Genomic DNA, 115,343 nt, shown 5'->3' on the forward strand with positions numbered 1-115,343 from the left:
GGAAAGAATTTCAGATTGTTTCCAGATTGTTTCCCATTTTATTTCAGATTCGGGTAGTTTCTTTGGTTATAAGAAATTGATAAATGAAATAATTGAGAATAGGCATAATACTAAAATTTAGATTGCTATGAGAAAAAAGATTCTTTCACTATTCGTATTTTTTTTATTATCCGTTACTGCTACATGGGCCCAGCAACTGGCTTTCCCAACTGCTGAAGGCTATGGGAAATATACCGTTGGAGGACGCGGCGGTAAAGTATATGAAGTGACAAATTTGAATGATAACGGCCCCGGTAGCCTTCGTGCGGCGGTTGAAGCGTCAGGTCCCAGAACTGTTGTGTTTAGGGTTTCAGGGACCATAATACTGAACAAGGCTTTACGGATTAGAAATCCCTACATTACCATTGCCGGACAAACAGCGCCTGGAGATGGTATTTGTTTGAGAAGATACCCGTTAATGATTAGTGCCGATCAGGTGATTATCAGGTACCTGCGAGTAAGGCTTGGCGACGAATCGGGTCGTGCTGATGATGCAGTATCCAGTAGGTTTGTGAAACACCTTATCGTTGATCATGTATCGGCAAGCTGGAGTGAGGACGAAGTCATGTCGATTTATCATTGTGATAGTATCACTGTTCAATGGTGTATTATTTCAGAAGCCCTATTCGACTCAAACCATCCTGACGACGCCAATACCAGTGTAGATGCGCCTCACGGGTTTGGAGGTATATGGGGATCAAACTATGGTAGCTATCATCACAATCTTATTGCTGATAATGCGAGCCGTAATATCAGAATGGCATCGGGTTCAGGTTACACCGATTACCGAAATAACGTGATATACAACTGGGGGTACAACACCTGCTATGGTGGGGAAAACCAGCAGGTAGGTGATTCCAGATTTTCATTTTCAAAGTTTAACATCGTAAATAACTATTACAAACCGGGTCCTGCAACTGAGCCTGGAGAGAGAGCCTATCGAATTATCAATCCTTCTTTTCGCAATAATACCTCTGATTTCGGGAAATGGTATGTTGCTGGTAACGTCATTGAAGGGAATAATAAAGTGACAACAGATAACTGGGATGGTGGCGTACAACCTAAAGGAGGTAAAGCTAATCTCAATTTAGTTAAACTTGAAAAAGCATGGTCATCCATGCCGATTAATCAGCAATCGGCTAAGGGAACCTTTAATTTAGTGCTTCAAAATGCAGGTGCTACTTTACCCAAAAGAGACCCTGTTGATACTCGAATAGTCAATGATGCCAGAGGAGGGTATGCTACCTATGAAGGCAAAGCATATATAAAGTTTAAAAGAGTAGCCGATAAATCAAAGAAGACCGGAATGATCGACTCTCAAAACGATGTGGGCGGTTGGCCATTACTTAAAAGTACTACCGCCCCAACAGATACCGACCATGATGGTATGCCTGATCAATGGGAGCTGAAACATGGCCTTAATCCCAATAATCCTGTAGATGGAAATAAAGTTGGGAAAGATGGTTACACCATGCTGGAGAACTACTTGAACAGCATTCATTAAGAACTGAGGAAACGATTCAATGGAGACTTCCCCTTTTGGGGAATGTTTCCATTTTTAATAAGTAATCAATGAGCGTCTTTAAAAGCTGGATTGAAAAGACTTTCATATTTGTACTTATACCGGGAGGACAATTCTAATCAAGGTAAAAGGAAATTCTGTTGGCAATAAAAAAAAGCTTCGTGTGGAACGAACGAATGTGACATGGCTTAAGCTGGTAAGTTTGAATGTAAAGGAATGACGGAATGGTCGATCTGGAGAAGTAATTGATTGCCGTTGAGATGTATATATGCTCTTCTATTTAGAAAAGCAGGGTGAAGGACAACCTAACGATTTTGATTGATATGAATGGGAATCCGTTATGAGAGACAAAATTTAAAATTATACTCATGCAAGTATTAGTCTTGGGTGTATTTCAGTTGACTCTGGCACAGATTCCCAATAACAGTTATTGACAGGAAGCAACCGTTTATTTTTAAGTAGTTGCCCTATATTCGTAAAAGAAAAGAATTTTTGTGCTTTCGTTTATTTGTTATATTCTTTCCTTATTTTTGTTATTCTATAACAAGAAAAAACTATTACGATCAATTTATGAATGTAAACCAACTAAAATCTGATAATAATGAATTCAAACAAAATTAGTTTGATTTACCCCAGGGCTGGGAATGGCATCTTGAAACAAGGGGTCACTACCCTGATTTTTATACTATTTATTGGGGTATTCTCCGGGCAAGCTTCTAATCCGCTGAAAGGTACACCTGAGGCGCAGACGTTGTTGAAGGAATTCCCTTTCCTGGGAAAACTTTTGACGACAGAAAATCCCTGGGAAATGCAGCCGGAGGCGCTTGCAGGAAAAGTGTTCGACCGGATGCCGAAAATAGCACAAGGTGATGAAGCATACCCTCTTTTGTTTAGCGATCGTCGTGAGGAAAACGGATGGCCCGGCGAGAAAATATTCGGACAATATGCTTATGAATCTGAATACTATACTTTTGATCGGGAATATCCCGTCATGAAGCTCCACGTTGGTCGTCCGCTCTTGTTTGGTGTGCAGCATGGACGAGTGGAGGCCCTTGCAATGGAAAAAAAACTAACACCAACGTTTCCGTTTCTTGACCCAAAAGTGATACCTCCGTTTTTACAAAAATTGGACAGCATTGTCTACCTATTGGCTCCGTATGGCGCAAGACGGTTACCAAGTGATTTTTACCTCGCTTCGCGTTATTTGCTGCCCAATGACGTTCTAATGACAGTGACCAATTTGACCGGTTCAACCAATGGAACCCCTTATGTCGAAATTGAATTGAGGCCTTGGGGTCCGGTTGAGAAATTTGCAGATAGTCAAACGCTTGCTTTCCCCGGAGCTGAGGGCGCTGGTCGTTATTCGAGGGGTGGACGAGGCGGTAAAGTCTTCGTGGTAACTTCATTGGATGATTATTTGCCAAATGGCCGTCCCGGTAGACCGGAAGGTACCTATGGACAGGCAAGTGAATATGCCACAACACTAGGCAAAGGAAAATGGATCCCTTATGTTGATGCTTTGGGAAATAAACATCCCGGGGAAGGGCGTCCACTATTGCCGGGATTCCCAGCACTACCGCCAGAAAAATTGATTCATGGCACGTTGCGTGAGGCTGTTGAAGCAAAAGGACCGCGCTACATTGTTTTTGCTGTTTCAGGAACCATCAGGTTAAAAGCACCACTTGACATTAAGAATCCTTATATTACCATAGCCGGGCAAACAGCTCCAGGTGATGGTATTCAAATCAGAAATTTTGGAATTCGCGTAAATACACACGATGTTATTCTTAGATACCTCCGTATTCGCGTCGGTGATATTAAGGGGCCTGGTAATCTTAAACGCCTATTAGGAGAACAAACCCATGCACTTGATTTAAACGGAATGAACATTATTGCGGACCATTGCGACATTGCTTATGCCTGCGACCAGGTTTTCAACACGTATGGCCAGCATAGGCGGGAAGCTACTACCCTCCAGTGGTCATATATCTATGGGGCACCAACAGCTTCAACCCATGAGAAAGGGAATCATTCCATGATTTCCGTAGGCGTTGGCTGGGGTTGGGTTTCCTCGCATCATAATCTTTTGGCGCATGGACGTGTGCGCAATCCGCGCATAGACATGCTCACCTACGATTTCAGAAACAATGTCATCTACAATTTTGTGGGCACGGGCTATGGCTCATCAAACGATTATCTGCGTCTGAATTATGTTGGCAATACGCTTAAAAAAGGCCCCGATTCAAAAGGTAACCCGAAATATGCCTGGAGCGAAAACACGAAATATGCACAATGGTATGGCAGAGATAACAAGCTGCCGGCTGATTTTAAAAGCGTTTTCGGCAAATCGGATGTAGCGGTTATCAGTGCGCCTATTCCTTCGATTCCTGTGGTTACCCAACCTGCAGAAGAAGCATATCGATTGGTGCTTGAAAAAGGTGGCGCGACCAAGCCGGTCAGGGACACCATCACTTCGTATGTGGCACAGACGGTCAAAAATGGCACCGGGTTTATCCCTGGAACTCCAGCTGACTGGCCGGAAGGCGGTTTTGCAACGTACCCCAAAGTGAAAGCTCCGGTCGACACAAATAAAAATGGCATTCCCGACAAATGGGAAATCAGTCATGGACTAGACCTGAAAAAGACAAAAGCAACGGGGCACGATTTGGATCCGAAATATGATAACATTGAAGTTTATATGAATTCCATTTAAACTTTTCGAAAAAGAGACAAGAGAAAAGAACTCATTTTCGTCAAAAATAAAATCGATGAAAAGAAAATTAGTAAGTATAATTTTATTGTTGATTCCAGTACTGGTATTTTCGCAATCGCCAAAGAAATCCGTTGAAAAGTGGGGAGTTTACGAGGTGACATTGAAAGGTCCAAGTACCGGGAATCCATTTGTCGGCCTAGAACTTAGCGCCGTATTTACAAATGGTAAAGAGACTTTTGAACCCGATGGATTTTACGATGGTAACGGCATCTTTAAAATCCGGTTTATGCCAGATAAAGAAGGGACTTGGACATACGTAACGCATAGCAACAATGACAAACTCAATGGCATCAAAGGCTCTTTTTTCTGTACGCCGCCATCTGACAATGATCATGGCCCGGTAAAGGTATCGGATACCTATAATTTCTCGTATGCAGATGGAACTCGTTTCATTCCGTTTGGGACGACCATTTATGAATGGTGCTTCTCTCCGGATTCGATTAGAAAGGAGACCATTGCTACCATGAAACATTCTCCTTTTAATAAGGCCAGGATGTTGGTACTTCCTCCCTTCAATAAAAGATATTTAAAAGGTCCCTATAAGCTGGATATTTTTCCGTTTGAAGGTACACCTCCCAAAAACTGGAATTATGCACGGTTTAATCCTGCCTTTTTTCAGCGGATAGAAAATGGTATTAAGCAATTGAATGAGATTGGCGTACAGGCTGATGTCATCCTGTTGAATCCATATGATGGAGGATGGGGATTTGAAAATGTAGATTTAGCTACGGATAAACGATTGATCAAGTATTGTGTGGCGCGGTTTGCCGCTTATCGTAATGTCTGGTGGAGTCTGTCCAACGAAAACAGTTTTATTGAAAGTCTGACGGATAAAGACTGGGATCAATTGTTTAAGCTGGTTCAACGTAAGGATCCCTATCATCATCTTCGTTCCATACATAATGGAGATAGGATTTATCATTACACGGAGCCGTGGGTTACACATGTGAGCCTTCAGAATTACAATGCTTCAAAAGAACCTGGTGTGGTACCACTGCTAAGAGATATCTATAGAAAACCCATCATCTTAGACGAAATCAATTATGAAGGTAACATAAACAGTAGATGGGGACAACTGACCGGTCAGCAGATGACGCATCGTTTTTGGACGACCTATGTAGGTGGAGGATATGCGACCCATGGCGAATCATATAAAACCAGCCGATGGATTTCAAATGGTGGTGGACTAATTGGAACGAGTCCGGCCAGAATTGCTTTCCTGAAAAAGATTGTTGATGCAGCTCCTGCCCTAAACCCTATAGATCAGGCCTATATTCTCAATCTGGCAGGTGAGCCCGGAAACTATTATCTGAAATATTTCGGAAAACAGGCTCCAAAACAATGGAAGTTTGAATTACCTCATAAAAACCTGAAAGACGGTATGCGATTCAAAGTAGAAATTATTGATACCTGGAATATGACCATCACTCAGGTGAATAAAATATTTGAGGTTAAAAAATTAGACAACTATTATTTCATCGATAAGGAGAACCGTTCGGTAAAATTACCGGGGAAACCATATATGGCGCTTCGGATTACACGAATTGAATAGCTGGAAATTGAAATAACAATAGACCACAGTTTAAATGTCAATCATGAAAAGAAGAAATAAAGTATATCTCCTGGGGTTGTTGCTCGTAGTCGGCACTATGGGCCATGCAGTTGCCCAGAAACTTACGGAAAGCCTTCCTGTATCAAAAGTGTGGGTAGCTGACAATGGCGATGGAACGTATAAAAACCCTGTTCTGCATGCCGATTATTCCGATCCCGACGCCATCCGGGTAGGCAATGATTACTATATGACAGCTTCCTCGTTCAATTGTATTCCCGGTCTTCCCATTCTGCACTCAAAAGACCTGGTCAACTGGGATTTGATAGGCTATGCGCTACACAAACAACCTCCATTCGATGTGTACGACAAACCACAGCATGGCAATGGCGTTTGGGCTCCGTGTATTCGTTACCACGATGGAGAATATTACATCTTTTATCCCGACCCAGATTATGGAATCTACATGGTCAAAGCTGAAAATCCGGAAGGTCCATGGTCGGATCCTTTGTTAGTAAAAGCTGGAAAAGGACTGATTGACCCGTCTCCCCTCTGGGACGACGATGGGAATGCTTACCTGGTTCATGCCTTCGCCGGAAGTCGGGCCGGAGTAAAAAGTTTACTAATGGTCAGTCGCATGAAGCCCGACGGCACCGGACTAATTGGGAATGATGTAGTGGTTTACGATGGTCATAAAGATGACCCGACAGTGGAAGGGCCCAAATTTTACAAGCGCCACGGTTATTACTACATATTTGCTCCGGCAGGTGGCGTATCAACTGGTTGGCAGATTGTATTGCGGTCAAAAAATGTATTTGGCCCCTATGAAAGAAAAGTGGTGATGAAACAAGGCTCAACAAATATAAACGGGCCGCATCAGGGGGCTTGGGTGGATACTCCTGGTGGTCAGAATTGGTTTCTTCATTTCCAGGAAAAAGAGGCCTATGGTCGTGATGTTTTGCTGGAACCAATGGCATGGAAAAATGATTGGCCTGTTATTGGTGTTGATAAAAATGGCAATGGAATCGGCGAACCGGTTCTGACCTGGAAAAAACCTGACGTTGGCCGCACGTATCCGATTGTAACGCCTCCTGAGAGTGACGAATTCAATGACCCAACATTGGGTTTGCAATGGCAATGGCATGCCAATCCGAAAATTACCTGGGGTTTTCCTTCCGGAAGACTGGGCTTTTACCGATTAAACTGTATTCCTAAACCGGATGGGTTTGTGAATCTCTGGTCGGTTCCCAATCTGCTACTTCAGAAATTTCCCGCTGAAGCATTTATGGTGACCGCCAAATTAACCTTCCATAACCATTTCGATGGCGAAGAAGTTGGATTGGTGATCATGGGCGAAGATTATCAGTACATCAAACTCGAGCAAGAAAATAATCAACTGGTCGTAAAAACCTTAACCTGCCATAATGCCCCGAAAGGCAATCCGGAAAAAGAAATTTTCCAGCAGAAATTTAGCGGTAATACCATCTACTTCCGGGTCAAGGTACAGAAAGGAGCAATTTGCAGCTTTAGCTACAGTGCCGACAATAAAAAATTCATCACGGCAGGCGAAAATTTCCATGCCGTTCCGGGACGTTGGATTGGCGCTAAAGTGGGTTTTTTCGCCTTGCGTAGCGGAAAAATAAACGATGCCGGAAACGCCGATATCGATTGGTTCCGGGTTGAGAAAATAGAAAAATAGCATAGTGAACAGGAAAAGCACGGTTGAAATAAAGTAGTCATAAAATGAATAAAATCAACGGGTTAAACGATGATGGGGATGCGTGCACTGTGGATGATTTAACCGATAATGTCAGTAATCCCGGGGCGGCTCCCTGTTTTGGGGCATAAATACCAGGTATTATTTGAATAATAACTAATACATAATTCTATGAATTTCAAAATCTTAGTTTTTCTAGTGACCATGGTTTTGATGGGGAATTCCGAGAAAAAGGATGTTACTCAACTTTATACCATTGGAGATTCGACGATGGCCACACAGGCTTCGAGTAAATTACCAATAGGATTGGCCAAGCATGAGGATGCACAGCGTCCTGTTGTTGGTTTGGATAATTGGTTCAATCACGAACGTAATAAGGCAGGTCAGATTTATCATTACACCTGGACCGATACGTTGAATAGTGGTTTCTCACAATTGGGAGATGTGTTCAAAGCAAAAGGCGCCATTCTTAAAACCATTGCACAGGCCCCGATACCGGCAGTATTGGGTGACTTAGATGTTTATATCATTGTCGATCCGGATACGACCAGTGAGAATCCACATCCGAATTACATTACCGGGCCTGATATTTCTTCCATTAAAAACTGGGTAAGTAAGGGGGGCGTTCTGCTCTTGCTGGCTAACGACGGCCCCAACTGCGAATTCACTCACTTAAATCAACTGGCCGGAACGTTTGGATTCCACTTTGTGCCCATAACACTTAATCCGGTGACAAATCATCAATGGGAAATGGGTGCCGAAACCAACCTGCCGAATCACTCATTATTCAAAGGAGTCAAGAAAATTTATCTGAAAGAGGTGTCTCCAATTTTGCTAAGTAAAAATGCCAAACCCATTCTGAAAGACGGCAAGAATATATTGATGGCTGAAACTACTTATGGAAAAGGCAAAGTACTGGCGATCGGCGATCCATGGTTGTATAACGAATACATCGGTAACAGTCGTTTACCAAAGTCATTCGAAAATATGAAAGCCGCACATAATCTGGTTGATTATTTGTTGAGTGAGACAAAACCGTAGAATAAAGGCTGATTTATGGTATTTGGCTTTGCTAAAAGAAGAGCATCAGCCTGAAAATATGAACAGAAGAAAATTGTAAAAAAAAGTACTATTCTAAAAACGGTACAAATGAAAAAGGGGCTGTCCAAAAAAATAAATGGACAGCCCCTTTTCAAGTCCATCTTCTTTGATGGCGGACTTTTATTTTTCCATGTTCAGGATTGAAAACTGGATTACTAACTGAATCAGCTCCTGTTTATCATGTCCAAAGTGGTTTTTCTGAGTTTCCTGGCAACGTATTCAAAAAATTACTTTACTGTGTCCAAAATCAGCACCCAGTCGTTTCCATCCCTCGCTTCACCCGGAGGATTGAATTCATGCACTCCTACATTGGGAAACTGACCAATCTTCGTAGTTTGTCCGTTCCGTGGGCTATACCAGCTTGCTATGACTTGCTTTCCTTCAATTTTGCCCATGTTCACGGCAATGTTCCTGCCATTGTAAGTATAGATAAATGCATAATCCTTACCGCGGGTAGCAATTTGGTAATTGTATTTTTCACCTTGCGTACTGCTATTCACCAGCGTTGTATCTGGAACACGTTCAAAATACGGACGCGATAGCATCAGTTTTTTCAGGTATTGTATTTGTCCGGCCCCCGGATCGTTAATGGCTTCGGTCCAGTATTCTTTTGCACCGTAGGCCGGTTCTTTGTCCTTGGGATTGTAAAACTGCATCACAGCATTGTCTCCATAAGTGTGTCCGCATGCTCCGGCAAATACAGCCCAGTAAGCATAGCGGCGGGCATCAGAGGCGTTCCAGTAAGGTTGGGTAGTGTCGTGCAGTCCCTGCGGAATTCCTTCATACGAAGGTTCTCCATCAAGGGTGGGTTTGGTTGGTTTTAAGTTGAAATCAGTTTGAACATAGCGCCAGTTATCTTCGCCATAATCCAGTTTTGTATCGTCCTGATCGTACCTGCGATGCCCCGACTGGAACATATTAAAGTCAAGCCATTTTTTGTTGTGAAACCACATCGAAGACTGTGTTCGCCCTCGTGGGTGAAATGTGATCAGATGGTTTGGATCATTCTGTTTTAAAGTCTCACCAATCGTATTCCACACAGCCAGGGAGTCGCTTCCTGGTATATCACCACCATTGACCCAGATCACATTGGGAACATTTTTATACCGGTTTGCCAGAAACTCAGCGTAAGCTTTACCCTGTTTCACATCCACATATCCGGCTTTGACGTTCCCGCCCCAAATCGGTACCATCGCAATGTAAATTCCTCGTTTACCGGCTTCATTGATTACATAATCCACATTATCCCAATAGTCATATTCATTGGGATTGTCGAAAGAGTTCCCTTTTGTTACCAGTGGGTGAGTCACATCACGATTCACCAGGGCTGAATCACCATACATGTTTTTAGCAGAAACACTGTGCAATACCATTACCTGGATAACATTGAAGCCTTTCTGTGCCCGGTTGTCCAGATAATGAAGGACTTCCTGCCTGTTTAATTTGGTGAACAACAACCAGCCGGTATCGCCCTGCCAGAAAAACGGATTTCCTTCAGAATCCATCAAAAAGTGTCCATTCTTTGACACTTTTAACCAATCCTTCTTTTGAGGTTTGCTCTCCTTTTTTGTACAGGCAAAAAGTAAACATACTGAACACAGGAGAATCAATAGCTTTTTCATAGGTCATTGATAATTAATAATGCGATAATGCTTAGGTGAAAGATTTCTTGCACATTTGCATCAATTTTTAAGGAGTAATCAGTGTTTAAAGATATGTACATCTTTTTTAACCGATTCAATTTTGAATGATTTTATTTTTCGTTTTGCATCGAATTGGCCTTGTGTTATTTTTGTTTTTGGAAAATAAAGTAAGTCACAACAAGGGTATAGAAGTTAATTGTTTTAAAAGAATGTGTAACCGACACACAAAATAATGCTACCACAACAACGAAGGGGAAAAATCCTGGACCTAATCAGAGAAGACGGGCATGCCAAGGTCGTGCAGCTTAGTGAGATATTTAAAGTTACCGAAGTCACCATCCGACAGGATCTCGAGAAACTTGAGAAAGACGGTTTTGTAGAACGGGAGCATGGTGGGGCATACCTCAAAAATGTTGGATTGAATGTAAAGAACATTGCTTTACACAACCAGGAGCGTATTGCAGAAAAAGCGGCGATTGCCAGAAAGGCACTGGAACTGATTAACGATGGGGATACCATTATTCTGGATTCGGGTTCAACAACCACAGAAATCGCAAAGTTGATTACCGGCTTTAAGAGTTTGACGGTCATTACCGACTCCTTGAATATCGCCCTGATACTTGGAGGGATTCCTGAGATTAATCTGGTGGTAACCGGTGGTGAGTTTAAAGCACCGACTTTATCATTGACAGGGCAAAAAGCGGCAGATTCTTTCGACGGCCTGCATGTTGATAAGCTTTTCCTGGCCACTGCCGGAATCACATTGAAAGCAGGCCTCACCTATCCCAGTATCAGCGACCTTGTTGTGAAGCGTGCCATGATTGAGTCAGCCAATGAAGTTTACCTTGTTGCGGACTCCAGTAAGATTGGGAAAAGCGCCTTTGCCAGCCTTGGTGCCCTTTCTTTAATTGATTTCCTGATTACTGATTCAAAGATCCGAGGGGCAGACAGTAAAATGCTTCAAGACAATGAGGTTGAGATTATTGTTGCATAATCTTTGGGAAGTGGCTGCCCAAAAGGTTTTTTCTTATTCTGGTGGGAATAACAAAAAATCTTTCGTCGAATATATTCACTATTTTTTTCATTTTCAATAGGTTCCTCTGTGATTTGTTCGTCTGGGAATGCGACTGTTTATAAACAGGGATGACAATAGAATTGCTTCCGTAATTGTCAATTTAGTTTTCCTTTTACTTTTTAAAAGTCTGTATTCTAAAAGAATGAAAGATCAGGAAGGTTCCACCAATTTGGGCTCACTGAATCTGAAAATCGTGTTGGAGAATGTTGACATGATTGGTCCACCAACCTGAGTCGGTTGAATGCCTCCAGTGGGAGGCGAAATGAGTCAATTGACTGATTTGTGTCAGGTTACTTCAAGCACAAAACAAGCTCCGGATTTATCGATAATACGGACAAAGAGGCAACTTTAGCTGAACCGTCTTCTCTCAAAAGTTCCAATATTTTTTCGCGCCGTTGATTTTGCAGTAAATTTTTAAGTTTCATCCTCTTCCTTTTTTTTGTTGGTCGGAGTCATTTACCTGTTTTCATATGATTAAATTTTAAGTTCTCAAAGGCATCATGTGGAACTCGCACGATTACAGTTTGTTGCGTTTGAGTCAAAATGGTTGTCATGTTCGTTTCATTAGTTGATTGCTTAACTTAAAAATTTTCGAAATAAAAATATTTTCCAGGGGTGATTGTTCATTAGGTCAGGTGATTACGAGTTTATTAGGTTAAGTGAGTTAACAGAACGCAAAAGTTAATATTCAAAAAAAAATATTTGCTTAAACGAAGCAGCAACTATTTGATGTTTTTTTATTTGTCTTACTGATATATTGACGTGTAACCTTTTTTTAAAAATTCTACTACTGATGTCAATATGCAGATATAGAGCCAGTAAGGCTGTGTTTTGATAACCGATAATGCATGATGTTAATCAACTTGATGTGTGTTAAATCTACATTAGATTTTGCACATCTACGAATAAAAACGAAAGCAATTAACGTTAAGGTAAAATAAAAATGATTTTTATTTGTTAATGTCTGTTTCTTTTTTACATTTGAAGCCGAAATGATTATCGAAAATCTTCGAAAAGGTTTTTATTAGTTTTGAAAATGATGAAATACTGAGAACTGATGAACATGAAGTATTGGAAAATACTATTGCATTTAAAGATGTTTGAAATCGCATATGTCAAATATAGTTCAGTATTGCTTTTTGATTCTGGGTGCGCTTTTGCACTACAGCCATCGGCCATAGTATCAATATCTGTTTTCTGAAAAATTTAATGAACTAAACGAAACTAAAACTATGAAGCGGACGAGGCAAAATCTGAAAAATTTAAATCGAATAATACTTCCGTCAATAGTTCTTCTGTTGGCAATTATGCTCTTCATACTTTTAAATATAATTCTTTAACATAAAAAATAGGGAGTAAAAAATGGAATAGCTGGAAAAAGTAAATACAATAAAGCCATTACAAAATAAAAACTAAAATGATGAATGTAACAGTTCAAAATTATTAATTCAAACTTAATCCAATAATTATGATTCCATGTCTAAGCAAAACGTCTAAAATTCCCAATCGGATAATCTTGGTCTTACTAGTTGGAATTTTTACGCTATTTAGTGTGAAGGCATTTGCACAAAGTAAAACGATTAAAGGTACAGTGACTGATGGGACAAGTGGAGAATCTTTACCAGGAGTCACAATTGTGGTTAAAGGAACCACAACCGGTACAATAACCGATTCAAAGGGGAATTTTACATTAAGTGTACCAAGTCCTGATGTTACATTGGTGTTCTCTTATATCGGTTATGCTAAGCAGACAATTCCTTTGAAAAACAGGTCAACTATTAACGTTAAAATGCAGAAGGACGTTAGTCAGTTAGATGAGGTGAAGGTAGTTGCCGTTGGATATGGAACAGTTAAACGGGAAAATCTAACAGGTTCTGTTGCCTCGATATCGTCAAGGGCCTTAGCTAAGGTACCCGTTACAAACGTATCAGAAGCTTTAGCAGGTAGACTTCCTGGTGTAAGGGTTCAAACCATGGATGGTGCTCCGGGCTCTGATGTCATTATTCGTGTAAGGGGTGGAGGTTCTATTTCGCAAGACAATGCTCCTTTGTATGTGGTTGATGGTTTTCCTGTTGATAATTTGAATGATATTGCTCCGGCAGACATTCAGAGTATTGATGTTTTAAAAGATGCCGCTACTACTGCTATATATGGTTCTCGCGCATCAAATGGTGTTATACTGATTACAACTAAAAAAGCAAAAGCGGGTAAAACTACTGTTAGTTTTGATAGTCATATACAGTTAAATACGTTCCCGAAAGAAAGGAAATACAAGGTTTTATCTCCATATGACTTTGTACAAATGCAATATGAAACAGCTGCAATGAATAATACGCTTGATCAATTCACCAAAGACTTTGGTGTTTATGATGATTTGGAGTTGTATAAAAATGTTGCGCCGTTAGACAAGCAGAACGATTTATTTGGGAATAACACTTATTCTAAGTATTATAATCTTAGCGTCACGGGTGGTACTGCTGTTACTAAAATGATGTTTAGTTACACGGGAAACAGAGACGATGGTCTTATGGTAGGTTCTGGCCTAAATAGAGATGCTTTTGTTTTTAAGTTAAATCATAAGCTTTCTGAGAAGATTAAGCTTGATTTAGGTGCCAGGGTAACCAATAGAGTGGTAAATGGCGCCGGAACCTCTGGTTCATCGCAATTAAGAGTGTCTCGTATCGTTACCGCACAACCAACAAATGGTTTAGCTGACCAGATGATTATTGACCCAAATGCTGTTGATCAATCTTATTACAACCAGTTTTTATTGGATCAGTTAAATGCAGCTGAATATGCAAAACAAGATTACAGAAAAAGATCTGATATGAGCTATGTTTTTAATGGCGCGTTGACTTATAACATATTAGATAATTTAACTGCTAAATCAGCCTTTACAATAGAAAATAGAACTTACGAAAATAAAAGGTACTATGGGCCTTTAACAGGTGTTGCTCAAGTAAACGGAGGATTGCCAGTTGGTTTAAAACAGGATCAACAATCCCGTTCCTATAAACTTACAAATACTTTGTATTATAATTTTAAAAATCTTGGCGAACACCAATTAAATGTATTGTTGGGTCAGGAAGTAAGTTCTTATAGTAGCAAAGAACAGGATGTACAGGCTGGTGGTTTTAGATACTCTATGACTCCGGATGAGCTATTTGCAAATATGCAGTTAGGCCAAACTCAATATACATCACAGGGTACGAGTGAGGCTGCCAATTCAGATATGCTTTCCTTTTTTAGTAGGCTCAATTATACGTTCAAAGACAAATATTTATTTACGGCAACCTTACGTCGTGATGCATCTAGTAAATTTGCAAAAAATAACAGAGTAGGATATTTCCCGGCTTTTTCGGCTGGTTGGAAAATTTCCAGTGAACCTTTTTTAATGGGGTCGAAAGCTGTTAATGAGTTAAAATTAAGACTTAGCTACGGAACCACTGGTAATGATCGAATTCCATCAAATGCAACCAATTTATTGTTTGCTCCAAATTCACCTACCGATACCAGGGGACCCGGTTTTAACAATAATCAATCCGCGTCCTATTATTTTATGTATTCGCCAGGCGGTGTGTTATATAATCCTGAATTAAAATGGGAAACAACCGTTGGTAAAAATATTGGATTAGATTTTGGATTCTTTAAAAATAGAATAAACGGTAGTTTAGATGTTTATAGTAATCAAACGAAAGATCTGTTGATTAAAGCACAAATAGCGCCTATTTCAGGGTTTAACTATCAATGGAAAAATATTGGCAATACATCAAATAAAGGTGCTGAATTGGGTTTGAATTTCAGAGTTGTAGATAAAAAGGATTTTTCAATATCAATAAATGCAAATGTTGGAGTTAACCGGTTCAAGATTGATAAACTCGATGGTACACAATCTCTGGCTACGGCCTCAAATTGGGCCAGTACAGATTTAAAAGAAAATTTGGATTACCTGGCCGAAGTTGGAAGCGAAATTGGACTAATTGTAGGTTATGTGAGTGATGGATTTTATACTGTCGACGATTTTTCAAGCTATGATGCAGCAACTGGTCAATATATATTAAAACCTACAGATGCTAATGGCAATCCGCTTGTAGATGATACACCGCTGTTAAAAATTAGTCAGCTTAGGCCTGGTACTATAAAAATAAAAGACTTAAATGGCGACGGCGTAATCAATGCTGATGACCGTCGGGTAATTGGACATGCTTTGCCAAAAGCTACCGGGGGTTTTGGTTTAACCGGTAATTATAAAAGATTTGATTTTTCAGCCTTTTTTAACTGGTCTTATGGTAATGATGAGTACAATACCGGTAAAATTGCATTTAATATGTTGTATAGCAGCAATGGCGGGCGTTATCAAAATATGCTGGCTACAATGGATCCTTCAAAAAGATTTACATACGTTGATACAGAAGGCAAATATGGCCCTGCCGGTGCAGTGATTACCGATTTGGCTACGTTAGGAAAAATGAATGCAGGAAAAACAATTTGGAGTGGTAATATGTCATTTGCCGGAAGAACACCGGTACTTACTGACTGGGCTGTTGAAGATGGTTCTTATATTAGGTTTAGTAACCTAAATATTGGATATACCGTGCCAGTGGAAAATTCTTTAATTTCAAGATTGCGCATTTATTTCAGTGCAAACAACTTATATCTTTGGACTAAATATTCTGGTTATGATCCTGATGCAAATGGGTCCAGAAGTGATGGTTATAAAGCGTTAACGCCTGGTGTAGATTACTCTACTTATCCAAAAAGCAGAAGCTTTAATTGTGGAGTAAATGTAACTTTCTAATTCAAAGAAGATATAAAATAAATTATAAAAATATTTATTATGAAGCAAGTTATAAATCTTATAATCATAATAATAGCGGTAATTTTTACTGGCTGTAAAAAGGATTTTCTAGATCCGGTTTCACTTTCAACATTTGATAAGACGCTGGTTTTTTCTAATATTGATGATGCCAGAAAAGCAACAAATAATGTTTATAGACAATTTGGTGAAGATGGATATAGAACCCGACTCTCTATAACCATGCAAGGTAACTCCGATATTAGTGTTGGAGGTGATAGAACCTCTTCGAAGGATAACTACCAAATTCTTGCATTAGATGCCGTAGCAGGTAACGGAGATTTAAAGAAAGCCTGGCAATCAGCTTATGCTGCAATAAAAGACTGTAATGTTGTAATTGACGGTATTTTGGCGAGTGATCTTTACAACTCAACAACTGATGAAGCCGCTAGTGCTGATATGCATCAATTTATAGGTGAAGCCTATGCGATTAGAGCATTTTGGTATAGTAACCTGGTATATCAGTGGGGTGATGTTCCTTTTACAACAGCAGCGCCTAAAGCAGGTATGGATTTTAACCTTCCTAAAACGGATAGAAACCTGATTCTATCTTCTATGATCAAAGACTTAATCAAGGCAGAACCTACCATGAAATGGGCAGATGAGCTACCACACTCAGTACAACAAGTCAACAGAGAGTTTGTTATTGGTTTGATTGCCAGGCTGTCATTGCAACGTGCCGGATATTATTTAAAACCAGATATGACTAAAGCGCGTGGTGATTCTGTAACAGAGTATTATACAATTGCCAGAGATTATTGCGAAAAATTAATGACTTTAAAAGACAGGACTTTACCAAGAGATTTTGCACAAGTATTTAAAAATGAGTGTCAAAATATCTACCCAAGTAATAGTGATATGTTATTTGAAATTCCTTTCGCGCTTACGACAGGCGAAGTTGGGTATAATATTGGTATGAGACTTGAGTCAGGTGATAATAACCCCTATGGAAGAGGTGGTCACGATTTCAGCTTGACACCCAATTATTTCTATTCGTTTGATGCGAAAGATTTAAGGAGAGATGTTACCTGTGGTATGTATGATCTGGATAAAAATTTAGTCCCTTCTGTTGTGCGTATTACTGATATTCCACAAGGGAAATGGAGTAAAGAATATTGTGACCCATCGTTAGGTACAGCTTCTTTTAAAGGAACCGGCATCAACTGGGTTGTTATGAGATATGCAGATGTACTATTAATGTTTGCGGAAGCCGAAAATGAATTAAACGGGCCCGACGAAGCGGCACAAAATGCTTTAAAAAGAGTACGGGAGAGAGCTTTTGATTCAGGTGATTGGGCTACCAAAGTGGATGATTATGTAAATTCAGTATCTGCTAGCAAAGAGTCTTTCTTTAATGCTATTGTTAATGAAAGAGCCTGGGAATTTGGTGGCGAATTATTACGAAAGTATGACCTAATTAGATGGGGATTATATTCGCAAAAAATGACACAGGCAGTTGATGAAATTAAAGCTTTAGCTGATGAATCTTTAACTGATAATCCATCAGCCAAACATGCATCTTATATCTATTATCGGGTTGATAATAAGAAAATAACTATTTTTAAAGATGGTTTATACAATAATGGCGCAGTGCCTCCTGGTTATATCCCAAGTACTGGCGCAGATTTAGATGGCAATACTTTGCCGCTCGTTAATGGGTGGGTTAGAGCCGATTGGACCAGTAGTTTGTGGGATAGTGGTACAAATGACTATAATGCTATCATAGACAAGCGATTTGGACCTTATATTGAATCTTCACCTGTAAGGTATATTCAACCCATTCCAGCGATCGCTATCGATAATAGTGGTGGTGTTCTGGCAAACGATGGTTACGGATTTCAAAATTAATCTCTAAAAATCAGACAAATGAAGAAAAATATAATTCATACTATTAGCATTCAAACAATTTTGTTTTTATGTGTAGTAACGGTGATGGTTTCTTCTTGTACAAAGGATGAACCGATATATGAACAAACCCGGTTATTCAGACCTGTTTTAAATCAACCATTGTCTGCTCAGGGTAATGCGATAGTCGTTAACATGGGTAATTTAAGTAAAGCCTCAAGTTATACGATAGAATTGAGTAGAGATACCTTCAATACTGTTGAGTATTCAGTTCAGGTAGACTCAAATTATGTAGTACTTAATCAAGATGTCCTTGGCGATGAGCTCTTGTGGAATACGCTCTATCAGGTGAGAGCCAAAGCGGATGCGTCAGATTCTATATATGATAGTAAATTTTCAGATTTAGGTTCTGTGCGAACAGAACGTTTCCCAACCATTTTAAAGGTTCCTAATTTAAATATAGATGTTACTGATGTTGAAGCAAGATTAAGATGGAGTGTTGAAGGGCTTCCGGTAACTGGCATCAAGGTTTTTGCGCCAGATGATATAAAGCTGACAAATCCATTATTGCCCGAATTTGCCGTTGCCGATAGCGGACAAACAAGTGGGGAATGGATTATTAATGGACTTCAACCTGCAACAACATACCAAATAGCTATTTATAGTGGAGCCACCCTTAGAGGTTGGGTTAAATATACAACGAAAGCAGCCGATGTTGATCCAAATGCTCCCGGAGTAATTGACCTTACTCAAAGTACGGACCCTGATGCGCTTGTAAATGCATATGCAACTGCCAGTGATGGTGACATTATTTTACTGAAATTTGGTGCTTCTTATAATCCAATTACCACTTTTGATAAGTCAGTAACCATTCAAGGCGAATTAGGAATTGGCCAGGACAAAGCAAGGATTATCGTTAATAGTAGTGCAAACTGGCCGGAAGGTTCAAATATCGATCACATACGTTTTAAGAACTTATACTTGTTATCAAATAATAATGGTGGTTATGTATTGTACCCAGGCAATAACAACACTACTGTAAATGAAATTACTTTTGATGATTGTTATATCTATAATCTTAGAGGTGTTTTAAAAAGCAAGGGGGATTATGATATCATCAATAATTTTAATATAAATAATTGTTATGTAGATTGGATTGGTGGTTATGGCGTTGCCTACACTGATGGCAAAACCGGCCAGATGATAAAGAATATCAATTATACAAACAGTACGTTTAATCATTGTGAATTTCTATTTTATGTAAGAAATTCAGTTGAGAATGTACTTGTTGACGGTTGTACCATTGTAAACCAAAATAATGGTATTTTTAGACTTAGGAATGATGGTGTTGATGTAACAAATAGCTGGACAATATCCAATTGTATTTTCGGCCATGCTAATAAAGGCGTAACTGAGGTAGATTTTCTTAATGGAACTTCAAATGCTGCAATAACGGCTACTAATAATTATATCGTAACTGATTTCGTTTGGCATGATGATTCTGAAGTTCCTGCTGGTTTAGTTGTTGGAAACGCAGGTTGCACTCAAGCAGATTTATGGGCAAATCCTGATGCCGGTAATGATTATGTAGAGCCTACAGATGCTGAACCTCTTGGAAATGGATTCCAAGGTGATTTTACGATTGTAAACACCGTTTTCCCTGGGAGATATGATACTGGAGACCCGAGATGGCGTATGAAATTGTAAGCTATCCACATTGAGTTAGTTTATTGTTTTGTAATGCTAAAGAATACCTGAAGTCCGCCACTGAAATGGTGGTGGACTTCAGGTTTTAACGTTCAGATTTTGGAAGCCATCATTGATTCAGAAATTTTCTTTATCGAAAAATGGTAACTACACAAGTACTGGTGGGAGTTTAAACAGATGATCGAAAACAACCTGTTATGGTTCCGGGGTATTCAGGGAGAATCAATCTGGGGACTGGGTATGTAAGCTGACACACAATTAAAATAAAGTAAGTTACAATAGGGGTAAAGAAGTTAATTCTTTTAAAAGAGAGTGTAACCTATACACAAAATAATGCTACCACAACAACGACGGGAGAAGATACTGGATCTAATCAGAGAAGACGGGCAAGCCAAGGTCATGCAGCTTAGTGAGATATTTAACGTCACTGAAGTCACCATTCGACAGGATCTCGAAAAACTGGAGAAAGACGGTTTTGTAGAGCGGGAGCATGGTGGGGCATACCTCAAAAATATTGGATTGAATGTAAAGAACATTGCTTTACACAAACAGGAGCGTATTGCAGAAAAAGCGGCGATTGCCAGAAAGGCACTGGAACTGATTAACGATGGGGATACCATTATTCTGGATTCTGGTTCAACAACCACCGAAATCGCAAAGTTGATTACCGGCTTTAAGAGTTTGACGGTTATTACCGACTCCCTGAACATCGCCCTGATACTCGGAGGTATTCCTGAGATTAATCTGGTGGTAACCGGTGGAGAGTTTAAAGCACCTACGCTTTCAGTAACCGGTCAAAAAGCAGCCGATTTTTTTGTTGGACTTCATGTGGACAAGCTTTTCCTGGCCACTGCCGGAATCACATTGAAATCTGGTCTTACTTATCCCAGTATCAGCGACCTTGTTGTGAAGCGTGCCATGATTGAGTCAGCCAATGAAGTTTACCTGGTTGCGGACTCCAGTAAAGTGGGGAAAAGTGCATTTGCCAGCCTGGGAGCCCTTTCTTTAATTGATTTTTTGATAACTGACTCGAATATAAGTGAGGCAGACATTAATATTCTTAAGAGTAATGATATTAAGATTGTTGTTGCATGACACACAACCACAGCGCGGGAACGAATTTTTGCGCTAGTCTTGTGTTCGTTGGCTTAGGAATTTGAAATGCTCCTTCCACAATTTTCTTGATTGGACGCTAAATATTGATGTTTGTTTGCTGTTTGGCTGTAAAGGATTAACTATTTCTTGATTATATCGTATTGAAAACGATACAAATAGTGGTCCACTATTTACTTCTTTTTTTTTGCGAGTCTTTTGTTTGATTTATTATTATTTTCTTTTTATATTTCGAAATATTTCTTTTGCCTTATAGAAGAAAGATATGTTCTTGTATTACGGAAATAATCAATAATGGGAAAACTTAATTGATGTTATTAAAATGAATGGTTCTCAGCAATATATTCTAGCAATCGACCAAAGTACATTTGCTACTAAGGCAATCGTTTTTAACAAAAAAGGAAAAGTAGGGTACAGAACTACGGTTGGTCATGAGCAATATTACCCTCAACCCGGTTTTGTGGAACATGATCCGGTTGAGATTTTCGAAAATACAATGATGGCCATGCATCATGTGCTTGAAGAAAAAAAGATCAGTATTGATGACATTGCTGCTATTTCCCTGACCAATCAGAGAGAAACGGTGATGGTATGGGACAAAAATACAGGGAAGCCGGTCTACAACGCCATGGTCTGGCAATGTCAGCGCGGTGCACCTTATTGTCACGAACTGAAAAGTAAGGGATATGATGAATTAATAAAAAGCAAGACTGGATTGCTGATTGATCCCTATTTTTCAGCAAGTAGTTTGCATTGGTTGATGCAAAATGTCGAGGGAGTAAAAGAACGAGCCGTAGCTGGTGATTTACTTCTGGGAACCATGGATACCTGGTTGCTTTGGAAGCTTACAGGGGGCAAGGTTCATGCGACTGACTATTCGAATGCATGCCGCACCATGCTGTTCAATATTCACACTTTGCAGTGGGATAGTGAATTAATCGACTTATTTGATCTTGAAAGAAATATGTTCCCGGAAGTTCGTTATAGTGATGAAATTTTTGGGTACAGTGATCCTGATGTGACTTTCGGAAAAGCATTACCGATTGCGGGACTGCTTGGGGATTCTCATGGTGCGTTGTTCGGACAAAACTGTTTCAGTCCTGGGATGGCTAAAGCAACCTATGGGACGGGTTCTTCTATTATGCTGAATATTGGAAACGAGTCGTTGGATGCGCCTGAGGGCTTGGTTACGTCTATAGGGTATGGCATGAACAATCAAATTCACTACGTATTTGAGGGAAATATTCATTGTACGGGTGATACAATTAATTGGTTGAAGAATGAAGTTCAGTTAATTAGTGACCCATCTGAAACAGAAGGATTGGCGAAGTCTGTCAATGATAATAATGGCGTGTATCTGGTCCCGGCATTCGTTGGACTGGGAGCGCCCTATTGGGACAATGAAGCACGTGCCTGCTTGTCGGGGATGCCCAGAAACACGACCAAAGCACATATTGTACGGGCTGCATTGGAGAGCATCGCTTACCAGGTTAATGATTTGATTCGTCTGATGGAGGAGAGAGGCGGCATTCAGTTGCAGGAGTTGCGGGTCGATGGTGGTCCAACCCATAACAATTTTCTGATGCAGTTTCAGTCTGACATGCTCAATCATGAAGTTGTTCGTTCGGATATAGAAGAGGTTTCAGCTCTTGGTGCTACCTATATGGCCGGGCTGGCAACCGGTTTTTGGAAGGACCTTCAGGAGATTGGATCTCTTCGTGATGTTGATCAGGTTTTTAGGCCTGCCATGATGGAAAAAGAAACTGAAAAACTCTATGCTGGCTGGCAAAAAGCTGTAGAGCGGGCTAGATTATCATAAGCAAATAAATTAGGTAAATCAATAAAAAGACAATACTATGAAACCGGGAAAGCAAACATTTGGCGTAATCATCGCCACACGAAACATTTTCAATTATAAATTAGCTGTTGAAGCTCGTAAGAAGGTATTAGCCAAGCTTGATAGTATGGGATTCGGTTATGTAATCCTGCCTGAGGATGAAACACCGACCGGTAACATTGAAGGGTATGCTGATGCCGTTAAGTGTGGTGCCTTTTTTAAGAAAAACAGTGACCTGATTGAAGGAATCATCGTGGTGTTACCTAACTTTGGAGATGAATTGGGAGTAGTCAACACAATCAAGCTATCTGGTTTGAATGTGCCTGTTTTGGTACAGGCCGTTGATGATGATAATGACAAAGTTGACGTAAAAAGCCGCCGTGACGCTTTCTGCGGAAAGCTTTCGGTGTGTAACAACTTCTATCAGTATGGCATCAAATTCACCGACACTACTTACCACACTTATAGTTTGGACAGTGCAGAGTTTACCAAAGATCTGATAAAATTTGCAAGTATCTGCCGCGTAGTGAAAGGACTGAGCAACTTAAGGGTTGGTGCTATTGGTACTCGTCCGATTGGGTTTCAGACTATGCGCTATAGTGAAAAATTGCTGCAGAAATACGGCATTACCATTGTTCCGGTTGATATGTCGGAAATTATCGCTGCTGCAGAGAAAATTGATAAAGACGATCCTGCCGTTCTTGAAAAAGCTGAATCCATACAATTGTATGGCGCTTGTGGAATAGCTTCGAAGGGTAAGGTAGCTCATCAGGCACGATTCGGATTGGCTGTTGAAAACTGGATTAATGAAAACAACATTGATATATCGGCCCTGCAATGTTGGGAATCCATTGAGAAGAATTTCGGTTGTGCTGCCTGTGTTACTATGAGTATGATGGGAGAGAAGCTTATGCCATCAGCTTGCGAAGTGGACGTGGCGGGCACCATTTCTATGTATGCTTTGGCACTGGCAGCTCAAACACCTTCAGCTATTCTTGACTGGAACAACAATTTTGCAGAGGATCGTGACAAAGTAGTAGCTACCCACTGTAGCAATTATCCGAAATCGTTCTTCCAGAGTGAGATTGAAATTGGAAGTCTTGATGTTCTGGGAACTGTTCTGGGGAGTGAAGATACTTTCGGCGCAGTGAAGGGGAAAGTTGCTGCTGGTGACATGACTTATTTCCGAATTTCCACCGATGATAACAAGGGAATCATCAAAACTTACCTTGGAGAAGGTAAAATGACTGACGATCCTTATGGAATGGACGGTGGTATCGCTGTTTGCGAAATCCCGAACCTGCAAAATCTGATGAAGTTTATGTGCAAAAATGGTTTTGAACACCATGTCGCTATGGTTCGCGGCCATGTGAGCGAAGTATTGGAAGAAGCTATTGGCAATTATTTAGGGTGGGATCTTTATAAACACGAGTAAAGAATTCAGATTATCATATAGTCAACCTTGTCCTTACCTGAGTCACTAGTGCTTTTAACCTGGATTGGCTCTTAATGGTATAAGTAATCAGTGATTTTTCATCAGGTATAATATCAGGGGAGAAGTCATTGGAAGCATTCTATATGTCCCTGTATGGGACATATAAATTTGTAAAACAATTTGAAAATGTATCGAGGAGAAACGATCCTGAGTGGAGGAATAAGAAAAGAAAATTCATTAGCTATGAGTCAATATACAGATTTGGAACTCCAGTTAAAATCGGTTAAATACCGAAAGGCTTTGCTTAAGTATATAAAGCTGGCAAACGCAGGGCATACTGGTGGAGATTTGTCTTGTACTGATATTCTTAATGTTCTTTACAACGATGTCTTGGGGGTTACTCCGGAAAATTTTGCAATAAGGCATCGTAATCGTTTTGTGCAGAGCAAAGGACATTCGGTAGAAGCTTTATATGTGGTGCTTGCTGATAAGGGGTTTTTCCCGGAAAGCGATTTGGAGACTATGTGTCAATATCAGTCCAAATATGTTGGTCATCCAACTCGTAAAGTGAAAGGGATTGAATTTAATACCGGTGCTTTGGGGCATGGATTATCGATTGCCGCAGGAATTGCATTGGCTGCAAAAATGGACAAAACAGAAAACTATGTTTTCACTTTACTGGGGGATGGTGAGCTAGCCGAAGGTTCTAATTATGAAGCTGCGATGATGGCCGCTCATTACAAACTGGATAACCTGGTGGCCATCCTTGATCATAATACCCTGCAAATCACTGGTAGAAATCGTGAAGTTTGTAGCCCTTATCCGATTGATGAAAAGTTCAAAGCTTTTGGTTGGGAGGTTGTTTCTGTTGACGGAAATAGTATTCCTGAGCTCAGAAAAGTATTTCATGAGTTGCCAGCAGAAAAATCGAAACCTACTCTGATCATTGCCAATACAGTAAAAGGAAAAGGTGTCAGCTATATGGAAGATGAAAAAAAATGGCATCACGGCGTTCCGTCTGATGAACAGTACAAGCAAGCGATGGATGAATTAGATGCACTAGAAAAAAAGCTTGTAAAACATTCAATTGTAAACTAAACATGACGATCAAAACACTGACAATGGGAAAGGCAAATCTGGAAGTGTTTGCTGCAACGCTAATGGAACTAGCGGATAAAGATTCCAATATTTTGGCAGCAACGAGCGATTCGCGTGGATCGGGCAAATTGGGTCCTTTTGGAGAGAAATTTCCAGAGCAAATTGTTGAAGTAGGTATTGCTGAACAAAATCTGGTAGGTGTTTCTGCAGGATTAGCTTCTGCCGGGAAAAACGTGTTTGCTGTATCGCCCGCTTGTTTTTTGAGTGCCAGGGCATTGGAGCAGGTTAAGAATGATGTGGCCTACTCCAATCAACCCGTAACACTGGTTGGAATTAGTGCCGGCGTGAGTTACGGAGCGTTGGGCACGACCCATCATTCGACACATGATGTTGCGGTATTTCGAGCTATACATAACATACAAGTCGTGGTTCCGGCTGATAATTATGAAGCTCGTGAGGCAGTTATTGCCGCTTCGAAATCGAAGGTACCTATTTTTCTGAAGTTCGGGAAAAAACCGATGCCTAACCTTCCGCGGTTGGAAAACACATTTGAGATAGGCAAGGCATCAACGATTTGTGAAGGTGGGGATGTTGCTTTTATTGCCTGTGGGGAAACTGTCGCCCTGGCTTATGAAGCGGCTCTGCTTTTGGAAAAAGAAGGAATACAAGCTGAAGTGATAAGTATGCATACCGTAAGTCCGCTTGACTCGGAAAAAGTTGTCGAAACTGCAAAAAAGTGTCGTGCAATTATTACCGTAGAGGAGCATAGTGTAAACGGGGGCTTAGGTGAAGCGTGTGCATCTATCTTAATGCAAGAGAAACTTTATGTTCCTTTTAAAATCGTAGGAATTCCCGACGAAGATACAGTTACAGGTTCGCAAACTGAAATACTGAATCACTATGGTATATCTGGAGACGGTTTATATCGTACTGCAAAGGGCCTTTTATAGGTGAGTTTGTTTTTAATTAGCTTTTGGTCAGCAGCTTGCTTTTTGTTGTAAAGAACCGGGCAAGAGCATATTTTCCACAGAGCAATCCAGAAAATGATGTCAAAATAGGTATATCATCATAATTCGTGACTAAATCAATAGGGATTTTAACAAAAAGAATAATTTGCTAGTAACCAAATCTATGGAAAGGAAAAATCGATGGTCTTAATTGGTAATTATTGGCTGGCCGTTTGCGCTTTTGTCTTCTGCATGACGATGTGGGGCTCATGGTCAAATACTCAGAAGTTAGCCGCTAAAACATGGCGTTTTGAATTGTTCTATTGGGACTTTGTATTGGGTCTTGTACTTACCGCACTTCTGTGGGGTTTTACATTTGGTACCCTTGGCGAACATGGCAGAACGTTTTGGGCAGACTTACAGCAAGCAGATACGCAAAGTATTATGTATGCGATGTTGGGTGGCTTAGTATGGAATATCGGTAACTTGTTACTGGTTGCCGCTATTGCTGTTGCAGGTATGTCAGTTGCATTTCCGATCGGCGGTGGTATTGCCTGGTTGGGGGGCATCATCTTTAATTTTATACTGGAGGTATATGGTGGTGCTAAAATAGAAGCCATACCAACCTCTATGTTGTTTATTGGAGTGGGTATCATTTTTGTTGCCATTGTTTTAACGATGGTTGCCTACAAAAGATTGGCATCACAGCAGAAAAAGCCTTCAGCAAAAGGCATTACTTTGTCCGTTTTCGCCGGATTATTTATTGCTTTCTTTTATGGGTTAGTCGTCAAGTCAATGGATCATCAATTTGTAACCGGAGGGACCGGGAATCTTGGCCCTTACAGCGGTGTGTTCTTCTTTACACTTGGTGCTTTCCTGACCACTTTTGTCTTCAATCCATTTTTTATGAGAAAGCCGGTTGAAGGTTCTCCTGTTAAAATGAGACAATACTTTGCAGGAAGCTTGAAAACTCATTCAATCGGAGTTTTAGGTGGTTTTCTTTGGGCATCCGGAATGGTGGTTAGTTTTATGGCAGTGGGCGCTGGTGATCCAGCAGTTTCATATGCTCTTAGCAATGCTGCTCCGGTTGTAGCTATCCTTTGGGGAGTGTTTGTTTGGAAAGAATTTAAAGGTGCACCAAGCGGGACCAATCGAATCTTACTAATTATGTTTATTTTATTTCTGATTGGGCTTGGTATTATTACCGCATCAAAAGTTATTGGTTAGTAAATTAGTTTTTTAAAATAACTGCCGGTATTTGTTAGTAGTACTGGCAGTTATGTTTTTTTTAAGGTTAATTCCGGTAGTTGATACAACCAGACTTAGTAGTAGGAGAAAAAAATCTTCACGATGCACAAATCAAAACCTGTAAGCTTAAAGACAGTAAGAAAGCTTTTCGTGCTTTTCGCGATCATTACGATTGCCTGCACCTCGACCTCTGCCCATGAAAAACCGCGGGTTTTTGTACTGACTGATATCGAGAATGAGCCGGACGATGCCATGTCGATGGTTCGATTCTTAGTTTATGCCAATCAATTTGACATCGAGGGATTGGCAGCGACCACTTCCATTCATCAAAAAAATCATGTCGCCCCCGGACGAATTCGGGAGATTGTAGATGCCTATAGTAAGGTAAGAGACAATCTTGAAAAAAATGACCCCGGGTTTCCTACCGGTGATTATTTACGTTCGAAAATTACAGAAGGACTTCCGGAATATGGTATGAAGGCTATTGGAGAAGGTAAGGATTCGCCTGCTTCCGAGCTATTAATCCAGGCAGTTGACAAAGCTGATCCAAGACCTCTTTGGGTCTGTGTGTGGGGAGGTCCAAATGTATTGGCGCAAGCCCTGTGGAAAGTCAGGAAAATACGTTCAAAAAAAGAGTTGAAAGCGTTTGTGTCCAGGTTACGAGTTTATGCCATATCAGACCAGGATGATACCGGTCCATGGCTTAGAAAAGAGTTTCCGAATTTGTTTTACATCGTCAGTCCCGGATTTAATGCTGGCGGTGCTTATCATTATGCGACCTGGAGCGGTATTAGCGGCGATTTCTTTCACGGCCGCTTTGCTGGTGCAGATTTTTCGGAAGTAACAAATGAATGGTTGGATCGAAACATTCGAAAAAAGGGTCCCCTTGGCGCAGAGTATCCTCGTTGGAAATATTTGATGGAGGGAGATACACCTTCATTCCTGAATTTGATCAATAATGGGTTGAGCTATCCCGAACATCCCAATTGGGGTGGCTGGGGTGGTCGCTATGAGTTATATACACCCAGAATGCATAGATGGTATTTATATCCTGAAACTCGTCCCATCTGGACCGATGCTATCGACGAAGTTTTTGGGTATGATGGAAGATGGCATTCGGGTAATCATGCAACGATATGGAGATGGCGTGACGCTTTCCAGAATGATTTTGCCGCCAGAATGGACTGGACGATTCTTCCTTATGATAAAGCCAACCATCCCCCTGTACCGAAAATTGACGGTGAAAAACATCTGACTGCCAAGCCCGGAGAGCGCGTCAATCTCAGTGCTGTCGGTTCCAGTGATCCTGATGGGGACGCACTTTCCTATAACTGGTTCTGTTATAAGGAAGCTGGTACTTTCCCTGTTTCAAGCGCGCGAAGCGGGCAGCCGATCGAGATTAAAGATTTTGACCAGCCCAGGGCTTGGTTTATAGTGCCAACTAAACGTGTTATGCCTCCAGGCACCGGGACAATCCATATTATTCTGGCAGTGACAGACCATGGAACGCCTCGATTGACCCGTTACCAGCGTGTAATTGTTACCGTTACCAAGTGATTTATAATTCATTATTTCATCGCTTGCTAAGTGGAATATTAACAAGATTTTAAATCCAAGCAATCATGATGAGCGGAACAAGGGAACGAATGATGGTTGCATAATGTCAAGGATATGCATAAACAATAATAGGGGGAAACTGCTATGAAAAAAATTCTTATTTTATCACTTCTTTTTTCGGTTGCTATTGGTAAAGTAACCGCGCAGTATAAAAATACAAAGCCACGTGTCGTTGTTTTGACAGATGCCGAGATTGATGACCAGTGTTCGATGGTTCGATTCCTGCTTTATGCTGATGTTTTCAATGTCGAGGGTATCATCACTACAAGTTCGCAATACCATTCGCACGGACACAATTGGACTGGGGATGATTGGATGAACCCCTATCTGGATGCTTACTCCCAGGTCTATTCAAATCTGAAGAAGAACGATCCGGATTATCCTACTCCGGCATATTTGAGGAAGCGGACGGTTTTGGGAAACGTATCAAAAGAGGGGGCCATGGATAAGAACACTCCGGGTTCCGAACTCATCGTCAAACTCCTTCTGAATGAAAAGGATAACCGGCCGATTTGGTTTCTGGCCTGGGGCGGAACGAATACACTTGCCAGGGCTTTGAAAACTATCCAGGAAAAATACCCGGATAAAATGGCTTATGTGGCAAAAAAGTTACGGTTCTTTTTTATTTGGGAACAGGATGATACTTATCAATCGTATATTCGACCCAACTGGGGAAAATATAATATTCTGACCATCATCTGCGATCAGTTTTGGGCCATCGCTTACCAATGGGACAAAATATTACCGGCAGATAAACAAAAATACTTTAAAGCCGACTGGATGAAATCACATATCCTGGAAGGTCACGGGCCACTCTGTTCGCTCTACCAGGCACATAAGGATGGAGATAAGGGAGGATTTAAGGCGGGTGATTTTAGATCGGAAGGCGATTCTCCATCATTCATTTATGCCATTATTAACGGATTAAGAGATGGCAACATGGATCATCCCGATTGGGGAAGTTGGGGTGGCCACTACACCAAAGTCAGAGCGAATACCTGGCTTGATCCTGTTCCAGAAACCGGCTACACTTATCCAAAAGGAAGATGGTATACAGAAACAGCATGGGGGCGGCAATACATGAAACACGAATACCCCAAAAACCTGGATTTGATGAAGGAGTATTTCAAGCCAATTACCCGTTGGACAGATGCTCTTCAGAATGATTTTGCGGCTAGAGCAGATTGGTGTGTCAAATCCTACTCAGATTGTAACCATGCTCCGGTTGTTAAGCTGAAGAACGATTTGAACATAACGGCAAAACCGGGCACTAAAGTTCAACTTAGCGCAAAGGGAAGCTACGATCCGGATGGTAATGAACTGGTTTATAAGTGGTGGCAGTATAAGGAGGCTGAGACGTATAAAGGAGATGTTGAAATCCAAAATGCCAATGAACCGGAAGCTTCATTCATTGTTCCGGAAAATGCCTCGAAAGGACAGACTATTCATATCGTTTGCTCGGTTAAGGATAATGGTTCACCGAAACTTACACGTTACCAGCGGGTAATTGTAACAATAAATTAAGAATACCCCGTTGTGTGAAATTCAATGATGTGAAGATTTTTCAGCCTTTTTAACCTTGCCCTGACCGGGTTCAGAGTAAATAAGTTTGATTTTTCTTGAATTCAAACAGTTTCACACAACGAGTTAGATTACTGTTTTCTTAATAGTTCTCAATGGACTCAAGTCTTTATAAGCATATTTATTGTATTCCAGGAACAGGAATGGTAAATCACATTTGACGGTAACACACCATGGCATGGTACTCCATGATTAGCACTGTGTCAACGTGGTTATAGCAGTAATCCAACAATCTTAAATTCTGCTCCAATAAAACTATAGAATGAGAAAAGTAATCACTTTATTTATGCTAATTGTTCTTAGCGGAACGGTGCTTAATGCTCAACAATTAGCCTTCCCCGGGGCTGAAGGATTCGGTGCATACTCCAAAGGAGGACGCGGAGGAAAAGTCCTTTATGTTACCAATCTTAATGATAGTGGTCCTGGTAGTTTGCGTTGGGCAGTGGAGCAGAAGGGGGCACGTACAATCGTGTTTGGTGTATCGGGAACAATTGATCTCAAGGACCGATTGAGAATAAAAAACCCGGATATAACAATTGCCGGACAAACTGCGCCGGGTGACGGAATTTGCCTGAAAGGCGGAACACTACAGATCTTAACGCATGATGTCATTATTCGCTACATCCGTGTGCGTTTGGGTGACGGAACATATGGCATAGGTAGTAAGCAGGGTAAAGATGCTATTGGTGTTTCCGCTGGTAAGGATATTATCATCGATCATTGTTCTGCCAGCTGGAGCCTGGATGAAGACTTGTCAGTCGCAACCCACAAACCCAATTTAACAAATGTGACGGTGCAATGGTGCTTTATCACAGAAGGCTTGAATCCGGACAATCATGGTTTCGGATCCTTAATTCGGGGAACCGGAGGTGCAAAATACAGTTACCTTCATAACCTCTATGCAAATAATCGTGGCCGCAACCCACGCCCCGGAAACTATAATAGTCATCCATACTATAAAGATCCCAAAGGTTTGTTGCTCGATTTCAGGAACAATGTGATCTACAACTGGGGTGGAGGACATGCCGGGTATAATGCGGATTCTATCAGTGTCACTCGTCTCAACTTCGTGGATAATTTTCTAATTCCGGGAGTAAACTCAGAGTTGAACGGGATAGCTTATTCTACGGGGTCGCCTTATAACAGAGCATATTTTGCAGGAAATTATTACAACGGTAAACTTCCCGAGAATCAATGGAGCCTGGTGAAGTTTCGTAAAAGCTGGGCTGACAAGGAAATCAGGGCTTACAAGCAGGACAAACCGTTCGAAACCGGCCTTGTGAAAAAAGAAGATGCAGAAACAGCATACCGGCGAGTACTCAAAACCGGTGGGGCCATTTTGCCAAAACGCGATTTGGTCGATCGTCGCATCGTGAATGATGTCAGGAACCGTACAGGTAAAATTATCAAAAGCCAGAATGACGTTGGGGGCTGGCCAAAGCTGCTCTCTGCAACTGCTCCGGTTGACACCGACCAGGATGGTATGCCTGATAAATGGGAACTGAAACATGGCCTTAATCCCAATAATACTGCTGATGGAAATAAAGTTGGGAAAGATGGATATACGATGCTGGAAAAATATTTGAATAACATCACCGGAAAGTAAGTATGCACTCACATATTTAACATAGAAAAAATAGATTAAAAGTTAAAAAACAAGCCATTAAATCCATAGATATGAAAACAAAATATGTAGTTCTGTTTGTAAGTGCATTAATGTTTTTAGTGTCCAGATGCACGAAAGACGAGGTAACGAATCCTGTAGACAATAATACGGGAAATAACCAGGACAGCACTGTTGTTTACAAGGTAACCAACCTGGCTTTTCCGACAGCTGAAGGGTATGGTAAATTTACAACTGGAGGACGCGGTGGTAAAGTATATGAAGTGACAAATTTGAATGATGCCGGTTCAGGAAGTCTTCGAGCCGCAGTTGAAGCATCCGGAGCAAGAACGGTTGTGTTTAGGGTCTCAGGTACAATATACCTGAAAAGTAGTTTGACTATCCGCCATTCCAATATTACCATTGCAGGGCAAACTGCACCTGGTGATGGTATTTGTATCGCCAATTATCCATTAGAAATTGGTGCAGATCAGGTCATCATTCGTTATATCAGAACACGATTAGGCGATCTTGCAGGAGATGTCAATGATGCAATAGGTAGCAGGTTTACCAAGAATGTTATTATTGACCATGTTTCGGCAAGTTGGAGCGTAGATGAAACAATGTCTGTTTACCATTGTGACAGCATTACCGTTCAATGGTGTATAATTTCAGAAAGTTTATTTAATGCAAATCACCCTAACGATGCTGACCCAAGTCAGATTGCTCCTCACGGGTTTGGAGCTATATGGGGCTCTAACTATAGTACGTACCATCATAATCTTATAGCAGATAATTCCAGTCGTAATCCTCGTTTTGCCTCTGGTTCCGGATACACCGACTTCAGAAATAATGTAGTATACAATTGGGGGTACAATAGTAGCTACGGAGGTGAAAAACAACAAGTCGGAGATTCGGACCCGAACCACTCCTTTACGGAGATCAATATGGTGGCCAATTACTATAAGCCGGGCCCTGCTACGCGCCCGGGTAATATATCCTATCGAATTGTTAATCCAAGCTATCGTGACGTAAAAACGGATTATGGCAAATGGTATGTCGCAGATAATACTATGGTGGGAAATAATCAAGTGACGGCCAATAACTGGGATGGTGGCGTACAACCTTCAGGAGGCAGTGGAGATTACTCGATTATAAAGCTCACTAGTGCTTGGCCATCAATGCCTATTAACCAACAAACGGCAGAGGAAGCTTATAACTCCGTTCTTGAGCAGGCCGGTTGTTCACTCCCCAAACGGGATGCTGTTGATGAACGAATTATTCATGATGTTCAAACTGGTACCGCAACGTATGAAGGGGTGTACAAGCAATATAAAGAGGTGCCCGATACCACAAAAATTTGCGGCATAATTGATTCACAAAACGACGTTGGCGGTTTTCCGACACTTAATAGTACTACACCTCCAACCGATACCGACCACGATGGTATGCCCGATGCATGGGAACAAAAGAATGGCCTTGATCCAAATAATCCCGATGATCGAAATAAAATTGCAAAAGATGGATACACCATGTTGGAGGAATACATTAACAGCATTAAATAAAGCGAAAATCTTTATTGTTGTTTTGATAGGGCTTCTTTCCATTGTCCCTACAGAAGTGGTACATGCTCAACAGGCTACCTGGATATGGTATCCGGGCGATTATTCTATTTGGTTAGGAAATAAGGTACAGAACCGTCGTACCGAGCGAGGGACCTTTTTTCCACCGTTCTGGAAAATGGACAGTCATTATGTGTTGGTAGAATTCTCGCATAAATACAAACTTTCGGCTCCCGATACCATAGATATTAAGGTGGAGGGAAAATATAATGTGAAGCTTGATGGAAAGCTGCTTTTCGGTTCCCCCGAGAAGATTGTCATACCGGCAGGGCTGCATTCGCTAAATATTAAAGTGTACAACCAGGCTAGTGTGCCCGCACTTTTTGTTCAGGGTAAAGCCATTCAATCCGACGATTCGTGGAAAGTAACCTATGAGGACAAAGAGTGGATCGATTCCTCGGGTAAGGCTTCCGACACTTCTTCGGGAACGGTATATGTTCATGCCGCTTCCTGGAACTTTAACTCACCCGACAACCTTCCGTCGAAATTCAAACTGCCCACCCAACCGATGCCTGTTGTTTCTGTAATACATAAGAATAACGGCATTTTATACGATTTTGGAAAAGAGACTTTTGGCTATGTGAAATTTCACGGGTTAAAAGGGAAGGGAACATTAAACGTTTACTATGGCGAATCGGCTGACGAAGCGTTGTCGGTTGATCATTGTGAAACACTGGATCGTTTTCATGTGAAAAATGCGATAGCCAAGGATTTCACCGCACCCGACTCGAAAGCTTTTCGATATGTTTATGTTGAGAAAGGCAATTCGCTTTCGTATGATTCGGTTTCAATGCAGTATGAGTATCTGCCGCTTGAATACAAAGGTAGTTTCCGTTGCAATGATGATCAGATCAATAAAATATGGGATGTGGCGGCCTACACGCTGCATCTGACGACCCGGGAGTTTTTCCTCGATGGCATTAAGCGTGATCGGTGGATGTGGAGCGGCGATGCTTATCAGAGCTATCTGATGAATTATTACCTGTTTTTCAACTCCCCTGCGGTTCGTCGTACCACGTTTGCCCTAAGGGGGAAGGACCCTGTGACGAGTCATATTAATACCATCATGGACTATACCTTTTACTGGTTTATGGGTATCTATGATTATTATCAATACACAGGTGACAAAAAGCTGATTGTGCAGTTATATCCACGCATGAAAAGCCTGATGGACTTCTGTCTCTCGCGTCGTGACAGTGCAGGTATGATGCAGGGATTGGCCGGCGACTGGGTATTTATTGATTGGGCCGACTTTAAAATGAGCAAAGCCGGTGAGGTTAGTTTCGAACAGTTACTTTTCTGTCGGAGCCTCGAAACCATGGCGACGTGCGCAAAATTGATGGACGATTCAGGTAGCGAAAAGTTATACACAAAGCTGGCTGCTGATTTGAAAACAAAACTTTTTACCGTTTTCTGGTCCGATAAGCAGAATGCGTTCGTCCACAACCGGGTGAAAGGAGTAGTAAGTACCCAGGTCACACCGTATACTAATATTTTCGCGGTATTGTTTAACTACCTAAACCCCGAAAAAAGAGAGGCAGTGAAAGAAAACGTACTGCTTAATCCTGATGCATTGAAAATTACAACACCTTATATGCAGTTTTACAATTTGTCAGCGCTTTGTTCTCTGGGAGAACAAAAGTATGTGTTGAACCAAATCCGTGACTACTGGGGGGGAATGTTAAAACTTGGTGCAACTTCATTCTGGGAAAAATACAATCCGAAGGAAAAATATCCTCAGTTGTTGAGTATGTATGGGCGTCCTTTTGGGAAAAGCCTATGCCATGCATGGGGAGCAAGTCCAATATATTTATTGGGAAGATATTTTCTGGGGGTTAAACCGGTTAAGCCGGGATATCAATCCTATACTGTGGAGCCTAGTTTGGGCGGTTTACAGTGGATGGAAGGCGATGTTCCGACTCCTAATGGCAAAATTCATGTGTATTGTTCAACAAAAGAGATTAAGGTAAAATCAGATACAGGAACGGGTACCTTACGTTTCAGGAGTCTGTCGACACCTGTTTGTAAAACTGCTACGATAAAAAAGATTGCCGGTAATCAATACGAACTAGCCATCAACAAAGACCAGGAAGTGGTAGTGAAATATAAGAGTGTAAAATGATTTGGGATAACAATCTTCTGGGTAGGTATAACAACAAGTTTTAAATCATATAAAAAAGATTAGATGAGCACAATCAGTCATTTCATACAGAAACATTTTTATCTGTTTCTTTTGGTGTTAGTTGGATGTAGTCCAAAGAACAGTGCCAGTGCCATTCATAATAATGATTCGATATATCAAGGGCTGGAGTTTGATATGCCTAAAATAGTGGAACCAGTATTTCCTGATTTTTCGGTATTGATTACAAAATATGGCGCTGTTGGTGATGGTCAAACCTTGAATACCAAGGCGATTGCAAAGGCTATCAATGTCGTATCGGAGCATGGTGGTGGCACGGTAAACATACCCCGTGGAATATGGTTGACGGGTCCGATTATTCTGAAAAGCAATGTCAATATCCATACAGCAGAGGGTGCGCTGGTACTCTTTAGTACCGATAAAGATTTGTATCCATTGATTGATATCAACATAAAAGGCGTTAAAAGTGTCCATCGTTTATCTCCGATTTACGGGAAAGATTTGGAAAACGTTGCCTTTACCGGTCATGGGATTTTTGATGGTTCGGGTGATGCCTGGCGACCTGTCAAAAAGGCAAAATTAACGGGCAGTCAATGGAAAGAACTAGTAGCTTCAGGCGGAGTGGTAGATGAGAAAGGTGACGTCTGGTATCCTTCGGAACAGTATCTGACGGCTGCTAAGCTGACCGACAATGATATTTCGGAGAATTTTAAAACGCTGAAGGATTACCAGAAAATCAAAGATCGGCTGCGGCCCGTTTTGGTATATCTGATCAACTGCAATAAGGTGCTACTCGATGGACCGGTCTTCCAAAATTCACCAGACTGGTGTTTGCATCCGCTAATGTGTCAAAATCTGACCATTCGAAATGTTGATGTTCGTAATCCCTGGTATGCGCAAAATGGAGATGGGATTGACATTGAATCCTGCAAAAACAGTGCGCTTACTAATTGTACTTTCGATGTGGGAGACGATGCCATCTGTGTGAAATCAGGTAAAGACAAAGCCGGGCGTGATAGAGGCATGCCAACCGAAAACCTGATTGTAAAGAATTGTACGGTTTATCATGGGCACGGTGGTTTTACTGTCGGAAGTGAGATGTCGGGTGGTGTAAAAAACCTGCATGTTTCAGATTGTACGTTCATTGGAACCAATATCGGTTTGCGTTTCAAAAGTACCCGGGGACGTGGTGGCGTGGTTCAGAAGGTTTATATTTCCAATATCGATATGATTCATGTTCCGGATGTTGCCATTTCCTTTAACCTTTACTATAACCCTTCAGCTGCCAAAAAATTGAAAAAGACGGATGGCTCTTTGGATGAGGAAAGTATTCCTCTGGTGAATGAAGGAACGCCCCAATTTAAAGATATCAGCATTAAAAACATTACCTGTAAAGGAGCCCGTCAGGCCATTTACCTACAGGGACTGCCTGAGATGAACCTGCAGAATGTGAACCTTGAGAATTTAAATATGGAAGCCACTAAGGGCATGGTTTGCATGGATGCTGACAGTGTGACGATTCGGAATCTACATCTTCAAACGACAAAATTTCCTGCCATCACGCTTGATAATTCAAAGAATGTATCAATGAATGATTTGTATCTGAGTGATTCAATGGAGCCTCTGATCTCGGTTAAGGGGGAAAAGTCGAAGCAAGTCAAAATCAACTTAATGTCCAAAGTAGAGAATCGTAAATTTTATGAATTGGGACAAACAGTTAACCAAAGTTCAATTGAGATTGAAAAACGATAAGAAGAGATATCACAAATGAATAATGAAATTTAAAATTGAAGAAGCCTATGGAGGACAAAAAAGGAAAGAGGAACTAAAAGCGTTCTCCTTTCATGAATTAAACCTCTTAACGGCAATGAGGGGCGTAATCGTTTAAAAAAAATAATACATAAATTTGAACCGATTTTCTTCGGGGCAGGGCGAAATTCCCTACCGGCGGTTAAAGTCCGCGACTCCTTGAAAAAGGACTGATTTGGTGAAATTCCAAAACCGACAGTTAAAGTCTGGATGAGAGAAGAAAAATATCGGGTAATATGCAATTGTGATTGAACAGTTGTATGTTGATATGTTCTTTGCTCCGAAAGCTTAGTATTAATAATTAAATAGGAGTAATGGTTACATTGGATTCATTTGGAAAAAACAGCAAAGAAAGAGTAGAAAATGCTGTCAAAAAGTTGCAACAAGGGTATGGAATATTACTTGTTGATGATGAGAACAGAGAAAACGAGGGAGACATAATTTTCTCTGCGGAAAAGATGACGGAGAAAGATATGGCTTTGATGATTCGTGAGTGCAGTGGAATCGTTTGCCTGTGCTTAACTGCTGAAAAGTGCAAAAGCCTTGGATTAAGGCAGATGGTTGAGAACAATACAAGTAAGAATCAAACAGCATTTACTATTTCAATTGAAGCAAAAGAGGGAATAACAACAGGTGTCTCAGCCAAGGACCGATTAACAACCATAAAAACAGCGATTGCCGAAAATGCAACTTCGGAAGATTTATCGAATCCAGGTCATGTGTTTCCTTTACTAGCGAGGGATAATGGCGTTTTCGAAAGAGGAGGACATACGGAAGGTAGTATTGATTTGATGAAATTATCAGGTTTGGGAGAATTCGCTGTTTTGTGTGAACTGACAAATGCAGATGGAACAATGGCGAAACTGCCTGAGATTACAGACTTTGCTGTGAATAATAACATGACTGTTGTAACGATCGAAGACATTGCTCAATATCGGAAAGTGACAGAAAAAAATTGATACAGTTATGTTTAGATGGGTGAATATGATTTGTGGATAGACCCACCAATATTTTGTTAACTTAAACATCCCGCGATCCACAGGACGGTGATCGTTCCGGTTTTGAGTGGTTTAGTTACCCCAAAGCCGGGACCTATAAGAAATTAATAAGGATTGAAGGAGCGGCGAACACTCATGGAGTTTATATTGTCGCTCCAAAAGTTGACAAAGAAGAAACGGCTCACATCATTTTAAAAGTTACCGATAGAGGAAAGCCACGGTTATCGCAATATAAACGCATAATCTTAAACATTAGGCCAAAATAAGAAAGATGCGTCTGGAGAATTAATCAATTCAAAAACATTTACTTTAAAGAAAGAAATTATGGAAAAAATATTCTCGAAAAGAGTGTCATTAATCCTCGTTTTTGTTTTTGTATCCTTTCCTCTTTTTTCCCAGGTTAAAGTTGCCTGCGTAGGGAATAGTATTACGGAAGGTTGGAATGGGCACCCTTCCTATGTGCCAATGCTCCAAAGACTGCTCGGTTCAGAATATATTGTACAGAATGACGGCAAGAGTGGGGCAACAATGTTAAAAAACGGGAACTATAGTTATTGGGGCACAGGAGTCATTGCAAAGGTGTTGGCTTTCCATCCTGATATTGTTACCATTATGCTTGGAACGAATGACACCAAGCCTCAAAACTGGGATAAACATGGTTCAGAATTTAAAGCGGATTATGAATCATTAATAGACACACTGAGCTCCTCTTCATTAAAACCGAAAATATTTCTAGTGCTTCCGTCGCCTGTCTGGGACAACCCTTACCGAATACGAAATGAGATTATTGAGTTAGAGATACCCCTCATAAAGGAAATAGCCAAAGAAAGAGACTTGCCCGTTGTGGATGCAAACACCCCATTACTTTCGTTCCGTAAATACTTTAATGATGGCGTCCATCCTGATATTGCCGGTGCAGATACTCTCGCCAGTGTGATTTCCCGGAGTATTCTTTCGCGAATGCGTAATTAGGCATTCCGATTCCGGATAAGAAAAACATTTTCTCGTCGTTTTTATATTCCTTTTAAGAGAGGCTTAAAGTCCCCTTCTTTTTTTTTGGTAGAAATAAAAACTTACTTTGGACTTATCCATTTGATATTTGTGGAATTGTTTCCCAGAGTTTTAGTAGGCTCTTTTTTATCAATCACGATTTCAACAGAATGTTAGGATTGATGACGGGCAGGATGAATTTTTCGAAAACCGTATTTTGCATCCGCGACATGTCTCGTGGGGGGTGGAATAGGTTCTGGAAGCAATTGGCTTAGCCCATAAAGAGGCAAACAGACTACCCCTGCCACCACATAGTCGGGGTAGCGATGGCAGGGAGTTGTAGTAGGCTAACGCCGTTTGTCTTTGGTGTTGGCCTCAAAAGAGATAAGGTTGAACATGGCCCTCATCCGGCTTCTGACCCGGGAGCCATAGAATTCTTCTATTTCGCCGGCCGTTAGATTGGTTGTCAGATGGGTGAGCATGCCATCGGATACGAACTGGTCGTAACGGCTGAGCAGTATTTCGCCCATTACATTCACTTCATTGCCAAAATATTTCAGGTTTTGTTCGGTTCCCAGGTCATCAAAACAATAAGCCCGGGGTTTTTTCCCACCTGTGGGCCGATCATAAGCCAGAACACTGTATTTCCTGATTACTTCGTAGCCGTTCCTGTGAAATTCGAAACTGACTTCCCGGCAGGATTTCATGCTGTGACGAATGTCCGGAGGAATGAAAAAGCGGATTAACGTCATTAAGCTGGTTTTTCCGCTTCCAATTGGCCCGGTCAGCATAATTCCTTTGTCGAGGTTGAGGCTTAACCGTTGTGCATTTTCCTGGTCGCGTATGGCCCAGATGAGCAGTTTGAAAATGATGGGCCTGTCTTCTCCATAGATTCGGAATCCATCGCCGAATAATTCCCGGCCTTTTTGTTCCATGAATTCCAGACAGCTTGAAAAGCTGTAGTTGACGGTTCCTTTCCCAAAAGAGATGACTCCCGGCGCGGTGAAAAGTTCAGAGTGGTTCGGCATAGTTTTTCCCATTATCAGATTTGTATTCGGTTGATTTGTCCCGGGGGCTCAATGGTTGTCGTGGACCGTACTTCCGGGCGTTGAGCATCCAGTTCCGGGCTGCCGCTTTCCAGTCTTTCATCCGGGTGCGGCCACCCACTTTCCAGCCTACCGATTCGTAGTAGTTGAAAAATCGTTCAGCTTCCACTTCAGGGAACTCCTTCTCCAGGAAGTAGATTTTGACATGTTCCTCCGGAGGCGGGATTTTACTTTTTGCCGATGTACCGGAGGAATTTTCCGGCTGGGGTTTCTTCTCTTGCATGGCAGCGCTTTCGGGCTGTTTCCCATACCTGGTTTCCTGTTCCATTTTTTTTGATTGAGATTGGATTGGTTCATTGTATTCTATAGTTTCTTGTTTAATCTGTTTACTAATGTTTATTAAAGGGATCACTACTTGTTCACTAGTTGTATCAAAAATGAACATGTTCACCCGGCTACCTTTAAGGGGGTTGTGCGACGGGTGATAGCTGATGTATTTCCACTGGTGGAGCTGTTTCAGACACCGTGAATAGGTATTGACCGAACCGATTTTGGACATTCGCAGCATCTCTGCCCGGTTGATGGAGACGGGGTTTTGAAACCGGTTGAGGTTCCACCGTTGGAAAAGGGCGAGGTAAAGGCTGATATGGTGCGGTGTAAGGCGATCGTCTTGTTCCACACACCAGAAGAATGCCGCCAGGTGCCGGATGTAGTTCATTATACTTCACGATTAACCTATTTTCGAAAGGTTTGAATGGTAAGTCAGATGGGCTTAACGGACAAACCCGGTTTATACAAAGTGTCCTTTTGTCTTCCGGGACTCGAGCATTTGCTGAATGTCGCTTTGTTCGTAGTAGATGACTCCTCCAATTTTTGTGTACGGCAGGGTACCGTTTATCCGGAGATTTTGGAGTGTACCCGGTGAGATGTTGAGCAATTTGCGGACTTCGTAAGATTTCAGCCATTTTTTAACCGGCTGGTGATTCTGTTCTTTTAAGAGCTTCCGGAAGTCAGAGAGGAGTTCTTCTTTTAAGTTCTGAAGGTCGTGTGTGGTGACCAGCTGTTCGCGATAGATACCCCGGTTTTCCGGGTGCTGATTTCTTTCGTTTGGCATAACAGTTGATTTAAAATGGTTTGCTAACAAAGCAACGAAAGAAACCAATGCTGATCCAGTTACAAGGGGGTTACAGGACCCCCTTAAGGCACTGTTTGTCAGCGAGTAATTCAGCCTAAATTTCTTTAGGGGTTACAACCCGGTTCATTAAAAATATGCAGATTTGAAGCCGGTGCCTGGTTACACATTGTCGAGATAATCCAGTTGTCGGCGGAGCAGTTCTTTCACCCGCTCACAAGTGGCATGCTCTAAATTGTAGAATTTGATTCGTAAACTGTCCTCCGAGATATTGCGGCTATTGTCGGTCCGGACCAGTTTGACAAATGAGCGGATGACCTCTGAGATGCTTTCATTTTTAATGGCATTTGTTTCCATGTAGATTTTCAGTACACATGCGAGCTGGGCCACAGAAAGGTGGGTGTGCAGTTTTTTAATTTCAGTGTCTGTTAGGGGTGTTTCAAGCGAAATATTCTGGTTCAGGTCGAGCTTGGTTTGCAGAAAAGTAATTTCCTGGGAAATCCATTGTTTCAATTGCTTTTGCAGGGAAGGGCGTTCGGGTCTGAATGCCAGTTTAGGCGCCGGCACGACCTGCGTTATTATTTTCCGAATCAGGTGGAGGTAATGCAACTGCTGTTTTGTGGATTCGTGTTCGTAGCAAGTCTTAGCAATTAAACGTGAGCAAGCGACAAAGAGGTTGGTCGCATTGTAATTCATGTAAATGATCGTCATAAAGAGTTCCATCCTGAGCTCCGAATCTGTCAGCTTCTTGTCTACCAGCTGTTGGAGTTGTTCCAACAGGGTATTGAGGTATTTTATTTTACGATAGGTGTATTTACGGATGCTGATATGGATGAATTCCCGGTAGGGTTTAAAAATCAGTGACGCCAACATCGGATTATTGAGATGTTCTTCCAGGTACGCCTGAACCGGTACAATTTGCCGACTGAAAATTTCAGCCATTCTTTGGTGGAAAAAAGCGGAACAATACCGGTCAAAGTTGAAGAGCTCCGGGTGGTCTTCAGCCAGAAAGCCCAGAAAGTCTTCCAGCTTATAGGCTAACTGCTGGCCCATCCGGAGTAACGTAAACTGGGATTTGTTTGGAACCAGTCTGGCGGCTGAAGAGAACAGTGCGTAAAGATGGTTCAGGATTCGGACCATGGCAGCCTGATTAGCGGAGATGTATTTCAACAGCTGCTTATTGTTTTCCTGATGGAAGATCTGGTACCTGATGGCATCTTCCATTTTCTTCATTTCTTCCAGACAGATTTTGTCCCAGGCTTGAAGCTCTTCCGGGGAGAAAGACCGGCAAAAGAAAGAGGTGACGGATAATTTTCCAATCACGGATTTCTCCAGGGTACGAAATTCATTCTTCATTGAGATTTAGGTTTGAACATCAACGGGAAATCCGCTATCATCCTACTTAAACCGGCATATCAATGCATAATCCCTACTTCAATGATGACGAAAAAAGACAGACTCTATCAGGCAAGAAAGCAAAGTTTTCCCGGCTAAAGAGCCTATAGATTTTAACGTCAATTCAGATTTCCTGTCTGGTTACTTAATTGGTTTACCCCAATTTACTACTTTTTTTGTTAAGCATAAAATTTGTACTTGTTTGATTGAGATTCTCTCTCAGTTTCTCCATGTCGTGACTAATTTTGGTTTCAATTACCCGTGCATAGATTTGGGTGGTGGCAATTTTGGTATGGCCCAGCATTTTGCTCACCGTCTCAATGGGCACGTTATTGCTGAGGGTTACCGTGGTAGCAAAAGTGTGACGGGCCAGGTGGAAGGTCAGGTTTTTATCGATACCGGTCAGGTCGGCAATTTCTTTAAGGTAACTATTCAAACGTTGATTCGTCAGGACCGGAAAGAGCGTTCCGCGATGCAATGCCCGCGGATGGTTTTTGTACTTCCAAATGATTTCCATGGCTTTGGGAAGTACTGGCATTGCGACGGATTGTTCTGTCTTTTTACGTTTGTAGAAAAGCCATTTCTGAGCATCGATGCCCAGCCTTAAATTGTCAGGAGTAAGCCTGGATATATCGACATAAGCAACACCGGTATAACAGGCAAAAATGAACAGGTCACGAACCAGCTGCATGCGTTCGATGGTGAATGTCTTTTGTTCAAGCTTCTCAAGTTCCAAAACAGTCAGGTAACCCCTGTCAACATGTTTGAAATGGAACTGGTAAGACTCAAAGGGATTGCGCTCCAACCATTCCAGGCGTTTGGCCAGATGAAGCAATTTGCGGAAGCGCTCCATGTGTTTCATCACGCCATTATTCTGCAAAGGTCGTTGGTGGTCTATCGGTTGATGACTTCGCAGGAAATATTCGAACTCGGTAATGAACTGGTAGTTGATTTCCGAAAGGTATATGTCTGATGTTTTATACCGTTTCCGGATGAATTCATAGAGGTATTTCTGTGTGGTGAAATAGTTTTTCAGCGTTCCCGGCGCCAGGGTTCCGGAAGCAGTTGTTTCATGGTATTCGATCAATTTGGAGAGGGTGAACTGTTCGACCTCAACGCCGAGGTAAAGATTCTTGATTTTATCAGCTGTGATGAGCTTGTGCTGCATGCGCAAATCCTGGTAACATTGCATCAGCTCCGACTTGATTTGAACCAACCGGATATTCAGGGAACGTGATTCAGGCCGGTTTCCGCGGGCTTTGCCGATTTCATTGTCCCATTCGTCCGGGTCGATGGTTTCTTTGATGGCCAGCTCTTTCCGGACTCCATCAACGGAAATGCGTGCATAGATGGGTGCCCGATGATTTCGGAACTTGTTCATTCTGAGGATGAACTTGATGGTGAAGGTGTGTGTGTTTCTCATAACAATTTCATTTTTCTGATGGATTTTGGCCTAAAAAGGTCACCGGAACGGGCCTTGAAAGGGCATCAAAAACCATCAATTTTGAACATAACTGATGTATGTATGAAATTGCAATGAACTCCCCGACAGAACATTACATTGTTTCTGGTGACCTAAAGATACATAATAAAAGAGGTCACCGCGTGGTTCTCATTTAAACTGAAATATTCTGCTTTGAATTGATATGACAAAAAACAAGAAAGCCTGATAATCATACGATTAACAGGCTTTTGATGTTGTTTGAATCTTGCATTGTCGGGGTGACAAGATTTGAACTTGCGACCCCTCGCCCCCCAGACGAGTACTCTAACCAAGCTGAGCTACACCCCGATTTGTTTATGCGGATGCAAATGTAGGCTCCTTTTTCAATTTTACAAAATTTTCAACTCAAAAAAACCCGTCTATTGTAGTGTTTTCGCCTATAGTGCTGGTTCTCACCCGAACGGAATTTTGCCAAATGAATAAGCATGATACCCTCATAGGTTTTGTTTATGTTTAGATAACAAGAATCAATTGATATTTTTCGGAACAAAACGCTTTGATGCGTAACTTTGTCACCAAATAAAAAAGAATTAAAAACGAAAAAATTATAGAGATGTTTAAATCCATGAATTTAGGGGATAGTCAATCGCAAAAGACTGAACCTGCAGGAGAAGTTGAAAAAGTAAAATGTCTGATCATAGGCTCAGGACCTGCCGGATACACAGCAGCCATTTATGCTGCCCGTGCGAATCTGAGCCCGGTAATGTACGAAGGCTTGCAGCCTGGAGGACAGCTGACGACCACCACCGAAGTGGAGAACTTTCCTGGTTACCCGGAAGGTATTACCGGCCCGGTGATGATGGAAGACCTGAAAGCACAGGCCAAACGTTTTGGAACCGATGTTCGTTGGGGCCTGGCAACGAAAGCTGAATTGGATGGTCCTCCTCACCGAATCACCATTGACAATAAGAAGGTAATTGAGGCCGACACAGTAATTATTGCTACGGGAGCAGAGGCCAAGTACCTTGGTCTGGAAGATGAGAAGAAATATGCTGGTTCGGGTGTTTCTGCCTGTGCTACCTGCGATGGTTTCTTCTACCGTGGTAAAGATGTCGCAGTTGTTGGAGGTGGAGATACCGCCGCTGAAGAGGCGCTTTATCTGTCAGGATTGTGTAACAAAGTTTACTTGATTGTTCGTCGCGATGAGCTGCGTGCTTCGAAAGTGATGCAGGAGCGAGTATTCAACACCAAGAACATTGAGATTTTGTGGAAACACCAAACCAAAGGTTTGTTTGGTGATGGGGTAGTAGAAGGAGCTACGCTTTGGAAGAACAAAGGAGAAGCCAATGAGGAGGAAGTTAAGATTAAAATCGACGGATTCTTCCTGGCCATCGGTCACAAACCGAATTCTGACATTTTCAAAGATTACGTGAAAACCGACGATGTAGGTTACATTCATACCATCGATAATAGTTCCAAGACCGATGCTGAAGGTGTATTTGCCTGTGGCGATGTGATGGATAGCACCTATCGACAGGCGGTTACTGCAGCCGGTTCGGGTTGTAAAGCAGCTATCGACGCTGAACGCTACCTGTCGGAGAAGAATAGCTAATATTGACTGCCCATCGATTTTGACAAATAAAAAAAGCCTTCCAAACGGAAGGCTTTTCTTTTGAATGCTTTATTATATCGTTATGATATTTGAGCCATTTTGGTTGTTGAGTATTTTCCGGATTCCAGTTTTTTCCGTACTTCCGAAAATGCTTTAATGGTGTACTCAACATCCTCGAGGGTATGACTGGCGGTCGGAATCAAACGCAGCAGCAACTGACCTTTCGGGATAACCGGATACACAACGATGGAGCAGAAAATGTTGTAATTTTCACGCAGGTCCATTACCACATTGGTACCTTCGGCAACACTTCCCGACAGGTAAACAGGAGTAACCGGTGAGTTGGTCACACCCAGATCGAAGTTTTCCTCTTTCAAGCCGCTCTGTAATGCATTAACAATAGTCCAGAGTTTTTCACGAAGCTCCGGCTGTGTGCGCAGCAGTTCGAGACGTTTCAGTGCTCCAATCACCATCGGCATAGGCAGCGATTTAGCAAAGGTTTGCGAACGCATATTGTAGCGTAGGTAGTCGCAAACTTCTTCGGTACAGGCGATAAAGGCACCAATTCCGGCCATCGATTTCGCGAAAGTTCCGAAATACAGGTCAATTTCGTCCTGAACACCAAGCTCTTCTCCTGTTCCGGCACCGGTTTTACCCATGGTTCCGAATCCGTGAGCGTCATCGACCAGCAGGCGGAAACTGTATTCTTTCTTCAGCGCAACGATATCATCTAGACGTCCCATGTCACCCGACATTCCGAAAACACCTTCGGTGATAACGAGGATACCTCCACCCGTTTTTTGTGCCAGGCTGGTAGCGTGATCCAGCTGCTTACGCAAACTGTCCATATCGTTATGCAGGTAAACAAAACGTTTACCCATATGGAGACGAACTCCGTCCAGAATACAGGCATGTGACTCAGCGTCATAAACAACAACGTCATTTCTTCCGACCATGGCATCGATAGTGGAAACCATTCCCTGGTAGCCATAGTTCAAAAGAAATGCATCGGGCTTACCAACAAAGTCCGCCAGTCCTTTCTCTAGTTCTTCGTGTTTGCTGGTCTGTCCGGACATCATACGTGCACCCATCGGGTACGCCATACCATATTGGGCAGCAGCTTCAGCATCAGCCTTACGTACTTCCGGATGGTTAGCCAAACCGATGTAGTTATTAAGGCTCCAGGTCAGTACCTCTTTTCCGCGAAATTTCATTCTCGGACTAATGTCTCCTTCGAGTTTCGGAAAAGAAAAATAGCCATGAGCTTCTTTCTTGTACTGGCCGATATTTCCTTTGTTTGTCTTTATTTTCTCAAAAATATCCACGATTCATGCGGTTTTGATTAAAACAATGCAAAAGTAAACTTTTTTGATTTTATACCAAACACCCCCTACCTGCTGAACATGAAGAATAAAGAGCGATAGAGCAACATCGGAAAGGTGCGAAATTGCAGCTGCAAGCATCAACTTTTCAGGACTTTTTGCAACCTTTGTGCCCCGTTTTTTATCTATCTTAAATTAGGTTGTAAAACAGGTTAAAGTTTAAGAAGGATGGTTTGAAGCTACCTCCTTTTAATTCTGAGATTTTGATGTTTTGATTTGTTGAAAAAAATTATCTTTGCAAAATGATTCGCAAACTGAGGTTTATTTTCCTGTTCGCCTTATTGGCAACTGTTGCTGCATCGTGTAGCGACTATCAGAAGATTCTTAAAAGTACCGATTACGAATTTAAATATAAGAAGGCCAAAGAGTATTATGACAATAGTGACTTTAACCGCGCCACAACCCTTTACCAGGAGTTGGTAAATATATACAGGGGGACAAGCCGGGCGGATCAGGTTTATTACTATTTGGCCAAGAGTTATTTCGGTCAGAAGGATTATTTGCTTTCCGGGCACTATTTCAGGCAATTGCTTAAAGAGTTTCCCCGGAGTGATTATTCTGAGGAAGCACAGTATATGATCGGTTATTGTTATTACAAGAATTCACCGAATCCACGGCTCGATCAGGAAATAACAAAAAAGGGAATCGATGCGTTACAGCTTTACATTAATTTGTATCCGAATGGAAAAGATGTAAAGGAAGCGACCAAGTTGATTGATGAACTTCGCGAGAAGCTGGTTTACAAATCATATTTGAGTGGTCGTTTATACTACGATTTGGGCGACTACCGGGCAGCAGTTGTATCACTGTCAAACAGTCTGAAGGATTTTCCGGATTCCCAATATCGGGAAGAATTGATGTTTTTGTTGCTGAAATCGAAGTATCTGCTGGCCGAAAACAGTGTTCCTGAGAAAAAAGAAGATCGCTTGAATGCGGCTCTCGATGAATATTATACCTTTATTGATGATTACCCAAATAGTGATCATCGGAAAGAAGTTGACAAATTCTTCAACAATACGAAGAAGATGCTGAATATTACGGATGAAGATTTAAAAATCGATAGTAAATAATATGGATTACAAGAAGACCAAAGCCCCTAGCACAACGGTTCCGCGCGATTTGCAGGAACTGGAAAAAGGCACAGGAAACATCTATGAGTCGATCATGGTCCTGTCCAAGCGCGCCAACCAGATTAGCGCTGAGTTGAAAGAGGAGCTTAATCAGAAATTGCAGGAATTTGCTTCGTACACCGATAATTTAGAAGAGGTTTTTGAAAACCGTGAGCAGATTGAAATCTCACGTTTCTACGAGCGTCTGCCCAAACCGACTCTTATCGCTTACGAAGAGATGAGAGACGATCAGATTTATTTCCGCAATCCTTCTAAAGAACGGAAGTAAGCTTATTGCCGATGCTCGCCGACTGGTTGGTTTGCGGCAACAAATTAGGAATAGATGAAACTCCAGGGAAAAAAAATTATACTTGGCGTAACCGGAAGCATAGCAGCCTACAAGGCTGCTTATCTTTTAAGGGGGCTGGTGAAAGAAGGAGCCGAAGTGCAGGTGGTGATGACCCCTTCGGCGAAGGAGTTTATTACTCCGTTGACTCTTTCGGCTCTGAGCGGAAAGCCAGTGGTAAGTGAATTTTTTTCCAGTGAAGACGGAACGTGGCACAGTCATGTTGATATGGGGATATGGGCCGACCTGATGTTGGTTGCCCCGGCAACCGCTTCAACGATGGGAAAGATGGCCCATGGAATAGCCGACACCTTGCTGGTGACTACCTACATGTCGGCCAAGTGTCCGGTAATGGTCGCTCCGGCGATGGACCTGGACATGTTCCAACATCCGTCGAATCAACAAAGCATCGGGATTCTCAAATCTTTCGGTAATATCATTATCGATCCGGGGTCCGGCGAACTAGCCAGTGGTTTGGTTGGCAAGGGCCGGATGGAAGAACCGGAAGTCATTGTTGAAAAGGTTATTTCCTTCTTCAACGAAAAAAAAAACTGCTGAATAAAACCTTCCTCGTTACAGCAGGTCCCACACACGAAAAAATTGATCCGGTCCGGTTTATTGGAAATTATTCTTCCGGTAAAATGGGTTATGCCATTGCTACTTGTCTGGCTGATAATGGGGCCGAAGTCATTCTGGTTTCAGGCCCGACTGCACTGAGTATATCTCATCCTAACATTCGGAAAATTGATGTGACATCGGCTGATGAGATGTATCAGGCATCACTGTCTGCATTTCCTGCTTGCGACGGTGCAGTTATGTCTGCTGCGGTTGCCGATTATGCGCCGGTGAAAACGGAACAGCAGAAAGTAAAACGTGCGAAAGACAACTACACCATCGAGTTGAAGCCCAACCCGGATATTGCTGCCAGTTTGGGCGAAATAAAGAAAGAAGGTCAACTGTTGGTTGGGTTTGCGCTGGAGACGCACGATGAGGAGGATAATGCACGAAGAAAACTGGAAAAGAAGAATCTCGACTTCATTGTATTAAATTCCCTTCAGGATAAAGGGGCAGGCTTTCAGCACGACACCAACCGAATTACCATTATTGAACGCAACGGAACAAAGCACCGCTTTGGATTGAAGCCGAAAACAGAAGTGGCTGCCGATATTGTGAATGTGATGTTGGATATGCTGAAAAGGAAGTAGGCCTTCTGTTCCTTTTTGCTAAATTTAGGAAGACAAACGGATAAAGGTATGCAGAGAACAATCCTCGTTATTTTATTGGTTTTCTTTTCGGTTGCTGGATTTGGACAAGAGTTGCGGTGTAATGTGAGTGTGTCCAGTTCGCGGATTGAAGGGACCAATAAGCAGATTTTCCAGTCGATGCAAAAGGACATTTATGAGTTCATGAATAACCGCAAATGGACCGACAATGTGTTTTCGCAGGACGAACGGATTGAATGCAATATTTTTATTCAGATAACCCAGCAGGTGGCAGCCGACGAATTTAAAGGAACCATCCAGATACAGTCGAGACGGCCGGTTTTCAACTCGTCATACGAATCAACAGTTCTGAATATTAAGGATAATGATTTTCACGTAAGGTATGTGGAGTTTCAACCCTTGGAGTTTGACGAAACTTCCAATACCGATGCATTAACAAACATTCTGGCGTATTACGCATACATGATCATTGGTTTTGACTACGATACCTTTTCACCGCAAGGTGGAACGCCCTATTTCCAAAAAGCGCAGGACATTGTGAATCGTTCGCAGAATGCGAGGGAGAAAGGCTGGAAAGCCTACGAGAGCGACTACAATCGCTATTGGTTAGCCGAGAATCTGCTGAACCGCTCATACTCTTCTTTTCACGATTTGATGTACCGTTATTACCGGAAGGGATTGGATGTCATGGCCGATAAACCTGATGAAGGCCGGGCCGAAATTGCTGATGCATTGTCAGACATGCAGCGCATTTACCGGACCAAACCGGATACTTATATCAACCGTATTTTCTTCGATGCCAAATCCGATGAGTTGGTCAATATTTTTGAGAAGGGAACGCCGGATGAAAAGCGACGGGTAATGATAGTACTTTCCGAGTGTGATCCGTCAAACTCGGGGAAGTATGAAAAGATTCAAAAATCAGACGGACTTTAAACGCCACGAACAAAGATTACTATGTTAAAACGGCTAAAGATTCGCAATTATGCATTGATTCGGGAACTCGATGTGGAATTCCATCCCGGTTTTACCATTATTACTGGTGAAACCGGTGCTGGAAAATCGATTCTTTTGGGAGCCTTATCTCTGATTCTGGGACAACGTGCCGATACGACAGCATTGAAAGATACTGATAAAAAATGCGTGGTAGAAGGCGTTTTTAACGTCAGTGCTTATGGATTAAAAGAGTTGTTCGAGCAATATGATCTCGACTATGATGATCAAGCCATTTTCCGGCGGGAAATCAGCCCATCTGGAAAATCGAGAGCCTTTGTCAACGATACACCGGTGAATCTGAAAGCTATGCGTGATTTGGGATTACGCCTGGTGGATATTCATTCACAACACCAGAATCTCGAACTTAATAATCAGCATTTTCAGCTCACCGTAGTTGATCTGTATGCCGGTCACAACGATTTACTGGAAACCTACCGGGAAAAATTCCGGATTTACCGGAAAACGGTTCAGTCACTAAATGCTTTGATCGATAAAGCCGGGCAGTCAAAAGCCGATTTGGACTATTTCCGTTTTCAATTTGAGCAGCTCGAAAGTGCTTCACTGGTCGATGGCGAGCAGGCGGAGATGGAGAAGGAGCTGGAAACCCTCAATCATGCCGAGGAAATTAAAGGAAACCTGACACAACTCTTCGAACTGTTGAATGGCGACGGACCTTCGGTTGTTCGTGGTAGCAAGGACGGCATAAGTTTACTAAGCAACGTGGCCGGTTTTTTCCCGGAAGGAGAGGATTTACACCAACGCCTTGAGAGTGCTTACCTCGAATTGAAAGATATTGCGGACGAAGCGGAACGGGCAGCCGAAAGTATCGATTACGACCCGGGACGTATTGAGCTTTTGAATGAGCGATTGGACCTGATATATACCCTTCAGCAAAAGCACCGGGTAGAAACGGTGGCTGAATTAATAGCCATTCGTGAGTCGCTGGATGCGAAAATTTCCGATATCGATTCGTATGATTTGGAAATTGAAAAACTGGAAAAACAAAGAGATGTTGCCGAAGCGGAAGTGAAAAAACTGGCTGAGCAGTTATCAGAACAACGAAAAGAAGTGTTACCGGCCATCGAAGAACGTGTAAACACGCTGCTGCTGCAACTGGGCATGCCCAATTCACGTTTCCGGGTCGATTTGAACGCTAACGGAACTCCATCGGGGACCGGAATCGACGAGGTCAGTTTTATGTTTTCGGCCAATAAAAACGCCGAATTATGCGAAATATCTAAAGTGGCCTCCGGAGGAGAAATGTCTCGTTTAATGCTTTCGCTGAAATCGCTGATTTCGAAGTCGAAGGCTTTGCCTACCATCATATTTGACGAAATTGACTCCGGTATTTCCGGAGAAATAGCCGGAAAAATGGGTAGCATCCTAAAAGACATGTCTGCCGGGATGCAAGTCCTCAACATCACTCATCTTCCGCAGGTCGCAGCAAAGGGCGATTACCACTTCTGGGTATATAAAAAGGATACTGAACACGAGACGGTTACTCATCTGAAGCTTCTTTCGGAGAAAGAGCGTGTGGAAGAGCTGGCCAAGATGTTGAGTGGTGAAAACATTTCCGATGCGGCATTACAGAATGCACAGGAACTGCTCCGGTAACGGAGCTTTTTTTTGCTTCGCTGTGAACATTTTTAAGCATTATGGGTTGGAAAGGTGTTATTTAATAATCTGGTGAAAAAGGTTTGTTATAACTTTTATATTTTTGCCGCCTTTGGAAAAGAGATCAAGTTTTAAATATCTAAGATTATGGCTTATAATTTATTGAAAGGTAAGCGGGGTATTATTTTCGGTGCATTGGACAGCAATTCTATTGCCTGGAAAGTGGCCGAAAGAGCATACGAAGAAGGAGCTACCTTTACATTGACCAACGTACCGGTTGCACTCCGGATGGGGGAGACGCAGAAGTTGGCTGAAAAATGCAACACGGAAGTGATTCCTGCTGATGCAACAAATGTTGAGGATCTGGAAAAACTAATTGTCCGGTCGATGGAAGTTTTGGGTGGAAAGCTTGACTTTATCTTGCATTCCATTGGAATGTCACCCAATATCCGTAAAGGAAAACATTACAGTGACCTGGATTATGGTTTTCTTGACAAAACATTGGATGTGTCGGCACTCTCTTTTCACAAAGTGATGCAGACTGCCAAAAAGCTGGACGCCATTAATGAATGGGGCTCGGTTCTCGCGTTGTCTTATGTGGCAGCACAGCGCACGTTCTACGGATACAACGACATGGCTGATGCCAAATCGTTGCTCGAATCCATTGCCCGTAGCTTTGGTTACATCTACGGACGTGAAAAGAATGTGAGGGTTAATACCATTTCACAGTCGCCCACGCCCACAACCGCAGGAAGCGGTGTAAAAGGTTTTGACCGGTTGCTCGATTTCTCCGAGCGGATGTCACCGCTGGGGAATGCGTCAGCTGATGAGTGTGCCGATTACTGTATTGTGATGTTCTCCGATTTGACCAAAAAGGTCACCATGCAAAATCTGTTCAACGATGGAGGTTTCTCTTCGATGGGTATGAGCTTGCAGGCGATGGAGCAATACAATAAGGGCTTCCAATTGAGTGATGATCCCAAGCACAAATACGATTGATAAATAGGGTTTTGAAATTACAAGCATAAAAAAAGCGTCCGGTTTCCGGGCGCTTTTTCTTTTTCCATTTAAATAAAGGGACCTGGTCCCATTTCCCAATTCAAATATTTTATCGTTTGTGAAGGCCGCACTCCTTGGTATCGGGGTTTTCCCACCACCAGCGTCCTGCACGTACATCTTCTCCTTTCATAATCGCCCGGGTACAAGGCTGACAGCCAATACTCGGATAACCTTTGTCATGCAACGGATTATACGGAATCTTGTTTTCGTTGATATAATCCCAAACATCTTTTTCAGTCCACTCGATAAGCGGATTGAGTTTAATCAAACCGTTAGCCTCATCCCATTCCACCAACTTCATATCGTGACGGGTAACCGACTGATCGCGACGCAAACCACAAATCCACACATCCAATCCTTTAAAAGCCCGTTTTAACGGCTCGATTTTCCGGATATGGCAACATAGTTTTCGGTTTTCGATACTTTCATAGAAAAGGTTAATCCCTTTTTCACCAACCATTTCTTCAACCCGTGAAGCTTCCGGAAAGAAAACCTTGATTTTAATACCGTACCTGGTATTGGTGCGGTGAATTAAGTCATAAGTTTCAGGAAAAAGCCGGCCAGTATCTAATGTGAAAACAGTCGCCTCTTTATCAATCCCGGTAACCATTTCGGTAAGCACTTGATCCTCTGCTCCAAGGCTGCTGGATAAAGCTATCTTTCCCTTGAATTCGTTTAAAAACCAGGAAAGTACTTCGCCAACAGTTGCCTCCTGAAATTTTTCGTTCAGGTCATTAATTCTTTCTTTCATGCCCGATATGTTTGGGATTCATTCAATACGTGAATGCAAAAATAACGGTATTTTTCAAATCCGAAAGAGTGAATACGGATTGAGTTGATTAATTGTTTGCTTAACAGGGCAGTTTTTTTTGTAGAATATATATTTTTGTGCCCTGTTCGGGTACTTGTCTTTCAACAGAAAAAAATTAGGTGACACCCGCATAAGGATCAGATTCAGGAAAATCAAACGTCTATGGAAAAATATACCATAAATCATTTACGGGAACTGGAAGCAGAATCAGTCTTCATTCTACGTGAAGTGGCTGCACAATTCGAAAATCCCGTTATGCTCTTCTCAGGTGGAAAAGATTCCATCGTCATGTTTCACCTGGCGCGGAAGGCCTTTTTCCCGGCCAGGGTGCCATTCCCGTTGATGCACATCGATACCGGGCACAACTTCGACGAAACCATCAAGTTTCGTGATGAGTTGGCTGAATCGACCGGCACACGGTTGATTGTTAAGTATGTCCAGGATTCAATCAATAACGGACGTGCTGTGGAAGAGAAAGGACCGAATGCCAGTCGTAATATGCTTCAGACAGTGACACTTCTTGACGCTATCGAAGATGAAAAATTTGATTGCGCAATGGGCGGCGGACGTCGCGATGAAGAAAAGGCCCGTGCCAAGGAACGTTTCTTTTCTCACCGCGATGAATTCGGTCAGTGGGATCCGAAGAATCAGCGTCCGGAACTTTGGAACCTGTTCAATGGAAAAAAGAATGTAGGCGAGCATTTCAGGGTATTTCCCATCAGTAACTGGACGGAGATGGATGTATGGCAATACATTCTTCTCGAGAATATTGAAATGCCAAACCTCTATTATACGCACGAGCGCGAAGTATTCCAGCGCGATGGCGTATGGTTGGCGAAAGCACCTTTCATGGAATTGAAACCGGGTGAAAAAATTGAGAAGCGGAAAGTGCGTTGCCGGACTATTGGTGACATTACCTGTACCGGTTTAACACTGTCAACGGCTAATTCACTCGAAGATATCATCCAGGAAGTCGCCATCAGCCGCGTCACCGAAAGGGGAGGACGGGCCGATGACAAGCGCTCTGAAGCGGCCATGGAAGATCGGAAAAAGGAAGGTTACTTCTAACAGTGAACCGGCTTAACTCTTAATGATAACCTCACGGGAACTCCTTTCGATTACGGTTCCTGTATTTTAATTAAAACAGCGATATGTCTGGAAAAGAAAGCGGATATCTTGATATGGAGCTTTTGCGTTTTACCACCGCAGGAAGCGTGGATGATGGAAAAAGTACCCTTATCGGACGATTATTATATGACAGCAAAGCCATTTTCGAGGATCAAATGGAGGCCATTGAAAGGGCCAGTGTGGGTAAAGGTGGCGAAGAAGTTAACCTTGCCTTGCTGACTGACGGTCTACGAGCCGAGCGCGAGCAGGGAATTACCATCGATGTGGCGTACCGTTACTTTGCAACGCCCAAGCGCAAATTCATTATAGCCGATACTCCCGGGCACGTTCAATATACCCGGAACATGGTAACCGGAGCTTCAACAGCCAACGCTGCCGTTATTCTGGTTGATGCCCGCAATGGAGTCATCGAGCAGACCAGGCGACATGCTTATATTGCCGCGCTGCTGCAGATTCCGCACGTAATTGTATGTGTGAATAAGATGGACCTTGTCGATTTCAGCCAGGAACGCTTCGAAGAAATCAAGGCCGATTTTATGCAGGTTGCCGATCGGTTGGGAAACAAGGACGTACATTACCTACCCATTAGTGCCAAGTTGGGTGACAATGTGGTGGATGAGTCAAAGAATATGTCATGGTACACTGGCCGGACTTTCATCGGATTACTCGAGAATATTCCGATTGAACACGATGAAGATTTATCGGACCTGCGTTTCCCGGTACAGTACGTTATTCGCCCGCAGGCAGACGAGTACCACGATTATCGCGGTTATGCAGGCCGTGTTGCTGGTGGTGTTTTTAAAGTGGGCCAGGAAGTGGCCGTTTTCCCTTCCGGGATGAAATCGAAAATTGCTGCTATCGACTTTGGTGGTGAGGAAAAGCAGGAAGCATTCCCTCCGCAAAGTGTTACCATTAGGCTGGAAGACGATATTGACATCAGCCGTGGTTCCATGATTTCCGATGCGGAAAATCAACCTCAGCAAGGTCAGGAAATAGAATTAATGGTTAGCTGGCTGAGCGAAACGCCCATGGCACTTCGAAAAAAATACACACTGCTGCATACCTCAAACGAAGCACGCTGTATGGTAACCGAGGTGCTCCACAAGGTAAATATCAATACCCTGGAAGAGGTGACGGATGACAAAACTGTTGGATTGAATGATATCGCGCGCATTCGCATTAAAACGACCAAGCCGCTTTTCTTCGATTCGTATAAGCGGAACCGGAATACAGGAAGCCTTATCCTGATTGATGAAGCGACCAATAACACCGTAGGTGCCGGTATGATCCTCTGATATTTCGACGAAGAATAAATCGCATTTTCATACAAAATAAAAATCCCTGTCTCAGTTGAGGCAGGGATTTCTTTTAATCGTAAGTCGTAAAAGAGGAGGCATTGATTGCCTCCTCTTGCATTATAAATTGGTTGGTTAGAAGCGAAATGCCATGGTAAACATTACGTCGTGTACCAAGCTGTGGTATTTAATGGGTTCTACTTGAACACCGTTTACCTGGAACGGATAATTGTAACGGGTCAGATCCGTTAGACCATAGGCAATATCGAGGCTGGTGTTGCCAAAACGGAAACCAAGACCGCCGTTATAGGTCACGTGCTGGTAATTCGAATTCGGTTGCGAAACACCACTTACCGTCGATTTATATGGACTTCCGTAATACTCGTAACCACCACGCAAACTGACGGCAGGAGTCACCCGGTATTCACCACCTACCCGGATATTACCGATAGATTGGTAGTAATTGCTGATATCCTGGTTTTCGGAATAGAAATCATAACCATCGCTACCGTGGCGCAGTTTGATGTTGTTGTAGTTCACATACTCATAGTCGACCGAAAGCAAGCCTTTCTTTCCAAACTGGTAGGCAACGCTACCGATAGCACGGAAAGGCGTCTCCAAATCGTATTTGTAATCACCATGAGGCGTTTCTTCACGATGACTGCCAGCTCCGGCACCTACACTTGCGTCAAGATTAGAAGACATCCAGGAATGGTAATTCTCCTTCAGATTGAAGAATGTTGGGGTGTGTACCGCAGCTCCCAATCGTAACTGGGGAATCGGCCGGAAAATCATACCCACTTTGAAGTTGAATCCAAGCCCGGTTGTTCTGAGGTAATTGTAGTAATCGAAGTTACCGAACCCACCGTCTTCACCGTAGGTTGATGTTTCGAGATAATACAAGTCGTCGATTCCTACCGTTGCTCCGATGTAGAATTTATCACTGAAGTTGGCTCCCAGTGCCAGTACATACTCATTAATGTAACCTTCGCGCTGGATAGCGTAGCGCTGATTAACGGTTTCGTTCTGGTACAGAATCGAATTGTACTTATCATCTCCTGCACCGGGATTGGCCACATCGATCAGATAGTTTTCCCAGGCCATTTTACTTTCCCACGGAATTCCGTTGTAATAGGGATCGTAACTGTCGGTTGTTACCAGGTCGTTGTAGTTAATGCCATTGGTATTCTGGGCGAAAGCATCCATCCGTGAATAAGGTGAATTCATGGCTTCTGAAAGCGAATTCTGATGGAAGTTGCGCAATCGGTTAAAGCCAAGTCCAAAGTTGACTGATACCAAACCGCTTTCCGTATCACCGGGACGATAAGTTCCTACATATCCTGCGTTCTGAAAGCTGAAATTGTATTTGGAATCATCGGCCGTATATCCCTGGTTGGTTGCCTGGGTTTTATCGAGTCGGAAGACGTTGGGAGTGAATGTCATTTCCGAGCTGCGATAAACTGCTATTCCCGCGGGATTGATGCTGAGTGATGAAAAGTCACCTCCCAGTGCGCCAAAGGCGCTACCCATTGCTTTCGCCCGGGCTGTAACTCCATAGCTCTGTTGAGACAGCGTTAATGCCTGGTCAACATATTGAGCTGAAGCATATAGTGTCAGTGCCAATAGCGCACCGATGGTCATGATTATCTTTTTCATTGTCAAAAGGAATTAAAGTTCTTCATCATTCTTTTGTTGGAACTCGTCACAACAAATTACCTTCTTCTACCGGAATAACTTCCGCCGCTACTGCCGCTGGAACTACGGCTTCCTCCACTTGATGAAGGTGCGCTGTATGATCTTCCACTGCTTGAACTACCGGATGAACGGTAACTGCTACCGGATGAGCGATAACTTCTGGTCGAACTGCCGGAACGGTAGTTCGATGAACTGCTCGAACCACGACGGTATGAACTGCTTGAACGAACTGCAGAACTACGTGTGCCCGAAGTACTGCTCGGTTTGCTGTATCTACTGTAACTCGATGACGTACTACTGGGCCGTGTATATTGTCTGGTCGTTGATCTGTTATAAGTTGCCCGAGTATTCATTCTCGGTTTCGAGTAGCTCGGCGTATACCTCCTGGTTGTCGTTGTTGTTTGAACTGCAGAACGACTTCGGGTAGTTGTTTGAGTCTGAACCCTGGGACGGCTCATGACCGTTCCTGAGCTTGAACGAACTGATGAAGAAGTTCCCCTACGGAGACTCGTCTGTACCTGACTATTCCTTCTCGGCGCGCCGGAATACGTTCCGGATTGACGAGTTGATGTGGCCGCACGCGTTGTTGTCGTAGTACCACGATTAATCGTACCTGCTTTGGTTGATGATGTGCCCGGGCGGGTTCCCTGCAAACGGGTTCCGGTAGCACCGGCACCACCAATCGTTCTTCTTCCTGATGATGTAGATGAAGAAGCATCTTTTACCACTCCGGAAGCAGATGACCGGGAAGAACCAACCGGAATGGACCGGCCTAAAGCCTGCCCACGATTGATGCTACTTCCACCGTAATTGATGGCATTGGAACCACCCTGGCGGCCAGTATAATTTCTTCTTCCGTGATAACGATCGACAGGATTTACAACAACTGGATATCCCCCGCCATAATATGGGTAACCTCCCCAACCACCATAGTAGGAATTGTACGGGTACCCCCAACCACCATAATACCAGGGACTGTAATACCCACTCCAACCGTAGTAGGAGTAAGGAGATCCCCAACCATAATACCAGGGATTATTCCAACGGCTGCCCCATCCGAAACCCCAGCTAATGCTCCATGATGGTCCGTAGTAGTACGGATCCCACATATAACTATCCCAGTAGGGGTCGTAGAAATAAGGGTCATGAAAACGGCGGATACGTGAGCTGTAGCTCATGTTATCGCTAGGTTCGTAGTAATTGTTGATTACATATTTAACCGAGTCATCATCATTGTAATAGGTGGTGTCGGCATAATCGGGCTGGTCGTTATAGTAGTATTCATCGATATTTCCATACGAATTTGAACTACCATCCTTCAGTACGTAGTTGTCAACGGTTTTTCCATTGGCCGATTCCTTAATATTGGAAACAACCTGTTCCCGTTGAGGAGTGGTTTGTTTGGGTTGTGAAACACTGGTATGTGCCACAACTGGGGGCGGGGTATCGCCAGGCGAGTAATAAATGTCGTCGACATACCCGCTCGTTACCATTGAACCGGTGGAACATCCACCCAGGAAAAGCGCAATGGCAGTAAGCAGTTTTAGTCTTGATTTCATGATTATGTCCTCCCAAAAGTATTTAATATTCTTAGAGAATTTCTTTACTTTGTAAGCTTGAAAATTCACTGCAAATAAAGCAAATTCCATACCAAAAGATAGAAGATGGCGAAGGAACTAACATCAAAAGAAGAAAATTATTCACAATGGTACAATGATCTGGTTGTGAAGGCCGATTTAGCGGAGAACTCAGCTGTTCGTGGTTGCATGGTAATCAAGCCATACGGTTACGCTATCTGGGAAAAAATGCAGGCTGAACTGGATCGAATGTTTAAGGAAACCGGACACGAAAATGCCTATTTCCCGTTGTTCATTCCTAAATCATTCTTCTCGAAAGAGGCCGATCACGTTGAAGGATTCGCCAAAGAGTGTGCCGTAGTAACTCATTACCGGTTAAAAAATGACCCGGATGGTAATGGGGTAGTGGTCGACCCTGACGCGAAACTGGAGGAAGAGCTGATTGTACGACCGACTTCGGAGACCATTATCTGGAATACCTATAAAAACTGGATTCAATCATACCGCGACCTTCCACTATTGATAAACCAATGGGCAAACGTTGTGCGTTGGGAAATGCGTACCCGCATGTTCCTTCGTACCTCTGAATTCCTTTGGCAGGAAGGCCATACAGCTCATGCTACGAGGCAGGAGGCAATGGAAGAAACGGAACGTATGATTAATGTGTATGCAGATTTTGCCGAAAACTATATGGCGGTTCCGGTCATCAAGGGAGCAAAATCGGCTAATGAACGTTTTGCCGGAGCGTTGGAAACTTACACCATCGAAGCATTGATGCAGGATGGAAAAGCACTTCAATCCGGAACGTCGCACTTCCTGGGGCAGAATTTTGCCAAGGCATTCGATGTGCAGTTCACCAATAAAGAAGGGAAACTTGATCATGTGTGGGCTACTTCCTGGGGCGTTTCTACTCGCTTGGTAGGTGCACTGATTATGGCTCATTCCGATAATAATGGTTTGGTGCTGCCTCCGCGTCTGGCACCCTACGAAGTGGTGATTGTTCCGATTTATAAAAAGGCGGAACAACTGGCGGAAGTATCAGCCAAAGTGAAGGAAATCATGGCCAGGCTTCGGAAAAGAGGCATTACGGTTCGATATGACGATCGTGACTCACAGCGCCCTGGGTGGAAATTTGCCGAGTATGAAATGAAAGGCGTTCCTGTCCGTCTGGCTATAGGACCACGTGACCTGGAAAACGGAACCGTTGAGGTTGCTCGTCGTGACACGCTGGAGAAATCGGTTCAGTCACTCGAAAATATTGATCAGTATGTGGAAGATCTGCTGACTGAAATTCAGAATAACATCTACCAAAAGGCATGGAATTTCCGCAAGGAAAATACCGTGAAGGTGGACACTTATGATGAGTTTAAAGAAGTGCTGAATACTAAAGGCGGATTTATTCTGGCCCACTGGGACGGTACTCCCGAAACAGAAACCCGTATCAAGGAGGAAACCAAAGCTACCATCCGCTGTATCCCGTTCGAAGGGGAAGAAGAGGAAGGCAAATGCATAGTCACCGGCAAACCTTCAAAAAGAAGAGTCTTGTTTGCACTGGCTTATTAAGTTGGTTGCATCACCATATTTGAGAAAGGAGTTGTTTCGGCAACTCCTTTTTTCGTTAATGATTTCCCCATTAGATTGAGAAATAATGAGATTCGTCAGTTTCACCACTTTACAGCGATTTTTTGTACTTCTCTCTCGTCGAAATTAGCTATATTCGGACTCTTAAATCTGCAAATTTGATGATAAAAATGGAAAACCAGGTTGTCGACCGTTTTGTCGGTTATGTAAAGATAAACACCCAGTCCGACTCCAAAACCGGACTTACGCCCAGCACACCGGGTCAGATTACTTTTGCACAAAAACTTGCCGAAGAGTTGAAGCGCATCGGACTCGAAGATGTGGAGCTGGATGATAATGGTTATGTGATGGCGACGCTCCCTTCGAATATTGACAAGGAAGTTCCCACGGTTGGATTTATCGCTCACATGGATACCAGTCCCGATTTCTCGGGTAAGAACGTGAATCCGCAGTTCGTTGAGAATTATGACGGAGGTGATATTGTCCTGAACCAGGAAGAGGGAATTGTATTATCCCCGAAAAAATTTCCTGATATAAAGAAATATACCGGTCAGCGATTAATCGTGACAAACGGTATGACTTTGCTTGGCGCTGATGATAAAGCCGGATTGGCTGAAATTGTGACTTCGATGGAGTACCTGGCCAGTCATCCCGAGATCAAACACGGTAAGGTACGTGTTGGATTTACGCCTGATGAAGAGATTGGTCAGGGAGCCGATTATTTCAATGTGGGAAAATTTGGAGCTGACTTTGCTTATACCATGGATGGCGGCGAAATAGGTGAATTGCAGTACGAGAACTTTAATGCGGCTTTTGCACGGGTAATTGTACATGGAATTAGTGTACACCCTGGGTCTGCCAAGCATAAAATGAAGAACTCGATGCGTATTGCCAGCCAGTTTATCAGCATGCTTCCACGCCACGAAACGCCTGAGCATACCGAAGGCTATGAAGGGTTCTATCACTTGTTGTCGATTAACGGAAACGTTGAGCGTACCGAACTGGAATATATCATTCGTGATTTCAAGAAGGACCGCTTTGAAGATCGTAAAACGGAAATGGAACATATCGTACGCAAAGTTAATGCTGAATTTGGCGAAGGTACAGTGGAACTGGAAATGAAAGATCAGTATTATAATATGCGTGAAAAAGTGGAGCCGGTTCTCTACATTATTGACATGGCTGAAGCGGCTATGAAAGAAGTTGGTGTTGAGCCGAAGATTGAACCGATTCGCGGTGGAACCGATGGAGCACGTCTTTCATTTATGGGATTACCTTGCCCTAACATCTTTGGAGGCGGACATAATTTTCACGGTAAGTTTGAATTCATTCCGACCAAATCGATGGAAAAGGCATGTCATGTGATTCTCAAGATCGTCGAGAAAGTTTCAGCGATGGAAAAGTAAAGCAACGTTGCGAATAAAATATATAGGCAGCCTATGAACGGGCTGCTTTCTTTTTTGTTAGTATGATAGAGAGAATAAAGAAAGGAACATTGAAATGACAGATACAACATTCAGAGCTTATCGTGTATTTGAAGAGAACGGAGCGTTTGTCCGCAAATTAGTAAACCGTTCGGTGAATGAGTTACCCGAAGGCGAAGTACTTATTCGGGTAAAATATGCCGGACTTAATTATAAGGATGCACTTTCGGCTTCGGGCAACCGGGGCGTGACTAGAAATTATCCGCATACGCCGGGAATCGATGCCGCGGGAATTGTGGAAGATAGTTCATCACCTTTATTCAATCAGGGAGATGAGGTAGCTGTAACATCATACGATTTGGGTATGAATACCGATGGTGCTTTCGCGGAATACATTCGCGTGCCGGCCGACTGGATTGTACCGTTACCCAAAGGACTAACGCTTGCCGAAAGCATGGTGCTGGGAACTTCAGGGTTAACGGCGGCCCTTTCGGTGAAACGGCTGTTGGATGCTGGTCAGAAACACGTCGACGGACCGGTGGTTGTGACAGGTGCAGCTGGCGGAGTGGGAAGTCTGGCTGTAAAAATCCTGCTAAAAGAAGGTTTTGAGGTTATCGCCGCCACATCGAATTTGGAAGACAGCCGGGAGGTGATTGAGAAGCTCGGAGCTCATCAGCACATCGATAAATCGGAAACCGATGACCAGTCGGGACGGCCGTTGATCCGTCCGAAATGGGCCGGTGCTGTTGATGTGGTGGGAGGTAACACATTGGCGACGTTGCTTAAGGCCTGCAAATACGGTGGGAATGTAACCACTTGTGGGAATATTGGTTCCGGCGAATTGAATACCACCGTTTATCCGTTCATTCTGAATAACATTTCGCTTTTGGGGGTCGATTCACAGAAAACGCCGCTGGAGGAGCGAAAAGCGGTTTGGGAAAAACTGGCCGGTGACTGGAAGCCTGATGGGCTTGATGATTTGGCGACATTTATTTCGCTTGACGAACTGGAGAATTATATTCAGCGGCTGCTGAATAAAAAGAACCGGGGACAGGTCGTTTTAAAGTTGTAATTGAATTTCCCAAAATTATATCAACCGGAGAATGGCTTAAATCATTCTCCGGTTTTCTTTTGGTTAAAGGTATTATCGTATTTTTGAATAAATTGAAGTGATGATAAACGAACTGGTCAGTTATATCCAACGTCATAACTTGTTTACTTCGGGTGATACGATCCTGGTTGCCGTTAGTGGTGGAATGGATTCGGTCGTTTTGCTCGATCTGCTTGAAAAGGCAGGTTATGCATTGGGCATCGCGCACTGCAATTTTCATCTGCGCGGCGAAGAGTCGGATGGAGACGAAGCACTGGTAGCCAGGCTGGCCGAAAAATATGGCCGGCGTTACTATCATCAGGCGTTCGATACAGAGCAATATGCCGATGAACACGGCTATTCCATCGAGATGGCTGCCCGTGAGTTGCGTTATGACTGGTTCGAGAAAATCCGGGCTGAAAATCATTACGACGTGATTGCTGTTGCCCATCACCGCGACGATTTGCTGGAAACCTTTTTCCTGAATCTTTCCAGGGGAACCGGGTTGAAAGGAATGACGGGTATTAAACCGAAAAATGGGCGGGTGGTTCGTCCGCTGTTATTTACCACACGCACCGAGATTGCCAATTGGTGCATCGAACATGAGTTGGAATATCGTGACGACTCGTCAAATGCCAGCCTCGACTACCAGCGAAATAAAATCCGGCATCAACTGTTGCCCTTAATGGAAGAACTCAATCCCTCTTTCCGCGAAAGCTTGCAGAAAACCATTCATTACCTGAAGGATGTTTCCACTATCTATTTCCAGGAAATTCAGCAATGCTGGGAGCGGGTTGCCATCAGGAAGGGGAGGGAGTACCATATTTCTATTAGTGAATTGAAATTACTGGATCCTCTCAATACTTACCTGTTTGAGTTTTTGAAGCCTTTTCATTTCAATAGCGAAGTGGTAGCGCAGATTGAGGAAACACTGGATGGCGAGCCGGGAAAACAGTTCTTTTCTCCAACCCACCGTGTGGTTCGGGACAGGGAACATCTCATCATTACCCGGCTTCCCGAAATGGAGAAACAGGTGTATTACATCGATGAAGGCCTGAAAGATTTGACAAAACCACTGTCTATACAAATACGCAAGGTGGAAAGAAACCAGCATTTTCGGATTCCACGCTCAGCAAAAGTTGCTTGCATCGATTTGGATAAAATTCAATTTCCATTGAAAATCCGGAAATGGGAGCCGGGTGATTATTTTCGTCCGCTGGGAATGAACGGCTTTAAAAAGTTGAGCGATTTTTTTATCGATGAAAAGATGAGTCTTCCCGAGAAGGAAAATACCTGGCTGGTAACCAATGGTGAACAGGTGGTGTGGATTATCGGTAAAAGGATTGACGACCGCTACAAAATTACGGATGAAACGACCCGGGTGCTGGAACTGGTAATGGGTGGAAAATAAAAAATCCCCCCACCATTGAAGGCAGAGGGACACAATGAACTTATGAGCTGGGATAAAATCAATTGCCAGGCTGAAAAGCCCCAAATGCACAGAAATACATACATTTTCCACAACTTACACACTTCTCCTGGTCGATTTCAGGTGCATGAAATGGAGTTTTCTGCGAAATGGCTCCTGTCGGACATACCCTAACGACCGGACAGGGGTGGTTTTTTGGACAATAATGTTCGTTAACTAAAATGCTGCTCTTCATCTGATTATTATATAGTTCCACTATTCACTTTTACAAGCAAATTGTTTGTTCTGAATTTTGTAAAATGTTTTTGGAATTTACTGCGGACTGTCTGAAAAAAGCGGGAAGGAAGGCCGGCGGCTGGGTGGCCACCGAGCCTTTTTCCCTAACCAAACCTAAATCATAACCAATATCAGCTGTTCTGTTGAATAATTGATTTCAACTGGTCGGCTTGCATTACGCCGACCCCCTGCCATTTGATTTGTCCGTTGCGAAACAGGAGCATGGTAGGTATATTTCGTATGCCATATTGCATGGCTGCTTCTCTATTGTTGTCCACGTTTACTTTTACCACTCTGACTGATCCCTGCATCTCTTTTGAAAGTTGTTCGAGAATCGGTGCCATCATTTTGCACGGGGCACACCAATCAGCATAAAAATCAACGAGTACGGGAGTATCCCCATTTATTATTTCAGAGAACTTGCTCATATCCTTAACAACCACCAAATTCTTCTCATTACCTTTGCCTGCCATATTGGACTGGTTGCCATTTCCTGCCTGGTTGCACGAAACCAACAGGGAAAGGAAGATGGCCATCAGTACGGATATCTGGCTAGTTCGTTGCATTCGTTTCGTTCTGTTTTCTTTTCACTCTGAAGGAATCACCGAGCAACCAGCCAAGCAAAATACCGTAACCACTGCTCGAATACCAGTTCGAAGTAATCGGACAGGTGCCGGAGGCACATCCGATTTGGGACCAGTAAAGGTACCCGGCAATTCCTCCAAGAATGATAAAGAGAATTCTTAATCGATAGCTTTTAAAAAAACCTATCATGTATGTAACCTTGAATGACGCTACAAAGAAAGGTTTGAGAATGCCTTTCTTCAGTAACTTTAGTCACACAACATAAAAATTTTAAAAGGTCAATAAATGCTGATGGTGTAGTCGTAAAAATACCAGTGAGTTATGGTCGTTTTCTTCCACCAGATCAGACCGATTTTATGTAAATGTTATGCCGTCTTTTTTAGTGTTGATATAAAAAGAACCTGGCAGGAAACTCATTTTATTACTTTTGTCGTCTTAATCTAACTGAGAAAGGAATGAATACATACCGAACGTACCGTGAAAACCTGATGTACCGATACCTGCTTTTGCTGGTGGTTGCATCGGCCATTGGCTTTCAGGGATGGAGAACGCTGTTCAATAATTATGCGGTTGACGTGGTTGGCGTGAATGGTTTTCAGATTGGCGTTATTCAATCCGTTCGGGAAATCCCTGGTTTTCTGACCTTCTTCGTCATTTATCTGTTACTGGTTATCAAAGAGCACCGTTTTGCAGCACTTTCCATTGTTATGCTTGGAGGAGGCGTTTTCATGGCTGGCATTTTTCCGTCCTTTGGTGGACTGATTTTTACCACAGTCGTGATGTCGGTAGGATTCCATTTCTTCGAAACCACCAATCAATCGCTGAGTCTGCAGTATTTTGATCATACCCGCATACCCCGGGTGCTGGCCAGCTTTAAGAGTTACGGAGCGCTCACCAACATTACGGTAGGTGCAGTTATTTGGGGAATTAGCCATTACCTCCCAATGCAGGATTTGTTTTACCTTTTTGGCGGCATTCTCGTATTGGTCGGTTTGTTCGCCCTTACGCGCGATCCCGTCGATAAGACCAAGCCTCCGCAGCAGCGCAAACTGATTCTCAGGAAAAAGTACTGGTTATTTTATACCCTGAATTTTTTGGCGGGTGCCCGTCGGCAAATATTTGTGGTATTTGCGATTTTCCTGCTGGTGGAAAAGTATGGATTTTCGGTTCAGCATATCACCATTCTATTTGTTCTGAACAACATCATGACCTTCTTTCTCAGTCCGCAGGTGGCTAAAGCCATTCACCGCTTTGGTGAACGAACCATGCTGACCGTTGAATATGCCAGTTTGTTACTGGTATTTCTGGGATATGGATTAATAGAAGATAAGAATTTTGCAACAGCCATGTATTTGGTCGATAACTTGTTTTTCAGTTTCTCCATTGCCATTAATACCTATTTCCAGAAGAAGGCCGATCCAAAAGATATTGCCCCGTCAATGGCGGTCGGATTTACCATCAATCATATTATGGCGGTCATTATTCCAGTTTTCGGCGGGTTGCTATGGATGTATAACTGGCGGATTCCGTTCATTGCCGGAGCTGGCATTGCACTGACTTCCCTGATTTTCGCGCAATTTGTGAAAACGCCTGTTGCAATCAACAAAGCTACTGACGGATAGGTATTGAGGGTCTATTTGACGAATTTTTTTAGTCGGCTGATGATATCTTCCTTCCTAAAAGGACGCTTGATGTATTCATCAAAACCCTTTGTGTGAATTCTGTCCCATTGATTGTTCTGGCCATAGCTTGTCAGGGCAAGAACAGGCAATTTAGGCCGGAAAGCTTTTATTCGTTTGATGGATTCATCTTCATTATCTTCTTTTAGATTAACATCAAAGAAGACCATGTCAATGGCGGGATTCGCACGAAGAATACGGAGTGTATCCTTATCATCGGAAGCACGAATCAAACGATAATCAGGTAACATTGACTTCAGGAGCAAAAAGCTGTATTCTTCGTTTTCAGCAACGAGAATAGTCAGGACATCGTTTTTTAGTTTTTCCGAAGTTTCCGTCGTTTCTTTTTCCGAAAGGATATCAGGATGAATATAAGGAATCGTAAATGTAAACACTGCACCCTTTCCGGGTTCCGATTTCAACCAAATCCGGCCGCCTAACAGTTCGATGTATGCTTTCGATATAGCCAGTCCCAAGCCGGCGCCTCCGAATTCCCTCGATATGTTGCTGTCGGCTTGTTGAAACCGCTCAAATATTTTCTCCTGCAGTTCTTCCGGGATGCCCTTTCCTGTATCCTCGATATGAAATTCTACGTACATTTCGTTAATCCGGTAATTAAAATCAACGTAGCCGCTTTCGGTAAATTTCAACGCATTTCCAATCAGGTTCGTTAATATCTGAATGAGTTTAATTTCATCAGTCACCAGGCTAATATCTCGCGATTGCACCGGGGTGCTTTGACGTAGTTCGATTTGTTTCTGATCGGCTGTCATCTGAAATTGCATCAGGATACTTTTTAATGCCTGGTTCAAATTCACCTGGTGCTGGTTGATTTTTACCTGCCCCGACTCAATGGTGGCAATATTGATGATATCGGTGATAATGGAAAGCAGTTGTTCGCCCGCTTGAAAAACCATTCCAGCGTACTTTCCACGCTCATCCGGCCCAATCTCTTCATCGCACAATAGTTCCGAAAAGCCGATGATAGCATTCATAGGGGTTCTGATTTCATGCGAAATGTTATGCAGGAAAGCGGTTTTCAGGCGGTTATTCTCTTCAGCCAGTTCTTTGGCCTGGATGAGTTCTGCTTCGGCCTTTTTTTTGTCTGTGATATTGATGGAAAATGCCGTTGCCCCTATAGTTTCATCGTCCTCGTTAACTATTGGATTGTAAAAAGTCTCGTAGTAGTCACCATCGCTGAACTTCTCTATTTGAGAATGTGATTCACCATGCAAAGCCCGGTCATAGTAGGGTTTAAATCGTTGAATATCTTCTTCTGAATGAACGAAGTCAAGTAAATTCATGCCGGGAGTGATTTCCACATTGTATACCGATTTCATTAATAACCAATAGGCGTGATTGAAATTCAGATACCGGTAGGATGTATCAATCGCCATAATAATAATATCTCTGGCGCTTTCGATGGTTGATTTTAGAAGTAGCTGGGTTTTTTTCAGACTTTGTTCCACTATTCTTGGTTCGGTCACATCGCGGAAACTCCACACCCGTCCCATACTATCATCATTTATTCGAAGCGGCTTAGAGTACCGTTCAAAAATGCGCCCGTCAATAAATTCCAGCGTATCGAATGAAGTCGCATCCGGATTGGCATATAGTTCCATCACCTTGCTCACAAACAAATCCGGCTTCTTCAGTTGATTCAGAATATAATTAATGGCTTTTTCGTCGCTTTGGCTGGTAAAAATATGTTCCGGAATATTCCACATTTTAGCAAACTTCTGATTGTGTTCCATTATTTTCCCTTCATTGTTGACCACCAGAATACCGTCGGCCGTCGATTCGAGGGTAGCTTTTACCAGTGCAAGCGACTTTTCAATCTGATATTCGCTATATTTCCTTTCGGTGATATCCTGAATGGTTCCTATCATTGTCAATGGTTCGCCGGTGTCGGAATAATTCACTTCGCCATGACTCCATATCCATCGCTCTTCGCCGGTAGTTTGCCGGTTAATTTTGTATTCTTTGTTGAAAGACTCCCTGTTTCCAACAATATCATCAAAATAAGTTCGCAGTTCTTCCAGTTGGTCGGGATGGATCAGCTTGAGCCAATTATTCATGTTTTTATCAAATGTTTCATCAATCCCGAATATTTCGTCAAAAATCTCCGATGAGGTCCAGGTCCAATTCTGCAAATTGATGTTGTACGACCCGATTCGTCCGACTCGTTGCGACTCTTTTAACCATCGCTCTTGTTCCTTCAGCAGGCGTTCTGCCTTTTTTCGTTCTGTCGTATCTTTTGCCATAGTGATAAACAGGCTTGTTCCATCCGGTTGTTTCCCTAGTGGAGCTGTGCTAAAATCCCAGGTAAGCACTTTGTTCTCTTTTGTAAAAACCGGAAACTCCCCTTCATCAATACGCTCTTTCAATTGATATAGATTGTTGACATGCTCACTGATTTTTTCCTGGTATTTCGGGTCTGAAAGACTAATCCATGCTTCCATGGTCGGAATATCGTGGGTGGTATAACCAGTTAATTCGGTGAATGCATTGTTGAGGGATATAATCTGGCCGTTATCGGAGTGTATGAACGCTGGAAAGGGAGCTTGACTGATGGATTTACGAAAACGTTCTTCGCTTTCTCGCAATTTGGATTCAGCCTTTGCACGGTATTCAAAAGCATGGTCAATGTCGTTCCCGATAATTCGGGAAATCCGCATAATGATAAATCCTAAAATCAGAGTGGCTGTTAAAATAACCAGAGACGAAAAGACGACCTGTTCTTCGCTGAGCCAGAATAACCGGGATTCAATAATGCCAATCGTCAGTAAAACAAAAATGGTTGGGGGAAGGAAGGCTCGTAGTAATTTGGCATGTATGGATTTGCCGGTAAATAACCGAATGGGAAAGTGATTGTATCCAAATCGGAGAAGTATGCCGAGCGATAATAGTGTGAGTGAAATTACGGTATTGGCAGCCGGAGGAATAATATGGTCCTCATACAAGAGTGGAGTGCCAAATAGGTAGCCCAGATCGAATAAAAGAATGATTCCGAGGCTTATTGTCAAAATTAAACTGGCGGTTTGCTGTAATTTTGAATTATGTGAAAAATAGAGAAATAAAGTGATGGCTGTGACGAAGAAAAAAATAGCGGTAGCCGGCGACATGCGAGCAGTTTCTATGCCATGAAATTCCGGCGGGTGGGAAACAATGAGCGTTTCAAAATTAAAACTGCTGCCTGAAATGAAATGAACTAATACGAGTAACGAAATGAGTGCCGTTAAGAATACCGGAATTCTGGCCAGTTTAACCTGTTTCAGATTCAGGTGAAAAAAAAGGGGGAGGAAAACAGCGATAAACAAAAGAATAAAAGATATAGCTGTGCTGGGCGCCATGGGAATATAACGGGGATGCCATCGTGTAATGGTATCCGCTCCGCTTATCCAGCCAACAAGGGTAATCAGACTAAATAATAATGGAAATACTAACAAAGCGATGATAAAATTTTTGCGCGAGGGTATCAAGTCTGATGGTTTACGCAGTATGAAACTCTTTTTTTTCATGATGGTCGCATTTAGAGTTCAGGTAGCTCTATATTTTGATACCGGTCAACTTCAATCGGTGACATCACCAACATCCTACCCATATAAGGTTGTAATGTTTGTCGTTCCTAAATGATTACTACTATCCGTCCTTTTTATTCCTGAATTCAAATTACGAAAAAATGCTTACTCTGTTAGATGATACTCCCGGTATGATATGAACAAGCAAACGCTGTATGTGCTTGTTCTTCCGCCGTTCGAAGGTTGGGATGGACAATGTGGGGTTGTGGCAATGGATTGACAAGCAGTGTTTTATATAGGGGCATTACTATTCGCAAGTGTACACCGGAGCGCTCTTAAAACAGGAAAAGTGTTTTGTTCATAACTTTATGTCACAGAGGTGTTTATTGATATCATCTTTGAATATCTGTTTAGATTAAAAAAAAGAAGCCGGTGAATTTCACCGGCTTCCTATCGATTCGAATGTTTTTATGATTAATCTATTTTCCGGAAAGTTTGGTGTCATTGGTCCAAACATTATTCTTCGGATTTACATCCGGAAGTTGTTTGTTCGGATCAACAATCACCGAATCGATGGATGAGGTGGAGGCATACTTCAACAGGTAGGTGCCGCCTCGCTGCCAGATTTCTACCGGAAGCTTTACTTCACCGGTTTTGCCGTTGCTTTCCACCACTTTTACGGTGGTGGGCATCACCATCTGGTTGTTGTTGGTCAGGGTAATCAGCGAGCCTTTTTCCGGCTGACCGTTGGCGTAGTGCACGCCGGTTACTGCCTGATCCAATGTCCAGGTTTGATAGAACCACTCATTCCAGAACCAGCCCAAATCTTCGCCGGCGGCATCGTTCATGGTCCGGAAAAAATCTTCAGGGGTGGGATGCTTGTATGCCCACCGGTCGATGTAAGTCCGGAAAGCATAATCGAAACGGTCGTGTCCCAGAATGTACTCACGGAGTATTACTAACCCCAACGAGGTTTTGTAGTAATTCAGCATGTGGCCGTTTTTCTGCAGCATCACATCCGAATAGTTCATAATGGCTTCAGTATTGTTTCCGGTCATAAATGGCACAATGTCACGTGCCGGATTTTTCCCTTCCGGATCAAATTCCCCGTCACGTTTGGGACCGAATTCGCCATGGTTGAATTTCTCGTGCGCGTAAATATCGATGAAGGTATTCAATCCCTCGTCCATGAAACCGTAGCGACGTTCGTCGGAACCTACCAGCATGGGGAACCAGTTGTGCCCGATTTCATGAGCCGTCACAAAGTACATCACCTTAGGTTTGTTGATGCTCCAGTGGCAAAAAATAATGCCGGGGTATTCCATGCCACCTACCGGACCGCCCACATTGGTGGCGACGGGGTAGGGATAAGGGTACCAATCGGCTGAGAAGGTTTCGATACTGTGTTTCAGATATTCCGTTGAACGGCTCCATGCGTTTTCGCCCATGCTCTCTTCCGGGTAAACCGACATGGCCAACACTGTTTTGCCTTCCGGCAAATTGGCTTTGGCAGCGTCCCAAATAAATGCTTTTGAAGCAGCCCACGATACATCGCGGCTGTTTTCCATTTTGAAGTGCCAGGTCAGCATACCTTCTTGTATCGGACGGGTTTCAGGTTTCCCTACTTCCTCCGGTTTGATGATGTATGTGGTTTCGTCATTCTGACGGGCCTTGTCGAGTCGTTTGATTTCCGTTTTCGTGAGCACTTCTTCTGGATTTTGCAATACGCCGGCACCGGCCACAATCATGTTTGCCGGAACGGTCACTTTGTAATCGAAGTCGCCGTAATCGCAGTAGAACTCACCGGCTCCCTGGTAGGGAAGGGTGTTCCAGCCCCGTACATCGTCGTAAACGCACATGCGCGGATACCACTGGGCGACATCGTAAATGGCTCCGTTCTTCGAGTCCATCATCGCCAGACGGAACTGGTTTTTCGTGATGTGGAATGCATATTTGACGGTTACTGTTATCTTCCCGCCATCGGGTTTTACCGGTTGTTGCAAGCGAACCTGCATCCGGGTATCGGTAATCACATGATCGGCTGCATAGGTCTTTCCGTTCTGGGTGACCTCCACCGATTGGATATCAATACCGCCGGCCGTTGTGGGTACATTACCTGAATAACTCCCCCGCGAGCCTTTCTTGAAAAGATTCAGTTCCACCTGCAACCAAAGGTAATGCAGGGCGTCGGGACTGTTGTTGGTATAATGAATTTCCGAGTTTCCGGAAATCAGGTGTTGCGTAGTATCCAGCGTGGCTGCCAGGTTGTAGTCGGCCCGGTTTTGCCAGTATAATGGTCCGGGAGCGCCACTGCCACCACGGAACGCGGTGCCGGGTTCGCTCATAAACGTGGGGTCGAACGCCTTGTGTTGGTCATAGTTCGATGCCGGCTGTGCCTGTACCTGACCGGCCAGGCCGAAAATGAAAATCATCCCTCCGATGACAGATTGTAGTCGATTCATCGCTATTCGTTAGAGAAAGGTTATTGTAATAGACTGATTCGTAAAAAACGTTTCCCAAGATGGGATATTTTTTTCAGATTGCCTAAATCAACGCCCATTCCGGAGGGGGTGGTAATGAAGAATTAAGAAAATGAAGATCAGGGTAGGTTCCATCCCTACAGGCTGGAGGATTCTGGTTGGTTCGTAATCTTGGGGCGATGCCCCAAGCTTTGGCGTAGTAGCCCTTCAGGCTTTGTTGATATCATATGTGTGCGTTTTTTATTCGATGAAAATGTTGCCTGAAAGATGATTGTCACTCTACCAGGCAGGGTGTATATCCCAAACAGGCTGAAGGCCTGATACGCTAAAGCTGTAGAGGAGCCATCCAGGCTCTGAAGATATTGAATTGGTGAATTTTTCATTTATTCATGGTTTGCTTCAAACAGGGTGTCTGTCCTAAACAGGCTGAAAGCCTGAAACTCCAAAGCTGGGGGCAACGCCCCAAGATAGAAGGCGACGTATAACAAAGAGAAGCCTGAAGGGCTTCCACCATTCACGTCCAAAAATATTTTCCGTCATATTCTGAATTCTGGTAATGCCTCATAAATGTCTCCACCTCTTCTTGAAAACTAATTGTTCGATGATGTTCTTTCTGATTGAGTATATACTTTTTCACCGATTCAACTTTAGAACTACTAACCGAGAAGGCCGCATAACCGATCTGCCACGTGAATTTCTTAACTCCCTTTTCTTTCATCCATTTAGAGGATTGTTTCTTTATCTCCTCGACAATTCGTGTCAATGCATGATTTTTAGAAAGTCGGAACAGAATGTGAATGTGATCGGGGTTGGCATACATAGTAACGGCTGGACTTTCCAAATTCTTTAATATGCCGGTGATGTAGGCTTCAATTCCGGATTTGGTTTCGTATGTAATAAAAGGATAACGTTCCTTCGTGGCAAAAGTGAGATGAATGTACAATTGTGCGAGTGATTGGCCCATAGTGATGTCGTTTATTGGTTAGAATGGTTCGATTTTATTTCCGGTTTGTGCCAGCCCTACAGGCTGGAGGATTCTGGTAGGTTCGTTCTCTTGGGGCGATGCCCCAAGCTATGGCGTAGGAGCCCTTCAGGCTCTGGTGCCATGCTATCGTGTTGTTGTGTTTTTCATTCGATGAAATTGTTGCCCAAAAGCTGATTGTCACTCTACCAGGCAGGGTGTATATCCCAAACAGGCTGAAGGCCTGATGCCCCAAGCTATGGCGTAGGAGCCCTTCAGGCTCTGTTGATATCATATGTGTGTGTTTTTTATTCGATGAAATTGTTGCCCGAAAGATGATTGTCACTCTCCCAAACAGGGTGTATATCCCAAACAGGCTGAAGGCCTGATACGCCAAAGCTGGAGACAACGTCCCCAGGTAGTAGATCCCGAAAAAGGATAGAAGCCTGAAGGGCTTCCACTAATTGATGGACATTATTCCCCAATAAAAACTTCTCAACTCGTGTGACAAGCGTTGGAGCAATAATAGCATCCGTTGGATTGAGGATACGTTTTCTTAGCCTCTTTTACCGCATCGTGGCAGTTGGAAAATTCGCCCAGGTATTCTCTGTTAGCCTCTTCGGGCAAATAGCTGCATCCATATTTGTGAACTTGATGGTCACCATTGGCTTGCGCATTCTTGTTTACATAGTACGAATCCATAGTCAAAGTTTTTAGTGATTAAAATAGTTACCTGGCTCCCTTTTATTGCCTCCTGAATTCCTTATTTGTTATTCTGTGGTGGTCGAACGGGTTCCTGTTACATTCATAAAGCTTCCTGTTAGCTTTTATAGCGTCCTGTTGTCTTTGGTATCCTTCCTGTTAGGGTGATGACCTTTCCTGTTACCAGTATCCCCTTTCCTGTTCAACAGGAAAGGGGATTGAGGCTACTGAATCATATTTGAGCCTTACAGGTGGGCTTTGTAGTCTGCAGGAAAGCCGGAACATGCACCTGTATTTCCTAATTAATCCGCTGAAGATTCTTCGCTTGGAACGGAAATGGTTTTCCGGTTATTTACCCGGTAATAATGACTACTGTACCCAACTAATTTTTCCGGTTTTTTCCAGAAAACGTACTTGCCGCAGGCACGGATATCATCGACCAGTTGTTTGAGGTGGGTGTAGGCGCGGTCGCGGATGATTTTGGCCGGGTTCCCTTCCTGTTGGTCGCCGTTGGACTGTGCGAGCAGTTCGGCCATCGCATCGGCGGTTTGGGCAGCCGTATCCAGTTGCGTGACATCAAAGTTGATGGCTGCCAGTGGATCGGGATTTTCGCGTCCCAATACGGCCAGGTCGTTCAGGTCCTGAATCATATCGGCATGGCCGGTGCCATCGGCAATTTCGGAAACACGTCCCAGTAACTGGGTATTGTCCCGGAAAGCATAGCGGAAATCGTGCAACAGCTCATCGCGCAGGTCGTAGGCCGCCGGTGATTGTTCGTCCCACAATTTCTTGGCTTCCTTGCTGGTGTAATGGTCCTTGAACCACAATGATTGCGCTTCGCGGCAGGCACCGGTGCGTACCGGCAACTCTTCAATCATTTCGGCCGTGATACCGCCTTTGGCCAGTTCCGCGGCATCGTCCTTGGCCCAGTGATACAAGTCTTCGGCTTCCTGCAAATAAACATTAACCGGGATAGCCGGAATGCGAATCTGGTTTTCCGGAATTGCCTTAATCACGTCGATAAGGGCATTGAAATCTTCTGAATTGCTCATAGTGAATCGATTTAGTTAAACAATGGTTTGTCGGCGCTATTGACCCAACCGTGTCGAGCCATTGGTATGGAGCGGGGAGGGGCTAGCATGACAAGTAGTATAGTTAAAGTTTGTTTTAATTGAATATGTGTTGTAATTAATATCTGTTTAATGGCTAAATGTCCTGTAACTATATCGTTGGATATCTAATTTAAGATAGAATGCAAAAAAATGCAAGCCCGAAGGTCTTAGCATCTCCATTTATGGATACTATTTTTGGGCGCGAAAAATGACCGATTTTTGCCGTTCACCACACAGATTGATACGTTCACCATCAAAAAACGACCGTTCACCACAAATAAGGAGTTATGGGTGTCTTTTATAAATTGCTGAAAATTTTAGATAATTTAGAATGGGTTCAGATAGATTAATACTTCCGGAAATTAGTTGAAAGATTGATTTTAAAGCATATTATAATTATTCGGGGTGGAAGAAAAATGTAGTAAGTTTATGCCCACACCCAACAAATGAAAGACTAGCGATGAAATGTACATACCCGGTGAGACTTTTAAGTTTCGTTATATTATTGCTGATTACAACATCCGTTCAGGCTGCTGTTCTTGATACCATTCAATCAAATATTGTGACTAACCCGAATTATAGATACAATAGTTTAGAAGAGTATAAAACATACGAAGGTTGGGGCGATTGGTCAATGCCGATTGGTGACCCTAAAGCATCTTCGGTTTTAAATCCGGCCGGAGATATTACCTATGGGGTGAAGAATATTGAAGACTATGATTTGAATACTGCCTGGGTTGGAAAGAAAGGTATCGGGGATTACCTGGAATTTACATTTAACTTTCCGGAAAACACGGCTTATGCCGGCGCCTACCAGTTTTATGGCATCTGTAATGTATTTAACGGGTATTGTAAATCATTGAAGATATGGCAGGCAAATTCGAGAGTTAAGTTGCTTAAGGTGTATTACAATAACACACCAATCTGTTATGTTCTGCTAAAGAATACATGGCAATTTCAATTTTTCGATATCGGGAAATATTTTATCAACAGAAGAGATCACAAATACATGAATGCTCCATACGAAATCAAGGAGGGAGATGTTTTAAAATTTAAGATTGTATCGGTTTATAAAGGAAGTAAATATAAAGATGTTGCCATCTCTGAATTTTTGTGTGAAGGAGCCGGCAACTGAATATGGAGCTGCTGTTTCACTTGAGACATTGGAATATGCTAGAAAGAATAACTGATAAAAATTGAACGGACAAAATCGCAAGAAATGAGAGCCATATTATTTGTTGTATTGATTCATCTGTTCTTCGGTGGCAATTTGCATGCCCAGGAGAGGTTGACGGGTATCCGGCAGGAGAGAGTGAACCAAGACAGTTCAGCTCTTTTTGATAGTAGCCAATCCAGCGACACTCTTCGAATAGAACAACAAGACAATTACGGTGGTATGGGAATGATTATAGACTCGTTTTATCGTTTAAACTACTCGTATCCCGAAAGCATCAAGGATTTACTTGCATTCATTGATTATTATGATTTTCCGGAAGTATTTAATGGATTAATCTCAAATCTTCATAAAAACAGGAATGATATTGAAATAAATAAAGCAGGGAATCATTTGATTATAACAGCAGGCAAAGAGGTCATTTACGATGAAGAGATGCGGAGTCCATGTGATGAATTGTCCTATGATCTTCCGTTTTATCTGCAGAACATCCTGATTTTTGACAAAAATGGAGTCAGCATCGATTCGGAAAAACGAGTCAACGAATTTAAGAAGGAGATAAAGCAGGTAAAATTACATTTTGACAATGTTGTTAAAAAAGATGGATCGGATGTATTTGTTCTGGTGAGCTATACCTTGTCCGATGGTTTGACCCCGATTTGTAGTATTGATTATAAGATTTCAGATTATAAGTACTTTGACCTGATTGACGATTTTCTGAGCGTTTTTGTCAGTAAGAATAAGATTTCGAAAATGATATTTACGACTCCGATTTTTATTAAAGAACCGGCAAAATCAAACAAATGATGAAATATAAAATTGTTTTCGTATTACTTTTATTCCTTCTTTTTTACTCGACAAAGGCAGAATCACAGACTATTACATCGAATACTGTGGATTCTTTAGGTCAAAAGCAGGGAATGTGGCGGGAATTTAAGATTCCAGTTAATGTAGTGACAGAACGCGTTGCTATTAAGGTTCCCAAAACCAAGAGAGACTATTATCTTTTAACTCCGGATGAAGATCGGAAGTATTTTCCCATTATTGAATGTGTTGGCGCATATAAGGACAATCGGAAAACAGGGAAGTGGACAGAGTATTTTTCCAATGAAAAAATAAAAAGTATAGTCAACTATAAAGATGGCATCCCCTCTGGCAAGTGTCAGATGTTTTGGGAAAATGGTGTTCTGAAGATGGAGTGCAATATTAGCGATAAGGCTCATTTCCAAATTGTCATTTACAATAGCGACGGAACATTGTTACAAAAACAAATGGGGACCAAAGCTGATGTAGTAAGAGCAATATATGAGGATTAAAGCGTAGTAGCCCTATTAGGGTTGTTGAGCTTGAAAAGTCGTTAAGTGAGCCTTTAGTTTACCGTTAACAGACGCTTTCTTTTGTTAGAACAAAATGTTTGTCCCCTTCCTGAACCGATATTTTCCCTATTTTAGACCACCTGTTTGTATAAATGACAACCTAAAAGCGATTTTCGATGAGACAAACAGTAACCATCCTGTTGATGGCTTTAGCCGTTTTTTCCGGCGGTTGCCAGCAGCATACCCTGAAGATTTTTACTCCTGACAACGATAACTTCCAATACGCGGGAAGGACTGACCGGCTTAGTGACGGCGATGTAGTACTAATCGGTTCGGCGTCGTCGGTTACGCTGCGTTTTACCGGCGATTCCTGTAAAGTATCATTGAAAATCGGGAAAAATGGCTCGGATTATAACTATGTGTCCATTGCCGTCGACAGTGTGTACCTGACCAAAATGAAGATTGCCTCCGATACCGCCACCTGGTACGATATTCCGGTAACGGGAAAGGCGAAGGAACACACGGTAACCGTATACAAATCGACCGAATCGATGATCGGAGATATCATCTTCGGCGGTGCTGAGGTCGATAATTTACTGCTTCCCCCGGCGCTTTCCGAAAAGAAAATCGAATTCATCGGCAATTCCATTACCTGCGGCGTGGGCATCGACTGGAAACTGATTCCCTGCGGCATCGGAGAGTACCAGGATCAGCACAATTCGTACTGGGCTTATGGCCCGCGAGTGGCGCGTGCATTGCATACCCAGTTTATGCTGAGCTCGGTTTCCGGTATTGGGATTTACCGCACCTGGAACATGACCAGTCCGTCGATGCCGGAAGTGTATGGCAATCGTTACCTGAATACCGACAGCACCAGGCGCTGGGATTTCTCGCGCTTCCGGCCCGATGTGGTGAGCATTTGCCTGGGCACGAACGATATGTCGGAAGGTGATACCATCCACGCGCGAAAGCCATTTAATCCGGAAATGTTCGTCAGCCACTACATCTCCTTCGTCGACACGATTTACAAATACTATCCCGATGTACAGGTAGCCTTGCTGAATAGTCCTATGTTGGATTCGACAAAGAATGCCGTGTTAATGGATTGCCTGCACAAGGTAGCCGATCATTTTAACGAGCAGCCGGTAGCCCAACCCATCCGGATTTTCGAGTTCCACGATATTCAGGGACATGGTTGTGGCGGTCATCCCGACAAAGATGACCAGGCGAAGATGGCTGGTGAACTGGTACCGTTCTTTAAGCAATTGCTAAACGAATAAGTTGGACTTGTGCCAGCCTTACAGGCTGGGGGTTCTGGTTGGTTCATTCTCTTGGGGCGATACCCCCAAGCTCTGGCGTGAGAGCCCTTCAGGCTCCGGTATTGCCGTATGAGGTCGTTTTTCAATCAATTAATAGCGTTGCTCCAAACAGGCTGAAAGCCTGACACGTCAAAACTGGGGGTAACGCCCCAGAAGAAATGCGATAAAGAATTCAGAAGCCTGAAGGGCTTCCACCATATTCATCGACTCAACAAAAAGGGGGCAAAGCCCCCTGAAATATGTGTATTCACACTTTATAGGGAGGCTGGCGGGCCTCCTTTATTTTTGTTAGAACCTTTCCTTGACTAAACCGCGTTTGTAAGCGACGAGGAGTTTGTTCAGGTCTTCGATTTGTGCCATGAGGCTTTTCCCGATGTCCGTTTCTCTTACCCGCATGCGCTGGGCACTGGCTTCAATGTAAATCCGCTTCGAGATAATGTCTTTCTCTTCGAGAATGGCCGTTTGCCGCGAATCGAAATGTTCATGTTCGACCAACACCAGTCCATAGGAATTGTAGATAAGCGTGTAGCCCGAAACGCCGGTCACTTTCTGGTAGGGTTTCGACATGCCACCGTCGATAACGAAAAGTTTACCGCCTGCTTTGATGGGCGTTTCGCCTTTCTTCACCTGCACCGGCACGTGCCCGTTGATAATATGTGAATGGGGGCCGCCGATGCCAAATTCATTCAGGATTTTGTCGCAGTACTCTTCACCATCGTATACCAGCGTGTAGTACGGATTCTTTCCTTCGGCATGGGTTTCTTTTTCGGCCAGGAAATAACGCTCGAAAGTGGCCATTTTGGTTTTCCCGAAAAGGGGAGAGGAAGCGCCGCACCAGAGGTACCACATGTAATCGCTGATGGGCTCGTACTTGCGTTGAAAACGGAACTGGTAGGCTTTCCGCGCCATCCGGTCGAAGTGGTCGCAAAGTGCCTTACCCGAGTAAGCTGTCCCCTCGATTTCCAGCGAAGCAAAATCACCCTTCTTTGTCAACGGAATACAACCATGGTACATCAGGTTTTCGTTAAAGGTGAGATACATGCTGCCATGAGAGACCAAAAAGGCAATATGCTTCTGCAGGCGGCTGCTGTTTTTGATGCTGTTGGCCAGTTTATCGATTACGGCTGTTTCTTCCTCATTCAGTTGATAAGGATTCTTCGGGTCGATGGTCGGAAAATTCTTATCAAGCAACTGGTACGTTTTGTTACCAACCTTGATGGTTCCCTTTTCGTAATCGATTTTATCGAGCAACAAGCGGTCGCGCATGTCGAAATGCGGATTGCGCTCAATGATTTGTCCCTCCAGTTTAAACTGAATGACGGAAATTGCCTTGTGCATTTTCTTCACCAGGTCCTTGTCTTTCCCTTTTTCGACTACCAGCGGAATAAAGGGCTCACATGGGTCATCATCGTATGAATGGAGTGCGAGGGTAGCCAGCGGCATCATGTTGATTCCGTAGGCATCTTCCAGTGTGTCGATGTTGTTGTACCGGAGCGAAATCCGAATCATGTTGGCAATCAGCGCCCGGTTACCGGATGCGGCCCCCATCCATAGCATGTCGTGATTTCCCCACTGAATATCGACCGAATGGTAATTCAGGATGCGGTCCATCACTCTTTCGGGAGATGGTCCCCGGTCGAAGATATCGCCAATGACATGAAGACGGTCGATGAGTAGTCGCTGAATAAATTGGCAGATGGCAATGATAAATGCCTCGGCACGGTCGATGCGGATAATGGTACTGATAATGCCTTCGAAGTATTTTTCTTTGTCCTCGCCACTCTCGTTCAGCAACTCGTCGATGATGTAGGCAAAATCGGGTGGCATGGCTTTTCGTACCTTCGAACGGGTGTATTTGGAAGCGGCTGCTCTGGCTACCACCACCAGTCGGCGCAGGGTTACTGTAAACCATTCTTCCGGATTCTCTTCATCCTTCAGCACCAAATCGAGCTTCTCCTCCGGGTAATAAATTAACGTGGCCAGAATTTTCTTGTCTTTCTCCCGGATGTTCTTGCCGAACACATCGTCAATTTTCTTGCGAACCACACCTGATGCATTGGCCAGCACATGACTGAAAGTTTCGTACTCGCCGTGGATATCACTCAAAAAATGCTCGGTTCCTTTCGGAAGATTGAGGATGGCTTCGAGGTTGATGACCTCGGTACTGGCAACCTGAATGTTTTGAAAACGGTCGGATAGAAGGCGCAGGTACTTGATTTCTTCCTGCAGTTCCTCTCGTGAGTAGGAGAGATTGTCGTTATTGTTCATTACGTACGATTTGAAGTCTGTTAACAAAATAACAACCCTCCGGCAAGCTGAAAGATGACAAATGCCATAAAAATGCGCCGGTAAGATTGTTTGATAACATGCAAACGCATGAAACCCTTCGAAAGTTGAGGTGTTGCCCAACAGTTGGCAGTCTTCAGTCTTCGAAGAATGATGATATTATATTGAAAGAATAGGAGTGTCTAAATAAATAATTGGAGGGTAATTAAAGAGTTTGAGAAAAAGCAGGAAAAAATTTAAAAAGAAGAGGCTGTCAAATCAATGATAGCCTTTTGTTTTCATAGAATTTATCAAATATTTTAGGCCACCTCTACCGTCTCCGGCTTATTATTCTTCCGGGTAAAGAGCGCTACAATAGCCGTGGTGATGAGTCCCATGATGGGGGCACCAATCAATCCCTGGATGATATAGCTTTTCATACTGAAATAGGTTTCCGCGGCTTCCTGTGGTAGTTTTCCGGAACTCACGGCATAATCGATGGCATTTTGAAAATAGTTGGGTGAAATCACGGTGCTCACCGTGTATTGTGTAAGTGGACTAAGAAGGGTCACAATTACCGTAATGATGAGCCCGCTGATGAATCCCTGCCCGTAGGTCATAAATCCGCCGTAATGATTTTTGCGTTTGTCGAGTAGCGCAATGACATACACGGCGATGGCCGGAATAGCAAAAAAATTGGTGAACACGGCATGTTTATCGATGTTTTCACCGTGGAGACCGGCTACCCGCTCCAGCAACATCCACAGCAGCTGGATAATGACAAAAATAAGCGCCCATTTGATTTCAATGCTAATTCGTTTCATTTCATTTTAAAGTTTAGGTGGTTAGGCAAACGTCATTCATATAGAATGTTCATTTTCCTAAAGTTATTCTTTTTTCGGAAAAGAAAACAGAAGGGTAACGAAACCAAATAGTTGACACCGTATCGGAATTCCTGTTCATGCTTGCATATGGCTCACAAAGGAGTCGATGGCTTCGTGGTCAATCTCGGAAACAGAACGGTCTTTTTTGGAGATTTTCTTCACGATAAACCGTTCCATGAAATTCATCCGTTCGAAGATAAATTCACCTCCCATGATGCCCATAACTTTAGCATGTGATTTTAATGTTTCCGGGAAGGCATTTTCAAACTCTTCCTGTTCTTTCTCCCGGTCCATACAGCAAATGAAGAGTCCCAGTTCCTTCTGCCGGAGTGCGTCGAGATGTTTTTCACAGAAATTTTTGACCCGCTTTTGCACCGTGCCCGCGTGGATGGAGCCTCCGATGATGATCCGATCGAAATCCTGTATGGTCGGTTCCGGATATTTCTTAAGGTCTATCAGGGTCACTTCATCGGTACCCAGTTTGCTGGCGATGGTGTGGGAAACGGTTTCGGTAGTTCCGTGTTTGGAACGAAAGATAATAGCTGTTTTCATGGTTTCCTATTTCAAAGTTGGCGATAGTCAGTTTCTTATTCGTTGTTTTCCATACAAATGGCATCGAGGGCAGCAATGGTCGACATGTTCACAATTTCGCGAACCGAACTTTCGATGGGTACTACATGAACGGGTTTATCAATTCCGAGCAGAATCGGACCAATTATTTCATAACCCGCCAGTTCCTGAAGTATCTTGTAGGATATGTTTCCCGAGCTCAGGTTGGGAAAGATGAGTGCATTTACATTTTTATCACCCCATTTGGCAAATGGAAACTTCTCCATCCTGATTTTCTTGTTGAGGGCAAAGTTGGCCTGAATCTCGCCATCAACAATAATGTCAGGATACTGTTTGTGCAGCATTTCTACCGCTTTTCTGGGAACTCCCGGACTTCCTTTCGGTATGGAACCAAAGTTGGAATACGAAAGCATGGCAATGACCGGTTCAATATTGAATCGCCTGATGGCTCTGTCAACCAATAGGGTAGTAGCCATTAGCGTTTCCGCATTTGGTTCTGCATTTACGGTTGTGTCGGCAAGGAAAACGGGGCCCCGTTTGGTCATTACGATGTACATTCCGGCAATGTGCCTACCGGGATTATCGATTCCAACAATTTGTATCGCAGGACGAATCGTGTCGGAATACTTTGTCGAATAGCCGGAAATGAAGGCATCCGCATCACCCATCTCCACCATCATAATGCCGAAATGGTCACGGGTGTACATTCTGTCGATTGCTTCCTGGTACGTGAGCCCTTTACGCTGTCTCTTCTCGAACAAGGCCTTGGCATATTTTTCCCGGCGGCAAGCTTCCGATTCTCCGAAGAATTCAATGACTGTGGCTCCAGCCAGGTCAATGTTATTTTCATGGGCCAGACGATGAATTTTTTCTTTATTTCCCAAAAGGATCGGGGTTGCTATACCTTCGTGAAGAACGGTCTGTACTGCCTGAAGTACTTTTTGTTTTCCACCTTCGGCGAATACGATGCGCTTGCCTGTATTTCTGATTCGGTCGCGGATGGACCGGAGAAGGACGTTGTAGTGCCCAAGCCTGCGGTCGAGCTCGTCGCGGTAATCATCCCAGTCGGCAATGGTATGCCGGGCTACACCCGATTCGACAGCCGCTTTCGCTACTGCCACCGAGATGTTCGAAATTAACCGGGGATCGAGCGGTTTGGGAATCAGATACTCCCGTCCAAAGCTGAGTGTATTTTGATTATAAGCATAGGCAACAATATCGGGTACCGCCTCTTTTGCCAACGATGCAAGTGCCCTTACGGCAGCTATCTTCATTTCTTCGTTGATAGCCCTGGCCCGGACATCCAGCGCTCCCCTGAATATGTATGGGAATCCGAGCACATTGTTCACCTGATTCGGGTAGTCACTGCGGCCTGTGGCAACAATTACGTCCGGCCGGGAAGCAATAGCTTTTTCGTAGGTAATTTCCGGATTGGGGTTGGCTAACGCGAAAACAATGGGATTGTCATTCATGGAGCGAACCATATCCTCCGAAAGAACATTGGCAGTCGAAAGGCCTAAAAACATATCGGCACCCTGAATCGCTTCTTTTAATGTATGTACATCCCGGCTGGTGGCAAACTCAGCCTTAAAAGGATTCAGGTTCGTTCTTGACTTGTGGATGACACCTTTGGAGTCGCACATAACCAGGTTCTTCCGTTTGACACCAAGTGCTACATATAGTTTGGAGCAGGCAATGGCTGAGGCTCCGGCTCCACACACCACTATCTTTACATCCTCAATTTTTTTCCCGATCAACTCCAGTGCATTAAGAAAGGCTGCGGAGGATATAATCGCTGTGCCATGCTGATCGTCGTGCATGATCGGGATATCCAGTTCGGTTTTCAGCCGTTCTTCAATCTCAAAACATTCCGGTGCTTTGATATCCTCGAGGTTGATACCTCCAAAAGTGGGAGCGATGAGAGAAACGGTTTCAATAAATTTTTCCACGTCATGAGTATCCAACTCAATATCGAAAACGTCAATATCGGCAAAGGTTTTGAAAAGTAGTCCCTTACCTTCCATTACTGGTTTCCCTGCCAGTGCGCCGATATCGCCCAATCCCAAAACCGCGGTTCCATTTGAAATCACGGCAACCAGGTTTCCTTTGGCGGTGTACTTATATGCGTCCTCCGCATTTTCCTCAATCTTAAGACATGGCGCAGCCACTCCGGGACTATACGCCAGTGAAAGGTCTTTTTGTGTGCTGTAAGGTTTCGTCGGAATTACTTCAATTTTACCGGGGCGGCCTTGTGAATGATATTCGAGGGCCTCTTCCTGAAGTCGTTTAGCCATGGTTTTAGTTGTTAGAGGTTGTCTATTCAATTTACGATTTTCAGGTGTATCTATTCTATCGTTTGGATATGTTTTTTACACAACGTTCGGCGAATCAATAGAAAAGGTTCCAAAGTTTTTCTATCCTAAAAAAAGAAAAGCCTGCTCTTTTTGAGCAGGCTCTTCGTTAACGTTCTTTATCAGAGTTTCGAATCGATGGGGATTTGGAGTTTAAAGCTGAAGTTGCGCCCCATGTTATAAACACCTTCACGTCCGGTAGCGTAATTCATCCCGGTATACTTTAACCTGCTCAGGTGGCTTTGGTAGGCCACGTCGGCCAGGTTATTGGCCTGAATCCAAAGGGAGAACCGTTTTCTGTTGTTCCAGTAGATATCTGTTCCGATGCCGGCGTGCAACAACGTATAAGCCGGCGTCCTAGTTTCCGTTCCAAATGCCGAGTAGAATTTGTTTTGGGTAAAATCGTGTTCGAGCCCAAATTCGATGTAACCGTTGCGCAGTGTTTTCCCTTTCGGGAAGATATCGGCCCGGAGTGTCGATTGAAAACGAGACGCCGGAATCAGCGGCAGGTTCTTCATCGAATCGGGTTGGTTGAGCTGTACACCGCGCACATACGAAAAGCTATTTTCAAAATGCAGCCAGTCGAGTGGGTGCGGGTGAATGTCGATATGTGCTTCGCCGCCGTACAGGTGTGCATCGCCCGAAACAAATTTGAATGCCGGAACGCCATCTCTAATGGAATCCTGAGATGCAAAACCGTTTAGTTTACGGGAGAAAATGAAGTTGTGAATCCGGTTGCTGAAAAGGTCAAGCTCTGCAGAAACGTGTTCCGTATTCAACCCGGTTGCCAGGTCGAACTGCCAGCTGCTTTCCGGTTTCAAATCCGGGTTGCCGATTTCATATTTCTGGGTTCCTTCATGAACACCGTTCGCTCCCAGTTCTGCAATGTTGGGGGCACGAAATCCACGGGAGATATTGGCTTTCCCATAGAAACTTTTTGAGAACTGGTAAGTCGCACCGACACTACCCGAGAAGCCGCTAAAGTCAGAGTGAAATGAAGGGAATTTTTCGGTAGCCCCTGTGGTTCCGGCGGTAACAATTTCTTCAGCATCGTTGAGGTAGAGTGATTCCCCATGCTCCGAACGACGATCGAAACGCAGGCCGCCGCTCAAATCCAGGCGGTCGATACTCTTTCGGGCCATCACAAAAACACCGGCATCGAACAAGTGATAATCCGGAACGAGGAATTCCGTTCCCTTATTCATCGAATGCTGAAACATACCGTTAACGCCGAAAGAAACATTCATCGAATTCGATTCGGGAAGCAGGTAACGCACGTCGTAATTAAGGGTATTCAGTTTGAGGTACAAACCGTACTGGTTCGGATTGGCAATATCGCCGTACTCCTGACGGTTATTTTGTTGAAATCCGAAAATGGTTTTCAGGTTTCCTTTTCCGGTAACGAAATTGTTTTTCCAAACCGCCTTGTAATGATGGATTTGCTGGTACGGCATTCCCCGTTGGTACGACATGAAATCGGAGTGTGTTGCCAGTGTTTCTTCCGGCTGACCGTTCACCAGCACTGGTTTCAGGAATTTTCCGGTCAGGCTGTCACGTTCGCCCTCCACAATGCCGGGAACCATATGATAGTAACTCAGAATCAGGTGTGAGTATCCCCAGGCTTTGTTCAGCCCGATAACACCGTTCAGGGCATCTTCTTTGAAGCGGGAATCATACACATAGCCATCGTACTGGTTTTTGTAATCGTGTGCGCGTTTGTTGCTGTAGCGCATATTCCAAAGCAGTCCGTTTTTGTTGGCACCGAGGTTCAGCGAATAGCCAATCAAGCCGTTGTTGGTTTGATAGTTGGTCAGTACGCCGCCCTGCAGATGACCTTCCGGTATTTGAGGCTCAGATATCAGGTTAATAACGCCGGCCATCGCATCGGAGCCGTAGGCCAAACTCGCGGGACCTTTCAGAATTTCAGCCCGTTTGACATCATACTGGTCAATTTCGATACCGTGTTCGCCGCCCCATTGCTGGCCTTCCTGGCGGATACCGTCATTCACTACAACAACGCGGTTAAAACCCAGTCCGCGAATGACCGGCTTTGAAATTCCTGCACCGGTAGTTACCTGCGAAATGCCGGGTTCTTTTGCCAACGCATCGATGATGTTCGAAGACGCATTTTGCAACAATTTGGTCTTGGGAACAATCTCGATGGGCGTTGGGGTCCGGTTTTGGGTTGCTGCTTTTGACAGTCCGGTGACCACCACTTCATTGATTTCCGTTACGGAAGGCTCCATCTGGAAGTTCAGTTCATGAACCTGCGATAAATCGACAGTTTCGGCAATGAGTTTGTATCCGATGAATCGCACCTGAACCATTACTTTGGAAGCCGGGAGATTTTCAATCTTATAATTGCCGTTCATATCGGTTACAGAACCGGTCATCAAATCGGGGAAATAGATGCTCACACCCGGCAGAGATTCGCCGGTTTTCTTGTCGGTTACTTTTCCCGTTAGCGTTGTTTTGGGTGGATTGGCCGAATCAGCCAGTGAAACGAAAGGAAGCAACAGAATGATAAGGGATAGAATATATATTTTTTTGATCATCGTTATACGGATAATATTATTGTTCATTTTACCTGGTGTTTTTTTGAATACGTTCAGCAATCATTACAGCCTAAATAACAGGAGTATATCCGGAACGTATCCGGGCTAACTTGAAGTCTTCGTTCCGCCATGTTGATGCATATGCATAAACGAATATCCTCATGTATGAAAATACACGCGGGATATAGGAGACTTCAGGTTTTGCCGTTCAATTTTTCCCGTAAAGGGAGAATAGCTTTGGGCAGCTACTATGCGCAGTTTTGGAAACCGTTTGAGGGTGGGCCGCGAAGAAAAATGAAATGGGTGAAATCGGCAAACCGAGCTTGAGGCAACAGCACGTTGACCACTGCTTGTCCTTCCAGCCGAACGGAAGTTTGTTCGGTATCGGTGCCAATGTAATGGACAAAATGAAACTGACTAATGGGGCAAATGTCTTCGTGTTTTTCCAGCGAAGGATTACCCGGTATTTTTTCAATTTTGTGATGGTGGACATACCGGTGAATAGACGGCACCAGCAACGGTTGGGTAAACGCTGCCAGGTGAAAAGCGACCAGTAAAATCAGATTAAATCGTTTCCGTCTCATCGGAGTTGTAATGCTTGTCCTGTTCTTTCGAATAAGTGTCGCAAAAGTAACACGACTTCCGATATAAATGTTTTAACGATTGTTAAAATTATAGATAAATTAGTTGGCGATAGGCTTCTTTTTCCAAGGTTTCAGCACCGAAATAACTGCTGCAAAAAGAATGGTACAAAGTTGAATGGCGCCGAAAATCATTAGCATTTTTTGATTATGCTGAAAAGTTTGGTTGTGAAAGGCTCCCAGCCCTTGTGTTCGGGCCAGCTCGGTCATGCCCGACAACCACGGGCCGAGAGGGTACGTACCAAAAACGATGCCGGCCAGCAAGATAATCCATTTCACGGTTATCCAGCGGTGACGAAACCATCCCCAATTAGTGAAGATTGAGTAGCCGAGTGCCGTCAGTAGTGCCCCGACGGCTCCCACAACAATCACGTACCAATCGATGAACTCCATCGTTGAAAGAATTCCGTATAGTTCATCTCCTGTTTCGGGATGAATAAAAAACTGTTTCAGATTGAGACTGAAAGCCCCGCCAATCCACAAAGCGATGAAAAAGAGATGGAATATCTTCAGCCATTTTTGTCCGTTGGTGGTTAGTTTTTTCATGTTCAGTCGGGGTGGTTGTTTACGTCTAAATTATCAGTTATTCCGGTTTCCCGGAAGGCAATTTAGTTTTCCAGAAGATGATTGTAGGCAACCACAAAATCACCTTTTCGTACACCTAGTTTATTCCCAATCAGCTGGCACTTGATCATCAGCAGATAAAAGATCGATTTCTCCCGGTTTCCCAGAAGACCTTCCAGATTGCCCTGCCCTTTGGAGATAATAACGTCGGCTTGCCGGTAAACGTCCATAAATTCCTCGGAAACGAGGTGGAGTAAAGTGGAAGGAGCATCGTTTCCGTTACTGATGATGCGGGCATATCGGTCGATGCCTACGCTCTGTGCATCTTCCATGGTGACATCGTTGATGACCGGCCGGCCACGAACAGCGTAAACGACTCCCGGATGATTCAAGGTTTCGAGAAAGAGTTTATCCATGACGATTTCACCGGCATTGTCTCCCAGGTAGAGAACCGTGTCGGCTTTTTCCAGTTTTTCACGGAAAAGTTGTGAATGATTGATGGCAAAATCGCTGTTCAATACCTTGTCAAAGGTTTCATCTACATCGAATTCAGGATTGGCTGCATAATCGATGATGTTTCCACCAATGGCCAATCGCAGTGCCGTTTCAAACGGATCATCACTTTGGTTTACTTTGGCTTTCCAGTGGTCGTATTGTGCCAGCAATCCGTTGTTCGACTGAATTTTTATTTCCCGGTAGGGATCATCTGTTTGCAACATTTCCCGGATCTTCTGATGGTTCCGACGACTGATATCGGCGGGCATAATCTTCCCGTTTTCGGCACCCAGAAAACGAAGAAAATCCTTCATGTGCGTTTCCTTCGTTCCTTCGGGAAACGGATGCGATTCGAGTAATTTATCGAAAGATTTTACCAGACAGGTGTAACAACGATGATCCATGATGCGTCTTTTAGATAAGCAGTTGTAAATGTATAAATGAATTGGCGTAAACCAAAGAGAATAACGGCCGGGAAGGTGCTGAAAACATTTATTGTGTCGTTGATTTCAAAGGGTTTTATCCTTAACTTACTGTAATATGTGCGAAGAGTAGCGGATGGATCTTGTTGACTAATTAAACGATAAGGCATGAAATTGAAAACCATCAGCCGTTCTGTTCTTTTTTTCATCTTCTTTTTCCTGACTTTCTATGCCTCAGGAAACGGCAATCAGGTACGGTTTCGCCGGTTGACCATTAATGATGGCTTATCGTTAAGTTCGGTGTATTGTATCCGGCAGGACAGTATGGGATTCATGTGGTTTGCCACCGAAGACGGTCTGAATAAATTTGATGGTAAAAATTTCACTATTTACCGGCCTGAGCAGGGAAATCCAAATAGTCTGACATATATATGGATTGAACAGATTTTTGTAGCTCCTGATGGTATCTTGTGGTTTGGCTCAAGAAGTGGTCTGACCCGTTTTGATCCGCGCACCGAAACCTTTACCCGTTTCAAACATCAGTCTGATAATGTACACTCTCTAAGCAGCGATACAATTACCACCCTTTTTCATGATGGAGAAAACCACCTGTATGTTGGGACCTTAAACGGATTGAACCGCATCCGGATGGACAGTCTTTCGGTGGACCGAATCACGATACCGGTTGCCGCGAGCCGGGTGCGCATCAACGCATTGGTCCGGGAGAACAATAATACGCTATGGATTGGCACCAGTGCAGGGCTATTCAAATGTAATCCGGCAGAAGGAGCGGTATCTCGGCCACCGGGTATTTTCCCGGAGGGAATTCCTGTTTCGGTAACAGTGCTGGCAATTAAGGACAAGGATTTGTGGATTGGAACCACCAATGGTCTGGTTCATTATTCATCAATAAGCAAACGAATAGTGCATTACCGGATTCCTAATGCAGAGGGAGAACATAGCGATGGACAACAGGTGGAGAATCTCCTGATTGACGACGACAGAGCCTTATGGATTGTTAGCAGCTTTGGGCTTTCTAATCTCAATTTTACAACCGACAAACTGCAGTCGGTTGTTCATTCTTTTACGGCTACCCATAGTTTGGCACTTAATACCAACAAACCGATTCGCAAAGATCGTCAGGGATTTATCTGGTATGGTTCGCATGGTGATGGTTTATACCGCATCGATCCGGTAACCGGAAAAACAGTACACTATGTTAATAGTCCGGCCGATGTGCAAAGCCTTTCCGAAAATTCTATCAACTGTATTTATGAAGATTTGTCCGGTGTTATTTGGGTTGGGACTTTTGGAGCCGGAATTAGCATTTACGATCCCGGCGCGCACCAGGTGGAGCTTTGGCGGCACGACCCGCTGGACGAGAATAGCCTGCCCAGTAATTTTGTCTGGTCGATACTTGAAGCGCGCGATGGAACGTTGTGGGTGGGTACTAACGATCGGGGGCTGGCACGATACTGGCCAAAGAAAGAAACCTTTACTTTTTACGAACACCAGGCGGGCATTCCGTCATCGCTGTCAGAGTCGGCAGTGCGGGCGATATTTCAGGACCGAAAAGGTAATATCTGGGTCGGCACCGATGGTGGTGGTTTGAATAAGTTCAATCCGGCTTCCGGAACATTTCAGCACTTTCATTCCGTTGCTGATGACAGTACGACGCTCACGGGAAATTCGGTCAGAGTGATTTACGAGGACAGGAATGGTTATTTGTGGATAGGCACGCGGGAAGGTCTTAGCCGAATGGATCCAACGACGGGAAAATGCGTGCGATACAGGCATAAAGCAGGTGATCCGAACAGTTTGTCCCATAATATTGTCTTTTCATCGATGCTGCAGGATGAAAAGGGTTACCTGTGGATTGGTACTTATGGCGGAGGTTTGAACCGACTCAATCCCCAAACAGGAAAATTCGAGCATTACAGGGCTGACCCGGCTGACCCGGAAAGCCTTTCGGACGACAATGTTTTTTCCATTTTTCAGGAAAAGGAAGGAGTGTTGTGGATTGCGACTAATGGCGGATTTAACCGTTTTGATACAAATACAGGAAAGTTCAGGCGGTTTACCATTCGCGATGGTCTGACGAGTAATGTTGTTTACGGCATCTTACCGGACGATGAGGGAAATCTTTGGTTGAGTACTAACGGGGGAATCAGCCGGTTTAGTCTGACCGATTATTCTGTTAAGAATTACGATGTAAACGATGGGCTCCAAAGCAATGAATTCAACGGTGGTGCTTATCACCGAGGACAAAGCGGTAAGCTTTATTTTGGCGGGGTTTATGGGCTGAATGTGATTGAGCCGGATAAACTGAAACCGGTTGCCAACGATGCGGAAGTTGTGATTACACGTCTGGATGTGCTTGGCAACGAGGTTCAGGTACAACCTAATGCCATTTCGCTATCAGGAAAAAATGATGTCTATCAAGTGACGGACGAAGATGGAAAATTAACCCTGCCAGTGAGTATTTCGTTTGCTAAGTCCATCAAGCTCGATTACCGGCATCGGTTCCTTGCACTTGAGTTTGCCGCGCTGAAATGTCCGCTGGCGGCCAAAAACCGGTTTGCCTACCGGATGGAAAACCTGGATATGGGGTGGACACACGCCGGAAACCGCAACTATATTTCCTTTGCGAATATGGATGCCGGGACTTATATCCTGAATGTAAAAACGCAGAATTCCGACGGTCAGTGGAGCCCGCACCAGGCGCGGTTGAGCATCATCATCACTCCGCCGTTCTACCGAACCTGGTGGTTTATGTTGTTCGAGTTTTTGTTTGCACTGGGAATCAGTTTGCTGATTTACCACTATTTGGTCAAAGCGAAGACCAACCGGATACTGAAACGGCAGAACCGGCAAATTGCCGAGGCCAACCGGCAGCTGACTGAGTCTGAACACAACTTGTTGGAACTGAATGCTACAAAGGATAAATTCTTTTCCATTATAGCGCACGATTTGAAGAATCCGTTTACCAGTTTGCTTTCTATTACCGATTTGTTGCTGCAAGATTTTGAGCATGCTGACGAGGAGGACAAGCATTTGGGCATGAAAAGGGTGAACGATGCTATCAAAGAAATTTATTCCTTGTTGGAGAACTTGCTGACCTGGTCGAGAGCGCAAACCGGTCGTATTCAATTCGAGCCGCACCAGTTCAATCTCTCGAATGTCGTATACGAAAACATTAACCTGCATCGTGTGCCGGCCGAGCGAAAGGGGATTCGTTTGCAAACCGATTTGGAAGAAAATATCATGGCATTTGGCGACCGGAATATGATCAATACGGTGGTGCGAAACCTGTTGAGCAATGCGGTTAAGTTCACCGGAGAAGGGAAAAGGATTGGGATTCAGGTGAAGAAGAATAACCATCAGGTGGAAGTTCGGGTGAAAGATGAGGGGATGGGAATTTCCAAAGAGAATCTGAACATGCTCTTCCGCATCGATATGAAATTCAAATCGAAGGGGACGCATGGTGAAAGAGGAACAGGGTTGGGATTGATTCTATGCAAGGAGTTTATCGAGCGGCATGGAGGGAAAATTGGAGTGAAAAGCAAAGTAGATAAGGGAAGCACGTTCTATTTCACGATTCCGATAGCGCCGGAAATTGAATTCGGCTCGGAAAGATAGCGTTTCAGGTTGGAAAAAGTGTTAAGGTTTAAGAAGCGTTACAGGTTTCGCTATGAGCTTGCTGTGTTTTTTCCATGCTCTTTGTGGTTTTGATTAGGACACCTGGGGTCAGGTCAATTAAGGATTGGGTTACACATAAAAAAATCCGTTGTTCATCGTCAGATCAACAACGGATTTATTGTTTCCGGGAAACCGGAAGAACTATGATCAATTTATTCCTGGTTCAGCAGTGCCTTGGGAAGATGCGTAATCGGTGTGATTTTCATATCGCGCACGAAAACCTCAGCACCTTCCGACTGAATTTGAATTTTGCCTTTGGTTGCCGGCACTTCTTTCCCGTCAACCACCTGCCGGTTATGGAACAGAACCATGTTTTTATGGCCATTCACCACATGAATGCTGGTATCGCCGACGGTATACAAATCGATGGAAGTCCACTCACCGGGCAGGCTTTCCCAGTCTTTGTCGCGCTGGCAGCGCCAGAGGTCACCACCAAACGTTACCAGCGGAGCTCCTACTTTGTAAGTGTAAAACCGGTTTTCATTATTCGGCAAAGCCGGAATATCGGTGTAAGCAGCGCCAACCGGGTAAAAGTCGCCGCAATCCCGTTCCTGAATCTGACACTCCAGAGAGCGCATCCAGGTACTGGAACCTACGCCAAACGGCCCACCCGAATGGTACAGCAAACCACAGTCGCGTGGCGCTTCCGTTCTGGGTGCCCATTTCTTCTCGCCCCATTTAAACTGAAGATGGAAATGGTAGTTCTGATATTCTTCCTTAGATGCAATGCATCCGAATATTTGTCCGGAAATACGAACAGCCGGCGCACCATCTTTTTCCACTACCGTGAAAACGCCCAGCGGATCGTTATTCACGCCAAAGACAAGCGAATCCGGAAACGGGTCGCCGTAATTCAGCCCTAACTTCTGCAAGGTATCGTAAGGAGCGGTTAGATAGGAATCCCATCCCGAAAGATCTTTCCCGTTGAATAAGCTGGTAAATGTGGGTTGTTTTTCCTGTGCACAGGAGAAGAGGATCAATCCGAGTCCGAAAAGCAAAATCAGTTTTTTCATGTCTATCAGTTTAGTCAGATGAACAAAATTAAGAAAATTAACGGCTTTAAAATGAAAGCCGGATTTATCAGGTTGTCGGAAATTAAATCAACTTATCGTTAAAAGTGAAAACCGATCCTGCTGTTCCCGAAGGAATGCCCTAATTTTGTATCCGGAAACCGATGTTTGGAATAATGGAGAAAGTAAATACGCGAACCAAGGAATTAGCTTCTACGCTTTTGGAGATAGGAGCCCTGTTGATGAGCTCCGGTGCCAGTACAGGGCGTATTCGGGTGACCATTTCCCGGATTGCCGAAGCATTGGGCTATACCTCCGAGTTGCTGGTGACGCATCGGGCGCTGATGCTTACACTCGTTGAGGAGGAATCGCAAAACTTTTTCAGCAGCCTGAAACGGACATCGCCGCATGGTGTCAATTTTAAGGTGGTATCGGGTATTAGCCGGATGAGCTGGCGAGTGGTAGAAGAGGAGTGGGACCTTCCGCAAATCAATGCCGAGATTGAGCGTTTGCGCAGTTTACCGCACTATCCACGATTGGTCATTTTGTTGCTGGTCAGTTTGGCCGGAGCTTCGTTTTGCCGGTTATTCGGTGGCGAGGCCATCGAAATGGGGGTGGCTTTTACAGCAACGTTTGCCGGTTTGTACGTTCGGCAGGAGAGTGCCAAACATGCATTCAACGGGTACATGTGTGTCTTTTTCGGTTCACTAACGGCGTCACTGATTTCGGGAGCATCGGTAAAATGGGGGCTGGGCACCGATCCGGAACTGGCCTTTGCTACATCGGTGCTGTTTCTGATTCCCGGTGTACCGCTAATCAATTCGTTTACCGATTTGATTGACGGAAACATTATGAATGGCCTGGTTCGTGGCGCGAACGGGATGATTATTTCATTTGCCATTGCGCTGGGGATGCTGGGCGCCATGTTAATCTATAATATTTAAGCGATGACAGAGTGGTATCATTTTCCGGAGATGGGTGTTTGGTTGGGATTTGCCGCCCTGGGGTTTGCCATATTGTTTAATGTGCCGCAGCGAGCTTTGCCGTTTATCTGGCTGTTGGGCGCGTTGGGCGGAATAACCAAATTGCTGGTGCTTCATTTCGGTGGAAATATTATCCTGGCATCGCTGGCGGGTGCTACCCTGGTCGGCTTCCTGAGTATTCCGGCAGCACACAGCAAACATGCACCGCCACTGGTCTTTTCCATTCCGGCGGTTATTCCCATGGTCCCGGGAGCTTTTGCCTACCGGATGATGCTGGGACTGATTAAACTGGCTGGGAACACCGGCACCGAAAGCTACAGCGATGTGTTGAATTCAGCGGTAAGCAATGGTCTTAAAACGCTTTTCATCTTGTTATCGCTGGCCGCCGGCGTCGCCATTCCCATGTTGATTACCCGCAAGGAATCGGCGAAAGAGATTAAGATTGTTAAATCGAAATAGCTTCCCCTCCACGACGCTGAAGAGTGATTTTCTAGTACTATCTGTCGAATGTTAGCCTACTTGTTTGCGGTCGTTATTCTTTAAATCAATCCTACAGCAAATAGAATATACAATAAATCATGCCCAAATTAAATCCGGAATGGCATAACACAGCACCCCATATCGATTTTGCACGTTTTTTCACTTGAAAAAAGAGAATACTTACAGCAAACATACTCGTTACCCAAATCAGTGCCGGAACCAAATAAAAGTCCCATCTATTGTTTAGAAATACTAATCCGAAATGAGAAATATGTGTCAAGGCAAAAGCTAAACTGTCAACAATTGATGCTTTTTTATCTCCAATCGAATTAGCAAAACTACCGTGAACAATACCTCGGAAAAACAATTCTTCGCCAATTGGACTAAAAGTCATTCCGGTAATGGCCATGACTACAAACATGGCTTTTTTGCCTTGAGCAGAAATACCATCAGGAATATTGTAGGATTTACCAATATATTCATACCAATTTTCATAGGAATGCCCATATAAACCAATACCCAAAAAATACAGTAAAAGGCTAAATGCAAGACCCGCAATCAACGCATAACCTAAGATTTTTAGTTTTCTTGTTTTCTTTATTCCAATCTGCTTTAGTCCATGCTTATTGAGAAATATAAAAGGTATCAATGCCGAAATGAACATTACTAAACCAATTAGACTATAATTTCCCGTCTCATTTGCTTTTAGCACTAAAATAAATCGGGGAATACAAACTATCAGCAGTAAGGATAACCCGAATTTCCAATTCAAGCGAAAATATCGATTCCAAAAATTTCTTAATTCATTGTCCATTTGTATTTGTTGCGAAGTTAGTTTGGTCTAATTGGCACCCGGTTATTTGTCCTCGGTCGTGATTCTTTCCAGTTCACTAATCAAAGCTTTTTTATTCTCCTCATCCGTCGAAGAGTGTCCTGCAATCGTTATATGCAGCTCTGAATTCTTCAATTGAGAATGTAGCCTGAATGCCTGAGCCGGAGGACAAATAAAATCATACCGTCCCTGCACGATGGACGTTTTGATATGTGCTATTTTATCGATGTTGTTCATAATGAAATCTTCCGGCAAAAAGCAATCGTTCTTAATGTAATGGGCTTCCAATATCGCCATCGATTTGAACGAGAAAGATTTTAGTGATTCAGCCGGATCGGCAATTTTGTTGATGGTGTAAAACGACATTTCATAATAGGCCCATTCATACGCGTATTTTTCGCTGAGTTCCTCATCATCCGACAGCATTTGGGTCAAATAGTAACTGACCGGATTTTCTCCTTCGGGCACGAGTTTGGCAAATCGTTCCCACACATCCGGAAAGAAGTGCTTGATTCCGCCGTTCATATAGTGGTCAAGTCCGTATCGATTGGCCAGCCAGATGCCTCGCAGGATTAACCCCTTCACGCGTGCAGGCGAATGGATGGCATACACGAGCGCGAGGGTGCTTCCCCACGAGCCGCCAAAAACATAGACACTTTCGAAACCTAAGTGGTTCAGTATTTTATTGATGTCATCAATGAGGTACTGCGTCGTGTTGTTCTCAATCGAACCAAATGGTTTGCTTTGGGACGATCCCCGCTGGTCGAAGAAAATCACATTGTACCTTTCTTCGTCGAAGAACTGTTTGTCTTTGTCTGAGAAACCTGCTCCCGGCCCGCCGTGCAGGAACAATACCGGAATTCCTTTGGGATTTCCATACAATTCAAAATAGAGTGAGTGCTGATCCGAAACATCGATGTACCCGTTCTGGTAGGGTTGGTTGTTACTTGTTGCTGTCATAATTTATGATTATATCATTTGAGTTTGCTTGAACGGTGGCAATAAGAAATGTAGGGCATTTCATAGCTCCTATTTATCAAGCTGTAAAGCCGTTTATTAAATGTTATATCGTTCAAATTTAGCACTTTCTGCCCTATGTTTTTTATTGCGTGTTGTGGGTAGTTATTAGGTCATTCAGTTTCTCAAAATATTCATCTTTATCGAATTCAAAATCCTTAAAATCAGAATAATCCCAATAATTTGTAGAATCTTTGCTTCGATGAATTTGTTCAAATCCTGTCCAAATTACAGTATCTTGTTTTTCAATTACTTTAATCATAAAAGTCCAACAACCAGGTGAACCGCATTCACAATCCAGTATATCTGATTTATCGTCCTCCGAATTTTGATTGTTCTCCGAATTTGTCAAGTTTGCAAAAAGAACTTTTGGGTCAAGACCGTCATAAGCTCCTGCAATATTTTCACTCCCTTCTTTTTTCGCTAACGGCAATTCATAGTCCTTTAATGAATCAATCAGGTTTGTACCGTCAATTATTATTTGCGTCGAAAATGTTGTGTATTCATTAATCACGTCTTTTCTTATTTCAAAATCCAGCTTATTCATATCAAGATTTGATTTCTATCCATTCTCCATTTACCAATTTTTCGAATTTGCCCCACTCTGGTTTACCAATACTTCGTCCTTTTACTCTTACTGGCTCTATCCAATCATGTTGACAATTTTCCAAAGGGTCTGGGATTTCTTGCCAATCATTTTGGTCAACACCATATTCTTGTGAAGCTTCAATTGCATAATCAACTTTTTCAAACCAGTTGTCCCAAATTGCACTTGAATCAAATTCCTTGTCGTATCCAAACAGATACACTCCATCTTCAGAGTCGTAAATCATTAATCTTTTTATGTCTGAATCAGTCTGTCTTATGTTTGCTATAAGTCTCATTTTTAATTACCCACAACGTATGTGTAAATGTAGTGTGTTTATTTTTCTTATATCGTGATGAAAAGGTGTTCTTTACATACCGATATGGCATGTAAAAAACACCTTTAGGGATTGCGAGAAAATATATTTCCTTGTTAATTGTATCTGTTCTCATCCGCCTCATTTTCCCAATGAAATTAGGTTTTTATTATCATAAATCAAAAGTGATGGCGTGGACATACCTCCACGCCTTCCCCGGCGAGTGGACGGGTCATGAACTTTTGATCATGCCTTCCCCAGTGAGTAGGCAGCTCAAGAATAAACGATCATGCCTTTCCTGAGAGTTGGACGGCTCGTGGGCAAACGATCACGGCTTCCCTGAGAGTTGGACGGCTCGTGGGCAAACGATCACGGCTTCGCTGGGAGTTGGACGGCTCGTGGGCAAACGATCATGGCTTCGCTGAGAGTTGGACGGCTCATGGGCAAGCGATCATGGCTTCGCTGGGAGTTGGGCGGCTCATGGGCAAACGATCACGGCTTCGCTGAGAGTTGGACGGCTCATGGGCAAACGATCATGGCCTCGCTGAGAGTTGGACGAGGCACGCACATTTGTGCAAAGAAAACCCCTGGCCAGAGCTTGCAGAGTCCAACCAAGGGTTTTCGAAATATTTTTCTTCCAATAATATTATTGCCGGCGGGCCACTTCGCCGTGAAATGCCAGGTCGAGGCCTTGCAGCTCATCGGCCAGTTTCACTTTCACCGGTACCAGTACATTAATGATTTTTAGCATAGCCAAGGTAAATACAAAGCCCCAGGCCGATGCCAGGATAATGGCTGTCAGTTGTTTCAGAAAGAACACCGGGCTTCCGCCGTTCAGGATGCCCTGGGCACCATGCGGGTTGACCGCCAGACTGCCGAAGAATCCCAGCAGCAGCGTTCCCAACACGCCGCCAACGCCGTGAACGCCCCACACATCGAGGGCATCGTCCCAGCCTTTGTATTCCACAAACTTCACCGCAAGGTAACACACAACTCCGGCCAGTAACCCGAAAAACAGTGCGGCGTCAAGCGAAACATAGCCGGCTGCCGGTGTAATGGTAGCCAGTCCGGCTACCGCTCCGGTCATCAAACCAATAAACGTCGGCTTTTTCTTTCCGGTAGTCCACTCAATAATCAGCCAGGTAACGGCAGAGGCTGAGGCAGCAATGTCGGTATTCAGGAATGCCTGCGCGGTAATGGCATCGACGTTCAGTTCGCTTCCGGCGTTAAAGCCGTACCACCCAAACCAAAGCAACGCTGTCCCGATGGCCACCAGCGGGATGTTGTTTGGCCCGTCGCCCTGTTCCGCTCGTTTGCCCACGAACAGCACCGAGGCCAGGGCGGCAAATCCGGCGGTAGCGTGTACTGTAATTCCTCCGGCAAAGTCGAGCACGCCCCATTGAGCGAGGATGCCGCCACCCCAAATCATGTGTACGAAGGGATAGTAGACAAAAATCTGCCAGAAGATGAGAAAGATAATGTATGATTTAAAGGTCACCCGGTTGATGAATGCGCCGGTAATCAATGCCGGAGTAATAATGGCAAACATCATCTGGTAGGCAATGAAAATGAATTCCGGGAAATTGCGGTCTGCCGAGTGCGGAGTATAAGCGGTGATGCCGTGTAAAAATACTCTGTCGAAATTACCGATGATTCCGGAAAAATCGGTTCCGTGTGCCAGGTCTCCGCTAAAGCACATGGTATAGCCAATGGAAATCCACAGAAGCGAAGTGATGCCCAGTGAGACAAAGCTCTGCATCATGATACTTAAAATGTTCTTTTTACAACTCAGGCCCCCGTAAAAAAAGGCGAGGCCCGGAGTCATGAGCATCACCAGACTGGTGGCAATGATCATAAATGCCGTTAAACCCTTATCAAACATTGTTCAAAATCTCTAAAGTGTTACCTAAATCAGTGTGTCACTACAAAAATATAAGTAAAATGGGTTTTGCCTATGAAAAACAGGGGGTGTTGATGGGAAAATAACTTTCAGATTGAAAGCAGGTGTTGTTTTAATGAGGGGGTTGGCGGTGTTGTGATGACTGATTTGCTCCTTGTAATTGTTCTGTAATCAGGAGTTAAAGGTGCTTGATTGAAAAATAAAATTTGTCATTGCGGTGTGATGTTTTTGGGGTGTAGTTTGAGAATAATGTAGATAAAATAAATTGTGATATTCAACAGGAGGGGGTGTGTGTCTGGAAACTTTAAAATGAAATTTGCTATGAATGTTATCAAAATGTGAAAAATATTCCTTTTGTAGTTTCAAATTGATACACTTTGATGGCTTTGTAATAATAAAATATATTTTTGTGGCCGAAAACCAATTAAATGTAAAAACTAAGCTTCAAAAAGGAATAAATTGTCATGAGACACAAAAACAAATGGCTTCGAACACTTATCGTTTTAATCATTGTTTCCATTCTTGGGATTTTCTTTCCTACCACAAATTTTGGTGACGGAGGAGGCGCCCTTGTTACCGGTGATGTTGCCTGGATGTTAACTTCAACAGCATTGGTTTTACTCATGACTCCCGGATTGGCCTTCTTCTATGGCGGAATGGTTGATCCACGTAACATAATTTCGACTATTCTGCAAAGCTTTATGGCCATGGGGCTCATCAGCATTATTTGGATTGTGGTTGGTTTTAGCCTCGCGTTTGGTGATAGCATTGGTGGCCCGGGAACAGGATTGATAGGTAACCCGATGACATACTTCATGTTTAACAATGTGGGAGCAGCTCCTAATCCCGATTTGGGACCAACGATTCCCTTTGCATTGTTCGCCATATTTCAATTGAAATTTGCTATCATCACTCCGGCTCTGATTACCGGCTCATTTGCTGGGCGGGTTCGGTTCCGCGCATACATGCTATTCATTAGTTTGTTTACCATATTCATTTATGCTCCGCTTGCTCACTGGACCTGGGACCCCAATGGTTTGCTTCATAACTGGGGCGTTCTCGACTTTGCCGGTGGAACGGTCGTTCACATGTCGGCCGGATTTGCCGCATTGGCCGGAGCCATGTTCTTAGGAAAGCGACATGACATTGAAGGCCCGGAGCGACGTGCCAATATTCCGTTTGTAATGCTGGGAGCCGGCATGCTTTGGTTTGGCTGGTTTGGTTTTAATGCCGGTTCGGCACTGGCGGCTTCGTCCACGGCCGTGCTGGCGTTGGTGAATACCAATACTGCTTCAGCTGCGGCTATGCTGGCCTGGATATTCCTCGATGGCGCCCGCGGGCATAAACCCTCTGGTTTAGGTGCAGCTATCGGTTTGGTGGTCGGATTGGTTGCCATTACCCCGGCCGCGGGTTATGTAGGCATCGGAGCCTCCATTTTCATTGGAGTGGCGGCAGCGGTTGTTAGCAACTATGCCATTACCCTTCGCAGCCGCACGGCGCTCGACGATACGCTGGATGTATTTCCGGCGCACGGAATGGGCGGTATTGTGGGAATGATTCTTACCGGTGTATTTGCGCGTAACGTCGGTTTGATTGACGGCGAAACAAAAACATTTTTCTATCACCTGTTGGCTTTGGTGGTGGTGAGTGTATTCACATTTGGTGGTTCGTATCTGCTCTATTGGATCACCGACAAAATTGTTCCACTCCGTGTATCGAAAGAAGCGGAAAAAGTGGGCTTGGATATCAGTCAGCACAACGAATCATACGGATTTCTCTATATGGATTAATTAGTTACCCCAACCCTTTACACGTATGGGTCATCCCGAAAGGGATGGCCTTTTTTATGTGATAAATAAGTTGTTTTACCTCCTTTAATACCTTTTTTGTCCATTTCGGATCTGATAAAACAGGTTCCGCCTGGTGCTTGCAGCTTTCTCCTCAAAACGAGATTAACGAAGAGTGAACTTAGTGTTTCGTAATCTGATCTTTGGGTGAATGGTTTGCATGTACCTTTTTAGTCGTAAAAGGTCTTGTAAAAGGCTGTATAAGATGACTATATGACTTGTTTGGAAGATTGCATAGGTTGAGTAATTGTTACTGGAGTATGAAAAGTACTATAACAATAGCTATGTGCTTGAAATTGATAGTCAAAGTGAAATAATCGTAAGTATCTTTGTGGCTGAGAACCAATAAAACGGGACGTTAAAATTAAAAGGAGGACTTGTTATGAAAAACAAGAGAAATTGGTTCGGAACATTTATTGTTCTAGTTGTTATTTCAATTTTAGGATTGTTTGTATCCGGCGAATTTGCCAAAGGTATTGGTGTTTTTGCTGATAGTGTAAAAACGTTGTTTTACAATGTACTGATGATGATTGTTGCAGTAGGTTTCACTTTCGGTGGTTCGTACCTTTTGTTTCGGATTATCGATAAGATCGTCATGCCGAAAGGTCATTTGCAATAATCGGTATATTACGCTGGTGATTCCATTTTGACAACTGATAAACCGGCCACTCAAATCTCATTATTGAATACGTGATAGGTCATCCCGAAAGGGATGGCCTTTTTTTATGTGATAACTACATCAATAGACATCACATTAATCTGAACCAACAATCTTCAAATACCTTTCAATGGATGTATCGAATATGGCCCGGCTGTTTTTCCATATGTTCCGTTTATACCAGGCACCGAAGATTCGTTCGAATGGAATACCGTCCATTCGGTCTCTGATGATTTCGATGTCTTTTGTTGAGAGTGGAATGTGGTTCGGAAAGCTGTACATGAACGAAACGGTTTTCATGTCAGGTTCCACATTGATGATGTCTCCGGTAAAGAGCGAGTAAGTATCCTTTTCGGGATCATATTGATGTAAAACAGTGGCTCCCGGAAAATGCCCTCCCGGATTGATGAGTTTCACATTCTCCCACAATTCGAGTGAATCGCCTTCCCAGAAAACGATATTTTCCGATTTTCGCATCACAAAGTCCGCATCTTTTTTGTGCAGATAGACCGGGGCATTGTTAAAAGCTTTGCTCCATTCCACCATGGTCGAGTAAAAATGGGGATGACTGATGGCAATGGCGTCAACGCCTCCAAGGTGGTTGAGAATCTCGACGGTGGTTTCGTCGATCAGTGAAATGCAATCCCAGAGGATATTGCCTTGCCCGGTTTGAATGAAAAAGGCCCTTTGGCCAATGGCAAAGCCGGGTGTTGTATGAATAGTGTAAATTCCCTTTTCAACTTTTTGTATTTGGTTCGTATGGTAGTTTCGTACAGTATCGAGCGTAGTCCACTTTTGTCCGTCCCATGGAACAAACTGCCGGTCGTCGGAGCAAATGGGACAAGTTTCAGGAGGGTTTTTCGTGGCTTCAAATTGAACGCCACAAGTATGGCACATATAATTTGTCATTCGATCAGGCTTTTATTTAAACTAAATCAAAATTACGAAATTTGAAAGGAATGATGATAGAATTGGACGGATATAATATCTCCAAACGGGAAAAGGTTGAGAAAATGGGTACGATTAACTTCGGGAACACTGCCTGGCGGTTGGGTTCTATTTCACCATGCCGCTGTAGTCGATTTTATTCCGCGAAAGCGTGATAATTCCATCCTTCTCCAGTTTTTTCAGCAGTCGTGAAACCACTTCGCGTGAAGTATTCAATGAAAAGGCGATATCCTGGTGTGTTCCGGTATACAGCGTGCTTCCGGTCGACCGGAAACGATCGGCAAAGAATTTTTCCAGCCGCTCGTCCATTTTCATGAAGGCAATGCTGTCGATGGTTTCCAAAAGCTCGTCGAAACGTTTACGGTAGGCATACATCACGTACTCTTTCCAGCTTTGGTAGGTGTTCATCCATTGGTCGAGCAGGGGATTAGGAATGCGGATTAACAAGGAGGGGGCTTCGGCAACGGCCCGGATGTTGCTTTGGGTGTGTCCCATACAGCACGTGAGCGACATGGCACAAACTTCACCCGGATGGAGGTAATAAAGCAGAAGTTCGCGTCCCTGATCATCAAGACGGGAAATGCGAACCAGTCCTTCCAAAACCAATGGAACCGACTTAATATACTGGCCTTCGCGAATGATCTCTTCACCTTCTTCCAGCTCCTGCAAAATGCCTTTTTCGGCGATGGCATAGCGTAGCGAAAGCTCAAAAAACGGGAGTCGCTTTTCCAGTAGGTTTAAATCGACATTCATCATTCAAGGTGTGGGTTACGCCACAAATTTAAGCTTTCGTACGGGAATTCCGAATGAAAAACATTGGTGTCAGGGTGATAAGTAACAGCGAAACAATCATCAGGCCATTGGCCAAACCAAACTTGTCGGCCAAAAAACCCAAAAGTGCTGTGAAAATGGCCCCGAACAAAGTTTCCAACTGGGAAGCAGCCGACAGGGCCGTTGCCAGAATATCTTTCTCCAGCAAGTCAGCGGTACAGCTCATTCCGATGGGTTTCCGCAGGTTTTCGACCAGGTAAACGGCTACGAAAAACAGGACAGCAACTGCCGGAATATGGAAGCGATAAAATAATCCGGAAACCAAGCCGGCACCCGCACCAATGAATATGGAGAGCGTTAACGCCATCTGCAACGAGCTGAAGCGAAGGGAAAATTTACCGGAATTGCGGGCTGCTAAACCAGACGCGCGGTAAATGAGGTAGTAGATGACGCCCACCACGACCGCACTTCTTGTTTCAGCGGGCTGCATGGTGAGAATAGGAAGAGCCAAAGCCAGGCTTTTGATGACCGGTTGCAGGAAATCTTTCAGTGCCTTGTAATAACCTGAATAGATTGCACTGTTGGCAATGGTTTTCAGCATCAGCGGATTTTTGAACGAATACCAGAAATCGGCGAGCACCTCTTTGAAATTTTTTCCAATATCAGAAAAACGGATATTCATCTTTTTCCCATCGAGGGCTTTGGGATAACTGGCAATCAGAGCAAGATCGAGCACGTAGGGCACAATGGAAAAAAGAAAAATCATCCGGTAGTTGTGGCTGAGAATAACCAAGCCGGCAGCAATTAAAGCCGAAAGAGCAGAACCCCGCTGCGACCAACTCCGGGTATAACCATAATAGGTCACCTTTTCCGATTCCCACCCCTTCATTTTCAGGTATTCAAAAATCATGGCTTTATGGGTACCCGTCCGAAATGCTTCCCCCAGAGCGAAAATGCTCATGGCAATAATAAAACCAGTCATCTTTCCGGAAAAGAAAAATGCCAGAAAGGATAAGATGTAAAAAACAAAGGAGGTGATCATGGTTCGGCGGCGACCCAGAGCATCGGAAACAATGCCGGAGGGAATCTCCAGGAAATTTTGCAGGAGCATTCGAAGGCTGTACAGCAAACCAATTTGCAGGTAGGAGAGACCCGCGCTCATCAGAAAGAGCACCATGAAAGGTTCGAAGAAGCGGAGGTTCTTCAGAAAGCCGTAGGCACAAAACTTCTTGAACTGCCAATCTTTCTCAAAGGCCATATCGATGGAGTGTTTTGCGAAATTTCGGAAAAAACAACCGAAAAATTACTACATCACCGGTAGGCAATTATTAATTATGATGAGAAATTATTGGGTGGAAATGAAAACGGAGGCAATGTTTTCCGTTGATTGAAAAACAAGGCCTCCGTTCACGCGGTCGAACAGATGTTTACCGCTTCACTTTATCAATATACCTCGAATTCAGTACCCTGAGGGCACCCATGTAGTCGAGTTTGAATTCCAATAAGTCGCCTGTTTTGTAGTTGTCTTCGTTGTTGCCGAGGTCGATAACAATCATATCGGAACTGGCACCCACGAAATTAAGTTTCGGGTTAACCGGTTCGATATGCGTTTCTTCCACGTCGAGCAAGCCTAAATCGATGATAGCCCGGTAAGACGTTTCTCCCAGTTTCTCCTCATCAATCTCATATGCTTTACCTTCCACGTTAACGCCGAATTCGCCCATGGGAACCACCGGTTTTTCAATCAGCTCGATGATTTCAGCGTAAAGCTGGAAAACATCGGTATGCATTTCTTTATATTGCTGATTGGTATAAGGTTCCGTTCCTAAAAACAGGGTTTCGCCCACGCGGAAATGGTTAATAGCCTCGGGCAGCAACCCCTGGTCGATGAGTGGTATGGTAACCGATGAACCGCCGGAAACATACGGAATCATTTTGTTGAATTTTGCCTCGATGAGTTGCTCATACAAACTAAGCTGGATGAGCTTATCATGGTTGGGCAATACTCCGTAAAGGCAGGTCAGATTGGTCCCGATGCCCACCACTTCAATATTGGGCAATTCAAATACCTTGGCATAAAAATCGATAAACTCTTCGCGAAGAACACCTTCCCGCAGTTCACCCAGTTCGATCATGATGATGACTTTGTGGGTTTTGTTCTGCTTTAGGGCTTCCTTCGAGAGCAGTTTAATGGTTTCGAATTCCGTATTCATACTGATGTCGGCAAACTCAACAATGCTTTTAACTGCTCGTTTTGCCGGTGGTTTGATGTATACGGTTTCGATATTGGGGGCAATGGATTTAATGGTTTTTAAATTTGTGACCCGGGAATCGCAAATTTGTTTTACGCCCAGGTTGATGAGCTCTTCCAGGTATGATTTGTGGCCACAAAGGACCTTGGAAACCACTGCCCATTCAATATTGTGCTCCTTGAAGAGGGTATCGAGGTATTGGTAATTCTCTTTTAATTTTTCGGTATTTAGAGCCAGGAAAGCCATTTTTATTTGCCGTTTCGTTTATAACGCATTTCAAGGTATTTGTTGGAAAAGCCAAATTTCTCGTAGAGGAATTTAGCGGGGTTGTCTGGCTCAACGTGTAATGCGATGTCCCCTTCAGCTGTCTCAATGGCTTTTTGCATAAGGGCCTTACCAATTCCCTGGCCTCTCATATCGTGGTGTGTGGCAATGTAAACGAGGATATTTTCGGGGATGTAATCTTTCATGCCGGTCCGGTTAATCACGACAGCTCCGGTGATTTGGTCTTTGTTTTTGGAGACAAGCGTAAAACCGCCGAATGATTCTCCCTCTTTCAGTGAGTAATCCAATGCCTTGAGAATATCAGGCTTTGGGTCTCCATACTTTTCGAGATGTGTGAAGAGGAAGTCTGTAATTGCTTCTTTCTGTTCTGGATTAGGTTTGTGATCTGAATTAAAAATTTCAGTTTCAATCATACAATTTGTTTTTGTTAAACATAGCTTATTGAACCATCGTTGATAGCTGCCAAAGAAATGACAACAATCAAATTATGGAGTCAATTGTCCGGGAGGATAGACTGCAGACGATGAATAATACGAGAAGTATGAACAGAATGATTGAAAGTGGGATTGAGTTTGTTGGTATTCAAAACGCATAAAAGGAGTACTGCCGGACGCTCTCTGTTTGGTGTGAGATAGTTGAACAGAGCTATGAAAAGCGTTCGTTGCCTTCTTTTATGATATGTAGTGTTGCGGTCTCGAATAAAAACGGTATTTCTGTCATCATTCCGGTCGTTCCCGGTAAATATATCTACCACAGAATATCCGGCTGGACATTTATTTCACAAAGATAATCAAATGCCGGCTAAATGCCACATTTATGACTAATGACAGTTTTTAGTAAATCGAAGGATTGATTTTGTATTACCCAATCATGACATTGGTGCGGCCATACCGGTAACGGGTATACATGGCCTTTTTGCTGAGTGCAAGTGCCAATGTCAAAGGGCCAACGCGTCCCACCAACATCGAAACGATGATGATGATTTTCCCGGTAACGGACAAACCCGCCGTGATCCCCGTGGAAAGCCCCACAGTGGCAAAGGCCGAAATTTCTTCGAACAGTAACCTGACAAAATCGGTTTTGGGTTCGAAAATGCTGAGCAGAAAGGTCGATAAAAAAATCAGTGATATCGAAAACAACACCAGTGAGTAGGCTTTGTTGATGTTGTTGAATGAGATGGTTCGACGGAAGAATTCCACATTTTTCTTACCTCTCAATGTGTCGATGGCCGATTTTATAAGAACGGCAAACGTTGTGGTTTTAATTCCTCCTCCGGTGGAACCCGGTGAAGCTCCAACATACATTAGGCACATGAAAATGGTGAGCATGGGCAAGCCAATATGTCCGAAATCGACAGTATTAAAGCCGGCCGTTCGTGCGGTTACCGATTGAAAAAAGGAGGTGATAATGGCGTGTCCAAATGATTGTTCTTTCAGTAGCGTATCTTTTTCAAGTACATAAAAAACAACCGTTCCGATAAAAAGTAATATGCCGCTTACCCACAGAACCAGTCGTGTGTTGACCTGCAATGCGTGGTGCGGTATGTTTTTCTTTTTCCGGAAGGTCAGTTTTTTCTGAATATCCTGCAAGGCAATAAAACCCAAACCTCCGGTAATCACCAGTACGGCAATCACCAATTGCAGACCGTATGCATTTCGGACGCCTTGTTCATAAAGATTATCGGTAAAAAGTGAAAAGCCGGCATTGTTGAAGGACGAAATAGCATGGAAAACCGATGAAAAGATTTTATCGCGGTTGGTACCAAAATCGTAATGGTTTCCCCAAAGGAAAAAAATAAGAATACTACCGGTTAGTTCCATGAAAACACTGAGGAATACAACCTGCCGGAGGATAGATCGGGTGTCGGAAAACTTGTCGGTACTCAGAAAATCTTTCACAAGTGATTGGTAGCGGACCCCGGTGGATCGAAAATAAAACGTGGTGAAAAATGTAGCGAACGAAATAATATTGATTCCCCCCAGCTGGATGAGAAACATGATGATCATTTGTCCCTTGAAGGTGAAATAGGTCGCCGTATCCACTACGATTAGTCCGGTGACACAACTGGCGCTGGCCGATGTGAAAAGTGCGTCTACAAAGTGGATGTGGTGATTGACGGTCATTTGCGGCATCATTAAAAGTCCGGTGCCGGCTAAAATCAGTACAAGAAAGGAAAGAATCAGCAGAGCTGCCGGTCCCAAATCTAGTTTCGCAATAATCGGGCTGGCCTGCCCGATTTCGATGGTAACAATGACGAGAAAGTAAAGCTGGACGAATAAGAGTAAATAGGGCAAAACATAAGAGAGGTAATATGTTTCGCTTATGTTTCTCATAAGTTGATGGCCGAAAAGGAGATAGAGCAGACCGAAAAAGATGAGACCAAAAATGATGATACTTTCGATCCTGTTTTCCCGGATATACTGTCTGGGATGCTGCGCCAGAAATAAGTAGAGCAGGTATTTGAAGATGTAAAAATAAAAACTGAACCGGATGATTCCGAGAGCGACCAGGGCGGTATCGCTGCTTTGCGGAAATCCATAGTAGTAAACGATACTTCCCATGGCTGCCAGTGAAACCAAAATCCGGGCCACCGGCATAATATGATTGATAACTCCCCGGATGTTGTAACGGAAAGTATTGATATTTTCAAGTTGTTGTTTTGAAAAAATGGGCTTCATGCACGGTTACTTCAGGTGATGACTTCCGCTGGATTGCTTTTTTATTCGTTAATTTCCAGAAAGCGTTCAATATCCACTTGCTTGCCGAAGATGAGCATAAAATCGTCTTCTCCGATTTCGGTAGCCGAATTGGGGATATCGATGTGTTCTTCCAGTATGACCCGCCCATTCTTGATTACTTCCAGCTCTTTGGTAATGGTTATTAGGCTGAGGTTATAGCGGTCACGCAGGTCCAACTCACCAATTGAGCGTCCAATGGCTACTTCGGGCGGCTTCAGCTGGGCGATGCGGTAATCGTCGGGCAGTTCCAGGTATGACACAATACTCGGATTCAATAGCTTTTCGGTGACAATGGTCGCCACTTCGCTTTCGGGAATGAGCACCTCGCGGATACCGATTTTTTCGAGAATCGTTTGCTGTACGGGGCCGGTTGCCCGGGCAATGATCCGTTTGATATCCAACTCGAGCAGGGTGACCGCACACAGTGTCAGTTGCTCGAAATTGGTGCCGATAGCTATCACAACGGCATCGTAATCGCTGATGTTTTGTGAGGCAAGAGCCTTCGGATCGGTAGCATCCAGGGCAACAGCGTAGGCAACTTCCTCAGCTATATCATCTATTAGTTGCTCATCGATATCGATAGCCAAAACTTCGGCACCACGCTGAGTAAGCTTCCGGGCAATTGCATGCCCGAATTGCCCCATTCCAATTACCGCAAACTTGCTGGTTGAATTTGCCATGGCTGTTCATTTTAGGTAATGAATATTAGCTATAATCGCCCGGACAGCCAAATGGCTACTGTTAAAATATCCTTTTCTTTCTTATTTCACTACTGGTTCAGGCGGATACCATCGGGCTCGATGGTGATGATTCGCTTTTTGTACAACATTCCAACCGCCCGTTTATAGTTTTTCTTGCTTTCGCCGAAGAAGGAATAGATTGTTTCCGGTGAGCTTTTATCGGTAACAGCCAAAAAGCCACCTTGCTCTTTTAGCATATTCAGAATTCTATCCGATAGGTCCATGGCGCTTTCAATGCCAGGTTTCTGCAAGCTCACATCAAGTTTTTCATCCTCACGCACCTGTTTGATGTAGCCCGGAAGTTGTTCGCCGCTTTTCAACGGACGAAATACTTCGTTTTGGTACAGCATTCCCCAGTGCATGTTATTCACAATGGCTTTGTAGCCGATGTCCGTTTTGCTGTGAATCATGAGCTGCACTTCCTGCCCGGCATGATATTCCGGCGGAACATTGTCAAGGTATTTATCCAGTTTCGTAGTAGCCACCATCCGGCGACTTTCATCGTCGACATACACATAAACGATGTACCAGTGGCCTTCCTCCATCTTGCTTTTTTGTTCGCTGAACGGAACCAATAAGTCTTTGGGCAATCCCCAGTCGAGAAATGCTCCAATCTGATTCACCGAAACTACTTTCAGGAGTGCAAAGTCACCAGCTGTAGCCAGCGGCTCTTCGGTCGTGGCAATAATGCGATCTTCCGAGTCGAGGTAGATAAATACTTCCAGGAAATCGCCCGGCTTGCAGCCTTCGGGCATGTACCGTTTGGGAAGTAAAATATCGCCCAGTTCCTGTCCATCGAGGTAAGCGCCAAAATCAACCAGACGCATTACCTCCAGCGCCTGAAATGTTCCGAGTTTGTTCATAGTAATCGTTTATGCTGCGGCAAAGGTACAGTTTAATTTGAATGGTGAGCGAAGCAAAATGCGGAATATGTACGTGTCGGCAAATTGTTTGCTGAATCGTATTACTGGAGCGTCACGTCTGTGACGTAATGATATAGTTAAGTTAAAATTAGAAAAACATTGTATCTTATCGTTATAAATAGTCAATGTGTAGTGAATCAGTTGGTAATGATTTTTCGTTTTACACTTTTTATAAAACGAAAGTTGTTTTTTGTTAATTATAAGAGAGTTATAAAACTTTTCTTTTAAAAGTCCGGTTTCATGGTAATCACTTCGTAATTAGCACGAGACGAGTTCTTCTGTTTTTTCGAAATCTATACGAAGTTATTTTATAGAACTCAATAAAAATTTTTATCATGAAAAAATTATCCATAATCTTATTTCTGTTGATTCCGGCTTTAAGCTTCGGACAAACACAACAGCTTCCGGCTTCTATTGCTAGTTCATTCAAGAAGACTTTCCCTGGAGGGATTATCACTTCATGGACTGGAAACGACAAGTATAATTATTTGATTGATTGGACAAATGATGCATACTTTGGAGATTTTAATTTCGACGGCTTCCCCGATGAGTATTATGGTGACGGCGAATTGTATGACGGCATGGGTGATGCTCCTTATTACTATAATGATGATTTGGATTACAACTATTACGTTCCAGATGATTATCAGGTGATTGTTCACACGCCACCTACCCAATACCAGTTAAACTTCCGTTTCAAAGATTTAAAAATGACTGGAATCTTCAAGCCTGATGGTTCATTTGTCATTGCCAAAGGACGTGTTTCTGTTTTGCCTGAAACAGTTGTCAATACCATTAAAAATACATTTAAAGGCAAGGTTATTCGTGTCGCACATGTCAAAGAGTTGATGATGACTCCCAAATATCTACCCTCTGATGCCGTCTATCGTGTGAAGGTGTTTGTACGGCACAACGGATATGCTATTCTGAAGATAGATTCCAAAGGGAAAGTAGTTTCCAACGATCACTATTAATCAACAATTGCAATCTGGATAAAATGGAATGTGAAAGACTGTCTACACTTGAAGACAGTCTTTTTTTTACGTAAAAAAATGCATTCGACTTAATTTCCCGGTTCTAACGAACGAAGATAATCGACCAGCTGAGTTCGTTGAGCATCTGTCAGTCGGGCTTTGGGATGCATCCAGGTGTAAGAGGTGAGGGGCATGACACCTTCTTTCACGTCGATGGTCATACCTTCCAGTTTGAGGTTGGCTGTTTTTTCGGGGTAATT

The 115,343-nt window shown here is 43.5% G+C and carries 90 protein-coding genes, 1 tRNA gene, 1 pseudogene and 1 riboswitch (1 of these 93 running past the window's edge); of the genes and pseudogenes, 49 read left to right on the forward strand and 43 right to left on the reverse strand.

Annotation, left to right across the window (positions count from 1 at the left end; all coding sequences use genetic code 11):
• Positions 1-127 precede the first annotated feature (127 nt).
• The 5 genes from T426_RS0117565 to T426_RS24180 all read left to right on the forward strand — a co-directional run bounded on the left by T426_RS0117565 (position 128) and on the right by T426_RS24180 (position 8,641).
• Positions 128-1,543, forward strand: a complete 1,416-nt coding sequence (locus T426_RS0117565) for a hypothetical protein (protein WP_027586051.1) — start codon at positions 128-130, stop codon at positions 1,541-1,543.
• A 619-nt stretch (positions 1,544-2,162) separates the two neighbouring features.
• Entirely contained in the window at positions 2,163-4,274 is a 2,112-nt protein-coding gene (locus T426_RS0117570) for a hypothetical protein (protein WP_027586052.1), read from the forward strand.
• Between the two features lie 55 nt (positions 4,275-4,329).
• Positions 4,330-5,886 carry a DUF5060 domain-containing protein gene (locus tag T426_RS0117575; RefSeq protein ID WP_025864913.1) on the forward strand — a complete coding sequence of 519 codons (1,557 nt, stop codon included), beginning with the start codon at positions 4,330-4,332 and terminating at the stop codon, positions 5,884-5,886.
• A gap of 43 nt (positions 5,887-5,929) precedes the next feature.
• Positions 5,930-7,582 (forward strand): glycoside hydrolase family 43 protein, encoded by a 1,653-nt coding sequence (locus T426_RS0117580; RefSeq protein ID WP_025864912.1) that lies wholly within the window; start codon positions 5,930-5,932, stop codon positions 7,580-7,582.
• A 189-nt stretch (positions 7,583-7,771) separates the two neighbouring features.
• A complete protein-coding gene (locus T426_RS24180; RefSeq protein WP_025864911.1) occupies positions 7,772-8,641 on the forward strand; it encodes a DUF4350 domain-containing protein in 870 nt (289 codons plus the stop codon).
• Between the two features lie 287 nt (positions 8,642-8,928).
• Here T426_RS24180 and T426_RS0117595 read toward each other — a convergent pair whose 3' ends face one another.
• Entirely contained in the window at positions 8,929-10,323 is a 1,395-nt protein-coding gene (locus T426_RS0117595) for a glycoside hydrolase family 140 protein (RefSeq protein WP_027586053.1), read from the reverse strand.
• A gap of 253 nt (positions 10,324-10,576) precedes the next feature.
• On the opposite strand from T426_RS0117595, the gene T426_RS24185 reads away from it, so the two are divergent.
• The 19 genes and pseudogenes from T426_RS24185 to T426_RS0117705 all read left to right on the forward strand — a co-directional run bounded on the left by T426_RS24185 (position 10,577) and on the right by T426_RS0117705 (position 39,846).
• A complete protein-coding gene (locus T426_RS24185) occupies positions 10,577-11,338 on the forward strand; it encodes a DeoR/GlpR family DNA-binding transcription regulator (protein ID WP_025864910.1) in 762 nt (253 codons plus the stop codon).
• Positions 11,339-12,935: 1,597 nt separating this feature from the next.
• Positions 12,936-16,217, forward strand: a complete 3,282-nt coding sequence (locus T426_RS0117620; RefSeq protein WP_199898621.1) for a SusC/RagA family TonB-linked outer membrane protein — start codon at positions 12,936-12,938, stop codon at positions 16,215-16,217.
• Positions 16,218-16,256: 39 nt separating this feature from the next.
• Positions 16,257-18,122 carry a RagB/SusD family nutrient uptake outer membrane protein gene (locus T426_RS0117625; protein ID WP_025864906.1) on the forward strand — a complete coding sequence of 622 codons (1,866 nt, stop codon included), beginning with the start codon at positions 16,257-16,259 and terminating at the stop codon, positions 18,120-18,122.
• Positions 18,123-18,140: 18 nt separating this feature from the next.
• Positions 18,141-19,826 (forward strand): DUF4957 domain-containing protein, encoded by a 1,686-nt coding sequence (locus tag T426_RS0117630; RefSeq protein WP_025864905.1) that lies wholly within the window; start codon positions 18,141-18,143, stop codon positions 19,824-19,826.
• Between the two features lie 333 nt (positions 19,827-20,159).
• Positions 20,160-20,921, forward strand: coding sequence for a DeoR/GlpR family DNA-binding transcription regulator (locus T426_RS0117635; RefSeq protein WP_025864904.1), 762 nt, complete (start codon positions 20,160-20,162; stop codon positions 20,919-20,921).
• Between the two features lie 340 nt (positions 20,922-21,261).
• Positions 21,262-22,758 carry a glycerol kinase GlpK gene (gene glpK, locus T426_RS0117640; RefSeq protein ID WP_025864903.1) on the forward strand — a complete coding sequence of 499 codons (1,497 nt, stop codon included), beginning with the start codon at positions 21,262-21,264 and terminating at the stop codon, positions 22,756-22,758.
• Positions 22,759-22,795: 37 nt separating this feature from the next.
• Entirely contained in the window at positions 22,796-24,211 is a 1,416-nt protein-coding gene (locus T426_RS0117645; RefSeq protein WP_025864902.1) for an L-fucose/L-arabinose isomerase family protein, read from the forward strand.
• Positions 24,212-24,397: 186 nt separating this feature from the next.
• Positions 24,398-25,309, forward strand: a complete 912-nt coding sequence (locus T426_RS0117650; RefSeq protein ID WP_025864901.1) for a transketolase — start codon at positions 24,398-24,400, stop codon at positions 25,307-25,309.
• Positions 25,310-25,332: 23 nt separating this feature from the next.
• Positions 25,333-26,259: a transketolase family protein gene (locus T426_RS0117655; RefSeq protein WP_199898620.1), complete on the forward strand. Its 927-nt coding sequence runs from the start codon at positions 25,333-25,335 to the stop codon at positions 26,257-26,259.
• Between the two features lie 198 nt (positions 26,260-26,457).
• The gene (locus T426_RS0117660) at positions 26,458-27,483 is read left to right on the forward strand and encodes a GRP family sugar transporter (RefSeq protein WP_025864899.1); all 1,026 of its coding nucleotides are present in this window, start codon (positions 26,458-26,460) and stop codon (positions 27,481-27,483) included.
• Positions 27,484-27,606: 123 nt separating this feature from the next.
• Positions 27,607-29,061 (forward strand): nucleoside hydrolase-like domain-containing protein, encoded by a 1,455-nt coding sequence (locus T426_RS0117665; RefSeq protein WP_153637551.1) that lies wholly within the window; start codon positions 27,607-27,609, stop codon positions 29,059-29,061.
• A gap of 144 nt (positions 29,062-29,205) precedes the next feature.
• Positions 29,206-30,645, forward strand: a complete 1,440-nt coding sequence (locus T426_RS0117670) for a DUF1593 domain-containing protein (protein ID WP_027586058.1) — start codon at positions 29,206-29,208, stop codon at positions 30,643-30,645.
• 319 nt (positions 30,646-30,964) lie between these two features.
• Complete coding sequence (locus T426_RS0117675) at positions 30,965-32,308, forward strand: hypothetical protein (protein WP_025864898.1); 1,344 nt, start codon at positions 30,965-30,967, stop codon at positions 32,306-32,308.
• 71 nt (positions 32,309-32,379) lie between these two features.
• Positions 32,380-33,870: a hypothetical protein gene (locus T426_RS0117680; RefSeq protein ID WP_025864897.1), complete on the forward strand. Its 1,491-nt coding sequence runs from the start codon at positions 32,380-32,382 to the stop codon at positions 33,868-33,870.
• The gene (locus T426_RS0117685) at positions 33,827-36,049 is read left to right on the forward strand and encodes an alpha-L-rhamnosidase-related protein (protein WP_025864896.1); all 2,223 of its coding nucleotides are present in this window, start codon (positions 33,827-33,829) and stop codon (positions 36,047-36,049) included. Before T426_RS0117680 ends, T426_RS0117685 begins: the two co-directional genes overlap by 44 nt.
• Before the next feature lie 63 nt (positions 36,050-36,112).
• Positions 36,113-37,819, forward strand: coding sequence for a glycoside hydrolase family 28 protein (locus T426_RS0117690; protein WP_025864895.1), 1,707 nt, complete (start codon positions 36,113-36,115; stop codon positions 37,817-37,819).
• A 161-nt stretch (positions 37,820-37,980) separates the two neighbouring features.
• Positions 37,981-38,102, forward strand: a riboswitch (FMN riboswitch).
• 88 nt (positions 38,103-38,190) lie between these two features.
• On the forward strand, positions 38,191-38,835 hold the full coding sequence (gene ribB / locus T426_RS0117700) for a 3,4-dihydroxy-2-butanone-4-phosphate synthase (RefSeq protein ID WP_025864894.1): 645 nt from the start codon (positions 38,191-38,193) through the stop codon (positions 38,833-38,835).
• Positions 38,836-38,915: 80 nt separating this feature from the next.
• Positions 38,916-39,140: pseudogene (locus tag T426_RS26320) on the forward strand (hypothetical protein); the annotation flags it as partial.
• A 58-nt stretch (positions 39,141-39,198) separates the two neighbouring features.
• Complete coding sequence (locus tag T426_RS0117705) at positions 39,199-39,846, forward strand: GDSL-type esterase/lipase family protein (RefSeq protein WP_025864893.1); 648 nt, start codon at positions 39,199-39,201, stop codon at positions 39,844-39,846.
• A gap of 365 nt (positions 39,847-40,211) precedes the next feature.
• On the opposite strand, the gene T426_RS0117710 is transcribed toward T426_RS0117705, so the two are convergent.
• From T426_RS0117710 to T426_RS0117735, 6 genes are all read right to left on the reverse strand, one after another.
• Positions 40,212-40,892, reverse strand: coding sequence for a P-loop NTPase family protein (locus T426_RS0117710; protein WP_025864892.1), 681 nt, complete (start codon positions 40,890-40,892; stop codon positions 40,212-40,214).
• Positions 40,876-41,628 carry a hypothetical protein gene (locus T426_RS0117715; RefSeq protein WP_025864891.1) on the reverse strand — a complete coding sequence of 251 codons (753 nt, stop codon included), beginning with the start codon at positions 41,626-41,628 and terminating at the stop codon, positions 40,876-40,878. Before T426_RS0117715 ends, T426_RS0117710 begins: the two co-directional genes overlap by 17 nt.
• Before the next feature lie 72 nt (positions 41,629-41,700).
• The gene (locus T426_RS0117720; protein WP_051538935.1) at positions 41,701-42,024 is read right to left on the reverse strand and encodes a helix-turn-helix domain-containing protein; all 324 of its coding nucleotides are present in this window, start codon (positions 42,022-42,024) and stop codon (positions 41,701-41,703) included.
• Between the two features lie 180 nt (positions 42,025-42,204).
• Complete coding sequence (locus tag T426_RS0117725; RefSeq protein WP_027586061.1) at positions 42,205-43,398, reverse strand: hypothetical protein; 1,194 nt, start codon at positions 43,396-43,398, stop codon at positions 42,205-42,207.
• A 193-nt stretch (positions 43,399-43,591) separates the two neighbouring features.
• On the reverse strand, positions 43,592-44,860 hold the full coding sequence (locus tag T426_RS24190) for a site-specific integrase (protein ID WP_051569019.1): 1,269 nt from the start codon (positions 44,858-44,860) through the stop codon (positions 43,592-43,594).
• A gap of 294 nt (positions 44,861-45,154) precedes the next feature.
• Positions 45,155-45,229, reverse strand: a tRNA-Pro gene (locus T426_RS0117735).
• A 265-nt stretch (positions 45,230-45,494) separates the two neighbouring features.
• Between T426_RS0117735 and trxB the strand changes: the two genes are divergently transcribed.
• Positions 45,495-46,493: a thioredoxin-disulfide reductase gene (gene trxB / locus T426_RS0117740; protein ID WP_199898616.1), complete on the forward strand. Its 999-nt coding sequence runs from the start codon at positions 45,495-45,497 to the stop codon at positions 46,491-46,493.
• Positions 46,494-46,573: 80 nt separating this feature from the next.
• Here the strand turns inward: trxB and T426_RS0117745 are convergent, their stop codons facing one another.
• Positions 46,574-47,818: an aminotransferase class I/II-fold pyridoxal phosphate-dependent enzyme gene (locus T426_RS0117745; protein ID WP_025864885.1), complete on the reverse strand. Its 1,245-nt coding sequence runs from the start codon at positions 47,816-47,818 to the stop codon at positions 46,574-46,576.
• Positions 47,819-48,117: 299 nt separating this feature from the next.
• Here T426_RS0117745 and T426_RS0117755 point away from each other — a divergent pair, with 299 nt between their 5' ends.
• The 7 genes from T426_RS0117755 to T426_RS0117780 all read left to right on the forward strand — a co-directional run bounded on the left by T426_RS0117755 (position 48,118) and on the right by T426_RS0117780 (position 54,162).
• On the forward strand, positions 48,118-48,945 hold the full coding sequence (locus T426_RS0117755) for an outer membrane protein assembly factor BamD (protein ID WP_036984618.1): 828 nt from the start codon (positions 48,118-48,120) through the stop codon (positions 48,943-48,945).
• Between the two features lies 1 nt (position 48,946).
• The gene (locus T426_RS0117760) at positions 48,947-49,273 is read left to right on the forward strand and encodes a DNA-directed RNA polymerase subunit omega (protein ID WP_025864883.1); all 327 of its coding nucleotides are present in this window, start codon (positions 48,947-48,949) and stop codon (positions 49,271-49,273) included.
• Positions 49,274-49,327: 54 nt separating this feature from the next.
• A complete protein-coding gene (locus T426_RS26130; protein ID WP_234406739.1) occupies positions 49,328-49,888 on the forward strand; it encodes a flavoprotein in 561 nt (186 codons plus the stop codon).
• 59 nt (positions 49,889-49,947) lie between these two features.
• Positions 49,948-50,535 (forward strand): phosphopantothenoylcysteine decarboxylase, encoded by a 588-nt coding sequence (locus tag T426_RS26135; protein WP_234406743.1) that lies wholly within the window; start codon positions 49,948-49,950, stop codon positions 50,533-50,535.
• Positions 50,536-50,583: 48 nt separating this feature from the next.
• A complete protein-coding gene (porD, locus tag T426_RS0117770) occupies positions 50,584-51,489 on the forward strand; it encodes a type IX secretion system protein PorD (RefSeq protein WP_025864882.1) in 906 nt (301 codons plus the stop codon).
• Positions 51,490-51,510: 21 nt separating this feature from the next.
• Positions 51,511-53,163, forward strand: coding sequence for a DNA repair protein RecN (gene recN / locus T426_RS0117775; RefSeq protein ID WP_025864881.1), 1,653 nt, complete (start codon positions 51,511-51,513; stop codon positions 53,161-53,163).
• A 147-nt stretch (positions 53,164-53,310) separates the two neighbouring features.
• Positions 53,311-54,162, forward strand: coding sequence for an enoyl-ACP reductase FabI (locus T426_RS0117780; RefSeq protein WP_025864880.1), 852 nt, complete (start codon positions 53,311-53,313; stop codon positions 54,160-54,162).
• Between the two features lie 109 nt (positions 54,163-54,271).
• Here T426_RS0117780 and T426_RS0117785 read toward each other — a convergent pair whose 3' ends face one another.
• Positions 54,272-54,973 carry a phosphoadenylyl-sulfate reductase gene (locus T426_RS0117785; RefSeq protein WP_025864879.1) on the reverse strand — a complete coding sequence of 234 codons (702 nt, stop codon included), beginning with the start codon at positions 54,971-54,973 and terminating at the stop codon, positions 54,272-54,274.
• 222 nt (positions 54,974-55,195) lie between these two features.
• Here T426_RS0117785 and cysD point away from each other — a divergent pair, with 222 nt between their 5' ends.
• Both cysD and T426_RS0117795 read left to right on the forward strand, forming a co-directional pair.
• Positions 55,196-56,101, forward strand: coding sequence for a sulfate adenylyltransferase subunit CysD (cysD, locus tag T426_RS0117790; protein WP_025864878.1), 906 nt, complete (start codon positions 55,196-55,198; stop codon positions 56,099-56,101).
• An 83-nt stretch (positions 56,102-56,184) separates the two neighbouring features.
• Entirely contained in the window at positions 56,185-57,456 is a 1,272-nt protein-coding gene (locus tag T426_RS0117795) for a sulfate adenylyltransferase subunit 1 (protein ID WP_025864877.1), read from the forward strand.
• A 135-nt stretch (positions 57,457-57,591) separates the two neighbouring features.
• Here T426_RS0117795 and T426_RS0117800 read toward each other — a convergent pair whose 3' ends face one another.
• Together T426_RS0117800 and T426_RS0117805 are read right to left on the reverse strand one after the other, a co-directional pair.
• Complete coding sequence (locus T426_RS0117800) at positions 57,592-59,112, reverse strand: OmpP1/FadL family transporter (protein ID WP_025864876.1); 1,521 nt, start codon at positions 59,110-59,112, stop codon at positions 57,592-57,594.
• 56 nt (positions 59,113-59,168) lie between these two features.
• Positions 59,169-60,710 carry a hypothetical protein gene (locus T426_RS0117805; protein WP_153637550.1) on the reverse strand — a complete coding sequence of 514 codons (1,542 nt, stop codon included), beginning with the start codon at positions 60,708-60,710 and terminating at the stop codon, positions 59,169-59,171.
• Positions 60,711-60,815: 105 nt separating this feature from the next.
• On the opposite strand from T426_RS0117805, the gene proS reads away from it, so the two are divergent.
• The 4 genes from proS (at position 60,816) to tilS (ending at position 66,234) form a co-directional block, all read left to right on the forward strand.
• Positions 60,816-62,291, forward strand: a complete 1,476-nt coding sequence (gene proS / locus T426_RS0117810) for a proline--tRNA ligase (protein ID WP_025864872.1) — start codon at positions 60,816-60,818, stop codon at positions 62,289-62,291.
• 179 nt (positions 62,292-62,470) lie between these two features.
• The gene (pepT, locus tag T426_RS0117815) at positions 62,471-63,715 is read left to right on the forward strand and encodes a peptidase T (protein ID WP_234406737.1); all 1,245 of its coding nucleotides are present in this window, start codon (positions 62,471-62,473) and stop codon (positions 63,713-63,715) included.
• Positions 63,716-63,809: 94 nt separating this feature from the next.
• Positions 63,810-64,805, forward strand: coding sequence for a YhdH/YhfP family quinone oxidoreductase (locus tag T426_RS0117820; RefSeq protein ID WP_025864870.1), 996 nt, complete (start codon positions 63,810-63,812; stop codon positions 64,803-64,805).
• A gap of 100 nt (positions 64,806-64,905) precedes the next feature.
• Complete coding sequence (gene tilS, locus T426_RS0117825; protein ID WP_051569020.1) at positions 64,906-66,234, forward strand: tRNA lysidine(34) synthetase TilS; 1,329 nt, start codon at positions 64,906-64,908, stop codon at positions 66,232-66,234.
• A gap of 58 nt (positions 66,235-66,292) precedes the next feature.
• Here tilS and T426_RS26325 read toward each other — a convergent pair whose 3' ends face one another.
• The 3 genes from T426_RS26325 to T426_RS25945 all read right to left on the reverse strand — a co-directional run bounded on the left by T426_RS26325 (position 66,293) and on the right by T426_RS25945 (position 67,302).
• Positions 66,293-66,487, reverse strand: coding sequence for a 4Fe-4S binding protein (locus T426_RS26325; protein ID WP_081782456.1), 195 nt, complete (start codon positions 66,485-66,487; stop codon positions 66,293-66,295).
• Between the two features lie 172 nt (positions 66,488-66,659).
• Positions 66,660-67,094, reverse strand: coding sequence for a thioredoxin (gene trxA / locus T426_RS0117835; protein ID WP_199898615.1), 435 nt, complete (start codon positions 67,092-67,094; stop codon positions 66,660-66,662).
• A complete protein-coding gene (locus T426_RS25945; RefSeq protein ID WP_025864868.1) occupies positions 67,081-67,302 on the reverse strand; it encodes a DUF6132 family protein in 222 nt (73 codons plus the stop codon). Before T426_RS25945 ends, trxA begins: the two co-directional genes overlap by 14 nt.
• 266 nt (positions 67,303-67,568) lie before the next feature.
• Between T426_RS25945 and T426_RS0117845 the strand changes: the two genes are divergently transcribed.
• Positions 67,569-68,735, forward strand: a complete 1,167-nt coding sequence (locus T426_RS0117845) for an MFS transporter (RefSeq protein ID WP_025864867.1) — start codon at positions 67,569-67,571, stop codon at positions 68,733-68,735.
• 11 nt (positions 68,736-68,746) lie between these two features.
• Here T426_RS0117845 and T426_RS25290 read toward each other — a convergent pair whose 3' ends face one another.
• The 6 genes from T426_RS25290 to T426_RS0117870 form a co-directional block, all read right to left on the reverse strand.
• Complete coding sequence (locus tag T426_RS25290) at positions 68,747-72,313, reverse strand: hybrid sensor histidine kinase/response regulator (protein ID WP_025864866.1); 3,567 nt, start codon at positions 72,311-72,313, stop codon at positions 68,747-68,749.
• Between the two features lie 479 nt (positions 72,314-72,792).
• The gene (locus tag T426_RS0117855) at positions 72,793-74,775 is read right to left on the reverse strand and encodes a M1 family metallopeptidase (protein WP_025864865.1); all 1,983 of its coding nucleotides are present in this window, start codon (positions 74,773-74,775) and stop codon (positions 72,793-72,795) included.
• A gap of 155 nt (positions 74,776-74,930) precedes the next feature.
• Positions 74,931-75,176: a hypothetical protein gene (locus tag T426_RS25835; protein ID WP_153637549.1), complete on the reverse strand. Its 246-nt coding sequence runs from the start codon at positions 75,174-75,176 to the stop codon at positions 74,931-74,933.
• A 131-nt stretch (positions 75,177-75,307) separates the two neighbouring features.
• The gene (gene tnpA / locus T426_RS0117860) at positions 75,308-75,757 is read right to left on the reverse strand and encodes an IS200/IS605 family transposase (RefSeq protein WP_027586068.1); all 450 of its coding nucleotides are present in this window, start codon (positions 75,755-75,757) and stop codon (positions 75,308-75,310) included.
• 492 nt (positions 75,758-76,249) lie between these two features.
• Entirely contained in the window at positions 76,250-76,456 is a 207-nt protein-coding gene (locus T426_RS0117865) for a hypothetical protein (protein ID WP_025864864.1), read from the reverse strand.
• A gap of 302 nt (positions 76,457-76,758) precedes the next feature.
• Positions 76,759-77,508, reverse strand: a complete 750-nt coding sequence (locus T426_RS0117870) for a hypothetical protein (RefSeq protein ID WP_025864863.1) — start codon at positions 77,506-77,508, stop codon at positions 76,759-76,761.
• Positions 77,509-78,046: 538 nt separating this feature from the next.
• On the opposite strand from T426_RS0117870, the gene T426_RS0117875 reads away from it, so the two are divergent.
• From T426_RS0117875 to T426_RS0117890, 4 genes are all read left to right on the forward strand, one after another.
• The gene (locus tag T426_RS0117875) at positions 78,047-78,703 is read left to right on the forward strand and encodes an NADase-type glycan-binding domain-containing protein (RefSeq protein ID WP_169737698.1); all 657 of its coding nucleotides are present in this window, start codon (positions 78,047-78,049) and stop codon (positions 78,701-78,703) included.
• An 84-nt stretch (positions 78,704-78,787) separates the two neighbouring features.
• Positions 78,788-79,549, forward strand: a complete 762-nt coding sequence (locus T426_RS0117880; protein WP_025864861.1) for a hypothetical protein — start codon at positions 78,788-78,790, stop codon at positions 79,547-79,549.
• Positions 79,546-80,058 carry a toxin-antitoxin system YwqK family antitoxin gene (locus tag T426_RS0117885; protein ID WP_025864860.1) on the forward strand — a complete coding sequence of 171 codons (513 nt, stop codon included), beginning with the start codon at positions 79,546-79,548 and terminating at the stop codon, positions 80,056-80,058. Before T426_RS0117880 ends, T426_RS0117885 begins: the two co-directional genes overlap by 4 nt.
• A gap of 176 nt (positions 80,059-80,234) precedes the next feature.
• Positions 80,235-81,338 (forward strand): SGNH/GDSL hydrolase family protein, encoded by a 1,104-nt coding sequence (locus tag T426_RS0117890; RefSeq protein ID WP_025864859.1) that lies wholly within the window; start codon positions 80,235-80,237, stop codon positions 81,336-81,338.
• Between the two features lie 327 nt (positions 81,339-81,665).
• Here T426_RS0117890 and T426_RS0117895 read toward each other — a convergent pair whose 3' ends face one another.
• From T426_RS0117895 to T426_RS0117930, 8 genes are all read right to left on the reverse strand, one after another.
• Positions 81,666-83,645, reverse strand: a complete 1,980-nt coding sequence (locus T426_RS0117895; protein ID WP_027586070.1) for a fructose-1,6-bisphosphatase — start codon at positions 83,643-83,645, stop codon at positions 81,666-81,668.
• Between the two features lie 317 nt (positions 83,646-83,962).
• Positions 83,963-84,466 (reverse strand): DUF4199 domain-containing protein, encoded by a 504-nt coding sequence (locus T426_RS0117900; protein WP_025864858.1) that lies wholly within the window; start codon positions 84,464-84,466, stop codon positions 83,963-83,965.
• A gap of 135 nt (positions 84,467-84,601) precedes the next feature.
• The gene (locus T426_RS0117905) at positions 84,602-85,078 is read right to left on the reverse strand and encodes a flavodoxin domain-containing protein (RefSeq protein WP_025864857.1); all 477 of its coding nucleotides are present in this window, start codon (positions 85,076-85,078) and stop codon (positions 84,602-84,604) included.
• 35 nt (positions 85,079-85,113) lie between these two features.
• Positions 85,114-87,390, reverse strand: coding sequence for an NADP-dependent malic enzyme (locus T426_RS26230; RefSeq protein WP_027586071.1), 2,277 nt, complete (start codon positions 87,388-87,390; stop codon positions 85,114-85,116).
• 179 nt (positions 87,391-87,569) lie between these two features.
• Positions 87,570-90,029, reverse strand: a complete 2,460-nt coding sequence (locus tag T426_RS0117915; RefSeq protein WP_199898613.1) for a TonB-dependent receptor — start codon at positions 90,027-90,029, stop codon at positions 87,570-87,572.
• Between the two features lie 221 nt (positions 90,030-90,250).
• Positions 90,251-90,586 (reverse strand): hypothetical protein, encoded by a 336-nt coding sequence (locus T426_RS0117920; RefSeq protein WP_025864855.1) that lies wholly within the window; start codon positions 90,584-90,586, stop codon positions 90,251-90,253.
• Between the two features lie 99 nt (positions 90,587-90,685).
• Positions 90,686-91,189, reverse strand: coding sequence for a hypothetical protein (locus T426_RS0117925; RefSeq protein ID WP_025864854.1), 504 nt, complete (start codon positions 91,187-91,189; stop codon positions 90,686-90,688).
• A 62-nt stretch (positions 91,190-91,251) separates the two neighbouring features.
• A complete protein-coding gene (locus T426_RS0117930; protein ID WP_027586072.1) occupies positions 91,252-92,106 on the reverse strand; it encodes a damage-control phosphatase ARMT1 family protein in 855 nt (284 codons plus the stop codon).
• A gap of 186 nt (positions 92,107-92,292) precedes the next feature.
• On the opposite strand from T426_RS0117930, the gene T426_RS0117935 reads away from it, so the two are divergent.
• Positions 92,293-95,763, forward strand: a complete 3,471-nt coding sequence (locus T426_RS0117935; RefSeq protein ID WP_025864852.1) for a sensor histidine kinase — start codon at positions 92,293-92,295, stop codon at positions 95,761-95,763.
• A 212-nt stretch (positions 95,764-95,975) separates the two neighbouring features.
• Here the strand turns inward: T426_RS0117935 and T426_RS24205 are convergent, their stop codons facing one another.
• On the reverse strand, positions 95,976-96,836 hold the full coding sequence (locus tag T426_RS24205; RefSeq protein WP_025864851.1) for a 3-keto-disaccharide hydrolase: 861 nt from the start codon (positions 96,834-96,836) through the stop codon (positions 95,976-95,978).
• Positions 96,837-97,009: 173 nt separating this feature from the next.
• On the opposite strand from T426_RS24205, the gene T426_RS0117945 reads away from it, so the two are divergent.
• Positions 97,010-97,777 (forward strand): threonine/serine exporter family protein, encoded by a 768-nt coding sequence (locus tag T426_RS0117945; protein WP_025864850.1) that lies wholly within the window; start codon positions 97,010-97,012, stop codon positions 97,775-97,777.
• Between the two features lie 3 nt (positions 97,778-97,780).
• A complete protein-coding gene (locus T426_RS0117950) occupies positions 97,781-98,275 on the forward strand; it encodes a threonine/serine exporter family protein (protein ID WP_025864849.1) in 495 nt (164 codons plus the stop codon).
• A gap of 91 nt (positions 98,276-98,366) precedes the next feature.
• Here T426_RS0117950 and T426_RS0117955 read toward each other — a convergent pair whose 3' ends face one another.
• The 5 genes from T426_RS0117955 to T426_RS0117975 form a co-directional block, all read right to left on the reverse strand.
• Positions 98,367-99,110: a CPBP family intramembrane glutamic endopeptidase gene (locus T426_RS0117955; protein WP_025864848.1), complete on the reverse strand. Its 744-nt coding sequence runs from the start codon at positions 99,108-99,110 to the stop codon at positions 98,367-98,369.
• Between the two features lie 42 nt (positions 99,111-99,152).
• Positions 99,153-100,088: a prolyl aminopeptidase gene (gene pip / locus T426_RS0117960; RefSeq protein ID WP_036985497.1), complete on the reverse strand. Its 936-nt coding sequence runs from the start codon at positions 100,086-100,088 to the stop codon at positions 99,153-99,155.
• 142 nt (positions 100,089-100,230) lie between these two features.
• A complete protein-coding gene (locus tag T426_RS0117965; RefSeq protein ID WP_025864846.1) occupies positions 100,231-100,692 on the reverse strand; it encodes a hypothetical protein in 462 nt (153 codons plus the stop codon).
• Between the two features lies 1 nt (position 100,693).
• On the reverse strand, positions 100,694-101,029 hold the full coding sequence (locus T426_RS0117970) for a hypothetical protein (protein ID WP_025864845.1): 336 nt from the start codon (positions 101,027-101,029) through the stop codon (positions 100,694-100,696).
• Between the two features lie 664 nt (positions 101,030-101,693).
• Positions 101,694-102,929, reverse strand: a complete 1,236-nt coding sequence (locus T426_RS0117975; RefSeq protein WP_025864844.1) for an ammonium transporter — start codon at positions 102,927-102,929, stop codon at positions 101,694-101,696.
• A gap of 482 nt (positions 102,930-103,411) precedes the next feature.
• Here T426_RS0117975 and T426_RS0117980 point away from each other — a divergent pair, with 482 nt between their 5' ends.
• A complete protein-coding gene (locus T426_RS0117980; protein WP_025864843.1) occupies positions 103,412-104,737 on the forward strand; it encodes an ammonium transporter in 1,326 nt (441 codons plus the stop codon).
• A gap of 439 nt (positions 104,738-105,176) precedes the next feature.
• Complete coding sequence (locus tag T426_RS0117985) at positions 105,177-105,413, forward strand: hypothetical protein (RefSeq protein ID WP_025864842.1); 237 nt, start codon at positions 105,177-105,179, stop codon at positions 105,411-105,413.
• Between the two features lie 135 nt (positions 105,414-105,548).
• Here the strand turns inward: T426_RS0117985 and T426_RS0117990 are convergent, their stop codons facing one another.
• From T426_RS0117990 to T426_RS0118035, 8 genes are all read right to left on the reverse strand, one after another.
• Positions 105,549-106,361, reverse strand: coding sequence for an MBL fold metallo-hydrolase (locus tag T426_RS0117990; protein WP_025864841.1), 813 nt, complete (start codon positions 106,359-106,361; stop codon positions 105,549-105,551).
• 147 nt (positions 106,362-106,508) lie between these two features.
• On the reverse strand, positions 106,509-107,156 hold the full coding sequence (locus T426_RS0117995; protein ID WP_199898611.1) for a Crp/Fnr family transcriptional regulator: 648 nt from the start codon (positions 107,154-107,156) through the stop codon (positions 106,509-106,511).
• Positions 107,157-107,181: 25 nt separating this feature from the next.
• The gene (locus T426_RS0118000) at positions 107,182-108,429 is read right to left on the reverse strand and encodes an MFS transporter (RefSeq protein ID WP_025864839.1); all 1,248 of its coding nucleotides are present in this window, start codon (positions 108,427-108,429) and stop codon (positions 107,182-107,184) included.
• Between the two features lie 169 nt (positions 108,430-108,598).
• On the reverse strand, positions 108,599-109,669 hold the full coding sequence (locus T426_RS0118010; protein ID WP_025864838.1) for an alanine racemase: 1,071 nt from the start codon (positions 109,667-109,669) through the stop codon (positions 108,599-108,601).
• A gap of 2 nt (positions 109,670-109,671) precedes the next feature.
• Positions 109,672-110,121: a GNAT family N-acetyltransferase gene (locus T426_RS0118015; protein WP_025864837.1), complete on the reverse strand. Its 450-nt coding sequence runs from the start codon at positions 110,119-110,121 to the stop codon at positions 109,672-109,674.
• Between the two features lie 447 nt (positions 110,122-110,568).
• The gene (locus tag T426_RS0118025; RefSeq protein WP_025864836.1) at positions 110,569-112,386 is read right to left on the reverse strand and encodes a TrkH family potassium uptake protein; all 1,818 of its coding nucleotides are present in this window, start codon (positions 112,384-112,386) and stop codon (positions 110,569-110,571) included.
• Between the two features lie 41 nt (positions 112,387-112,427).
• On the reverse strand, positions 112,428-113,126 hold the full coding sequence (locus T426_RS0118030) for a potassium channel family protein (protein WP_025864835.1): 699 nt from the start codon (positions 113,124-113,126) through the stop codon (positions 112,428-112,430).
• Between the two features lie 89 nt (positions 113,127-113,215).
• Positions 113,216-114,049, reverse strand: coding sequence for a CvfB family protein (locus T426_RS0118035; RefSeq protein ID WP_025864834.1), 834 nt, complete (start codon positions 114,047-114,049; stop codon positions 113,216-113,218).
• A gap of 395 nt (positions 114,050-114,444) precedes the next feature.
• On the opposite strand from T426_RS0118035, the gene T426_RS0118040 reads away from it, so the two are divergent.
• Positions 114,445-115,083, forward strand: a complete 639-nt coding sequence (locus T426_RS0118040; protein WP_025864833.1) for a hypothetical protein — start codon at positions 114,445-114,447, stop codon at positions 115,081-115,083.
• An 89-nt stretch (positions 115,084-115,172) separates the two neighbouring features.
• Here the strand turns inward: T426_RS0118040 and T426_RS0118045 are convergent, their stop codons facing one another.
• Positions 115,173-115,343, reverse strand: partial view of a heme-binding domain-containing protein gene (locus T426_RS0118045; protein WP_025864832.1) — the final stretch only. 297 nt of this gene lie beyond the right edge of the window; 171 of the gene's 468 nt are visible here — the last part of the coding sequence; its start codon lies beyond the right edge, outside the window; it ends in the stop codon at positions 115,173-115,175.

It is taken from the genome of Prolixibacter bellariivorans ATCC BAA-1284, assembly GCF_000621705.1.
GTDB classification, from domain to species: Bacteria; Bacteroidota; Bacteroidia; order Bacteroidales; family Prolixibacteraceae; genus Prolixibacter; species Prolixibacter bellariivorans.

Excerpts from the sequence above, each read along its gene's own strand:
- T426_RS0117565 (WP_027586051.1), top strand. The coding sequence starts at position 128 with ATGAGAAAAAAGATTCTTTCACTATTCGTATTTTTTTTATTATCCGTT.
- T426_RS0117570 (WP_027586052.1), top strand. The coding sequence starts at position 2,163 with ATGAATTCAAACAAAATTAGTTTGATTTACCCCAGGGCTGGGAATGGC.
- T426_RS0117575 (WP_025864913.1), top strand. The coding sequence starts at position 4,330 with ATGAAAAGAAAATTAGTAAGTATAATTTTATTGTTGATTCCAGTACTG.
- T426_RS0117580 (WP_025864912.1), top strand. The coding sequence starts at position 5,930 with ATGAAAAGAAGAAATAAAGTATATCTCCTGGGGTTGTTGCTCGTAGTC.
- T426_RS24180 (WP_025864911.1), top strand. The coding sequence starts at position 7,772 with ATGAATTTCAAAATCTTAGTTTTTCTAGTGACCATGGTTTTGATGGGG.
- T426_RS0117595 (WP_027586053.1), bottom strand. The coding sequence starts at position 10,323 with ATGAAAAAGCTATTGATTCTCCTGTGTTCAGTATGTTTACTTTTTGCC.
- T426_RS24185 (WP_025864910.1), top strand. The coding sequence starts at position 10,577 with ATGCTACCACAACAACGAAGGGGAAAAATCCTGGACCTAATCAGAGAA.
- T426_RS0117625 (WP_025864906.1), top strand. The coding sequence starts at position 16,257 with ATGAAGCAAGTTATAAATCTTATAATCATAATAATAGCGGTAATTTTT.
- T426_RS0117630 (WP_025864905.1), top strand. The coding sequence starts at position 18,141 with ATGAAGAAAAATATAATTCATACTATTAGCATTCAAACAATTTTGTTT.
- T426_RS0117635 (WP_025864904.1), top strand. The coding sequence starts at position 20,160 with ATGCTACCACAACAACGACGGGAGAAGATACTGGATCTAATCAGAGAA.
- glpK (WP_025864903.1), top strand. The coding sequence starts at position 21,262 with ATGAATGGTTCTCAGCAATATATTCTAGCAATCGACCAAAGTACATTT.
- T426_RS0117645 (WP_025864902.1), top strand. The coding sequence starts at position 22,796 with ATGAAACCGGGAAAGCAAACATTTGGCGTAATCATCGCCACACGAAAC.
- T426_RS0117650 (WP_025864901.1), top strand. The coding sequence starts at position 24,398 with ATGTATCGAGGAGAAACGATCCTGAGTGGAGGAATAAGAAAAGAAAAT.
- T426_RS0117655 (WP_199898620.1), top strand. The coding sequence starts at position 25,333 with ATGGGAAAGGCAAATCTGGAAGTGTTTGCTGCAACGCTAATGGAACTA.
- T426_RS0117660 (WP_025864899.1), top strand. The coding sequence starts at position 26,458 with ATGGTCTTAATTGGTAATTATTGGCTGGCCGTTTGCGCTTTTGTCTTC.
- T426_RS0117665 (WP_153637551.1), top strand. The coding sequence starts at position 27,607 with ATGCACAAATCAAAACCTGTAAGCTTAAAGACAGTAAGAAAGCTTTTC.
- T426_RS0117670 (WP_027586058.1), top strand. The coding sequence starts at position 29,206 with ATGAAAAAAATTCTTATTTTATCACTTCTTTTTTCGGTTGCTATTGGT.
- T426_RS0117675 (WP_025864898.1), top strand. The coding sequence starts at position 30,965 with ATGAGAAAAGTAATCACTTTATTTATGCTAATTGTTCTTAGCGGAACG.
- T426_RS0117680 (WP_025864897.1), top strand. The coding sequence starts at position 32,380 with ATGAAAACAAAATATGTAGTTCTGTTTGTAAGTGCATTAATGTTTTTA.
- T426_RS0117685 (WP_025864896.1), top strand. The coding sequence starts at position 33,827 with ATGGATACACCATGTTGGAGGAATACATTAACAGCATTAAATAAAGCG.
- T426_RS0117690 (WP_025864895.1), top strand. The coding sequence starts at position 36,113 with ATGAGCACAATCAGTCATTTCATACAGAAACATTTTTATCTGTTTCTT.
- ribB (WP_025864894.1), top strand. The coding sequence starts at position 38,191 with ATGGTTACATTGGATTCATTTGGAAAAAACAGCAAAGAAAGAGTAGAA.
- T426_RS0117705 (WP_025864893.1), top strand. The coding sequence starts at position 39,199 with ATGGAAAAAATATTCTCGAAAAGAGTGTCATTAATCCTCGTTTTTGTT.
- T426_RS0117710 (WP_025864892.1), bottom strand. The coding sequence starts at position 40,892 with ATGCCGAACCACTCTGAACTTTTCACCGCGCCGGGAGTCATCTCTTTT.
- T426_RS0117715 (WP_025864891.1), bottom strand. The coding sequence starts at position 41,628 with ATGAACTACATCCGGCACCTGGCGGCATTCTTCTGGTGTGTGGAACAA.
- T426_RS0117720 (WP_051538935.1), bottom strand. The coding sequence starts at position 42,024 with ATGCCAAACGAAAGAAATCAGCACCCGGAAAACCGGGGTATCTATCGC.
- T426_RS0117725 (WP_027586061.1), bottom strand. The coding sequence starts at position 43,398 with ATGAAGAATGAATTTCGTACCCTGGAGAAATCCGTGATTGGAAAATTA.
- T426_RS24190 (WP_051569019.1), bottom strand. The coding sequence starts at position 44,860 with ATGAGAAACACACACACCTTCACCATCAAGTTCATCCTCAGAATGAAC.
- trxB (WP_199898616.1), top strand. The coding sequence starts at position 45,495 with ATGTTTAAATCCATGAATTTAGGGGATAGTCAATCGCAAAAGACTGAA.
- T426_RS0117755 (WP_036984618.1), top strand. The coding sequence starts at position 48,118 with ATGATTCGCAAACTGAGGTTTATTTTCCTGTTCGCCTTATTGGCAACT.
- T426_RS0117760 (WP_025864883.1), top strand. The coding sequence starts at position 48,947 with ATGGATTACAAGAAGACCAAAGCCCCTAGCACAACGGTTCCGCGCGAT.
- T426_RS26130 (WP_234406739.1), top strand. The coding sequence starts at position 49,328 with ATGAAACTCCAGGGAAAAAAAATTATACTTGGCGTAACCGGAAGCATA.
- porD (WP_025864882.1), top strand. The coding sequence starts at position 50,584 with ATGCAGAGAACAATCCTCGTTATTTTATTGGTTTTCTTTTCGGTTGCT.
- recN (WP_025864881.1), top strand. The coding sequence starts at position 51,511 with ATGTTAAAACGGCTAAAGATTCGCAATTATGCATTGATTCGGGAACTC.
- T426_RS0117780 (WP_025864880.1), top strand. The coding sequence starts at position 53,311 with ATGGCTTATAATTTATTGAAAGGTAAGCGGGGTATTATTTTCGGTGCA.
- T426_RS0117785 (WP_025864879.1), bottom strand. The coding sequence starts at position 54,973 with ATGAAAGAAAGAATTAATGACCTGAACGAAAAATTTCAGGAGGCAACT.
- cysD (WP_025864878.1), top strand. The coding sequence starts at position 55,196 with ATGGAAAAATATACCATAAATCATTTACGGGAACTGGAAGCAGAATCA.
- T426_RS0117795 (WP_025864877.1), top strand. The coding sequence starts at position 56,185 with ATGTCTGGAAAAGAAAGCGGATATCTTGATATGGAGCTTTTGCGTTTT.
- T426_RS0117800 (WP_025864876.1), bottom strand. The coding sequence starts at position 59,112 with ATGAAAAAGATAATCATGACCATCGGTGCGCTATTGGCACTGACACTA.
- T426_RS0117805 (WP_153637550.1), bottom strand. The coding sequence starts at position 60,710 with ATGAAATCAAGACTAAAACTGCTTACTGCCATTGCGCTTTTCCTGGGT.
- proS (WP_025864872.1), top strand. The coding sequence starts at position 60,816 with ATGGCGAAGGAACTAACATCAAAAGAAGAAAATTATTCACAATGGTAC.
- pepT (WP_234406737.1), top strand. The coding sequence starts at position 62,471 with ATGATAAAAATGGAAAACCAGGTTGTCGACCGTTTTGTCGGTTATGTA.
- T426_RS0117820 (WP_025864870.1), top strand. The coding sequence starts at position 63,810 with ATGACAGATACAACATTCAGAGCTTATCGTGTATTTGAAGAGAACGGA.
- tilS (WP_051569020.1), top strand. The coding sequence starts at position 64,906 with ATGATAAACGAACTGGTCAGTTATATCCAACGTCATAACTTGTTTACT.
- T426_RS26325 (WP_081782456.1), bottom strand. The coding sequence starts at position 66,487 with ATGAAGAGCAGCATTTTAGTTAACGAACATTATTGTCCAAAAAACCAC.
- trxA (WP_199898615.1), bottom strand. The coding sequence starts at position 67,094 with ATGCAACGAACTAGCCAGATATCCGTACTGATGGCCATCTTCCTTTCC.
- T426_RS25945 (WP_025864868.1), bottom strand. The coding sequence starts at position 67,302 with ATGATAGGTTTTTTTAAAAGCTATCGATTAAGAATTCTCTTTATCATT.
- T426_RS0117845 (WP_025864867.1), top strand. The coding sequence starts at position 67,569 with ATGAATACATACCGAACGTACCGTGAAAACCTGATGTACCGATACCTG.
- T426_RS25290 (WP_025864866.1), bottom strand. The coding sequence starts at position 72,313 with ATGAAAAAAAAGAGTTTCATACTGCGTAAACCATCAGACTTGATACCC.
- T426_RS0117855 (WP_025864865.1), bottom strand. The coding sequence starts at position 74,775 with ATGAATCGACTACAATCTGTCATCGGAGGGATGATTTTCATTTTCGGC.
- T426_RS25835 (WP_153637549.1), bottom strand. The coding sequence starts at position 75,176 with ATGAAAAATTCACCAATTCAATATCTTCAGAGCCTGGATGGCTCCTCT.
- tnpA (WP_027586068.1), bottom strand. The coding sequence starts at position 75,757 with ATGGGCCAATCACTCGCACAATTGTACATTCATCTCACTTTTGCCACG.
- T426_RS0117865 (WP_025864864.1), bottom strand. The coding sequence starts at position 76,456 with ATGGATTCGTACTATGTAAACAAGAATGCGCAAGCCAATGGTGACCAT.
- T426_RS0117870 (WP_025864863.1), bottom strand. The coding sequence starts at position 77,508 with ATGAGCAATTCAGAAGATTTCAATGCCCTTATCGACGTGATTAAGGCA.
- T426_RS0117880 (WP_025864861.1), top strand. The coding sequence starts at position 78,788 with ATGAGAGCCATATTATTTGTTGTATTGATTCATCTGTTCTTCGGTGGC.
- T426_RS0117885 (WP_025864860.1), top strand. The coding sequence starts at position 79,546 with ATGATGAAATATAAAATTGTTTTCGTATTACTTTTATTCCTTCTTTTT.
- T426_RS0117890 (WP_025864859.1), top strand. The coding sequence starts at position 80,235 with ATGAGACAAACAGTAACCATCCTGTTGATGGCTTTAGCCGTTTTTTCC.
- T426_RS0117895 (WP_027586070.1), bottom strand. The coding sequence starts at position 83,645 with ATGAACAATAACGACAATCTCTCCTACTCACGAGAGGAACTGCAGGAA.
- T426_RS0117900 (WP_025864858.1), bottom strand. The coding sequence starts at position 84,466 with ATGAAACGAATTAGCATTGAAATCAAATGGGCGCTTATTTTTGTCATT.
- T426_RS0117905 (WP_025864857.1), bottom strand. The coding sequence starts at position 85,078 with ATGAAAACAGCTATTATCTTTCGTTCCAAACACGGAACTACCGAAACC.
- T426_RS26230 (WP_027586071.1), bottom strand. The coding sequence starts at position 87,390 with ATGGCTAAACGACTTCAGGAAGAGGCCCTCGAATATCATTCACAAGGC.
- T426_RS0117915 (WP_199898613.1), bottom strand. The coding sequence starts at position 90,029 with ATGAACAATAATATTATCCGTATAACGATGATCAAAAAAATATATATT.
- T426_RS0117920 (WP_025864855.1), bottom strand. The coding sequence starts at position 90,586 with ATGAGACGGAAACGATTTAATCTGATTTTACTGGTCGCTTTTCACCTG.
- T426_RS0117925 (WP_025864854.1), bottom strand. The coding sequence starts at position 91,189 with ATGAAAAAACTAACCACCAACGGACAAAAATGGCTGAAGATATTCCAT.
- T426_RS0117930 (WP_027586072.1), bottom strand. The coding sequence starts at position 92,106 with ATGGATCATCGTTGTTACACCTGTCTGGTAAAATCTTTCGATAAATTA.
- T426_RS0117935 (WP_025864852.1), top strand. The coding sequence starts at position 92,293 with ATGAAATTGAAAACCATCAGCCGTTCTGTTCTTTTTTTCATCTTCTTT.
- T426_RS24205 (WP_025864851.1), bottom strand. The coding sequence starts at position 96,836 with ATGAAAAAACTGATTTTGCTTTTCGGACTCGGATTGATCCTCTTCTCC.
- T426_RS0117945 (WP_025864850.1), top strand. The coding sequence starts at position 97,010 with ATGGAGAAAGTAAATACGCGAACCAAGGAATTAGCTTCTACGCTTTTG.
- T426_RS0117950 (WP_025864849.1), top strand. The coding sequence starts at position 97,781 with ATGACAGAGTGGTATCATTTTCCGGAGATGGGTGTTTGGTTGGGATTT.
- T426_RS0117955 (WP_025864848.1), bottom strand. The coding sequence starts at position 99,110 with ATGGACAATGAATTAAGAAATTTTTGGAATCGATATTTTCGCTTGAAT.
- pip (WP_036985497.1), bottom strand. The coding sequence starts at position 100,088 with ATGACAGCAACAAGTAACAACCAACCCTACCAGAACGGGTACATCGAT.
- T426_RS0117965 (WP_025864846.1), bottom strand. The coding sequence starts at position 100,692 with ATGAATAAGCTGGATTTTGAAATAAGAAAAGACGTGATTAATGAATAC.
- T426_RS0117970 (WP_025864845.1), bottom strand. The coding sequence starts at position 101,029 with ATGAGACTTATAGCAAACATAAGACAGACTGATTCAGACATAAAAAGA.
- T426_RS0117975 (WP_025864844.1), bottom strand. The coding sequence starts at position 102,929 with ATGTTTGATAAGGGTTTAACGGCATTTATGATCATTGCCACCAGTCTG.
- T426_RS0117980 (WP_025864843.1), top strand. The coding sequence starts at position 103,412 with ATGAGACACAAAAACAAATGGCTTCGAACACTTATCGTTTTAATCATT.
- T426_RS0117985 (WP_025864842.1), top strand. The coding sequence starts at position 105,177 with ATGAAAAACAAGAGAAATTGGTTCGGAACATTTATTGTTCTAGTTGTT.
- T426_RS0117990 (WP_025864841.1), bottom strand. The coding sequence starts at position 106,361 with ATGACAAATTATATGTGCCATACTTGTGGCGTTCAATTTGAAGCCACG.
- T426_RS0117995 (WP_199898611.1), bottom strand. The coding sequence starts at position 107,156 with ATGATGAATGTCGATTTAAACCTACTGGAAAAGCGACTCCCGTTTTTT.
- T426_RS0118000 (WP_025864839.1), bottom strand. The coding sequence starts at position 108,429 with ATGGCCTTTGAGAAAGATTGGCAGTTCAAGAAGTTTTGTGCCTACGGC.
- T426_RS0118010 (WP_025864838.1), bottom strand. The coding sequence starts at position 109,669 with ATGGCTTTCCTGGCTCTAAATACCGAAAAATTAAAAGAGAATTACCAA.
- T426_RS0118015 (WP_025864837.1), bottom strand. The coding sequence starts at position 110,121 with ATGATTGAAACTGAAATTTTTAATTCAGATCACAAACCTAATCCAGAA.
- T426_RS0118025 (WP_025864836.1), bottom strand. The coding sequence starts at position 112,386 with ATGAAGCCCATTTTTTCAAAACAACAACTTGAAAATATCAATACTTTC.
- T426_RS0118030 (WP_025864835.1), bottom strand. The coding sequence starts at position 113,126 with ATGGCAAATTCAACCAGCAAGTTTGCGGTAATTGGAATGGGGCAATTC.
- T426_RS0118035 (WP_025864834.1), bottom strand. The coding sequence starts at position 114,049 with ATGAACAAACTCGGAACATTTCAGGCGCTGGAGGTAATGCGTCTGGTT.
- T426_RS0118040 (WP_025864833.1), top strand. The coding sequence starts at position 114,445 with ATGAAAAAATTATCCATAATCTTATTTCTGTTGATTCCGGCTTTAAGC.